The following is a 114,081-nucleotide window of genomic DNA, read 5'->3' as shown; positions in this document are numbered from 1 at the left end:
ACGGCCCGGATCTGCCGGTCGGTCAGGGACGTCACACCCCTGCCGAGCAACCATCGGCGCAGCACTCGCCGGCGAACGGCGGGATCGAGCGGGTCGAGCGCCGCGACCGCGAGGTCCGGTGAATCGGTGTCCACGACCGATTCGGCCATCGCGTCGAGCACCCGGCCGTCCTCGCGCAACTGCTCGGCCGTCCGCGCGAGCGCCGCGGCGACACCACCGCCGAGCACGTCCTCGAGCAAGGGCAGCACCTCGTGACGCAACCGCACCCGAGTGAAATCGGTGTCGGTGTTGTGCGGATCCTCGAACGGCTCGACCCCCAGCTCGACGCAGGCAGCTCGGGTCACGCTGCGTCGAACCCCGAGCAGCGGCCGACCCCAGGGCGCATCGAATGCCGCCATGCCCGCGATCGACCGCGGTCCCGATCCGCGCCCCAACCCGAGCAGCACCGTCTCGGCCTGGTCGTCGAGGGTGTGCGCCACCAGCACCGACGCGTCGCCGCGGGCCCGGTTCAACGCGTCGTACCTGGCTCTTCGGGCGGCCGCTTCCATCCCTCCCGAACCGGTCACCTGCACCGTCAGAACACGTGCGTCATCGACGCCGAACTCGAGGGCACGCGCCGCCGCGATCGAGGCCACCTCGGCAGAGCCGGCCTGCAGACCGTGATCGACGATCAACGCCCGCACGTTCGGAGCCTCGGCCACGGTCGCTGCGGTCAGGGCCAACGAATCCGCTCCACCGGACAATGCGACGACCACCGGCCCGGGATGCACCGACAACCAACCCCGAACCGCGTGCCTGATCTCCAGCAGAGCAGGCCCTTCAGGCATTCGTGGTCGTTCCGCAGGCTCCACTCCCTCAGGCAGGAGCACTAGCCCAGAACTCGGGCGATCCAGGCGTCGGGGTCCTCGATCTCCGACAGCAACGGCAGAGTGTCGGGCCCGGTCCACACGGTGTTGAAGCGTTCCATCCCCACCGTGGCGACGACGTGATCGACGAATGCCTTTCCGCGCACGTACTGCGCCATCTTCGCGTCCATGCCGAGCAGTGCCCGGACGACGCGTTGAAGTGGATTCACCTTGCGTTGCCTGCGCTGATCGAACGCACCGCGAATCTGCGTCACGGTCGGCACGACGGCCGGTCCGACGGCGTCCATCACGTGGTCGGCGTGGCCCTCGAGCAGTGTACCGAGCACCAGGAGTCGGTCGATGGCGTCCCGCTGAGGCTGCGGCTGGGTGGCGCGCAGCAGTCCGACGATGCCTGCGTCCTCGGACTTGGACGACCCGCTCGGATTCTTTCGGGCCTTCAGCGCGCCGGTGAGCCGGTTGGCGACATCGGAGAGCGGCTCGTCGGTGCCGTCGGAGAGGACCCCCACGTTCTCGCGCATGTAGCCGCCGAGCCACGGAGCGGAGGAGAACTGCACTCGATGGGTCACCTCGTGCAGGCACACCCACAGGCGGAAGTCGCTGGGCGACACACGAAGTGCACGCTCGACGGCAATCACGTTGGGCGCGACGAGGAGCAGGGTTCCGTTCTCGCCCGTGAACGGGTCGTACTGTCCGAGAATGGCGCTGGACAGGAAGGCCAGCATCGCTCCGGCCTGCAGTCCGGCCGGCTTCCCGCCGAGCAGCCCGGACGGCGGCGTACCGTCGTCGTCTCCGGTCAGGTGCTTCATCGACGCCGCGGCCGCAGCGATCCAGCCGGCACGGTCGACCACCTGGGCGTCGGGCACGGGGAGTCCGTCGGCCAGGCCGGTGGTCTCGCGCACCGGCCCCTCGGCCCGAATGGATGCGGCCGCAAGCTCTTCCACGGCTGCAGCGGCGGTGTAGCGCGAGGTGGCCGGACCCGGGCGGGCCAGCTTGGCTCCGGCCCTGGCTGCCACGGACCAGTCGACGGCACCGGCGAAACCGGAGGTGGCTTCGCTGTCGTCGGTCTTCGCTGCTGCGTCCGTGTTCACTGGCAACCACACAATCTCAGGGTCGATGCGACGGCATCGAGGGCGGGGCGACTGACGTCGGGTGGCCGGTCGTTGGACATCAGAGCGAAGGTCAGGATCCGGCCGTCGACGTCGACGACATATCCCGCCAAAGCGCTTGCAGCAGAAAGGGTCCCGGTCTTGGCGCGAACCCAGCCCGCTCCGGTCCGATTCCCCGAGGCGTACCGATCCGTCAGGGTTCCGGTGGCACCGGCGACGGGAAGGTAGTCGAGCATCGGACGCAGCGCCGGCTGCTCGGTTCCGGCGGCCGAGGTCAACACCTGATCGAGCAGCCTGGCCGGAATCTTGCCGTCGACCGACAGCCCGCTGGCGTCCTCGAGCAGGAGTCCGGCCATGTCGAAGCCTGCGGAATAGAGGGTCTGCCCGATCGCTGCCACTGCACCGGAAAAGCTTGCGGCCGTGTTCATCTCCAGCGAGAGTTCGCGTCCGACGGCCTCGGCGAGGACGTTGTCGGACCGATAGATCATCTGCTGCAAGCGGTTTCGCAGCGGAGCGGATTCGACGGATGCAATCTGATCGGCCCCGTCGGCCGCCTTGCCGGTGGTCACCACGGCCGGGTCGACGCCCAGCCCCGCGGCCAGCGCGCGGCCCGCGTCCAGTGCCGGGGTGGTGCTGCGCGGCGATTCGTCGACGAGTGGGTCCGATCTTCCGCCGTCGAGCATGATCGGTTCGATCGGCGTGATCGAACCAGCTGCGATGTCGGCGGGAAACCAGCCCTGCGCCATCGTGTCACCGGAATAGATCGAGGTGTCGACGGCGATGCTGCGCACCACCGTTCCGCTGCGCCGAATCTGCTCGACCAGGTCGTCGATGCGCGCCGCGCCGGGATAGAACCCGCCGGTTCCGACCGGCAGCGCGGTGAGTGTCGGGTCGCCGCCCGCGATCAGCACGATGTTGCCCTCGCCGCTTCCCTGGACCACTCGGGTGGTGACGCGGTGATCCGCCGGGAGCGCGAGCATCGCAGCCGCCGCGGTGAGCACCTTCGTGGTCGAGGCAGGCGTCATCGGAGTGTCGGGGTTCTGGGACCAGAGCACCTGGCCGGTCTGCGCGTCGGCGACGGTTCCGGTGAACGTGCCGAGGGCGGGATCGTCGACCACCTGGGCGAGTGCAGCTGCCAGACCTGCCGCGTTCGGCATCGGTGCCGATTCCGGGAACGGGGTGATCGCCGGGTCGGGCAGCACCGTGTCGGGTGGCGGCTCGATCGCGGTCTCGGCACCGTCGGACACCGACGGCAGCACCAGCGCTGCGGTCGTCACGGCGAGGATCACCACGAACACGGCACACAGCGTCAGGATCATGCGCTTCTTCCTGCGCCGTCGACCCGCTGTGGGGCCGAGAAACCGCCGTGTCAGCCCCGCCACTGTTCCTCCGTATCTGCCGTGGTCGTACCCACGATCGTTCAGTCAACAGTATCCTCGGGTCCGGTAGCCTTGCGCCGCCACCATCGACACATTCGCAACGACTCGGGCCGTTTCGGCTCGACGAAGACAGTGAGGACTGCACGTGCCGTTCGACGTCACCATCGAGATCCCCAAGGGGCAGCGCAACAAGTACGAGGTAGACCACGTCACCGGACGTGTTCGCCTCGACCGCTACCTCTACACCGCGATGGCGTATCCAGCCGATTACGGCTTCATCGAGAACACGCTCGGCGAGGACGGCGATCCCCTCGACGCACTGGTGCTGCTGCCGGAGTCGGTCTTCCCCGGTGTCATCGTCGAGGCCCGCCCCGTGGCGATGTTCAAGATGGTCGACGAGGCAGGCGGCGACGACAAGGTTCTGTGCGTCCCGGCAGGCGACACCCGTTGGGATCACATCCAGGATCTGAGCGACGTCTCGACGTTCGAGCTCGACGCGATCAAGCATTTCTTCGTCCATTACAAGGATCTCGAACCCAACAAGCACGTCACCGGGGCAGACTGGGTTGGCCGCGCCGAGGCCGAGGCCGAAATCGCTGCGTCGTTCAAGCGCTTGACGGACAATCCGGGTCACTGATCGTTTCGGCACCACACCTCGTCTCGGCCGTGCGCCGACGAAACATAGTTTGGGGAGACGTATGACCGACAGCACTTCCAACGGTGATCGGCGCAATCTCGATTCGCGACCGATCTCGGATCCGACGCAGTTTCCCGATCTGCCGGTGACGGTCGTCCTCGACCGGATCCCGGTGCCGATCCTCGCGGTCGATCCCACCGGTGCCATCGTGTTCGCGAACGAGGCCTTCGACGATCTGTTCGGTCTCGACCGCAGCGAGCGGGAGGACTTCCACCTGCACGACATCTTCCCCGACCGGGCACCGGAGGGCGTCAACGTCGCGGACATGTTCCTCACGACGGTGGCCACCCGCGCGGATTCTCTGTGGCGGATGACCGACAAGACCGGCGATATCGTGCAGGTGCGCGCCAGCAAGTCGATCCTGCGCCGCACCGAGGACACCATCGTGCTCGTCGCGTTGGAGGACTTCACCGATCAGCTGTGGAACGACCCCAAGAGCGCTTTGCGCTGACGCACGGCACACGTTCTTCCCCGAACGTCGAACGGTGTACGCCTGCGAATCATTCGCCGGCGTACACCGTTGCTCTGTTTCCGCCCGCGTGCTTGGACTCGTACATGGCCGTGTCGGCGTCGAGCAGCACGTTGTGGACCAGGTCGGCACCGTCACCGGACTCGGCGGCGGCGAACCATCGGCCGCCGTCCAGCAGGGCCACACCGACACTGACCGTCACCGGTACGTCGTCGGCTGGGTCGTGAATGGACTCGAGAATCTCGTGGGCGATCCTGTGCGCGGCGGCATCGTCGACCGGTAGCGCGATCGTGAACTCCTCACCGCCGGTGCGTGCCACACACGGACGTCCGCCCGTGACCGCGTTGAGCCTGCGGGCCGTACGGCGCAGAACCCGATCACCCGCTGCATGGCCGTAGGTGTCGTTGACTCGTTTGAACTGATCGAGATCGACCACCATGAGCGCGACCGAGCGTTCCTCGTCCAGCGAGTTCATCATGCGTTGCAGCCGCAATTCCAGGCCGCGTCTGTTGAGCAGTCCGGTCAGCGAGTCCGTGTTGGCGAGATCGAGCTGACGCTGGATCACTGCCCGGAACGCGAGCACCGAGTTGACCACCAACAGCGTGGCAAGAGTTCTGGCGACGGTCGAAGCCAGGTCGTGTGTGTCCTCGGCGAATGCCAGTGCTGCCAGCGCCACGACCACTGCGTTGACGAACAGCATGTGGAATTCGAGTACTCGGCGCCGGGAGAAGTAGACGATGTAGATGCCGATCACCGCGAACAGTGCCGCCACATTCAGTGCGAGGTCTCGGCCTGCGAAGGTGAGCAGCATCGCCGCGACGCCCACGTCGGCGTACACCACGAACCATCCGGGCATGTGCGACACGTCCGCCGAGCGAAGAAACCACCACGCCCCCACCGGAACGGTCGAGATCAGCACCAGTGTGCAGGCGATTTTGGCCGCATTGCCTTCGGGTCCGTCGGCGGAGAACATCGCAATGACCCCGATCAGACCGAACGACGGAACCAGGGCGGCGATTCCCAGGGCGACGAATCGTTCGAGCCGCACCGAGCCTGGTCGAGGCCCGTTCACCCGTCTGTGCGGCGGTCGATCGCGATCGAATGGCACCGCGTTCCCCTCCGTCCGTTCTGACTGTTCGGGCGAGCATGCGGACCTGTGCGGCGGCCGGTCGACGAGCGTGTCAGGTAGCGCGATCGTTCATTTGCGCATCAGACGTTACCGGCGCGCCGCTCGGGCAGGTCCGGCCTGATCGTTTCGTAATCGGTCAAGAAGCGATCGAGCAACGCGACCAGCGATTCTCTGTCCTCCCGTGTCCACCCCTCGATGACTCGTCCGAGATTGTCGGTTCGTCGATGCTGGATCGCCGCCGCCGCTTCCCGACCCGACTCCGTCACCGCGAGCACGAATGCTCGACCGTCACGTTCGTCGGGCAGCCGCTCGACGTGCCCCCGTTCGACCAGCTGAGCCACCTGCCTGCTCACCGTCGACGGATCGGAATTCACCATCGCGGCGAGTTCACTGGACCGCATCGGTCCGTCGCGCAGGAGCCTGAACAAGCATACGTACGCAGCGCCGTCCACACCTCCCGAGGACGAGATCGCAGCGATGTTGCGCTCACGCAGGCGTTGCAGCCGAACCAGCTGTGTGCCCAGTTCCTCGGCGAACTCGACCACGTCAGTTACCGGTGAACTGCGCCGGTCGCTTCTCGAACACCGAGGTGATCGCCTCGGTGAGGTCGTGCGAGGCGAGGAAGGCGGCGTTCCAGGCCGCGACGTAGCGAAGCGAATCGTCGACGCTCGAGGAGCGAGAATGATCCAGCACCGTCTTGATGCCCTGCACCACCAGAGGCGGGTTGGCAGCGATGGCGGCGGCGCATTCGCGAGCGGCGGCGAGGGCGGCGTCGTGGTCCTCGAACACGTCGTTGACCAGACCGATCTTCTCGGCGCGCGCGGCGTCGATGTCCTTGCCGGTCAATGCGAGCTCACGCAGGTGGCCGTCACCGATGATCGCGGGGAGACGGGCCAGAGAACCCATGTCGGCGACGATCGCGACCCGCACCTCGCGCACGCTGAACTTCGCATCGGCGCTGGCGTATCGCACGTCGGCGGCGGTGATGAGGTCGACGCCACCGCCGATGCACCAGCCTTGGATCGCAGCGACGACGGGCTTGCGGCAGTCCGCGACGGCGTTGATCGCTTTTTGCATCGTCTTGATGGTGTCGTGGAAGGACGTCCGAGGACCGGCAAGCGCCTGGTCTGCCATGAGAGGACCGAACGTTCCGGCCATCGCGGCCAGATCCAGTCCGTAGGTGAAGTTCTTGCCGGAGCCGGCGAGCACCACTGCCCGAACCTCGGGATCGGCGTCGAGCTGCGCGAACAGCTCGGTGCTCTCGCTCCAGAAGTCGGGGCCCATTGCGTTGCCCTTGCCTGGCCCGAGAAGTGTCACTTGCGCGATGTGGTCCGCGATCTCCACGGAGAAGGCTTTCCAGGTTCGTTCCGTCATGCCTGCGAGCCTAGCGGCAGCGTCGCACATTCCCGCACCGCATGTTACGGCGCGTAACGTCTGCGCTAAGTCCCTGCTCAGCTCTGGTACATACGCCTGATCGAGCCCATCATCGACTCATGCTGATGCATCAGGGACTCGGCCTGGAGACATTCAACGATCTGCCGCGCCGCAAGGCGGTGCATGCGCTGTACGCGTGCTGTTGCTCGGTGGCGTGGGCGTCCAGGGTGGCGGACGGCCGCAGGTATGGCTCTCGAGCAGACCTGTTCACGGCGGGCGACGCCGAACTCACCGAACTCTCGGACGGCGATGTGGATTCGCTCGCCGCGACACTGCCGGAGCCGAGCAAGGTGTGCGCGGCCATGGATTCCGACACTCGCGGGGCATTGGGAACTGCCGCCAGGGCGTACGACGATCGGTTCGGCTACCCGTACGTGTCGAGTCGGTTGTTCGAGCCCGAGGGCTTCGAGCCGCGCGACATCCTGGTGGATCTGGGCCATCGTCTCGACAACGACGACCAGACCGAGCGCAAGATCATGCGCGACGAGATGTCGAAGATCAACCACATCCGACTGGATCGGATGCTGGGGCCAGAGGGCGGCTGGCCGCAGTACTGACCGTCGGCAACCGAACCGGGGTCAGCCGAACAGACCGACGACGCGACCGATCAGGCCACCCGCGATCAGGATCGCCAGCAACACCACCACGCAGATGATGACGATCGGCATCACGCGGCTGCGCTGCGGCGGTTCGTGGTTGGGGCCGCCGATTCCCGTTTCGGCGGGCGGGGTGTCTCCAGGCGTGACGCTGCCTCCCGCTTCGAGTCCTGCGGTGACGTCGGGATCCGGATTCTGAGCATTCATCTGCCCCGGTTACCCGGTGCGGTGTCCCTCAATCGAGATGTGCCCTAGCTATCGCTCCCGCGAACAATTCCGACACCGCGTCGGCGATGACTCCCTCGTCGATTTCCTCCGGATCCACCGAATGTTCGACGGCCAATCCGGAGATCAATGCCGCCAGTGACGTCGCGAGGCGTCGGGCATCGAAGTTCTCGCCGACGCCCCAGTCGTCTGCTCGCTCGGCGATGAGGCGTTCGAGCTCGAGCCGCAATGCTCGACGGTCGGTGCGGTAGCGCTCGGCGACGGCCGGGTCGCGTCCGGCGAGGATGCCGAACTCGACGGTCAACAGCGGCCAGCGGGGTTCGGCGACCACCCAGGACGCGATCTCTCCGCCACCGGCTCCGGCGGCCGCGCCGGGGTCCAGATCGGAAATATGGGCCAGCACGCGGGCGGCGAGGTCGAGGGAGCGCCGGGCGAGCAGTTCGGCGAAGAGCGCTTGCTTGGACTCGAAGTTGGAGTAGACGGCTCCCTTGGTGAAGCCGGCCCGGTCTGCGATGTCGGTGAGTTTGGCTGCGGCATAGCCACGTTCGGTGAATTCGTCGGCTGCCGCGGCGAGCAGCCGGTCCCGTACGTCGGTGCGTTGGGGTCGTCGCCGGTCCTGTGTCGACCCCCACTTTTCTTGCTCGTCGGCATTCACGATACCTAGAGTATTGAATACCTCGGGTATCGACAAGATTCAGGAGTCACCCATGCGCAAGATGTCACTGCTCGCCGCCGCGGTGCTGGTCCTTCAGCTCGGCTTCATCCTCAGCTACGTCTCGGCGTTCCATCAGCCGACTCCGCACGCGATCCCCATCGCGGTGGTCACCGAGGCCGGCCTCCCCGAAGGACTGGACCGACAGACCGCCGACCGCCTCGACGCCATCGACGGCACTCCGCTCGACGCCCGCACTGCGGCCGACACCGCCGAGGTCCGTTCGCTGCTCCGCGATCGAGACATTCTCGGGGCCTACGTCGTCGGCGCCGACGGAACGGACACCCTCATCACCGCGAGCGCGGCGGGCAGTTCCGTGGCCACCGCCCTGGAATCGATCTTCACCGAGGTCGACGCCGCGCAGGGTCGCCAGTTCGTGGTCCGAGACGAGATTCCGGTCGGCGTGCACGACAACCGAGGGCTGTCCGGCTTCTACCTCTCGGTCGGCTGGGTCGTCGGCGGATACCTGCTGGCCGCCGCCTTCGGATTGCTCATCGGCGCACCGACCTCGCGCCGCGAAACCGGCGTCCACGTCGGCATTCTCGCGGTGTACTCGGCCGCATCGGGTGCGCTCGGAGGCTTCCTCACCACTCATGTCCTGGAAACCTTTGCCGGCCACTGGTTTCCGCTCACCATGCTCGGTACCGCGGTGGTCTTCGCCACCGGATTGTTCACCATGGGCCTGCGCGCACTGATCGGCGTCGCCGCGGTTCCCGCCGCGATCGTCCTCTTCGTGATCCTCGGAAACCCGAGCGCAGGAGGCGCTTTCGGGGCCGATGTCCTACCGTCGCTCTACGCGTCGATCGGTCGATGGATCACCCCGGGCATCGGCACCGAGGGCGTGCGCAGCATCGTGTACTTCTCGGGCACCGGGCTGGGGCAGCCTGCACTGGGCCTGACGCTCTACGTCGCGATCGGCGCGCTGCTGATGGTTGCGGCGTCCCTGCGGCGTCGGTCTGCACACAACCCGGTGAGCTCACGCGAGACCAGTAAAGTGTGATCCCATGACCTCCACCTTCCCGTTGCCACTGCCCGATCTCGCCGTCCGCACACTCGGAGGCGCAGTCGTGTGGGCGAACGACGAGACGTTCGCGGAGAAGGAGAATCTCGTCAGGCCGGGCAAAGCCGACTATTCGACGGCGACGTTCGGACACAAGGGTCAGATCTACGACGGGTGGGAGACGCGACGCCGACGCGAGGCCGGCTACGACGAGGCGATCGTGCGTCTCGGAGCGCCCGGGGTCGTCTCGGCGGTCGTCGTCGACACCGCGTGGTTCACCGGAAACTATCCGCCGGAGATCTCGATCGAGGCCGCCGAGGTCGACGGATTTCCGTCACCGGAGGAGCTGCACGCCCAGACCGAATGGACCACCATCGTCGCGCGCAGCCCGGTCAACGGCGACAGCGAGAACAGGTTCGCCGTTGCCTCCGATGCGCGGTGGACGCACGTGAAACTGTCGATCTATCCCGACGGCGGAGTGGCGCGGTTGCGGGTGCTGGGCCGCGGCAAGCCCGACCCCAAGTTCCTCGCTGCCGGGCCGGTCGACCTGGCTGCCCTCGAGAACGGCGCGTACGTCTCGGCGTGCTCCAACATGTTCTACAGCTCACCCAACAACCTGCTCTTCCCCGGTCCCCCGCGGTCGATGGGTGAGGGCTGGGAGACCTCGCGTCGACGCAACGACGCGAACGACTGGGTTCAGGTGCAGCTCGCCGGTACCGGGCACATCTCTCTCGCCGAACTCGACACCACCTGCTTTCTCGGAAACGCGCCGGGTGCGGCATCGCTGCGGGGCCGCCTCGGCGACGGCGAATGGATCGAACTGTTGCCGCGCACGACGCTGCAGCCGGACACCCGGCATCGTTTCGTGCTCGACCACGACACTCCGGTCTCGGAGGTTCGGATGGACATCTTCCCCGACGGCGGCATGGCGCGATTGAGACTGTTCGGTGATCTCGACACATCTGCGTAAAGAAGGCTGGGGCAATAGGGTTGGTTCATGTCCCGGCTACTTCATCCGAATGCAGCCCATGTGGCCGACACTCTGATTTCACGTGGTCATCACGGGGTGGTGGTGAACAGTCCTGAGGGCACCCACACGGCCGCCGATGCTGCTGCGGCACTGGGCGTCGAGGTGGGCGCGATCGTGAAGTCGATGGTGTTTCTGCTGGGCGACGAGCCGGTGCTGCTACTGGTCTCCGGTGCCCACAACGTTCATCTCGAGCACACCGGTGAGCGTCTCGGCGGCACGTTGACGCGCGCACCTCTCGACACGGCCAAGCATGCCACCGGGCAGCCGATCGGGGGGATCGCCCCGGTCGGCCACCCCACCAACCTGGACACGTTCGTCGACCAGGATCTGGCCGGGTACGCCGAGGTGTGGGCGGCCGCCGGTCACACCAACACGATCTTCCGGTCCACGTTCACCGAGTTGGTGCGCATCACGGCAGGTCTGGCGATCGACGTCACCTGACCGTCTGATCAGGATGCGAGCGTCGGGGCGATCGGTGCGCCGAGGACCGCGTCGACGACGTCGATGTCGAGTCGGGTGCCGCGGGATTCGAGCAGTGGCAGTACCGCGTTGTTGATCAGAACCGACTGCCGAGCCGCATCGCCGAGCACTGTCAACGTCACACCGTCGGCCACATCGGCCGCGGTGACGTCGGAGATCAGACTGGCCAATCCCGCCGGTGTTCCGACGTAACGGATCGACGACGGGCTGGTCGGTGCATCCAGTGCGGCGAATTCCCGACGGGCCGTCCGGGCATCGACCGCGATGTGGATCTCGAGGTCGAGAAACACTGCCGTGCTGTCGGCGGATTCACCGCGGTCGACTGCCTCGGCCCGTACCCGGGCCCGGTGTTGCTGGGATTCCCGCAGGTCCGAGGCCTGGATTCGGACTACGTCCGTCTCGGGAGCGGCGGTCAGTTCGGTCCAACCTGCAGTGAACTCGACGGCGACGCGGGTGAAGTTGTGCGACATGAGTGGTGGTCCTGATTCTTCAGTCGGTGGTATTCGGTCGGAGCGGAGCCGAACTCGAACACGAACCGGACGCAGTGCGGCACAGATCCACGTATCTGTTGCACCAGTGGCGGTTGCCCGTCCACACGACACTCACGGTCATGACGCCATGCTAACTGTCTGCAGGGGTGCACGGGGATCCAACCCCGGCGGCTCCGTCGGCCAGCTCGGGGAAGGGTCGCGGGTCGGGTACGGGGTTCCACCAGCCGGCGTCCTCCGAGTAGTGCCAGTTCGGTCCCGACTCGACCAGGGCGGCGAGTGCGTCGACGAGTCGGTCCACATCGGCGGACGAGCTGCCGAGTCCGATGCTGGCTCGAACCGCTCCGGCCGCGTGCCCCAGCCTGCTCAGCAGTGGGTGCGCGCAGAACTTTCCGTCGCGCACACCGATGCCGTGTTCGGCGGAGAGGTATGCAGCGACCTCACCGGGGTCGCGTCCGGCGACGGTGAAGGTGACGATGCCGACACTGTCGGGTGCATCGGCCCACACCTCGAGTTGCTCGACACCGTCCAGTGCGGCCAGCCCGTCGCGCAAGCGGGACGACAGATCCCGCTCGTGCGCCTGCAACTCGGCATCGTCGAATCCGGCAATGGTCTCGCAGGCCGCAGCCAAGGCGGCAACGCCGAGCACGTTGGGTGTGCCCGCCTCGTGCCGCTGCGGTGCCGGAGCCCACTCGGTGTGGTCGAGGCCCACGCTGCGTACCGCGCCACCGCCGGCCAGGTGTGGCTCACCGAGGTCCAACCAATCACGTGCGCCCACAAGCACTCCCGCGCCGAACGGGGCGTAGAGCTTGTGTCCCGAGAACGCGAGGTAGTCCACGCCGAGTGCGGCGATGTCGACCCGACGATGCGGAACCAGCTGAGCACCGTCCACCGCAATGCGCGCGCCGTGCCGGTGCGCCAGTGCCGCGAGTTCCGCGATCGGCAGAACTTCACCGGTGACGTTCGATGCGCCCGTGATCGCCAGCAGCGCAGCGGGTTTCGCGGCGAGTTCGGCGTCGAGACGCTCGATGGTCTCGGCCAGGGTCGACGCAGCAACCACCACTCTTCGGTCACGCCACGGAAGCAGGTTCGCGTGGTGCTCGATATCGAGTACCACGGTGTCGCCCGGCACGCATGCGGCCAGCAGGTTCAGCGAGTCGGTGGTGTTCCGCGTGAACACCACCACCGAATCCTTGTGCGCACCAACAAAATCGGCGACGGTCACCCGAGCCTTCTCGTATGCAGCCGTGGAGACCCGTGAGGCGTAGCCGGCACCGCGATGGACACTCGAGTAGAACGGCAGCAGTTCCGCGATCCGATCGGTCACCGCCGCCAGAGCCGGTGCGCTGGCCGCGTAATCGAAATTGGCGTAGGTGCAGGTGCCGCCCTGCACCAGGGGTACCTGCAGATCCGTGCCCGAAACAGGGGCAAAAGGAGCACAGGGGCGGGAGAGTACAGATGTCATGACAGATCAAGCCCTCACGTTCGAGGGACCCGCAACCGAAGGAGTTCGTGAACGAGTCCGCGCTTGCCGCGCCGGTTTTCCGGCGTCAGCCTGGTCGTCACCCGGAGCACCCCACCGCGGAGGAGGGTTGCCGACCAGCGAGCCGGGGCTTGATGCTGGTACTCGTGACCGTGGGGAAGACACTCGCAAACTCGCTGCGGTTTTGTCAAGCCGGAACTCGCCCGTGGGCAGCAGTAGGATTCCCGCGGTGGGAAGGCGCGCTCGTTCACCTGCTGGCAAACAGAACGTGAGATAACCAACGGCGCTGCTGCTCGCCAGCACCACAGAGTCATGTCGAGAAGAAACGAGAAGGGCGCCCGGTTGTCTGTGCATCAAGAGAACGATCTGCCGGGTTCGAGCGCGGATGTCGCGCCTGCACCGGCGGAGTTTCTTCGCTCGTCTCTCGCCCCTCCCGCCCGGACGCTCATCGACGTTCTCCGTGACACCGCCGATCGTTTTCCCGACGCCCCGGCCATCGACGACGGTGCCGTGTCGGTCAGCTATTCGGAGTTGTTGGACGATATCGCCGAGGGCGCGAAGTGGCTCGCCGATGCCGGCGTCAGGCGCGGCGATCGCGTCGGCATCCGCATGCCGTCGGGTTCCTTCTCCCTCTATGTCGCGATCTTGTCGATCCTTGCGGTCGGTGCCGCGTACGTGCCGGTGGATGCGGACGATCCCGAGGAGCGCGCCGAGTTGGTCTTCGGCGAAGCACAGGTGACGGCCATCGTCACTGCGGGCGGCATCGCCGCAGGTACTGCCCCCAAACAGGACGTTCCTCAGCACGACCTCCCCGAACGCAACGCCGGACTGCCCACCCCGGAGGACGACGCGTGGGTCATCTTCACCTCGGGTTCGACCGGCACTCCCAAGGGCGTTGCGGTCAGTCATCGCAATGCGGCGGCGTTCGTCGACGCCGAGGCCCGCATGTTTCTGCAGAAGGACCCGCTCGGTCCGGGCGATCGAGTGCTGGCCGGACTGTCGGTGGCGTTCGACGCGTCGTGCGAGGAGATGTGGCTCGCGTGGCGGCACGGTGCGTGTCTGGTTCCCGCGCCCAGGTCGTTGGTTCGGTCCGGTTTCGATCTGGGTCCGTGGCTCGTCTCCCGCGACATCAGTGTCGTCTCGACGGTGCCGACGCTGGCGTCGCTGTGGCCCGCGGTGGCGCTGGAAGCGGTGCGGCTGCTCATCTTCGGTGGCGAGGCCTGCCCGCCGGAGCTGGCCGAGCGGCTCGCCGTCGAAGGCCGTGAGGTCTGGAACACGTACGGCCCCACCGAGGCGACGGTCGTCGCGTGCGCGGCGATCATGGACGGGAAGGGGCCCGTCCGCATCGGATTGCCCCTCGACGGGTGGGACCTGGCTGTGGTCGACGGCTCCGGCACCCCGGTGCAGGTCGGAGAAATCGGTGAGTTGGTCATCGGCGGTGTCGGACTCGCTCGGTATCTCGACCCGGCCAAGGACGCCGAGAAGTACGCCCCCATGCCGTCCCTCGGGTGGGACCGGGCGTATCGCAGCGGCGATCTGGTCAAGCTCGAGCTCGAAGGTCTGCTGTTCCAGGGGCGCGCCGACGATCAGGTCAAGCTCGGCGGTCGACGCATCGAGCTCGGCGAGATAGACAATGCGCTGCAAGCACTTCCGGGCGTCGGCGGTGCGGCGGCCGCCATCCGCAAGACGGCCGCCGGCAACTCGGTGCTCGTCGGATACCTCGCCAGCACCAACCCCGATTTCGACCTCGAAGCCGCTCGCGAATTGCTGGCCGAGCAGTTGCCCGCAGCGCTGGTCCCCCGGCTCGCGCTGGTGGACGAGATGCCCACGCGCACCTCGGGAAAGGTCGACCGCAATGCCCTGCCGTGGCCCCTGCCCGGCATGGCGGGGGCCTCCTCGCTCGGCGGGACGGCGGGGTGGGTGGCGGAGCTGTGGACCAACATCCTCGGCGCCCAGGTTTCCGACGAGAACGCCGATTTCTTCGCCAACGGCGGCGGTTCGCTCTCGGCCGCTCAGTTGGTGACTGCGTTGCGCGAGCGGTTCCCCGAGATCACCGTCGCGCAGCTCTACGACCATCCGCGGCTGGGTTCGCTGGCGCAGTATCTCGACGATCTGAAGCCTGTCGTCGAGGCCGTTCCTCGTGAGGTCGCCCCGACGTCACGCACCGCGCAATGGGCGCAGATCGCGGCAACGGTTCCGTTGACCACCCTCACCGGGTTGCAGTGGGTCACCTGGCTCGGGCTGCTGTTCAACGTCATGTCCTGGTTCGGCGACGTGCCCTGGGCTCCGACGCTGTCGTGGTGGTGGGTGCTCGTGGCATTCGTCCTGTTCATCACTCCGGTCGGCCGCATGGCGATCTCGGTGATCGGATCTCGCATCCTGTTGGCCGGGCTGAAACCCGGCGCGTATCGACGCGGCGGGAGCATGCACATAAGGCTGTGGGCGGCAACGCGATTGACCGATGCCAGCGGTGCGTCGAACCTCTCGGGCGCACCGTGGATGGTCTACTACGCACGCGCTCTGGGTGCCAAGATCGGCAAGGGCGTCGACCTGCACACGATGCCGCCGGTCACCGGCATGCTCGAGCTCGGCGACGGTTGTTCCATCGAGCCCGAGGTGGATCTGTCCGGGCATTGGATCGACGGAGATCTCGTCTACATCGGCGGCGTCGAGATCGGTGCCGGCGCCACCGTCGGTGCCCGCTCGACACTCTTGCCCGGCACCAAGGTCGGCAAGAACGCGGTCGTCACCGCGGGCTCCGCCGTCGTCGGACGGGTCAAGGCCGGGCAGATGTGGTCCGGTTCGCCGGCTCAGAAGGTAGGCAAGGCCGATCATCCGTGGCCCGCGGAAACGCCGCCACGCGCGACGAAGTGGGTGTTCGCGTACGGCGTCGCGTCGCTGTTCCTGTCCGGCATGGCACTGTTCTCGATCGGCGTCAGCCTGGTGCTGATGGGCTGGTGGATTCACACCGCGGACTCCGTGCTCGACGCCTTCGAGCGTGGTCTGGTGATGTTGCCCGTCGCGACGTTGGTGTCGTTGGCGGTGTTCGCGGTGATCACCGTCGTCGCGGTGCGGTTGCTCAGCATCGGACTCGTCGGCGGCTACCACCCGGTGCGCAGCCGCATCGGCTGGCAGGTGTGGGCCACCGAACGTCTGATGGACTCCGCGCGCACCTTCCTGTTTCCGCTCTACGCATCTCTGCTGACGCCGCATTGGCTCCGGCTCCTCGGCGCGAAGATCGGCAAGGACGTCGAGGCGTCGACGGTGCTGATGATCCCCAAGTTCACCACCGTCGCCGACGGCGCGTTCCTCGCCGACGACACCATGGTCGCCAGCTACGAACTCGGCGGCGGCTGGATGCATCTGGGCGACGCCAAGGTGGGCAAGCGGGCGTTCCTCGGCAACTCCGGCATGACCGGGCCGGGACGAACCGTGCCGAAGAACGGCTTGGTCGCTGTTCTGTCCGCGACGCCGGACAAGGCGAAGTCCGGCTCGTCGTGGCTCGGTAGTCCGCCGGTGCGGCTGCGCCGGGCCGCCGGTAGTGCGGACTCGTCGCGCACGTTCGATCCGCCGCGGAAGCTGAAGGTCGCCCGGGCGTTCGTCGAGACCTGTCGACTGCTCCCCGTCGTCGTGACCTTCGGCATCGGGCTCGGAGTGCTGTTCTCGCTCACCGCGCTCGCCGACGCCGTCGGGTACTGGTTGGCGGCACTGCTCAGTGGCGTCGTCCTGCTCGTGGCCGGTTTCGTGGCCGCGGCGGTGTCAGCGTTGGCGAAGTGGTTGTGGGTGGGCCGGATCGGCAAGACCGATCATCCGCTGTGGAGTTCGTTCGTGTGGCGCAACGAGGTGGCAGACACGTTCGTCGAGACCGTTGCCGCACCGTGGTTCGCGCGCGCCGCGGAGGGCACCGCGGTGCTGAACATGTGGTTGCGGTGGCTCGGTGCGGACATCGGCCGTGGCGTCTGGTGTGAGACGTACTGGCTTCCCGAGGCCGATCTGGTGACGTTGGCCGACGGTGCGACGGTCAACCGAGGGTGCGTTGTGCAGACGCACCTGTTCCATGATCGGATCATGTCCATGGACACGGTCGATCTCGGCAGAGGCGCAACACTGGGACCACACTGTGTCGCGCTGCCTGCATCGGGTATAGGTGATGGTGCGACGGTGGGGCCTGCCTCCCTGGTGATGCGCGGCGATACGGTTCCCGCGCATACTCGTTGGCAGGGCAATCCGATCGCGCCGTGGGCCAAGGGTGATCCCTTCCCGCGTATTCGCGACGACCGAAACGAGGGGTGATCTACCGTGCCGGACAGGCTCGTGGCACCGGTGTTCGACGTCGACTCCAGTGACAATCCGATCGATACGTATCTCCCGCAGAACGGTAACCGCGGCTATCGCGTCTCGCGCTACGAACTCGACCTCGAGTACAAGGTCGAGAGCAACCGGCTGGTGGGTAAGGCGAAGATCACCGCGGTCACGACCGCAACGGTGTCGAAGTTCGCGCTCGATCTCGGTCCGGCGATGAACGTGTCGAAGGTGTCGGTCAACGGCTCACGCTCGGTGAAGTTCAGCCACCAGCGCGGCAAGCTGAAGATCACCCCGGCCAAGCCCATCGCGTCGGGCGCGGCACTGGTGGTGACGGTCGCGTACGGCGGAACTCCCAAGCCCATCAACGGTTTGTGGGGTGAGGTCGGCTGGGAGGAGCTCACCGAAGGCTCGCTCGTCGCCAGCCAACCCAACGGCGCTGCGTCGTGGTTCCCGTGCGACGACCATCCGGTGTCCAAGGCCAGCTACGGCATCACCATCACCACCGACTCGCCGTACTACGCGGTGGCCAACGGAACGTTGGTGCGCAAGCAGACTCGCGCCAGCCGCACCACGTGGGTGTACGAGCAGCCCGAGCCGATGGCCAGCTACCTCGCGACCATCCAGATCGGTCCGTACGAACATCGCATCGTCAGCCCGGGGCCGGTGCCGATGAAGGCCATCACTCCGCCGCGCCTGCGAGCGCAGTTCGATCACGACTTCGGTCGACAGCCGCAGATGATGGACACATTCGTACGGCTCTACGGCCCTTACCCTTTCGCGTCGTACACCGTGGTGGTGACCGACGACGATCTGGAGATTCCGATCGAGGCACAGGGGCTGTCGATCTTCGGTGCCAATCACTGTTCCGGTTCCCGGTACTACGAGCGTCTGGTGGCGCACGAGTTGGCGCACCAGTGGTTCGGCAATTCCCTGACCCTCGGCAAGTGGGCCGACATCTGGCTGCACGAGGGATTCGCCTGCTATTCCGAATGGATCTGGGCCGAGAACTCCGGCGGCGCAACGGCTCACGACAAGGCCAAGCGCGCGCACACCATTCAGCGCGGACTGGCCATGGACATGCAGCTCACCGATCCCGGGCCTGCACGCATCTTCGACGACCGCGTCTACAAACGCGGTGCACTGGCGCTGCACGCACTACGACGCACCATCGGCGACGAGCGCTTCTTCGGCCTGATCCAGGAATGGACCTCCAAATACCGCTACTCGACGGTGGCGACCGCGGACTTCACCGACCTCGCCTCCCGCTTCGGGTGCCCCCGAACTCTGTGGGACGCATGGTTGATCGACAAGCAGTTGCCGTCGTTGCCGTAGTCCTCCGTCGCGAATCGGCTCCCCAGTTTCGGATACCAGCCTGCAATCGGAGGCCTGAATCCAAGTCTGGGGAGCCGATTTGTCGGTCAAACCCGCCGGCGGCGCTTCTGCGCGTAGCCGATGGTCAAGAAGCCCGCCGACATCAACGCGAAAAGATTGATCGGCGACGCGATCGCACGGCCGACACTCGCATCGAGTGCCACGACCTGAAACAGCACCCAGAACACGATGACGCCCAGCACGGCGAAAATCGGCCAGGGTCCGGAGTAGTTGTATTTCACGCTCGCTCCTTCAGCAGAAGGTTGCTCCACCGGTGAGGCCACCGCCCACGGCTCCGCCGATTGCGCCCACCAGACCACCGCCGACCGTCCCTACGATCGGAAGTGTCACCGTACCGACAGCCGCACCGGCGAGTCCGGCTGCCGTACCTCCGGACACCGCGCCTCCACCGATTCCGGCGATGCAGTTGCCTATACCCAAGGTTGTGAATTCACCCGGACTGGGCACAGATACTGCGTGCACACGCAGCGACGAACCTGATACCGCGTACTGAACCCCGACGCGGTTACCGTCGGCAGAGGTGGCCGAAGTCGGCAGAGCTTCCGTCGCTCCGGTTTCAATGCTGGTTGCGGTCGCGGTTCCATCGTTCGCTACTTCGACGTCATAGCCGACCAGCGCCACAGTGAAGTCGCTGTCGCTCGTCTTGGCAACACCGAGCGCCGGCGAATCGACTGTCTGCGCATGTGCCGGAATGTCCGTCGCTACAAAGGAAAACAACCCAGCCACGGCCACCAAGGCTCCGGTAGCAATGCGCGATGCGATGCGCTTGTCCATTGATCCTCCTCGATTCACCCTCCGACTATTACTTAGCCAAGGTATCAAAAATGGCCGATTCATCAATAGGCTCGCGGGCTCGAACCTGACTGTTCACCTCAGGGCTACCGAAACGACAACAAGTACGTAGGCAGCCGACTACGCCTGCTCAGCGATACCCGAGCGACACCGTCAACCCAGCAATTGCGTAGCCGTACAGCGCCGTCGTTGCCAGTGCTTGGCGCCAGAACCCTGTCGGGAACGACGCTGCCCAGCGTCCCTTGCCGTCCAGTTGTAGATCGCAGGGGAAGTCGCTGATGGCCATGGCGGACGACGGCCGCTTCGAGTGCGCGAGCACCACCCCGGTGGTGAACGGCAGTCCCCGAACGAACAGGTGACCGCGCGCGTCCCCGGCCCGGTACCGCACCGCAGATTCGGTGACAATCCCTGTGTACCAACGCCGTTGGACGGTCCATCCGGTAGCGTGCGCGAGGCGAAGGTTGCGGTCACCGCGCAGTGCGGTGTCCACGGTCTCGACGTCGGCAATCACTCCCCAGCGCAGCATCGACATCCACCGCACGATCGTCCCGACGCGGAATGTCGATGCACCCAGCAGCACGATCGCGAACACATAGGGCACCAGAGCGGGATATCTAGACCAGCATGCGGCCGGCACGATCACGGCGATCAGAAACCAGTACGCCTCACGTCGGTTCCATACGGTCGCACCCGCGAGCGCCACCGTCGGAGGTACCCGATGCGGCGGGACCGTGCGCGAGGACTGCAGCATGATGCCGCTGATCCTAGAGCCGAACCCATCCCCCTCGCATGCCCAGTGCGGTTCCCTCTCGCAAAGCGCTCTGTCCATTCAGAGAATGGCACGATGCCTGCAGACCATCCACTGATGGCGAAACGGTGGTGGGGACTTGTCATTGCAGCCACGATCACCGTAGCTCTTGTGTCGCTCGCGTCGAATATCACGAGCGAAAGCCAGTTGTCTGCTCAGGCAAACACAGTGCTGGCCGTGCGCTCGACCCTCAGCAAACTGGCGAATTCGGGTGCCGTGTGGGCCGGCCTGCCTATCCTGTCCGGCTGGCTGGTCCGCCGTCCGCTGCACGCATTCGCGGCAGGGATCGTCGCGAGTCTGCTGGCGTTGGTGGTGCACTACGGTGTCGGGCAGCTGTTCGGGATGTTCGACGAGACCGTGTGGGCGGCGAACCGAATGTGGTTCGCTCTCGCCCTTGTCATGGGCGGCCCGTTGGGTCTCGTCGGGGTCGCAGCGCGAGGCAGCGGCGCATCAGGTTTGATCGCACGTCTGGTCGTCCCCGCCGGGGCGATGATCGAGCCGTTCTTTCGGGGCATGTTCAGCGTGCCGACGATACTGCCGTGGCCCGAACGCGTCGCCAGTGTCGCCGCAGGCGTAGTCCTCGTCGCAGCGGGAATCGTGGGTACCGCAGTGTTGATCCGCCAGCGGCGCAAGCAGTTCCGAGCGCAGAACAGATCCAACCTCCGTCCTACGGCAAGTGAGCAGACGTCTTCGATCGCACCACCAGTCCGCAGATTCCGGCCATCACTGCGCCGAATCCGAAGATGATGGGGTACGTGACCACGCCGGGCCAGGTCTCGGTGAGCGCCGACAGGACGGCAGGCACCGCGAAGCCGAGGTACGTCAGCGAGTAGAACACCGCGGTGAGGCCGGCAAGATCATCAGGGCCCGCAATGCGTTGCACCTCTTGCAAACCCGACACCAGTGCCATGCCGTACCCACATCCGAGTACGGCTGCCGCGATCAGCGCCGCAGCAATCGTCAGCACCGACGCCGCCCAGGCAGCAACAGCCATACCGACCACCAACAGAGACAGCGCCACCAGAGCGCCTCGCGCATTGGCGGGTGTGTCGATCCGTCGCCCGACGGCTTGGATCGCGAATCCAGAGCCGAGAGCGATCACCGCCATCGCAGCAGAGAGGGCCACGGGGTAGCCGCCACCGGGCTCGTCGGCCAATGCGTCGGCCATCAGCGACGGCAACACCGCATAGGCGACGCTCGCGGCACCGAAGACCCACGGGGCCAACGGCAGCACGACGAAGAGGAACCGTCGATGCGATGCGGACGGAATCCTCAGGTCGTCGAGCAGCTTCTTGTTCTTGGATGCGACTGTGGCCGTGCGTGTTTCGGGCACGGAGAGCATGCCGACGCCGGCGGCGATGCAGATGAGCACGTGCACGCTGTAGGCGAGGTGCGTCGGCCACGGTGCCCACTGCGCAAGCACGCCGGCAACTCCGGCACCGAGGGCGAAGCCCGCCGTCAGCGACATCGCGGCACGACGCGCTCCGGCACCGGGTTTGGCAGTGGCATCACGGCTGGAGAGTTCCTTGACCCAGCTACCGCCCACGGCCATACCGATTCCGAGCGCGATGCCGCTGAGCACACGGCCACCGAAGAGCATGTAGGCGTTGTCGGGTCCGAGTGCAATCAGAATGGACCCGGCTGCAGCAATTGCGGGGGCGGGCAACATGATCGGGCGTCGGCCGAGTCGATCCGAGAGCGGCCCACAGATCAGCATCGCCGGAACGATACCCAGGACATAGGCGAACAGGAACGTATCGACCACCACGGCCGAGAAGCCGTGATCGAGCCGGTACATCACCAACAACGGCGTGAACTCGTTGCCGCCCCAGGCGACGGCGAACATGCCCGACGCCACCAGCAGCCAGCGTCGTGCAGTCAGCTCGATGTCGCGATCGTTCGTGAGCGTTTCACTCATCGTGCTCCCCCTCTGTCCGGTCGTAGGCCGTGCACCCCGAGCATGTGTTGTTCGACGGTCCGCTCGAATCCGTCTGCGTCGCCGGCCTCGATCAGGTCGGTGAGTCGGCGATGGTCGTCGACGATGCGGGAGATCTGGCCCGGATCACGCGTCAACGAGGCTGCGGTCATCCGGCGCTGACGCTCGCGAAGTCCGTCGTAGAACGCGTCGAGCAAGGGGTTGCCGCCTGCTCGAACGACGATGCGGTGAAAGTCGGCGTCGGCGGCGCTGAACTGCGCGGCGGTGCCGTCGACCGCCAGCTTCTCCTGCAACTGCAGGTTCTCGCGCAGGGCGTTCACCACAGATCCCCGGGCAGTGACGTCGCCGACGAATGCGCGAACACTTCCTGCCTCGACGAGGCGACGCGCATCGACGACACTCTCCGCCTCACCTACCGCGATCGGCACCACCAGTGCGCCGCGCTTGGGATAGAGCCGCATCCACCCCTCTACCTGCAGACGCAGAAAAGCCTCGCGTACGGGTGTGCGACTGATCTCGAGCCGGGTCGCGATCTCACCCTCGCTGACGAGCTCACCGCCGGGAAGTTCTCCCGAGACGATGAGCTCTTTGACAGTCGCATACGCCGTATCGGCGGCTGATCTCGTCTCGGACACAACATAGATACTAGATGCACCTCAACTGTGCACCAAGAGTGGACCCTAGAAAGGTCCACTCAACGTGACATTGACCGTCGAAAAGGCCACTAAACGTCACATTGACTCCCCAGGGGCGGGACGGTCAGGGCACCCAGTGCCTCGCAGCGATGTCGTCGATCACCGGATCCCCGTCCTGCGCCGAGTCGAGTGCCTCGAGGTCGTCGCGCAGTGCGTTCAGACGCGGGTCGTCACCCTCGGCTTGTTCGGCGGCCGTTCCACCGTCGTCGGCGAGTTGCGCGAGGAGTTTCGCGCGGACGCGATCTTTCAGTGTGTCGCTCATTCGTCGTCACCCTTCTTGAAGACGCGGCGGGCCGTGGGGATGAGCGCGATCAGTACGCCCAGCAGCACGATGATCGAGAAGATTTCCAGCAGCATGTCCAACTCCTAGGGGTGTCAGGTCGGGGCGATCGCGGTGCCCCACGGGGTGTTGCGCACCACGGTGAACACGGTGAGAAGAGCGATCAGAAGGATCACCGTCGGACGGTTGATTCGTGGGAGCACGAGCGGGCGGGCGGTCCAGCGAGCCCGGAGCCACAGTGCCCACACAGCCACAGCGCCGACGGCAAGGACGACCGCAACCACATTGCTCGACGCGGCCGCCGCGAGGTCTCCGCGAGTGAGGTCGCCGAGAGCCCGGGTCGTGCCGCATCCGGGGCACCACAGTCCGGTCAGCGCGTGGAACGGGCAGGGCAGGTAGGTCGAGGTTCGAGGGTCACGAACGTGCAGCAGCACTGCCCCACCCACAGCCGCAGCGGCCACACCGAGGGGTGCGGCGATGTTGCGCGATCGGGTGGGTGCCGTCATGCCCCTGAGCCTAGGAGTTTCAGGGCTCGACGACGATAGATGCCGTCATGTCCGGATGCGGGGTGCAGTGGTAGGTGAAGGTGCCCGCGGTGTCGAAGGTGTGCGTGAACTGACCGGTCTCCATCAATTGACTCCGGAACGAGTTGTCGTCGGCGACGACGTTGTGGGCCATGCCGCGGTCGGCGAACACCCAGGTGACGGTGTCTCCCACGGAGATCGTCAGCGACTTCGGCGAGTACATCCGATCGGCGACGGTGACCTGGTTCTCGGCGACGGGTTCGGTGGGCGCGGCCGGGGTGGTGGCGGTGGAGCAGGCAGTCAACGTGATCATCAGTGCCGCGAGGAGTCCGAATGCCTTCATGACTCCGACGGTACCGAAGGTGTTCGTTCCCTCCGGCCGAGGATGTACTGGGCCGTCAGTGCGATCGATCGCTCCGAATCCTGGGTCAACTGCTCCAACGCGTGCACTGCTGCCGGACCAGGGATGCTCGCCAACGCCTGCGTCACTCTCTGTCGCACCACGGAGTCGTCGATGCCATCCATCAATGCCGCCACGATCGAGTCGGCGGATCCCAGCGCGCCAAGGGCATCGGCGGCATCCACATCGTTCGTTCCCTCGTGCACCATGTCGATCAGCGTCGGGATGGCGTCGGCGATGCCCCGAGCCGCCAGTTCCAATGCAGCGACTCGCCTGACCTGCGCATCGTCGTGGACGAGCACCTCGCGCAACACCTCGGTGGCATCGGGGTGAGAGATCTCGACGACGGTGTCCACGGCGCGGCGTCGAACTTCGGGGTCCGGTGAGTTCAGCCCTTCCCGCAGCGGCCCGATCGCGTCACCACCCGAGTGCGCGAGAGCCCACCGCAGCGCACCGGCCACATTCGGTGCCGGCTCACGCAGCACCGCCTCGGCCAGAGCGTCCGCCGGAATGGGTCGATCGCCGGCGGACGCCAGTGCCGCCGTCTGCCTCTTCCCAGCACTGACCGACCCGAGGTCATTCAGCATCGCCACGGTGCCGAGTACGTCCTCCCAGTCCTGCGGCCGCGGGTCGCCGATTCGCCGCAACCGCGTGAGCAACTCGGTATCCCGAGCGATGCGTTCCTCGGCCTGGGCAGCGAGCTCGTCGACGAGTCCCGAGGCCGCGAAACTGGGCTCGTCGAGCGCGCGACCGACGTCGTTCAGAGACAAGCCGAGCGAACGCAGAGACTCGACGTGGAAGAGGCGTCGCACATCCTCCGGCGAGTACTCGCGGTAGCCGGTGCCGCTGCGAGACGTCGGCTGCACCAGACCGAGCCGGTCGTAGTGCCGGAGCATGCGGGCACTGACACCCGACCGCCGCGCCACCTCACCGATCAGCATCGCTCCATCTCACCCCGCCGAGTCGACTACGCCAAGGGCATCGACACGTTTGGCCTCGAAGACTGCGAACCCGGCATCCGGGTCCAGCAGCAGCGCCTCGGTCGCTCGCGCGTGAGCGCGAACGGCAACATCCTTGCTCGACGCGGCCTCCCGCAGCATCGGTTCGATCACCGATCCGAGCGCAACGAGCGCACGGCTGAGGCTTCGCTGAACGTCGTGCCCACCTCGGCCGAGTCGAGTGGCCAGCATCGTTGCCAATGCTGGTTCACTTCCCGGCGGCACCAGGACCACCGCCGCCCGCCATGCACTGCGGGCCACTTCGTCGTTCGGATCAGTAAGCACGGAAGAGGTGATCGCCGGCCACCCCGACGGGTCCTGGATCTTGGACAACGTGTGTAACGCCTGGCTGCGAGCCTGTGCCCCGCCGGATCGCACCTGATCGATCAGACGCGGAACCGTCAGTGACGCGGGCAGTCGGATCAACGCCCACGTCAACATCTCCCGCACCTGAAAATCCGGTTCGACGGAGCACCGCTGCAACAGGGCGTCGAGATGCCGTGGGTCCGGCGAAGTCCCGATGTCGAGCGCGGCCCGAAGCCGGACCGACGGATTGCTGTGCTGAAGTGCCCCACCTACGAGATTCATCGAGTTCATGACGGTCAGCCAAGACCTTGTCACGGTGCGAAGGTCAAGCCCGAGTCAACACATCGGCCAGTGTTCGGTTCATCGTGTTCAGTGCCCGCACCGCACCCCGCAGCGGACCGGGCGCGTTGGTGGAGGTGAGTAGCACATCCAATACCGTTGTCTCGGTGATCTTCTCGGGCGGGTCGACGTGCTCCCCGGCGACAACTGCCTCCACCTGGCGCACGGTGTCGCGCACCAGAGCCGCAGCCTCGCGCAGCGCCTGTGCAGTCTCGTCCGACGGAGCCGTCTGCGTATCGGCGCGGGAGGCGAGCACTCCGGCACGGGCCAGTGCGTGCGCCGATCGACTGCTGACGGCCAGCACCCGCAACAGTCGCTTGGCACCACGTCTGCTGCGGGTGGTCGGCCCGAGCACGAGTGGCTTTCCGGATGTCAGAACATCTTTCAGCGCATTGTCGAGCGTCCGCGTCGACGCCACCAGGTCGGTTGCGCCGCCCGGTGAGAGAACCGACTCGACGCTCGATTCGATCAACGCGTCCAACTGCTCGAGGTACGAGTCGACGTTGCCCACCAGTGTCTTTCGGGTGCTCGTCGAGAAGATGAAGTAGGCCGACGCCATTCCGACGGCACCACCGACGGCGGTCTCGATGATCCGAAGCTCGAGCACCTCGATGCTGAACGTGCCCAGCAGCCCGTACAGCATTGCGAGCAGGATGGTCACGAAGAACGACAGCAGCGCATAGGCGACCGTCACCAGGTAGAACGCGAAGAACACGCAGACGACGATCAACACCAGTTGCACGGGCTGGTTGCTGCCCACCAGTGCGGCGATCACCACCCCGGCGAGCACACCCGCGATCGTTCCGAGAACGCGTTGACCTGCCCGCGTAAGGATTTCACCCCGCGTCGACGCCCCCGTGAACACCAGGAAGGCCGTCAGCACCGCCCAGTACCAGCGGTCGGGAGAGACGAGTTCACCCAGCACCGTCGCCGCACTGGTGGCGACGGCCACCTGGATCGCAGCCTTGGTGCTGGGGTTCAGTCCGCTGGGCGCGTCCTTCGGGGCAGGTTCGGTGACGACTCGAGGACCCGCATCGACGGCAACCGCATTGGTGGTGATGTGATGAATCGCGATGTGCGCCTGCACGGCTCGCTGCGCAGAAACCGTCGCGATGCCGGCGGGGGTGGACGGGTCGGCTCGCTCGGCTGCTGCCGCCGCCAATCGGCGAGCCGCCCGCAGCTGTTCCGAGGACGGTGTGTTCTGCAGACAGGACCCGAGCGCGGTGGTCGCCTGTCCCAGGGACGTCGGCCACGGCTTGGCGGGATCGAGAGCCCACAGTGAGCTGACGAGTTGCTCGGTCGCGATCTGGGCGTCGAACACTCGCAGTGACAGATCGGCACTGGTGACGCTGAGCAGCTGCCCGGCATCGTGTCGGTCCAGCCAGTCGTCGATCATCAACGCGGTGTTGCCGAGCCGATCGAGCCTGCGGCGCACCAGGTTCAGGTCGCGGCTCTCCCCTGCCGACGCAGCCTCGAGCACCGAGGCCGATACCGCCCGCATCGCGAACAGCAGTCGGCGCACCTCCACGACCGGCCGGTCCGGGAAGACGACGGCTCGCACGAACAGGGCGATCACCAAGCCGCCGAGGATGGCTGCGATCAACATCGGTAGCTGCCCCGGGGTCGCTCGCAGGAACAGCGCGAAGAAGTACGAAATGAACGACACCATCCCCAGCGCCGTACCGCGAGGGCCGAACCGGCGCACCCACACCGCCGCGAACAGCACCACGATGAATCCGACGTCGGCCACCTTGCCGAGCTCGGAGAGCAACGCCGCCAACGCCACCGCCGCCGATGCGGGCAGCGCCATCAGCGCGGTGGTGATCAGCCGACTGCGCTGGTCCTTGTCCTTCACTGCTGCCGACGCCTGCATCGCCACGACGGTTCCGAGCATCGCCACCGTCACGGGTTGACCGATGGCGCGCGTGGTGAGCACCAGCGTCACCATCGCCAACAGCACCGTCAGCGTCGTCGCCGACGCGCTGCGCAGCCGTACCTGCCCCGGATCCGAGGCGTCGAGGATTCGGGCGAGGCGCTTCATTCCCCGATTCTGCGCTATGGCTCAGCCCCGTGCCGCCCGGATCGCAGGGGCCGACGAATGCGGTAGCAACCGACTCATGTCCGACGGTGTGATCACCTCGACGGTCGCCGATTCGTCCAACCGATACGGCTGGGTGGAGATGATGCCTGCGAGGTGCTTGCGCAGCCGCGACATCTCGGCCCGCACGGTGATCGCGCGGCCGTCGTCGCCGAAGAGATCGGTCGCCATCTGCGCGGCGGTCCGTCCTTGGCGGTGGGTGGCGAGCAGGTACAGGATCTCGGCGTGCCGGGGCGTCGGCTCGTGTGTCCACTCCCCCACCTCGCTGCGCACTTCGATGCGAGGCTTCTGCGAATTGCGCAGGTCGATGCGAATTCTCGTCGTGTTGCCCGAGTCCGCGACCGACGAGTCCGCTGGGCCTGCGGGTCGGACGAGCCAGCCACCGGGGAGGGGTTCGAAGTCGCACACACCGAGGGTCGGCAGCCAGAAGCGTCCCGTCGCGAGATCCTCGGGAAGCAGGATGCGATTGCGCAGCGCCACCGATTCGACGGCCGCGACCCACCCGTTCGCGTCGACGGCCAGGGCCGGGGACTGCAGGCGCGCGAGCATCGGTGCGGCCACCGAGCGCAGTCGATCGAGTGTGCTCCGATGAATCTCGCGCAGTTGCGATTCGGCCAACCGTGCGACGGCGTCGACCAGTGCGATGGTGGTGGGATGCACCGTCTTTGCCGGTCCGCTGACGTCGATGGCTCCCAGTACCTGGCCGGTCCGAGGATCCCGAATCGGCGCACCGGCACACGTCCACGAATGATGGCTGCGCACATAGTGTTCGGCGGAGAAGATCTGTACCGCGCGGCGGGAGACCAGAGCCGTTCCGATGGCATTGGTGCCCACCGAATCCTCGGCCCAGTTGGCACCCTCGACGAATCCGAGGTCGTCGGCGCGGTCCAGTACCGCCGTCGATCCGCTGCGCCACAGCACTCGGCCGTGTCGATCGGCGACGACGAGGATGTTGTCGCCGTCCTGTACCACCGATTCCAATCCGCGGGCCAGATCGTCGAGGATGTCGAACAATCCCGACTCCCGACGGCTCAGTTCGAGATCGGAGACATCCATCTGCGTCTCGGCAGGGTTGCCCAGTTCCGGGTCGATGCCGAGGGTCTGCAGCCGGCGCCACGAGTCCCCGATGACCTCTCGGGGGCGCGCGGGCGACTTGCCGCCGGTCATGGTCGCGTCGTACACGGCAGTGAGAATCTGCGCGTAGCGGCGCGGGTCTTCGCCGGCCGCCAGCGCAGGTTCAGGACCTGTCGACTGCGTCATCACAGTCAATTGTGCTCCAGCTCACAGATCGACATCAACGGGGGTTACCGATAGACCAGACCACCGTCGATCAACGGTGCCTGGCCCGTCATGTAGTCCGAGTCGGGTCCGGCGAGATACGAGACGAAGGCCGCAACGTCCTCCGGAGTCTGCGCGCGACCGAGGGCGATGCCGCCGACGAACTTGTCGTACGTCTCGCCTTCCGCCGCGCCCGTCAGTTCGGCGAAGCGCTTGTCGATGGTCACCCACATGTCGGTGCCGACGACGCCGGGGCAGTACGCGTTGACGGTAATGCCCTCGGCCGCGTACTCCTTGGCCGCGGCCTGAGTCAGGGCACGAACGGCGAATTTCGTTGCGCTGTAGACCCCGAGCATCGCGAACCCGTCGTGACCGGCGATCGACGACGCGTTGATGATCTTGCCCTTCTGGCCGAGAGCCTTGAATTTCGCTGCGGCAGCTTGGATTCCCCACAGCACGCCGTCGACGTTGACGGCCCAGATCTTCGCGACGTCCTCGGGTCGGACGTCGTCGAGCGGTGCCACCTGGGCGATGCCGGCATTGTTGACGATGACACCGAAGCCGCCCAGCGCCTCGTGGGTGTGTTCGACGGCCGCGAAGACCTGGTCACGATCGCTGACGTCGGCCACGAATGTCGTTGCCTTCGAGCCCGTTCGACGCACTTCGTCGGCCACGCCGGCAATCTTGCCCTCGTTCAGGTCCGCCAGGGCGATGTCGTGACCGTCGTTCGCCAACCGCAACGCAATGGCCCGGCCGATGCCCTGGCCGGCACCGGTCACCAACACCGCGCTCATGATGCCGCTCCGGTGGATGGGTCTACCAGGACCTTCATCTTGGTGCCTGCGTGCAGCGCTTCGAAACCGTCGTCGATGACGCCGTCGAGCGTGATCTTGTCGACCCAGCCCGTCGTGTCGTAGTGGCCCTGGCTCATCAGATCGATGACGGCCTCGTAGTCGGCGGAGGTGTAGCAGAGCGAGCCCTGGATGCGGGATTCGTTCATCACCAACTTCTGCAGCGGTGTGGTCAGCGGCTTCTCGTAGATCGCGACGCTGACGAGTGGCTTACGCGCACCCATGCAGCCGAGCGCGGACTCGACGGCAGGTTGCACGCCGGCCGCGTCGTAGATGGCGTCGGCACCCTTGCCGTCGGTGAGGTCGGCGATGTACGCGGGGATGTCGAGGGCCGTCGGATCGAGAGTCTTCGCGCCGAGCGCTTCGATCGATGCTCGACGGGTCGGCGACGGTTCGACGACATAGACGTTGTCGAGTCCCTTGCCCCGCAGCGCGAACCACAGGCCGATGCCGATGGGCCCGGCTCCGAACACCATCGCGGTGTCCTCGGGCTTCGGATCTCCCAGTGTCGCAGCGTGATAGGCGACCGACATCGGTTCGACGAGGGCTCCGAGTTCGAGCGAGACGTTGTCGGGCAAGGCGTGAATCATGTCGGTGGGTACAACGGTGTATTCAGCCATTCCGCCGTCGGACATCAGGCCGTGGAAACCGATCTGCGCGCAGATGTTGTAGTTGCCCGCCCGACACGGCCCGCAGTGCCCGCAGCGGTAGAGCGGCTCGATGGCGACGCGGTCGCCCACCGCGATACCGGTGACACCCTTGCCGAGTTCGGTGACCGTGCCCGAGAACTCGTGGCCGAGCACCAGTGGCATCTCCTGACCGGTGAGCGGATGCGGAGAGGTGGGGATGAAGATGGGGCCTGCGTAGTACTCGTGCAGGTCGGTTCCGCAGATTCCGTTGAACCCGACCTTGACCTTGACCTGCCCTTCACCGGGGCTGGGCTCGGGAACGTCGGTGATCTCCACCTTGTTGGGTCCGTAGTACACAGCTGCGCGCATCGATTTTCACTCCTGACTGGATTGGATATGCACACAGGTCTATGTGACCCGGAGCACAACCGCCAGGGTTGCAGTGAGTTGCAGTGCGCCCGCCGCGTTGCAACCTCCCGCAACCCTGACGGTCCGGTGTGATTCAGCTCATAGTGACGGCGTCCACTGTCGCTCACACCGAAACGAGCAGTCCATGACCGCAACCGCAGACCGCCCACTGAGCAAGCCGAAAATCGCTCGGTCACAGGGCAACTGGATCTTGTTCGGCGTCGCCAACCTCGCCGTCGTGGCGGCCGTGTCGCTTGCGACGTGGTATCTGCTGGCCGACCCGACCACCAGTCCGTGGAACTTCTATCCCCTCCCCTTCAACGCCGCGCTGTTCTGGGCAATTCTGTTCATCGTGTTCATCGGATTCGATTGCGAATTCGCCGGATTCGACTCACTGAAGCAACCGATGCGCGGGCTCACCATCCTGGCCTCGACGGCAGTGTTCGCCGTGGCCGTCACCTGGATCCTCGGCAGCGGCCTCGGGGCGTTGTATCCCGATTTCGCCGGCTCGAGGGAGGGCGGACTCGGCTATTTCGCCGGCGCGCTGTTCGTGCTGTTCGGTTTCGGAACCTGGGTGATGGTGGTCCTGAACTGGCAGCACTGGCCGTGGACCGTACTGCGCATGAAGCAACCGCTGATCGGGCTGTGCGAGATCGCCTTCGTCGCCGTGCCGACTCTGGCGCTGTATGTCGTGTTCGGGCTGCCCTCGGTCTCGCTCTCGGCCACCGATCCGCTGATGTCCGTCGACACCGCGCTCGGCTGGTTCTACTCCATCGTCGTCTCGGTGATCCTCACCGGCCAGACCCTCGACAACTGGCCCTGGAAACTGGCCGGCGGCGGAGGCCGGACCGCGCTGGCGGCGACGGTCGGCAATGCCGCACTCGGTACGGCGATCTACTTCCTCATGGTCCCACTGGCGAAACTCCTGGTCGGCTCCGACGCCACCGCCGAGCTGGGCACCGTGATCAACCAGTTCCCCGCACAGATCGGAGTCTGCTGGGCCTTCTGGATGATTTTCTGGGCCAACGGCTTCGGTAATCGCTTCCCTGCGGCGGGGCGCGCGGTGCTGACCTTCGCCTTGGCCATCGGCACGTTCCTGGCCTACTACTACGTCGCCGCGGAGCACATCCTGCACGAGCCCACCGTCGCCGCCGGGATCTCCGGGAACGCACTGGGATTCATCGACTGGCTGGTGCTGTGGACGTTGATCTACGTCGTCGGATTCCAGTCGTTGGGGTTGAAGAAGCTCTCGCCGGCCTGAGACGAACAGGCGAGACACGACCGGCGATCGACGTCGGTCGTGTTTATGCTCCGAGAACAACAGATGAGCCGATCTCTGGCCTCGCGAGCTCTATCGACACCCACCTTCCGTCACTAGTGTCGTGGATCACAGCACTAGCGAGGGGATCCACACATGACGGTCATCGGGTACTTCCCGTGGCGTTCTTCGGCCGAAAGAGCAGATCGACCGTGCGTTCGCGACGACCACTCCGAATTGACATACGCCCAATTCGCTGGGCGCGTAGATGTTTTCGCGTCACAGTTGACTGCACACGGGGTCCGCACGGGCGACGTGATTGCCGTGATACTTCCCAACCGAGTCGAACTGATCATTGCAATCATGGCCGCGTGGCGTATCGGTGCGGTCGCAACTCCGGTGAACCCGACCTTGACGCCGTCCGAGGCCCATCATCAGATCACGGACTCGCGTGCGGTCATCGCGATCACCGACAGCGGCCGTCCGCGCGTCGACGGCATCGTCTGCCTCACCGTCGACGACATCTCGGGCGACGAACTCGGCTCCACCACAACATCGTTCGATGATCTCGGCTCGGTCGAACCCGAGTCCGACGACCTTGCGCTGCTGATCTACACCTCCGGATCCACGGGGCGTCCGAAAGGCGTCGAGCTGACCCACGCCAACCTGCAGTACATGGCGTCGGCGATGGCAACACATCTCGATCTGACCGCCGACGATCACTGCCTGCTCGTTCTGCCACTCTTCCACGTCAATGCCATCTGCGTCAGCGTTCTCGCTCCATTGATCGCCGGAGGCCAGGTCAGCATCACCGGACGGTTCAGTCCAACAAGGTTCTTCGAGGACGTGAAAGAGCTTCGCCCGACCTATTTCTCGGCCGTCCCCACGATCTACGCGTTGCTGGCCGCGCAGCCACCGGACCTCGAGTCGGACTTCTCGTCCGTCCGATTCGGCGTGTGCGGGGCCGCACCGATCTCCAAGGAACTTCTCGACCGCGCCGAGTCGAGATTCGGTTTCGCCCTCGTCGAGGGATACGGCCTCACCGAGGGGACCTGCGCATCGGCGTGCAATCCTCCCACCGGAGTCCGCAAGTTGGGAACCGTCGGTCCGGCACTGCCGGGCCAGAGCATCGCCATCGTCGACGAGGACGGCCACCACCTGCCCGTCGGAACCGTCGGTGAGGTGCTGATCTCGGGCCCGAATGTCATGCGCGGCTACTTCGGTCGCCCGGAGGAGACCGAACGGACCGTCGTCGACGGATGGCTGCACACCGGCGACGTCGGGCATCTCGACGTCGATGGCTACCTCACCCTCGTCGATCGCATCAAGGACATGATCATTCGCGGTGGGGAGAACATCTATCCGAAGGAGATCGAGAATGCCCTCGCCACCCATTCCGATGTGCTCGAAGTTGCCGTCGTGGGCGCACCGGACGAGGTGTACGGCGAAGTCCCCGTCGCGTACGTGGTGACCTACCCGGCCGCAACCGTCGGATCCGCCGAACTTCTGGACCACATCCGTGATCTCGTCGCGAAAGTCAAACTGCCCGTTGCGATTCACCTCGTCGACGCGCTCCCGAAGAACCCCGTCGGCAAGATCGACAAGCCCCGTCTGCGCACCGAACTCCGCTCCACCGCTGCACCCGTCGGCTGACTTTTCCAGCTCCGAACATCTCACTCACCAGGGCTGATCCCGGTGAGGCGATCACCCGTACCCACACCACCCACACAGGAGTAACGACATGGGATTCAAAGAAGGAAACTTCCCGCCGGTCGACCCGGCCACCTTCCTCGATCTACCGTTCCGCGACCGACTGCGGGCGATGTCGACCCACTGGGCCGACCACGGCTTCGGAACCCCGAAGATGGTGCACACCATCTACATTCTCAAACTCGCGGTCCTCTACCTCGCCATCGGCGTGTCGATAGCCACGTTGACCTCCGGGCACAATCCTCTCGACTTCTCGGCGTGGTGGAACGAACCGATCGTGTACCAGAAGATCCTGCTGTGGACGCTGCTCCTCGAAACACTCGGCCTGGGCGGATCGTGGGGCCCGCTCGCCGGTCACTTCAAGCCGATGATGGGCGGCGCGCTCTTCTGGTTGCGCCCCAACACGATTCGTCTGCCACCGTGGCCGGGAAAGGTGCCCTTCACCTCCGGTGACAGCCGCACGGTCTTCGATGTCATCGTCTACGCCGCGATCGTGGTCAACATCGTTGCGGCACTGATCCTTCCCGGCGTGCACAGCAGCTCGATCGACGCTGCGATCGCGGACAACAACGGCCTGGTGCGGCCCGCACTGATGATCATCCTCGCGGCCCTTCTCGTCGTGATCGGGTTGCGAGACAAGGTCATCTTCATCGCCGCCCGCGGTGAGCAGTATTTCCCAGCCGTGCTGTTCTTCGGGCTACTGCCGTTCGTCGACATGATCATCGCCCTCAAACTGCTGATGGTCTCGGTGTGGGTCGGTGCCGGAATCTCCAAGCTCGGCCACCATTTCTCGATGGTCATCCCGCCGATGCTCTCGAACACCCCGTGGATCACCTCGACCCGTCTCAAGCGCGCGCATTACCGCAACTTCCCGGACGACCTTCGCCCGTCCACGATGGCCGGCGGCATCGGTCACGTCCTCGGAACGTTGGTCGAGGTCGCGACGCCGCTGGTCCTGCTCTTCACCACCGATGCCGTCGTCGCTCTCGCTGCCGCCGCATTGATGGTCGCATTCCACCTGTTCATCACCTCGACGTTCCCGCTCGCCGTCCCGCTGGAATGGAATCTGTTCTTCGCGTTCGCGGCGGTGTTCCTCTTCCTCGGATTCCCGAACGCCGACGGTTTCGCCGTATGGGACTTCTCCTCTCCGGTGCTGCTGGCCGTCATCGTCGTTGCGCTCGTGTTCTTCCCGATCGTCGGCAACCTCCGACCCGACCTGGTCTCGTTCCTGCCGTCGATGCGTCAGTACGCCGGCAACTGGGCGTCGGCGACGTGGGCGTTCGCTCCCGGTTGCGAGGACAAGATCGACGAGTTCATCAAGCGGCCGAGCCAGAACACTCGCACTCAACTGCTGGCGACCTATCCGGCCGATGTCGCCGACGTGGTGATGCACCAGCTGCTCGGCTGGCGTTCGATGCACAGCCAGGGTCGCGCACTGTTCTCTCTGATGATGAATCACCTCGGCGAGGACATCGACACCTACACGTTGCGTGACGCCGAGTTCTCGTGCAATTCGATCGTGGCGTTCAACTTCGGTGACGGCCATCTGCACGACGCCAAGCTGATCGCGGCGATTCAACGCCGATGCAATTTCGCGCCGGGAGAATTTCTCGTGGTCTGGATCGAGTCGCAGCCCATTCACAAGAGCTACCAGCAATATCAGGTCATCGATGCGGCACTGGGAGTCATCGAACGCGGTACGTACAAGGTCTCCGATGCCATCGAGCAGCAGCCGTGGTTGCCGAACGGCCCGATTCCGGTGACTGTGACGTGGACACTGGACATCGACGCGAACCGCGCCGCCACCGATCCCGGCACCGTGAAGGAACCGAAGATGCGCGAGAACACCGCACGCCCCGCAGGCGACTCCGTCGTCGCGCCCGCTCCGCAACGCGGCGAGCAGGTATGACCACAGCCGTGGTCGTCGGCAGCGGGCCGAACGGGCTCGCTGCCGCGGTACGCCTCGCTCGTGCCGGGGTCGATGTTCATGTTCTCGAGGCCGCGGACACCATCGGCGGGGGAACGCGCAGCGCGGAGATGACAGTGCCGGGTGTGACCCACGATCTGTGTTCGGCGTTCCATCCGATGGGTGCGGGTTCGCCGTATCTGCGCACGCTCGACCTCGAGCGCTACGGCCTGCGGTGGCAACTGGCGGACATCGACTGCGCGCACCCGCTCGACAACGGTGATGCAGGATCGATCCACCGGTCGATAGAGGCAACGGCCGACGGTCTTGGTGTCGACGGGGTGCGCTGGAACCGGATGTTCGGTGACCTGGCCCGCAATTTCGATGTCCTCGCTGCCGACTTGATGCGCCCGATTGCGAACGTGCCGCGGCACCCGCTGGCCCTTGCGGCCTTCGGTCCACGCGCACTGCTACCGGCCACCGTGTCGGCGAAGTGGTGGCGAACGGACAAGGCGAGAGCGATGTTCGGCGGGCTGGCGGCTCACGCCTACTACCGATTGGACCGACCGGCGACGTCGGCCGTCGGGTTGATGCTCGCTGCCTCGGGTCATCGCTACGGCTGGCCGGTGGCCGAGGGCGGTTCCGGGGCGATAACGCAGGCGTTGGCATCGATGCTGGCCGATCACGGCGGCAAGATCGACACCGGCGTTCGAGTACGTACGGCCTCGGACATTCCCCGATCCGACGTGGTCCTGCTCGATACGTCACCGCGCGGCGCTCTCGACATCTACGGCGATGCGGTGCCCTCTCGTATCGCGCGCTCCTACCGCAAGTTTCGTCGTGCTCCGGCCGCATTCAAGATCGATTTCGCGATCGACGGACACGTACCGTGGACGAACGCCGCGTGCGGGCGCGCCGGCACCGTTCATCTGGGAGGTTCCTTCGAGCAGATCGCGGCGAGCGAGAAGGCGATCAATCTGGGCGTCATGCCGGATCGGCCGTTCGTGTTGGTGGGCCAGCAGTACGTGGCCGACCCGACGCGATCTGCCGGGTCGATCAATCCGCTGTACGCGTACGCCCACGTGCCCAACGGATTCACCGGCAACGCGACCGAGGCGATCATCGCCCAGATCGAACGATTCGCACCTGGATTCCGAGATATCGTCGTCGCCACCGTCGTCACCTCCCCCGCCGAACTGGAGGCCTCGAATCCGAACTACCTCGGCGGCGACATCATCGGGGGCGCGAACACCGAACTTCAGGTGGTACTTCGACCTCGAATTGCGTTGGATCCGTACAGTATCGGAGTTCCCGGGGTGTATCTGTGTTCCGCGTCGACTCCCCCGGGTGCCGGCGCACACGGAATGTGTGGATACAACGCAGCGGAGTCCGCGTTGCGACACCTACGGCGGCAGAAGAAGGACGTGGGGTGACGAACCTCGAACCCGAGGACCGTCGGGCGGTTGCCCGCAGCCGGCTTGCTCATGTGCCTGCGACGGCCCACGAGGACGTTCTCGCCGCCGTCGCACAGGTCGCGCGGTCGCTGTCGGCGCGAGAACTCGACATGGTCCGGGCGATGACCTCGCTCATGGCGCACGATATCGATCATCTGGACGACGACCCCGTCCTCGTGCAGCTTCTCGAGGCCTCTGTCCACGGCAACATCTCGACGATCGTTCATGTACTGGCCAACGACATTCCGGTCGACCGCCTGCAGCCGACCACCGCAGCCGTCGAGTACGCACTGCGCCTTGCTCAACGCGATGTTCCGTCGAATTCACTGGTGCGGGCCTATCACCTGGGCCAGAACGAAATGATGAGTATCTGCTTCGAGGAAGTGAAGAAGAACTCGAACGATTCGGAGCTCGATTTTGCTGTCCTGAAACATATTTCGGACGTCGTCTACAACTACATCGACTGGATAACGCTGTTCGTCTTCGACGCATACGAGACCGAACGCATTCGGTGGATCGGTGCCAAGGGAACCGTTCATTCGTCGACCATTCACACACTGCTGGCCGACCGGAGCGGAACCACAACGACGTTCGAGGCCCACACCGGTTACCTGCTGAACCAGAATCATCTCGGTGTCGTCGTGTGGAGCGATGGATCGGACTCGACGACGACCCTCGGATCGATCGACGTCATTTCCCGCCGCGCCGCCGCGGCGATGCGCTCCGCAGGTCCGCCGATCGTCACCGCGATCGATCGCCGAACCGCGTGGGCCTGGATCCCCCTGGGTACCCGCACGCCGACGGTCGATACGGCCGAACTTGCTGCGGCCCTTCGCCTCGACCACTCCACCCGCATGGCCGTCGGGCTACCGGGCAAGGGCGTCGACGGGTTCCGCCGGACCCACGAGCAGGCACGCGCCGCGTACTCCATCGCGTCGATACCCGGAACACCGGTGCGTGAGGTTCTCGGCTACGGCGACAAGAATGTGGCCATCGTGTCGCTGCTCGCCCAGGATCTCGATTCGGCCCGGTACTGGGTCTGGGAGACGCTGGGCACGCTCGCGGACGACACGCCCAACGCGGCCGTGCTGAGAAACACCCTGCACGCATATTTCGCGCACGACGAGAGTCATCTGCACGCGGCCCAGGAACTCAATGTCCACCGCAACACGGTGAAGTATCGGGTGACCAAAGCGCTCGAACTACACACGACCAGCGGGGACAAGCTCGATCTCGCGCTGGCACTGCAGGTGTGTCAGTTTCTGGGAGCCCTGGTTCTCAGGCCCACCCATACGTAGACACGGGCTTCTTCTCGACACGGTCGATACCTCGGCGCGCTGCAACCCACTGCAACTCTCGACTTCGCCACGGGGCGGGAGTGTGCTGGGTCACACAACGAGCACACTTTCGCCACGAGGAGTTTTCATGACGCAGACCATCGAACCGGTCGACATCACCCGCACGCACACCCCGCAGGAACGGGTCGACGCCTGGCTGTCGAAGTTCGAGGAGGCACTGGTCGCCCGCGATGTTCCTCGTGTTGCCGGCATGTTCGCCGTCAGCAGCTTCTGGCGTGACCTCGTCACCTTCACCTGGAATCTCAAGACGGTGGAGGGCCGGGACGGCGTTTCCGACATGCTCTCCGAGCGGCTCGACGACACCGATCCGACGGGCTTCCACACCACCGAGACTCCCGATGAAGCAGACGGCGTCGTCTCCGCGTGGATCGAGTTCGAGACCGCAACCAGCCGCGGCAAAGGCCACCTGCGCCTGACCGTCGACGCCGATACCGGTGACGACGTCGCCTGGACTCTGCTGACCACGATGCAGGAACTCAAGGGTCACGAGGAGCGTCAGGGCAAGTCGCGCATCAAGGGCGCGGTGCACGGCTCGAATGCCGATACCCAGAACTGGGCGGAGAAGAAGGAGATCGAGGAGAACGAGCTCGGCTACAGCGTGCAGCCGTACGCCCTCGTCGTCGGTGGCGGCCAGGGCGGCATCGCTCTCGGTGCGCGGTTCCGACAGCTCGGCGTGCCTGCGATCGTCGTCGACCGTGCAGAGCGCCCCGGCGACCAGTGGCGCGGGCGCTACAAGTCGCTGTGCCTGCACGATCCGGTCTGGTACGACCATCTCCCGTACCTACCGTTCCCGCCGAACTGGCCGGTGTTCGCGCCGAAGGACAAGATCGGTGACTGGCTCGAGATGTACACCAAGGTCATGGAAGTGCCGTACTGGAGCAAGACCACCGCGAAGTCCGCCACCTACGACGAGGTGGCGAAGGAATGGACGGTCGTCGTCGATCGTGACGGCGAAGAAGTGATCCTGCGGCCCAAGCAGCTGGTGATGGCCACCGGAATGTCCGGTAAGAAGAACGTGCCGAATTTCCCCGGCATGGACGAGTTCGAGGGCGAGCAGCACCATTCCAGCGAACACCCCGGTCCCGACGCGTATGTCGGCAAGCGCGTCGTGGTGGTGGGTTCCAACAACTCCGCGCACGACATCTGCAAGGCGCTGTACGAGACGGGCGTCGATGTGACGATGCTGCAGCGCTCGTCGACGCACATCGTCAAGTCCGATTCGCTGTGCGAGATCGCTCTGGGTGATCTGTACTCCGAGCGGGCTGTCGAATCCGGAATGACCACGGGCAAAGCCGATCTCACGTTCGCATCGTTGCCCTACCGGATCATGCACGAGTTCCAGATTCCGGTGTACCAGCAGATCGCGGAGCAGGACAAGGACTTCTACGATCGGCTGGAGAAGGCCGGCTTCCAACTCGACTTCGGTGACGACGGTTCGGGACTGTTCATGAAGTACCTGCGTCGCGGCTCTGGCTACTACATCGACGTCGGCGCGTCCGAGCTGGTGGCGGACGGCAAGATCAAACTCGTTGCGGGGCAGGTGGATCGGATCAGCAAGACCGGCGTCGTACTCGACGACGGTACCGCGCTACCGGCCGATCTGATCGTCTACGCCACCGGCTACGGGTCGATGAACGGCTGGGTCGCCGACCTGATCGATCAGGAGACCGCGGACAAGGTCGGCAAGTGCTGGGGCCTCGGCTCGAACACCACCAAGGATCCCGGTCCATGGGAGGGCGAGCAGCGCAACATGTGGAAGCCGACGCAGCAGGAGAATTTCTGGTTCCACGGCGGCAATCTGCATCAGTCACGGCACTATTCGCTCTACCTGGCCCTGCAGATCAAGGCTCGCTACGAGGGCATCGACACCCCGGTCTACGGGCTGCAGGAAGTGCATCACCTGAGCTGACCCATGTGCGCGGAAACTCGTAACCTGTTACGAGTTTCCGCGCGCACGTGCGGCGCAGCCGCTCAGGTGCTCAGGTGCTCAGGTGCTCAGGTGCTCAGGTGCTCAGCGCACCCCGTCCCACACCGCGCGTGTTGCCGACCTGGGATCGAGGGCGACGCCGGGCTCGTTGCCGAACATCATCACCGCGCGGTCGGTGCCGTACCGGTCCCAGCCGGGAGAGCCGTTGCGCACGAAGTCGACCCAGGCACGGTGCATCTGATCGGCAACCTGCTGCGGCGGGTTCGGGCCGGTGATGCGGGCGGTCTCGGGCTTGTGCAGCATGTCGAACACGAACGGGATCTCCAGCGCATGGCACGCTCCGAGAGCTCCGTCGAACAGCGATGAACGCCAGGTGAATTCGTAGACGAAGGCGTCGCCGGAGCGAGCCTCGACCAGACGCGTGGCCGGAATACGGAAGAACCAGTCGGTCATGACGGCGATCATCAGCTCGCCCGCCGAGGCGTCGGGCAGCTGTTCGCGGTACCGGTCCAGCGCCGAGGGGTCGGCCCGGTACCCGGCGAGTACCATCTTCACGTAGTCCTCGGTGAGGTGCGGAACCAGGCCGGCCGGCACGATGAAGAACGCGTGTTCTTCGCTGGTGGTTCCGATCAACACGTCCACCTGTGCGCTCGCACCATCGCTGATCCTCGAAAAAGGCAGTGCAGGAACCACATCGCCGTCGATGTACGGCTCGAAGGCCATCACGTTCAGGGCCAGCTCACCCCACGCTCCGGTCGGGGCCTCGGCGGTGATCCGATCGGACAATTCGCGTTGGGCGTCCACCAACGCATCCACCGGTACCGAACCGAGGCCGCCGATCGAGGCCTCGACTCCGAGCCCGGAGGCCAACGCCGCGGAGACCTTCGCCGCGGTCTCGGCGGTGATGACGTGGTGACCGGCTCCGCTCTGCAGAATTGCCCGCTGGAAGAGCCCCTCGGCACGGGGCATCGACATCAGGGTGCCGACACTCATCGCGCCGGCCGACTCCCCTGCAATGGTCACCCGCGCGGGGTCGCCGCCGTAGGAAGCGATGTGGTCACGTACCCATTCGAGGGCCGCGACCTGGTCCAGCATCCCGCGATTGGCCGGGGCACCGTCGATCGACGCGAAACCGTCGACTCCGAGTCGGTAGTTGATCACCACGGCCACGACACCGTCGCGCGCGAATGCGGAACCGTCGTACGTGGGAATGGCGTTGCTGCCGTTGACGAATGCTCCGCCGTGAATCCAAACGAACACCGGTGCCGATCCGCCGACGTCGGGGGTGAAGACGTTGACGTTCAGGCAGTCGTCACCGGGTACCACCGGTTCGCTGAGTATCTCACTCGTCGGTGGCCGGTATCCCACCTTGGGGACGGTGGCCCCGAAGTCGAGGGCGTCGCGCACTCCGTCCCACGTGGGCGGCGGCGACGGAGCCTGGAAGCGGCGGGGTCCGAACGGGGCCTCGGCGTACGGAACTCCGAGGAACGAGGTGATGCCTGCGCCGGTCCGACCGCGAACCTGGCCCTGAGGTGTATCGACGGTGATCATGTCCATACCTCCTTATTACCCTGTTCGGATCGGACCGACTCGGGCAGGCGGTCAGACCAGACGTGCTTCCGGCGAGCCCGTCTTGCTCGCGTCCCGCTCGACGGAATCACCGAGGGCGTCGTCGATCTTCGCGAGCACGTCGGCGTCGAGGGTCACCTCGGAGGCCTTGATGTTCTCGGCGATCTGCTCGGGGCGCGAGGCTCCGACCAGCGCTGCCGCGATGTTGTCGTTGGCCAGTACCCACGCAACGGCCAACTGCGCCATGGTGATTCCCAGATCGTCCGCGATGGGCTTCAACTGCTGCACCCGGGTGAGCGTCTGGTCGTCGAGGTACCGCGCGATCATCTTGTCGCCGCCCTTGTCGTCCTTGGCGCGAGAGCCGTCGGGCAGGGGTTGACCGGGGAGATACTTTCCGGTGAGCACACCCTGGGCGATGGGCGACCAGACGATCTGCGAGATGCCCAGTTCCTTCGAAGTCGGGATCACCTGATCCTCGATGACGCGCCACAGCGCCGAGTACTGCGGCTGATTCGAGATGATCGAGAAGCCGTTCTGACGGGCGAGTTCCTGCCCGGCGCGCAGTTGATCGGCGGTCCACTCGGAGACGCCGATGTAGAGCGCCTTGCCCTGGCGGACGACGTCACCGAACGCGGCGATGGTCTCCTCCAGCGGAGTCTCGACGTCGTAGCGATGCGCCTGGTAGAGGTCCACGTAGTCGGTGCCGAGTCGACGCAGCGACGCGTCGATGCCTTCGAGGATGTGCTTGCGCGAGAGTCCGGTGTCGTTGGGGCCCTTGGGCCCGACGGGGAAGTAGACCTTGGTGAAGATCTCCAGCGATTCTCGACGCTCCCCTTTCAACGCGTCCCCGAGCACCGTCTCGGCGGCTCCGTTGGCGTAGACGTCGGCGGTGTCGAAGGTGGTGATGCCGGCATCGAGGGCCGCGCGTACGCACTGGGTGGCGATGTCGTTCTCCACCTGCGATCCGTGCGTCAACCAGTTGCCGTAGGTGATCTCCGAAATCTTCAGTCCGCTGTTTCCGAGGTATCTGTAAGCCATGAAGAAAACGGTACTCCGATGACTTTGCCCTCCGCTGGTGGTCTACTCGGGTATGACACTTCGGGTACACAATCTGTCGGTCTCGCTCGACGGCTTCGCCGCCGGTCCTGATCAGAGCCAGGACAACCCCATGGGCGTCGACGGCATGGCGCTGCACCAGTGGGTGTTCGCCGACCGCTCCGATACAGAAGACCCTGACACCGATCAGCGAATGCTCGATCTCGGTACCGAGAACATCGGCGCAACCATCATGGGCCGCAACATGTTCGGACCGGTTCGCGGCGAGTGGCCGGACTACAGCTGGCACGGTTGGTGGGGTGAGGAGCCGCCGTACCACCATCCGGTGTTCGTACTGACCCATCACCCACGGCCGCCACTGGAGATGGTCGGCACCACGTTCCACTTCACCGACGATCCCATCGAAACGGTGCTCGATCGTGCCCACGAGGCGGCGTCGGGCAAGGACGTGCGCCTCGGCGGCGGGGCATCGACGGTGCGGCAGTACTTGAAGGCAGGGCTCGTCGATCACCTACATCTTGCGGTCTCGCCGGTGATTCTCGGAGCTGGGGAACCGATCTACGACGGCTGGGACCCCACGACGATGGAGCGGACCGAGGTAGCGGGATCGGACCAGGTCCTCCACGTCGTCTACCGCCGAGCCCGGTAGCGGTTCAGAGCCCACATCCCGACGCCTGCGAGCACGACCGTTGCCGATGCACCACCCGTGGAGAGCCACTTTTCGGGCCAGGACGTGTCCGTCAGTGCGGAGGTCAACGGCGTGTACGCCGTCCATCCGTACGTGACGACCATCGGCACCGTGATCGCCACCGGTATGGCAAGGCCGAGGGTCGACGGCGTCGGGGCGGCAGGCGTGCACGCGACATACAGGTAGGCCGCGGCGGCCGGAAAGACGATCAGGCTCGCGACGTAGTGCACGTTGTCCAGCGGCGGGCTATCGAACAGTGCCGTCATGCAGACCACTGCCAGAACTGCGACGCCGATCAGCGGACGCCCCCAACGCAATCCGAGCGCGGTACCGGCTGCCACCGAGACTGCCATGACGGCTACGAGTCCGAGTGTCCACACTCGGTCCGAGACACTGATACCCACACCCGAGGTCGTGGTCGAGGTGAGCAACACGGCCGTTCCGGCGAGGACCATGACGCCGCTACGCCCCGGTAGCAGAGCAGCGGCTGCGAACAACACGAGTACGACAAAAAGGCCGTAGTACCAGCGGCCGCCGAACCCGTACTCGCTCTGGAACATGCTGAACACGAACGCCACATTCAGCAGCAGCCCACCGATCGTCACCAGCAGTATCGCCGCGACTGTGCGGATATCGCGCTCGGTCGCCGGGCTTTCGCCCTGGTTTTCGTTGCGCGCTGCCCACGCCACTGCCACCACCACGAGCACGCACAGCACCGGAACGACCACCGGTGTGCCCATATCGGATTCGGTGAGGTAGTCGGCGTAGCGCCGGGGAACAGCGGGGTAGTGCAATGCCTCGACCGCGCCGGCGGACAGCAGGCCGAGAAGGAAAGACCCGATCAGTAGCGCCCGATGAACTCGTCTCCGATTCGCCTGTACTGCACTGCATCCCAACAGGACTCCGCCTGCCACCACCTCGGCGGAGTCGGACGAGAACAGCAGTACCGAGCCCCCGATGACAACAGCAGCGGCGATGGACAGTCCGGCCAGCACGCTGCGCCGACGAACGACCATCGCCGTACCCGACGCAAGAATCAGCGCGACCGCAACTCCCACGCCGCCACTGGAGAACAGCAGCCCGCCGAACCTGGTGTCGCCGAAGATGTCGATGCCGCCGGACTGCATCGACAATCCGGCCAGCAATCCGGTCAGAAGTACCCCGAGCGCAACCATGCCCGAATTATGCACTGCCCCCGCGATAGTCCCGTGATGCCGCGAGGATCTTCTCCAGGGTTGCCGCGAACGCCTGCAGTTCGCTCTCTCCCACAGCGGATCCCACTACATCGGACCACGCATGTTGTGCATCCCGCAGCTCGGCAACGGTGTCGCGCCCCTTGGGGGTCGGCTCCAGCAACTTTGCCCGCTTGTGGTTCGGGTTGTCGACGTACACGGCCCACCCTTTGTCCACCAACAGATTTGCCGTCCGCTGCACACTCTGGCGTGCCAACCCCAGCCCGACGCGTCGCGCGATGTCGGCAACCGAGAGCGGCTCGTCCAGGGTGGCTCCCAGGACCTGCCACCACGCCGGAGTCAGACCCGTCGGCTCGGTGATGTCGTGTGCGGCGGCGAGAAATTCACCGTTGAGCTCGAAGACGGGCAACACCAAGGCTGTGAGCGCATCACCCTCCGGAGTGCGCTGGCTCATGCGCCCGCCAGCTGGTCGTAGTACTTGCGTTCCCCCGTCGTGTACAGGCCGTACCAGGCATCGACCACGGGTTGGGGAAACACGTTCAACCGCTCGAACACGAGCTTCGCGAACTCCAACGGGCTCACGCCGCCTGCGGTGATCACGGTGCCGTCGGACACTGCCTTCTCGTCGCGGTAGTGCTCCGCTCCACGATATTCGGTTGCCTGCGTGAGGAACTCGGTGGCATTCGAGGTATGCGCCCGGTCGTCGAGCAGTCCGGCCCGGGCCACACCCAATGTTGCCCCGCAGATCGCCGCGACCGGAGTGCCCGCCGCAACGAGTTCGACGGCGAGCCTCAGCACCGCATCGTGACCTGAGTCCCAGCTGGGCGCGCCGGGCAGAATCAACGCATCGAGAGTGGGAAGCCCGGCGAGCGCGACGTCGGGAGTGATGCGCAATCCGCCCATCGTCGTGACGGCCTCCCCCGTCTCCGATGCGATGATCAGCCGGTTGGCGTCCTGGTCCTGCTCGCGGGCCATGGCCAGACCTGCGGTGAGGTATCCGTATTCCCAGTCGGCCATGGTGTCGGTGGCGTACAGAGCGATCGTTGTCATGTCGAGCCTCCAGAATTTGACAGTGTGCTGTCATTTTGCACTCATGACAGTGCACTGTCAATGCATCACTGCCCGATCGGGCAGGTTCTGTCGAAACGCGCGTCGAACCGGGCAGTCGGCGCTACCGTCACAGCACGACCAAGCGCCGGCCAACGGAGGTACGCGCGATGCTCAGCGGTGCAGACAAGCTCCGAGATTCCATCGCCAAGTCCTGGCAACGGTCGGCGCAGAGCGGTCTCGCACCGGCGGACACCCTGGAGCAGGCGAGTCTTCGTGACGTCGATCGTCGCAGCCGCCTCCTCGCCGCGGCAAACCCCATCCTCGATCGGATGGAGAGTGTGCTCGACGGCTCCGGGTACTGCGTTCTGCTCGCGGATCGCGATGCCCGGCTGGTCGATCTCCGTTTCGGAACCCATTCGCTACGAGATGCCGTGTCCTCGGTCGGCGCGGTCGTCGGCCGGTCGTTCACCGAACAGGCTTCGGGCACCAATTCGATCTCGACGACCTTCGAGATGCGCGCACCCTGTGCCGTGCGTGCCGAGGAGCACTACATCGAGTCGATGAAGACCTTCAGTTGCTACGGCCACCCCCTGATCCACCCCGTCACACGCCGCATCGAGGGCGTCCTCGACATCACCTTCCTGGCCTCCGGTGACAACCCGCTACTCGAACCGATGCTCGTCCATGCCGCACAGGACATTCAGGGCAGGCTCCTCGAAGAGACCCGCTCCGGTGAACATCGACTGTTCCAGGCATTTCAGTACGCGTCCTCGCAGCGTCGCGGTGCGCCGGTCATTGCGATCGCCGACGAGATTCTGCTCGAAAACACCAGCGCTGCAGCAATGATCGATTCAGTCGATCATTCCGCACTGCGCGCGCTCACCGACGATTCGATCCGGCGCAGTGGCGTCGTACACGATGTGATCCTCAATTCCGGACTGCACGCAACCGTGCGCTGGGAGCGTCCGGTATCGGCCGCTGGAATCGTCATCGAGATCGATCCTCACGACACCGTGCGCACCCCTGTTCCCGCTCCGAGAATCCGAAAGCCGTTGTGTGTCATCGGCGAACCCGGAACCGGAAAATCGACCACCCTCGCCCGACTGACAGCAACGACGTCACCGCACTGGTTCGACGCCGCAGATCTGGTGACGACGCCACCGGCCGTATGGTTGACAGCCGTCGAGCATCAGGTCGAGGCTGCACACGATGTGGTGATCAAGAACGTGCACTTTCTCCCGGGTCCGGTGGCGAGCCGGCTGCATTCGACTCTGTCGTCCGCCCGCGGGTGGTACGCGTTGTCGAGCTCGGCCACCGACTCGGCCGAACTCGAACACCGCCAACTCCTGTCACTGTGCGCCGACACCATCGAGCTGGCCCCCTTGCGTTCTCGCCGACACGAAATCCCGGACCTGGTCCGCGCCATCATGGCCGAGCTCGAATCCCGCGCGCACTTCACGCCCGCAGCGTTGTCGGCGCTGATCGACTACGACTGGCCGGGCAACATCGGCGAACTCCGAGCCGAGGTCACCGAGGCCGCATCGCGTAGATCCGTCGGCGACATCACCGAACGGGAACTGGTCAGACCGCGCAAGAACGCGTCGACGACTCGGATGAGCACGCTCGACACCGCGATGCGCGACGCCATCGTGCACGAGTTGGCGCGGCAGGGCGGCAACAAACGCACGACGGCGGAGAGCCTGGGAATCAGTCGGACCACCCTGTACAAGCGGATGCGCGAGTTCGGCATCCTCGGCTGAGGTTGTCCACTTTCTGAACACTCGACATCCGTGATCGGGGTCACACTCGTATGCATGGATGCACACACGACAACACGAGAGCAGCTCGACGCACCGTCGCTCTTCATCGGCGGCGAGTGGGTGGAACCCAGCTCGTCCGCCCGCATCGAAGTCCGTTCGGCAAGTAGCGAAGAACGCATCGGATCGGTACCCGAGGCACAGGAAGCCGACGTCGATGCGGCGGTGGCTGCTGCCCGCCGCGCATTCGAGGACCCCAGCGGTTGGAGTCGGTGGGAGCCTTCGAAGCGCGCCGACGCGATCGATCGACTCGCCGACGAGTACGAGAAGCGAGGCGACCAGCTCGCCCGACTCGTGGCGGCGCAGAACGGCATGCCGATCTCCATTGCGGAGCAACTCGAAGGCGGCTTCCCGGTCGCCGTGATGCGGTACTTCTCGGGTCTCGCGCGAACCGCTCAGTTCGAGGAATCTCACCCCCACCTGATGGGCGGGACGACAACGGTTCGACGCGAGCCGATCGGCGTCGTCGGTGCCATCGCACCGTGGAATTTCCCGCAGACTCTGGCCGCGTTCAAGTACGCACCGGCCCTCGCAGCCGGCTGCACCGTCGTGCTCAAGCCGTCTCCCGAGACGGTGCTCGACTCGGTTGTGTTGGCGGAGGCCATCATTGCCGCTGGGTTGCCGCCCGGCGTCATCAACATCGTTCCCGGTGGCCGTGAGATCGGTGCCCATCTGGTCTCGCATCGAGGCATCGACAAGGTTGCGTTCACCGGCTCCACCGCAGCCGGGCGGTCCATCGCCGAAACATGTGGCCGCCTGTTGCGCCCGGTGACCCTCGAACTGGGCGGAAAGTCGGCGTCGATCATCCTCGACGACGCGAATCTCGATCTCGCCGAGATCGGCGAGAACCTCTTCGGTGCAACGTTTCTCAACAACGGTCAGACGTGCTTCCTCGGCACCCGAGTCCTCGCGCCGCGCTCCCGCTACGACGAGGTGGTCGGCATGATGGAAGCGTTCGCGAACTCATTGGCCGTCGGCGACGCGCTCGACCCGGCCACCCAGATCGGGCCGATGGCCAGCGAGCGGCAGCGCGATCGCGTCGAGGGCTACATCGCGAAAGGAAGCGGCGACGGCGCTCGGCTCGTCACCGGCGGCGGTAGGCCCGCAGACCTCGATCGCGGCTGGTTCGTTCAACCGACGATCTTCGCCGACGTCGACAACAACCACACCATCGCGCAGGAAGAGATCTTCGGGCCCGTCCTGTCGATCATCCCGTACGGCGACGAAGCCGAGGCGATCAGCATTGCCAACGACTCGGATTTCGGGCTCGGTGGATCCGTCTGGACCGCCGACGACGAGCGAGGTTTCGACGTGGCCAAGCGAATTCACACCGGAACCATCGGCATCAACCACTACATGGTGGATCCCTCGTCCCCGTTCGGCGGGGTCAAGGACAGCGGAATCGGGCGCGAGCTCGGGCCCGACGCCATCGGAAATTTCCAACACGTCAAATCCATCTACCGCTGAATCGAACTCAGGAGAATCTCTGTGAAGACCAAAGCAGCAGTACTGTTCGAGCCGCACAAGCCGTTCGAGATCATCGAACTCGAGATGGACGGCCCCGGCCCCGGTGAAGTCCTGATCAAGTATGTCGCAGCAGGACTGTGTCATTCGGATCTACATCTGCTCGACGGCGACCTGCCACCACGCTTCCCCATCGTCGGCGGCCACGAGGGTTCCGGCATCATCGAGGAAGTCGGTCCCGGCGTCACCAAGGTCAAGCCAGGCGATCATGTCGTCTGTTCCTTCATCCCGAACTGCGGCACCTGCCGCTACTGTTCCACCGGGCGACAGAACCTGTGCGACATGGGCGCAACGATCCTCGAGGGCTGCATGCCCGACGGCACGTTCCGTCGCCGTGACAGCAAGGGCACCGAATTCGGAGCGATGTGCATGCTCGGTACCTTCTCCGAGCGCGCCACCATCTCCCAGCACTCCGTCGTCAAGATCGACGACTGGTTGCCCTTGGAGACAGCAGTTCTCGTGGGTTGCGGCGTTCCGTCCGGCTGGGGCACCGCCGTGTACGCGGGCGGTGTACGCGCAGGCGACTCGGTGATCATCTACGGCATCGGCGGCCTCGGGATCAATGCCGTTCAGGGAGCTGTACATTCGGGCGCGAAGCATGTGCTCGTCGTGGATCCGCTCGAGTTCAAGCGCAACCAGGCACTGAAGTTCGGTGCGACTCACGCGTTCGCGGATGCCGCGTCGGCCCAGGAGAAGTTGACCGAACTCACGTGGGGCCAGGGGGCAGACCAGGCTCTGATTCTGGTCGGAACCGTCGACGAGGAGGTCGTGCAGGCCGCGACCGCGGCAATCGGTAAGGGCGGCACCGTCGTCATCACCGGCCTCGCCGATCCCGAGAAGCTGACGGTGCACGTGTCCGGCACGGATCTGACGTTGAATCAGAAGACGATCAAGGGCACGCTCTTCGGGTCCGCGAACCCGCAGTACGACATCGTGCGCTTGCTACGCCTGTACGACGCCGGGCAACTCAAGCTCGACGAGTTGATCACCTCGACCTACTCCCTCGAACAGGTCAACGAGGGCTACCAGGACCTGCGTGACGGCAAGAACATGCGCGGGGTGATTCATTTCTGAAACACGCTGCGACAGTGGTGCGGTCGAGTGCGCTGGATGGCACTCGACCGCATCGTTGCGCGCATCCGAATGCACGAGCGATGGTGGTCATCTCCAGTCGACCGGCAACACTCGCGTTGCCCGAGCGCGCGGATCCACCTCGTCCAGATAGATCCGGCACGCCGCGTGATAGCGCTGGTCGAAGGCCCGACCTGCCGCCTCCGGGCCACCGAGCGCCTCCGCATCCCTGGCGATGCCGCGGGCCCGTGCGACGTCCATGGGGGTATCGACGAAGACCGTGTAGTCCCAGTAGTCGGGCAGCGGCGGCCGATGCAAGAACGTTCCGTCCACCACGACGATCGCGTCGGCCGGCACCGGTTCGAGCGGATCATCCACCGGCTCGTCCGTCGCCAGATCGATGACCCGACGCCGAATGGCACCGCTTCCGTTCGGCCCCGACGGGATCAGCACGTGTGAGACAAACGCGTCGAAATCGTACGCGTCCCGGTAATAGCCGAGAGCCGACGCCCGTCCCTGTCGATACCGGTGGGCACGCCGATGATGGAAGCCGTCCATGGTCACATGCACGGACGGACGCCCCTGCGCTGCAACGGCATCCACCAGCCATTGTGCGCAGGTGGTTTTCCCCGATGCCGTCACACCGTCGATCGCCACCCGCAGCGGGTGCCCCGGAGCCCGGGAGAGCACGTCCCGCACCATGTCGTCACCGTCGCTCATGGGTCGAGGGTAGGCGATCAGCTTGATCAACCAAATGGTTGACTACGCCGGGCGAGCGGCTTACTCTCGGCATCTACGCACAGCGAGGAACCCCATGGACGATCGAACAGAGCAGCTCAACAGGACGTTCGCGGCCCTGGCCGATCCCACTCGACGTGACATCGTCGCCCGGCTCGCCGGCGGTGACGCGAACGTCAGCGAACTGGCCGAGCCGTACGAGATGAGCCTGCAAGCTGTCTCCAAACACGTGAAGGTGCTCGAGGAAGCCGGATTGGTCACGCGCAGCAAGGATGCCCAACGTCGTCCGGTGCATCTCGACGCCGAAGTGTTCGGCCTGATGACGAAATGGATCGAGCGTTATCGCCAGGAAGCAGAACAACGTTATCGACGCCTCGACGCCCTGCTGGACACCATCGCAGACGACAAGACCACCGAGACGAAAGAAGTGTCATGACTGCACACGAAACCGAGATCGTCGCGGACGAGAAAGTCCCCACGATCGAGATCATCCGAGAGTTCGATGCGACGCCGGAGCAGGTCTTTCGCGCTCACATCGACCCCGAGCTGTATCGCCGATGGGTGGGGCCGCGATCGTTGACGACCCGAATACTGAAGTGGGAGGGGCATACCGGAGGAGCCTGGGCTTTCGCCAACGACCGGGACGGTGAGGAGATCGCCGCGTTCTTCGGCAGCTTCCACGAGGTGCGTGCGAACGAGCGAATCGTGTGGACCCTCACCTGGGAGGGTGCACCCGACTCGGTCGCGCTCGAAACGCTCACCTTCGAGAGCCGAGGCGATGGCGGTACACGGCTGAGGGTTCTGAGCGTGATGTCGGACTTCGCGAGTCGCGACGGCATGCTGTCGAGCGGCATGGACGTCGGCGTGAAGGAGGGCTACGACAAGCTCGACGAACTCCTCCAGCAGCACACCGGGCCGGCCCAGCAGCACGCACAGGACGCGGCAAGGTTCAGTGCGCTCGTTCTGTCCGCGTCACCGGAGGACTGGGCCGGGCCGAGCGCGGTATCGGGTTGGGCTGCACGCGATGTCGTGCAGCATTTGATCGAGTGGTCTCGCGGCTTCCTCGCTGGGGGCGCAGGAATCGCGCTACCCGCGCTCGACGTCGAAGCCGACCCGGCCGCAGCCTGGACGCAGCACGTCGCCGACATCCAAGCGATTCTCGACGACCCCGCCGACCGGATCCTGAGCAACCCGCACACCGGAGACATGCCGGTGGACGAGGCGATCGACATGTTCTACACCGCCGACGTCTGGATGCACTCCTGGGACCTGGCGAAAGCCCTCGGCCGAGAGCCTGATCTGGGCCAGGAACGCTGCGCCGCAGCGCTCGAGGCCATGCGACCGATGGAGCAGGTGCTACGGGACAGCGGGCAGTACGGCCCCGCTGTCCCCGTTGCCGACGACGCGTCCCCGCAGGACCAGCTGATGGCCTTCATCGGCCGCGACCCGGCCTGGCAGCCGGGTCGATAACCTCCGTTCAGAGGTACTTCTTCAGCTCCATTTTCGCGATCGACATCTTGTGCACCTCGTCGGGACCGTCTGCGAGCCGCAGCGTGCGTATGTGTGCGTACATCATCGCCAGTGGGAAGTCGTTGGACACTCCGCCTCCGCCGTGGACCTGGATGGCCCGGTCGATGATCTTCAGAGCCATCTCGGGTGCCGCAACCTTGATCGCTGCGATCTCCGTGCGCGCTTCCTTGTTCCCGACGGTGTCCATCAGGTACGCGGCTTTGAACGTGAGCAACCTGGTCTTCTCGATCTCGATGCGCGCCTCGGCGATCCAGTCCTGAATGTTCGAGCGCATCGCCACCGGCTTGCCGAACGTCACGCGCGATACCGCACGGCGACATAGCAATTCGAGCGCACGTTCTGCCACGCCGATGGTGCGCATCGCGTGGTGGATACGGCCGGGACCCAAGCGAGCCTGGCTGATGGCAAAGCCCTCCCCCGGCCCCTTCAACACGTCCTTCGCCGGTACCCGCACATCCTCGAAGAGCACCTCGGCGTGACCTTCGCGGTCGATGTAGCCGAACACCGGCAGGTTGCGCAGAACGGTGACACCGGGTGCGTCGATGGGCACAACCAGCATCGACTGCTGACGGTGCGTGGCCGCCTCTGGATCGGTCTTGCCCATCACGATGAGCACCTTGCAGTTCTTGTGCATCGCATTGGACGTCCACCACTTGCGCCCGTTGAGGATGAAGTCGTCACCGTCGCGGTCCATCTTCATCGCGATGTTGGTGGCGTCCGAGCTGGCCACGTCGGGTTCGGTCATCGCAAAGGCAGAGCGAATGGTGCCGTCCAGCAACGGCTTCAGGTACTTCTCTTTGTGCTCGTCGGTACCGAAGAGCGTGAACACCTCCATGTTGCCGGTGTCCGGTGCGTTGCAGTTGCATGCCTCGGGGGCGAGCAGGCTTCGTCCCATGATCTCGGCCAGCGGTGCGTATTCGAGGTTGGTCAGACCGGGGCCCCACTCGGGATGCGGGTGGAACAGATTCCACAGTCCACGCGAGCGCGCTTCCTTCTTCAAGTCCTCGATAATCGGCGGCTGGAAGTGCGGGTCACCCGACTCGAGCATCTGCTGCTCGTACACTGCCTCGGCCGGGTAGATGTGAGAGTCCATGAACTCCAACAGATCCGACTCGTATTTCTTCGCACGGTCGGAGGTCTCGAAAAATGCCACGGTGGGCCCCTATCGGTTGTTGTCGAGCAAGCTGTCCTGGTAGCGACGCATGCCGCGCAACCACCGGTCGTAATCGGCACCCTTGTTGCGGTACATGTCCAGTACGTTCTCGTGCGGCAGGATGAGGAACTGCTCGCGGTCCATCGCGTCGAGCACCACATCGGCGACATCGAGCGGTTCGAGCACGGCACCGGCACTGAGAACCGCGGCAGTTGCCGCCGCTCCCAACGCATCTCCGGATTCGCGTCCCTCGTAGAGCAGTTTGGTGTTGACACCCATCGGGCACAGGCAGCTGACGCGAATTCCGCGGTTGCCGTAGGTGACGTTCATCCACTCGGCGAAACCGACCGCCGCGTGCTTGGTCGTCGCATATGTCGCCGAGCCGATTTGGGTGAGCAGGCCGGCCGCCGAGGCGGTGCTGACGAAGTATCCCTCGCCGCGCTCGAGCCAACCCGGCACCAACAGCTGCGCGGCCCGAATGTGCGCGCGTACGTTGACGTCGAACGACAGGTCCCAGTCCTGCTCGGCGGCGTCGAGCCCGGGTGCGCCGCTGATGCCAGCGTTGGCGAAGTAGAGATCGACGGGGCCGAACGATTCCTCGGCCACCGCGATCAGCCGTTGGATGTCCTCGGTGTTCGACGCGTCCGCCGCAGCGGCGACGGCCGTTCCCGGCCGATCGCGTTCTATGGCGTCGGCCACGGATCGGGCCGTGGTTTCGTCGAGATCGGAGACGACGACGCGTGCGCCGTGCTCGGAGAGTCGAGCGGCGATGGCTCCGCCGATTCCGCCACCACCTCCGGTGACGATGGCAACTCTGCCTTCAACCTTCATGCCCCAGGTATAGTTGAAGTCGGATTCAAGTTCAACCCTGGTTGCATGAACATGCTGGTCAGAGGCGCACTCTAAGCCCGGGGACGCGTCGGATCGGTGATCCATCCCGACCACGAGCCCGGATACAACGCAGCATCGATGCCCGCCAATTCGAGCGCGAGAATCTGATGTGCCGCGGTCACCCCGGAACCGCAGTAGACGGCGACTTTCTTTCCCTCGGGCACAAGTCCACCGAATGTGCCATTGAGTACCCCGGGGTCCAGAAACTTGCCGTCCGCATCGACGTTCTCGGTCGTCGGCCGATTGACCGCGCCGGGGATGTGACCGGCCACGGGATCCACCGGTTCCACTTCCCCGCGGAACCGCTCGGGTGCCCGGGCGTCGAGCAGTACGTGGTCCCGGGCGAAGTCGAGTACGTCGTCGACGTCGAGAACGGACGCAAGGGACGGCCTCGCAGTGAACGATCCGGCCGCCACGATCGACGGTTCGGTACCGATCGGGAATCCAGCCGCGACCCACTGGGCGAGACCGCCGTCGAGGACTCGCACGTCGGCATGGCCGTAGTGGCGCAACAACCACCAGCCGCGCGCGGCCGCGGTCGCCGGTCCTCCGTCGTAGACCACGACCGAGGAGTCGTCACTCACCCCGGCGCCGCGCATCGCTGCGACGAACGTCTCGGTGTCGGGCAACGGGTGGCGGCCGCCTGGACCCGGGACCCCGGCAAGCTCCGCGTCGAGGTCCACGAACTGCGCGTTCGGGATGTGGCCGGCCTCGTAACCGGCTCTGTCGCTTCCGGTCTGCAGCACGAATCGAATATCGAGGACGACCGGAGCCCGCCCCATCTCGAAGAGGTCGTGCAGTTCGGCGGCAGAAATCAGCGGCGAGGGGCTCATAAGGCTCCGACGCTAACAGCCCTGCGCCGGGAATAGCTCGGGTTGCATGCCGGTTGTGCGCAGGCGTGACCGAAACTGCATCCACAACACAGCATCTGTCCACCGCCGGGCTCTTCGAGCCGTTCGAGGTCAAGTCGCTGAAGCTGCGCAATCGCTTCGCCATGGCCCCGATGACGCGCGCCTTTTCTCCCGACGGCATCCCCGGCCCGGATGTCGCCGAGTACTACCGCAAGCGCGCGGCCGGCGGCACCGGCCTCATCATCACCGAGGGCACCTACATTCCAGACCCCGCAGCCGGCCCGCACACCCGCGTCCCGCGGATCTACGGTGACGCCAGCCTCGAGGGCTGGAAGGGTGTCGTCGACGCCGTCCACGCCGAGGGCAGCGCGATCATCCCGCAGCTGTGGCACCTCGGTGTCGAGCGCGGCACCGAGCCTCGCCTCTTCCCGGACGTCACCACCGTGAGCCCGTCGGGCATTGCACTCGACGGTTCTTCGGTGGGTCGGGCATTCACCGACGCCGACCTCGACGAACTCACCTCGCAGTGGGTGCAGGCCGCGGTCAACGCGAAGAACACCGGCTTCGACGGCCTCGAACTGCACGGCGCGCACGGGTATCTGCTCGACGAATTCCTGTGGGCCACAACCAATGTGCGCGACGACGAGTTCGGTGGTTCTCTCGAAGCTCGGACTCGCTTCCCCGCGCAGGTCGTTGCGGCGATCCGCGCCGCGGTGGGTGAGGACTTCGCCATCGTGTACCGCTTCTCGCAGTGGAAGAGCAATCACTTCGACGCCCGGATCGCCCAGAATCCGGAGGAACTCGGACGTGTCCTGACTCCTCTCGTCGACGCCGGAGTGGACATTCTGCACGCCTCGACCCGCCGCCACTGGGATCCGGCGTTCCCTGAGCTGGACGGCAACGACGGAAAGCTGGGCTTGGCCGGGTGGACCCGCAAGCTCACCGGCGTGCCGACGATCACTGTCGGATCGGTTGGCCTCGACTCGGTGTTCACCTCGGCATGGTCGGAGGACGCCGCATCCGGTGTCACCGGACTCGATGCACTGGTCGGCCAGTTCGAGGACAACGAGTTCGATGTGGTGGCCGTCGGACGTGCACTGCTGTCCGACCCCGATTGGGTGAACAAGGTCGGAGACGGACGCGTCGATGAGCGCATCGAATTCACCCGCGACCACATTCAGCACCTGATCTGACGGAGCGGGCACTGAGATCCACGGCAGCATCGCCTAGAACGGCGGTGCTGCCGTGTCGTTTGTCTCGGGCTGTCGGTTGTCGGGTGGGTTGGGGTAGGCGATGTGGCCGGATCGTGTCGGTCGGGTGGGGATGTGTGGTGTGAGGTCGTTGCCGAGGATGGGTACGGCTGTGCCGTTGGTGGTCAGGGTGATTCGGGTGGTCTTGGATGTCGATGTCCAGAGGATGGCTCCGCCGGGGAGCATGGTGGCGGTCCAGTAGCCGGCGGTTTTGACACTGTGGTGGTAGTCGCAGAGGCATTGGAGGTTGTTGACGGTGGTCCATCCTCCGCCGAGGGGGTTGGTGTGGTCGAAGGCGGTGATGTGGTCGAGTTGGCAGCGTGCGGCGGGTCGGTGGCAGCCGGGAAAGCGGCAGTGTTTGTCGCGTAGTCGAACGGCTGCGGTGGTGAGCGTGTCGGGTCGGTAGATCAGTGCTCGGTCGGTGAGCGGGTCGCGGGGTACGGATGTGCCGAGGGTGGGGTCGGCGGCGATCGCGGCTTCGAGTGCTGCGGCGAGGGATGCGTTGCCGAGGTAGATGCCTGAGGGCGTGCGGTGTGCTGGAGTGTGGCCTGCAATGGGGATCGTTCGGTTTTTTCGCCGAATCGCGGAGGGCAGATCGAGGGCAGTGACGTCGAAGGCAGAGCTGTGCCGTGTGCCCCTCCCGACGGGTGTGTGGGTGCAGAACAGGGCTGCGGCGGAGGTCAGCGATTGGGTCCGCCGTGGTCTGTCTTCGCCTCCGCCGAGGTCGGGTGGAGCTGGATCTGCCGCTGAATGGGCAGAGGTGTCCCCTGTCTGGCTCTCCGTCGGAGCCGGAGCCGGAGCCGGTGACGTCGTTGTCCCCGGCAGCGGCGCAGGTGCTTGTGCTGGATCGGGTGTTCGAAGTGATTCGCCGGTCGGGTCGGGTGTCGAACTCGATGTGTCGAACGGACCCCGGTCCGATGCTGCATGCGATGGTGCTGCATCGGAGCCACGGCCGGGATCTTTTTCCTTGCCGGACGCAGAGTCCGCTGCTGTCGCCGGTACTGGCGCAGTGGCCGTTGCCGTCGCGCTGGTCGGCGAGGGCGCGGGGTCGGCTGATGCTGCCGTGGATGATTCGGCGTCGGCGTCGGCGTCGGCGTCGGTGTCGGTGTCAGTGGATGTTCCAGTGATCGTGCATGATTCGGATTCAGTCGCCCGTTCCGAGTCGCTACCGGTGCAGCTGCGAGTCTCGGCAGCGTCTGTTGCCGAAGCAGCGTTCGTGTCCGTGTCGTTCACCGGATCCGACGCTGAGTCCGACTCCTGCTGCTGGTCTGTCGGTGTTCGTTCCCAGTCCCCGGTCTCCGGGTTCTGGTGTGCGAGGCCGAGGGATTCGGCGAGGGTGACGGCTTCGGTGAGCAGGATCTGCCAGTGGCTGTTGCGTGCCAGCTCCTGCGCGAGGTCGGGGTCGATGGAACCGTGTCCGGCGAGGTAGGCGGGGTTGGCGAGCAGTCCGATGAGGGTGGCGATGTCGACGGTGATCATCGTCAACGGCACCCGCCGATCCGGCAACACGGTGTCGTTCTTCGGGCAGTCGGGGCGGTGGCACAGGCATGCCAGTCGGGGTTCGCCGTGCATGCGGGCCATGAACGCATCACAGAGGCGTTCTTTCTTCCCGCGCGGATCCTTCGGGCAGAGGGTGTCGGCCATTTCTTCGAGGAGTTGCCATGCGGCGGCGGCTTCGGGTGCGGTCAACTCGGCTCGGATGCGGGCGAGTTCGCCGGCGGGACTGTAGGTGACGGTGCGGAACTTCTTCGCGAACTCCCGCAGTGCTGCTGCTTCCTCGGGTGCGAAGCGCAGCAGGATGTCCCAGATCGCCTGCTCGAGCGGGCCCGGGGACGACCTCCGCGCCGCCTCGACCACCTCTTTCTCGACCGACGTGACGATGGCGTCGGAGAGGTTGTCGAGGATCCGGCATGCGGTCCGCACGCGAGGGAGGTCGATCTCCCCTGTCTCGAACGCTGCTCGTAGCAGTGGGAGTCGGGTGTACAGGGCTACGCCGACGGATACATACGATTCGGCGACGGTCGCCGAGCAGCCCAACGCGACAGCCATTTCGGTGCGTCCGTATCGGCTGTAGTGCTTGTGTTCGGTGTCGCGGGTGATCCAGTCGCAGTGCACGCGATAGCAGGCGGCGATCTTGCGGGCCGCGTGCCGATTCTCCTCACGCGCGGCAGCGGTCAACGCCTCCAGTGACACAGTCGGTATTGCACCCATTTTTCACCCCCCGGTGAGCCGAAACAAGAACGTGCGTTCGAACTGAAAGAAGACTAACCCGGGCCACCGACAAGAACGCTGGAGCCGGAATTGGGGCGGCTGACCTGCCGCTTTCCGCCGAATCGTTCTACACTCCACTCCATGAGCGAGCCCGATTCGACGTCGTCAGAACTGGTGGAGTTGCGCGAGCGTGCGGCCCGCGGTGATCAGGATGCCATCGACGAGTTGGTCGAACTCGCGGGCTCTCGAAACGACCTCGACGAACTCCGCTCCCTCGCCGAGGCAGGCAGCAGCGATGCCGTCGACATCCTCGTCGAGCTCGCCGGTGAACGTGGCGACCGCGCCGAGCTGCAGAGATTGGCCGCCGCAGGCAGCCAAGACGCCGCGGACATTCTGGAGGAACTCGACGGCTAAGCGGGCCGCTCCCCCAGTTGCACGGTGAGTCGGTGTGCCGCGTCGAGCAGCAGCTTGCCCAACTCCCGGCGCCGATCATCACGGAATCGTGTCTCGACACCCGTCAGGCTCAATGCCCATGCCGGACCTCCGGCACGGTCGAACACGGCAGCGCCGAGGCCCCAGCTGCCTTCCACCAGCAACGCCGGGTTGACGGCGAATCCGGTGGTGCGGGTGTGTGCGATGCGACGTCGAATCTCGCTGTCGGAGTGGCCTTCTCCCCACTCGGGCACCAGGTCCACTCCACCGAGGTACTCGTCGACTTCCCGGTCGGGAAGGTGCGCAAGAATGGCCAGGCCTGCGGACGCCACCCCGAGCGGCAGCCGAATGCCCTCGTACAACACGTGTGAGCGCAGGGGAAAGCTCCCTTCCACCCGAAGCAGGCACACGGTCTCCGCCCCACGCCGCGCCGACAGAAACGCACTCTCTCCGCTCTCGGTGGCCAACGCCTGCACTATCTTTCGAGCCTGGTCGGTGATGTCGTACCGCAATGCCGCCATCGATCCGAGCAGGTAGATCTCCGGGCCCAGTGACCAGTGGCCGGTGGCGGCGTCGCGGTCGACGAATCCTTGGTCGGCCAGAGACGCCAGTAGGCGATGTGCGGTCGGCCGCGCGATTCCGGTCGCCCGAGCGAGCGCGGTGGTCGAGGCGCCCGACGGCTCCTCGGTTCCCGCTGCGCGCAGCAACGAGCAGATCTTGCCGATCACACTTGCGTTGGCATCCGGTGACGTCACCCGGCCATCGTACGTCCACTCAGCGGACGCCATATCTCCATCCGTTCACCGAACGAGCAAAATCCATCATTCACTTCATCCAGATACACAGCTCAGGTTCACTGAGTGCAACGTTTGCTCAACGAACACATCAGGAGCTGCAAGTGACTGGAAAGACCTATGCGTCCGCCGCCGAGGCGGTCGCGGACATCGGCCGAGGAGCGACCCTCGCGGTCGGTGGCTTCGGATTGTGCGGCATCCCCGACGCCCTCATCGAAGCCATCGCGAACACCGATGCCGACGAGCTCGAAGTGTTCTCCAACAACTGTGGCGTCGACGGCTACGGACTCGGAATCCTGTTGGCCGCCGGACGCATCCGCCGCGTCACCGCCTCGTACGTCGGCGAGAACAAGGAATTCGCCCGGCAGTATCTCGCCGGCGAACTCGAAGTCGAACTCACCCCCCAAGGCACACTCGCCGAACGACTCCGCGCCGGCGGCAACGGCGTCCCCGCATTCTTCACCCCCGCCGGGGTCGGCAGCCCCATCGCCGACGGCGGAATGCCGTGGCGCTACGACGCCGACGGCTCCGTGTCCATCGCATCGCCGCCCAAGGAGACGCGAGTGTTCGGAGACAAGCGGTACGTCCTCGAAGAGTCGATCAATGCCGACTTCGCGCTGGTGCACGCCGAAACAGGTGACACAGCAGGCAATCTCGTGTTCGACAAGACCGCGATGAACTTCAACCCCCTCGCCGCGATGGCAGGCAAGATCACCATCGCGCAGGTCGAGAACCTCGTGGAGCCGGGCGAGATCGACCCGGCCCACGTACATCTTCCCGGCGTGTTCGTCCAACGCGTCGTGCACACCGGGCCACAGGACAGGCGCATCGAAAAGCGCACCGTCAGTTCAGGAGTTCGAGCATGAGCACAGGATGGACGCGCGATCAGATGGCCGAACGCGCCGCAGCAGAGATGGTCGACGGGGAGTACGTCAATCTCGGCATCGGACTGCCGACCTTGATCCCGGGATATCTGACCGACGACGTCAAGGTCACGCTGCACTCGGAGAACGGCATCCTCGGCACCGGACCGTACCCCACGGAGGACAAGGTCGACGCCAACCTCATCAACGCGGGCAAGGAGACGGTCACCGTCAATCCCGGTGCAGCGTACTTCGATTCGTCGTTGAGCTTCGGGATGATTCGAGGCGGCCACATCGACACCGCGGTGCTCGGCGGCATGCAGGTCTCCAGAACCGGTGACCTCGCAAACTGGATGGTGCCCGGCAAGATGGTCAAGGGCATGGGCGGCGCGATGGACCTCGTGCACGGTGCCCGGCGCGTCATCGTCGTCATGGAACACACCGACCGCGACGGGAACCCGAAGATCCTCGACGCCTGCACCTTGCCGTTGACCGGCCAAGGCGTCGTGAATCGCATCATCACGAACCTCGCCGTCATCGACGTCGTCGGCGACGGGACCCTCGCACTCGCCGAGCTCGCACCCGGTGTCACCTCCGAAGAGGTCGTCGCCGCAACGGGATCCGCGCTCACGATCCCGTGACACCGAGCCCGTGAGACAGAACCCGTGAAACAACTGTGGGCTCGAACGTGCGAAACGTTCGAGCCCACAGTTCGACGTACTAGTCCGGAATCATGTCGAAGGTGTCCGGGTTCGGGCCGTTGCGGCCCTGCTCGCCCTTGTCCAGGGCGGTGATGGCGTCGACATCGGCAGAGCTGAGCTCGAAGTCGAAGATCTCGAAGTTGGCCTTCACCCGCTCCGGCGTGACCGACTTCGGGAAGATGATGTTGCCGCGCTGAATGTGCCAGCGGAGCACAACCTGCGCGACAGATTTGCCTGTCGCGTCGGCGATTCGCTGCAGTTCGGGGTCGTCGAGAACGTTGCCCTGCGCGATCGGCGACCACGCCTCGGTGGGAATCGCGTGCTCACGGCCGTACGCCCACACGTCGCTGTTCACGAAGTACGGGTGCACCTCGATCTGGTTCACGGCTGGCACCGTTTCGGTCTCTTCTGCCAGCCGGTCGAGGTGGGCCGGCTGGAAGTTGGAGACACCGATGTTGCGGGCGCGACCGTCGGCTGCGAACTCCTCCAACGTTTTCCACGTGGAGACGAAGTCGCCGTCGTAGCGGGTCGGGAGCGGCCAATGGATGAGAAAGAGGTCCACGTAGTCGGTTCCGAGATCGCTGAGCGTCGCGTCGAACGCCTTCCGCGCATCGTCGGGCTTGTGGAAACCGTTGTTGAGCTTGCTGGTGACGAAGACCGATTCACGGTCGATGCCGGAGTTGCGGATACCTTCGCCGACCTGCTTCTCGTTTCCGTACATCTCGGCAGTGTCGATGTGGCGGTAGCCGATTTCGAGGGCCGTTTCGACGGCCTGGGCCGTCTTCTCGGGGTCGATCTGGAACACGCCGAAGCCGAGCTGCGGGATCTGCTTGCCGTTTCTGAGCGTGACGTTGGGTACCTGAGTCATATCGCTCGGGTGCCCGCCCTCCCGCCGCTTCAAACCGGATGAAATGATGCCAACGTGATAGTGCAGCGCATCCGGCGCGTCGTCGATGGGGTTGCCGAGAATCTCGGCCGGTCCACCGCAGCTCTGACAGCCCCGACTCGGCACTTCGACCCGGCGCACCCGTGGTTCCTCACTGCGGTCGAGCGCGGCAACGACGACACCCGAATCGCAGCCTGGACCGAGGGCAACCGCGTCGAGAATCTGGTGCACGGCAAGACGTACTTCGCGGCGCTGGCGCAGGCACTCGAGCGGACCGAACGCGACGATCTGGTGCTCTTCACCGACTGGCGCGGCGACCCGGAACAGCTGCTCACCGACGACGGCGTGACCGTCGAGGATGCGCTCACGGCCGTCGCCCACCGCGGTGGCCTCGTGAAGGGCATGGTGTGGCGCTCGCACATGGAGACACTCGGCTTCACCGGTCCGAAGAATCGCAAGCTCGCTCTGCGGCTCGAGGAGGCCGGCGGCGAAGTCATTCTCGATCAGCGCGTACTGACCCTCGGAAGCCACCACCAGAAGTTCGTCGTCATCCGCTATCGACGGCCCGAGGTGGCCGACGTCGCGTTCGTCGGTGGCATCGATCTGGCCCGTGCCCGACGCGACGACGCCGATCATTTCGGCGATCCGGTCTCGCGTCCCTTCCCTCCCGAGTACGGCGAGATCCCGGCCTGGCACGACGTGCAGGTCCAGCTCGAGGGCCCCGCAGTGCGGGACGTCGAGGATGTCTTTCGCGAGCGCTGGGAGGATCCCGCAGCCCTGTCCCGCCTCCCCTGGCACGCCGTACCCGACATGCTGCGCGGTGTGACTCGCGAACCGTCGGAGCTACCGACTGCGGCTGCGCCTCCGGATCCGCGGGGTACGTGCTCGGTTCAGCTGCTGCGCACCTACCCGCGTCGGCGTCCCGCCTACCCGTTCGCCACCAAGGGCGAGCGCAGCGCGGCACGTGCGTACGCCAAGGCTCTGCACCGAGCAACCGAGTTGATCTACATCGAGGATCAGTACCTGTGGTCGGTCGACGTCGCGCGGGTGTTCGCTGCGGCGCTGCGTCGCAAGCCGAACCTGCGGTTGGTGGTGGTGGTTCCCAAGCACCTCGACGACGACAGCAATCTCACCATTCCGTCTGCGCTGCTGGGACACTCGGCCGCACTGGGCGTCATCCGCGCTGCCGGCGGTGATCGAGTACTGGTTCTGGATATCGAAAACGACCGCGGCATACCGGTGTACGTGCACTCGAAGGTGTGCGTCATCGACGACATCTGGGCAGCGGTGGGTTCGGACAACTTCAATCGCCGCTCCTGGACCCATGATTCGGAGTTGACGGCCGCCATCATCGACGAAGAACGGGACACTCGCGAACCTCTGGACCCGGCAGGCCTGGGCGACGGTGCTCGAATTCACGCCCGCAACCTACGTCTGGAACTGATTCGCGAGCACCTCGGCCGCGCCGACGGTGACGACGCCGATCTGGTGGATCCCCAAGGATTCTTCGATGTGGTCTCGGCCAGTGCGACCGCGCTCGACAACTGGCACCGCAACCCGTCCTCGGGCCCGCGCCCTGCCGGCAGGCTCCGCCGACACGAGATCTCCGTGCCACCCGTGTGGCAGCAACGACTCGCTGCCTTCGCGTACCGCCTGTTCGTCGATCCCGACGGCCGCCCGATCGGAATGCGCCTGCGTCGTCGTTTCTGACGTGCTCGTCGTTTCGGACCTGACATTTCGGGCATGCACAGTCGGTGCCCTCCTCCTCTCGCGACCTCAGTGCTCTCGTCTTCGCCCCCTCCCCGCTGTTGACGGTGACCCTCGACAAAGCTCCCAACGGCAACACCGAACTGCACGTGCACGCCGGCGGCCAGGGCCACTGGATCGCTCGGATGGCCACGGTGCTCGGCCTCGACGTCACGCTGACGGGAGTGTTCGGCGGCGAGATCGGGGGCATTCTGCGCGACATCGTCGAGCGGGAGGGCATCTCCGTCGTCTCCGTCGACATCGGCCAGGAGAGCGGCTCGTACGTTCACGATCGCCGCAGCGGTGAGCGGGAAATTCTGGCCACGGTCGACCCACCACCGCTGGCCAGGCACGCCCTGGACGACCTGTTCAGCGCGGCCCTCGCCGCCGGTGCCCGCAGCGACGTCTCCATCCTCGGCGGACCGCACGAAGACGACATCGTTCCGCCCGAGGTGTACGAGAGGCTGTGCGCGGACCTGACCGCCCTGGGCAAGACGGTGGTGGCCGACCTGTCCGGACCGACCATGATCGCTGCGCTCGCCGGCGGCTTGACGGTGCTCAAGGTCAGCCACGAGGACCTCATCGCCGACGGCCGGGCCGAGTCCGAGGACCCGGCGCACCTCATCGACTCGATGCGGCAGATGCACGACGACGGCGCGGAGATCGTCGTGATCTCGCGGGCAGGAGATCCGGCCCTGGCGCTGGTGGACGGCGACGTGCTCGAAATAGTCACGCCGGGACTGCGCATGGTCGATCACCACGGAGCAGGCGATTCGATGAGTGCAGGCATCGCCGCAGGGCTGGCTCAGGGGCTGTCGGTCCCGGAGGCGTTGCGACTCGGCGGCGGAGCGGGCACGGCCAACGTCACGCGGCGCGGCCTGGGTAGCGGGCGACGCGACCTGGTTCTCGGCCTCACCGAGTCGGTGGAGGTTCGTCCGTACAAGAAGGCAGGCAAGAAATGAGAGCCCTGATCACCAACGACGACGGCGTGCACAGCGACGGCATCGCCCTGCTCGCGCGGGTGGCCGCGGAGGCCGGTCTCGACGTCGTCGTGGCCGCGCCGCACGAGGAGCGCAGCGGGGCCAGCGCGTCGTTGACCGGCATGGGCGTCGACGATCATCTCGGTATCGAATCCGTCGCCATCGCCGGCCTTCCCGACGTACCGGCCTACGCGGTGCAGGCGTCACCCGCTCTCATCGCGTTCGTGGCCACCCGCGGGGCGTTCGGCGACCCCCCGGATCTGGTGCTCTCCGGTATCAATCACGGACCGAACACCGGTGCCGCCGTGCTGCATTCGGGCACCGTCGGTGCCGCATTGACGGCGCTGACGCATCGGGTTCCGGCGATGGCACTGTCGTCGATCGCCACGGAGCCTGCCCATTGGGCGACGGCCGAGCACGTGGCCCGGATCGCGGTGACATGGATGATGTCCCACGGCCCGTCCGACGCGGTCGTCAACGTCAACATTCCGGACGTTCCACTCGCGGAGTTGGCGGGGATAGTGCCGGCATCGCTGGCCCGCTACGGTGCGGTGCAGGCCGAAATAGGTGATCGCGGAGAGGATTTCGTCACCGTTCGCTTCGACGAGATCCGAGCCGAGGACGACGATTCCGACGCGTCGCTGTTGGCCCGCAGCTGGGCGACGTTGACGGCGATCCGCCCGCCGAGCGAGGTGGAAGGAATCGACCTGTCGGCGATGCGCGGCTGACCTGTGTCGTCCGAGCTCACCGAGATGTGTCGGTGGTGTCGTGCACACTGGGAACTACCACCGGACATGCCACGGACCTAGGGGGTCACCGCGTATGACGTTTCATTCTGTAGTTCCACCGTTTCTGCTCGAGCGGTTGCAGGGTGCGGGTGCTCGCGCCACGCTGCTCGCCGATCGTGAGATGCGTGCCGGACGCGAGGTGGTGCAGGCGCGTACCGCCATCGCTCCGCGGACCGGCGGCACGCTCGAGCGCACGATTTCCGATGCCGAGTCCACTCGCGATCTCCCCGGCCGACAGGTGCGCGCCGAGGGCGAGGAAGCAACAGGAGACGCTGCGACCGACGAGGCGTACGACGGCCTCGGTGCCACGTACGCATTCTTCGACGAGGTCTACGGGTACTCGAGTCTCGACGGTAGCGGGCTGCCCCTCGACGCGACGGTGCACTACGGCCAGGACTACGACAACGCGTTCTGGGACGGCTCTCGCATGGTGTTCGGCGACGGTGACGGCGAGGTGTTCGCTCGGTTCACCGTCTCGCTCGGCGTCATCGCCCACGAACTCGCGCACGGGTTCACGCAGTACACCACCCCGCTCGAGTACAAGGACCAGGCCGGCGCGCTGAACGAGTCCATCTCCGACGTGTTCGGCGCACTCGTCGAGCAGTACACCGCGAAGCAGAACGCCGAGGATGCGTCGTGGCTGATCGGTGAGGGTCTGTTCCTGCCCGCCGTTCAAGGAAAGGCGCTGCGCTCGCTGCTCGAGCCCGGCACCGCGTACGACGACGATGTCTTGGGCAAGGATCCGCAGCCGGCGAGTATGGACGATTTTGTCGTCACCACCGAGGACGACGGCGGCGTGCACATCAATTCCGGTATCCCGAACCGCGCCTTCGCCGTTGCCGCCACCACGCTCGGTGGTCCGGCCTGGGACCGCGTCGGTCAGGTCTGGTTCGACACGATGACGGTCGGCGGACTGTCACCGACGGTCGATTTCGCAGGCTTCTCCGCCGCCACGATCGCGGCGGCGAACGAGCGATTCGGAGCCGGTTCCGACGTTGCGAGGGCCGTGGCCACGGGTTGGTCTACCGTGGGGGTGAAGACAACAGGGCTCGAGTCCCTACCGAAGCCGAACGACGATCGGGTGTGATCGAGGGCAGATGAGCCTGCGCATCGAGGTACTGCGAACCGGCGGTGTCGCCGGGATGTCCAAGCGCGGCGTCGTCGAGACCGACGAGCCGGAATGGCAGTCGTTGGTCGAGGCCGCGCAGCCGTACATCGCCGATCAGCAGTCCACCGATCCGGCCGAGTCCAACGCCCGTGACACCTTCGTGTGGAGTGTGTCGGTGGGTGAGCACTCGTGCCGAGTGGGCGACTCGAGCCTGACCGGACCTCTACGCGACCTCGCGGAGCGCACACTCCGCGAGGGTCGCGTCAAGTAGCCAGGGCCTCAGGCCTTCCACTCCGCACTGCGTTCTTCGGTCGCCTGACCCAGCGCCTCGACGAGGGCGTCGACTCCGAAGTCCTTGCCGTACGAGGGCGTTCCCGGCTGCTGACGCCACGACTGGGCGAGGGTTCCGCCGTCGACGGGGTCGAATCCGAGCTCGTCGATCACCGAGAACACGATCTTCTTGGAATCGTCGTCGTCCCCGGCGACCGGCAGTGCGATTCGACCGCTGGTCCCGGCCGGCACGCCCTTCTCGAGCAGGTGCTTGTACCAAATTCCGTTGAACGCCTTGATCACCGGCTCTCCGAGTTGCTGCGACACCCACACACTTTCGGGCGTCCCACCCTCGATGTCCTCGATCGACCCGTCGCGCTGCTGCGGGTAGTAGTTGTTGGTCTCGATGATCGGGGCTCCCGGTTTGCGGGCGCTGACAATTCCCGAGGCCAGGTCGGGAACGTTCTTCTGCGGAATGCTCAGAAGCACCAGGTCGGCGTCCTGCGCGGCGTCGGCGGCCCACACCGCCGTCGCCCCGGTTTCCTCGGCCAGATCCGCCAAGGTCTCCGGGTCGCGCGAATTCGAGAATCGAACCTCGTGACCGAGTGCTGCCCACCGACGAACGAGGGTGCCGCCGATGAATCCGCTACCGATGATTCCAATTTTCATATCGAGAACCAACGCACCCGAACCGAAACAATTCCCGTCAGGATCCGACGGATACCTTCGACCGAGGACGGCCGAACTTCATGGCCTTGTCCACGACCTTGCCGTACCGCAGAACCGGCAAGTCGCGGAAGTAGTTCATGCGCAGCTTCCATGGGGTCTCGCTCCCCTGCCTCGGGAAGTTGTCGACGGCTCGAAGCACGTAACCAGCTGCGAAGTCCAGGAACGGTTCTTCGTCGACGGACGGATCGCGCTCGAGTTCGACCGTGCTGTACCCCTTCTCGTCCATGTGCGCGAGCAGACGCATCACGTAGTTCGAGACCATGTCGGCCTTGAGTGTCCACGACGCATTGGTGTAGCCGACGACGAAGGCGAAGTTGGGGATCCCGGTGAGCATCATGCCCTTGTATGCCATGGTGCTGGGCAGGTCGACGTCGTTGCCGTCGATGCGGAACTGTGCACCGCCGAGCGCGGAGAGGTTGAGTCCCGTTGCGGTGACCACGATATCGGCGTCGAGGTGCTGGCCGGACTTCAGCTGCAGGCCGGTTTCGGTGAAGCATTCGATGTGATCGGTGACGATCGAGACCTCGTCCTTGCGGATCGAACGGAACAGATCGTTGTCGGGCACCAGGCACAGACGCTGATCCCACGGGTTGTAGGACGGGGTGAAGTGGGTGTCGAGGTCGTATCCCTTCGGCAGCCACCCCTCCTGCATCGTGCGGATCCGCTTCTTCATGAACTCCGGGTACCTCTGGCTCAGGGTGTAGATGAGCATCGCCATGGACACGTTCTTGAGCCGAGTCACGCTGTACGCCAACTTCTTCGGCAGTCGCTTGCGCAGGGTCTGCGCAATCGGGTCCTGCGACGGAAGCGAGAGGATGTAGCTGGGTGAGCGCTGCAGCAGCGTGACGTGCTCGGCGTCGCGAGCCAGGTTGGGGGCCAACGTGATCGCTGTTGCGCCGCTGCCGATCACGACGATCTTCTTGCCGGAGTAATCCAGATCCTCGGGCCAGTGCTGTGGATGAATCACCTGGCCGCCGAAGTTCTCCTGACCGGCGAACTCGGGGGTGAACCCCTTGTCGTAGTTGTAGTAACCGCTGCAGGAGAACACGAACGACGCGGTGATCGTGACCGTCTCGTCTGTATCGCTACGGTGCGCCGTCACCGTCCAGAACTGCTGCTCGCTCGACCATTCGAGGGCAATCACCTTGTGATGGAACCGAATGTGCTTGTCGACGCCCGCTTCTCTCGCGGTCTCGACGATGTAGTTGCGGATGTCGGTGCCGTCGGCGATGGATTTCTCACCCATCCACGGCTTGAAGCTGTATCCGAGGGTGTACATGTCGGAGTCGGAGCGAATCCCGGGATAGCGGAACAGATCCCACGTTCCACCGATCGCGCCGCGGCTCTCGAGAATGGCGTAGGTCTTGCCGGGCAGATCGTGCCCGAGGTGGCGCGCGGCCCCGATCCCGGACAGGCCGGCACCGATGATGAGGACGTCGACCTCGGGAGAGGGCAATACGGCAGTCATGTCAAGGATTCCTTCGATGTCCGATGTCAGCTGGTCTTGTTGCGAGCGCTCTCGGACCTGCCGAGGCGGGCTACTTCTTCGTCCATCTTCGGCAGGATCGTCGGCACGTGCTCGAGCATGCTGCGATCACCGACCCGCGAGGTGATGACGGCTTTGAACCACGACGCCGCGCCCACCCACCGCGGCACGTAGACGCGCCGCTTGCGTTTCGCCAGGCCGTCGACGAATGCGTCGACGCACTGATCGACGGTCATCGTCTTGCCCAGCGGGCCGGGGAGCACCGCGAGCAGATCCTGGAAGGCGGTGAGATCGGATTTGGCGTCCTGCACCATCGGTGTGTCGATCCACGCCATGTGTGCGGAGCCGACGTCGACACCTCGGTAGTTGACCTCGAGCCGGAGCGCATTCGCAAAGTGTTCTGCTGCAGCCTTACTGGCGTTGTACGCAGCCAGGCCGGGGCAGGGGGTGAACGCGGCGAGCGAGGAGACGACGAGGACGTAGCCGTTGCGTTCGACGAGCGACGGCAGAGCGGCGCGGACGGTGTTGAACACGCCCATCACGTTGATGTCCATGACGCGTTGGAACGTGGCGGGATCGACTTGCATGATCGATCCGTAGCTGGCGATTCCGGCATTGGCGAGCACCAGATCGATGCCGCCGTACGCCTCGATTCCGCCGTCGACGGCGCGCTGCATGTCGTCGAGGTTCCGAACGTCTGCCACGAACGCCTCGGCCTTCAGCTGCGTCGCCAGCTCTCGCAGCGGGGCCTCGTCGACGTCGACGAGTACCAACCGGGCACCGCGTCCGGCCAGCGCCCGCGCCGTTGCGGCACCGATTCCCCGTGCTGCTCCGGTGATCAGAACGACCTTGTTGCGTAGCGTCGACGCCGCCATGTGCTCCCCCTCCATCGGAATGCCTGTCTGCGAACACTTTGCATCTGATACCGAGCGGTGTCAAGATTTGTGTGTGTCCACGCATCACAGTGAAGTCGGCCGCACCTACCGAGGTGCCGATCCGCAGCAGCGGCAGCAGGAGCGTCGAATTCGCCTGCTCGACGCGGCCGTCGAGGTCTTCGGCACCACCGGCTACCGGACGGCAACCGTGGAGAAGGTGTGCAGCGAGGCAGGCCTGACCAAGCGCTACTTCTACGAGTCCTTCACCAACAGCGAGGACCTGCTGATGGCGACCTACGCCCGCGCAACCGACGCCATGCGCGAGAGCATTCTCGCCGGAGCTGCCGCAGAAACGAACTCCAGCGAGCAGGTGCTCCGGGGAGCCCTCACCGGCTTCTTCACGTTCGTCGCCGAACAGCCCAAGTCGGCACGCATCGCCTTCGTCGAGATCCTCGGCGTATCCCCTACCGTCGACGCGCTGTACCGCAAGACCACCACCTCGTTCTCCGCGACGGTGCTCCAGGTGGCCGAGGGGGTCGGTTCCAGCCGCGGACTCGCCGGGCCCAACCGTCGAACATTGGCCATGGGCCTGGTGGGCGCGGTCCTCACCATCGCCCAGCAGTGGCTGCTCTCGCCCGAACGCGAACCGCTGGACTCGGTGATCGCCAGCGCCCACACCATCCTGGCCGCGGTGGTGTTCGGACGCGTCGACGGCTGAGCGTCAGCTCAAGGCCTACTCTGCAGCGGCTCCACCGGCTCGTCCGCAGTGGCACGCTCTCCAGATTTGACGACGACGACGCCGAGCAGAACCAGTGCGCCACCGGCCAATTGGATCGGTGCCGGTGCCTGCCCGAGCAGCAGCCACGCGAACACCAGTGCGGCAACGACTTCCATCAATCCCATGAACGACGCCAACCGCGACCCGAGGCGTCGGCCTGCCGCGATCCCGAGGACATAGGCCAGCGCGGCGGTCACGACGCCGAGGCCGATGATCGGAACCCACCACGGCACTACGGCATCGACGAAGGTGACGTCGGTGAGCGGGGCAGCGAACGGGACGATGCCGATCAGTCCGGCGACCAGCAGGATGAGCCCACCCGTGAGCAGTCCTGCCCCGGCGAGCACGATCGGCGGGAGTCCGTTGCTCTCGTCCGCGGACAGCACCCAGTAGACGGCCGCACCGACCATCGAGCCCAGCGCCCACAGCACGCCGACGGTGTCCACGTCGGCACCGGAGATCAGGTCGAGCACGAGCACAAGACCCATTGCGGCGAGCAGCGCGCCCACCACGGTCAGGCGGCCCGGACGTTGCTGGTGCCGGAACCACATCCAGCCGATGACGGCCACGGGCGAGGTGAACTCGATCAGCAGCGCCACGCCCACCTCCATCCGGCCGACGGCGTTGAAGAAGGCGAGCTGGCACCCTGCCACCGCGAAGGCTCCGTACGCGAGGAGCAGCTTCCAGTTCTTGGCCAGCAGGCTCCACCGCCCGCGCAACGCAAGGATGGACGGAATCAGCAGGACGGCTGCGGCAAGCAGAATGCGCGCGGTCACCGCGGCCCCGGCGGTCCAGCCTGCGTCGAGCAATCCCGTGGCGAGCGAGCCGGAAAGCCCGAAGGACGCCGCCGAGAGCAGCGCGAAACCGAGCCCCGAGAGTCGACGCGACCGTGCCGCAGCGTTGTGTTCGACCGCACGATTCACCTGCGCGTCATGAGTGTAAGCCGTCATGACATGTGACAGTAGGCAGTGACTTGGTAAGGTGTCAACATGCTTTTTGCTCATGACGCGGAACTGTCGTTGTTGTCCGCCGTGGCATTGGTCAATTCCGCCGAGGACCCGGACACGTTGACCACGCGCGAGCAGTTGGCCGAGTTCATCTCCGAGCAGGGCTATTCCGGCCGCTTCGACGGCGACGAGGAGGAGCTCGAGGCGGTGAGAGCCCTGCGGCCGACCTTGCGATCACTGCTCACCAGCAGCCGAGACGACGCGGTGGTCGAGGTCAACCGATTGCTGGCCGAGTCCTCCGCCCTGCCGCGACTGGTGCGCCACGGAGACCTCGACTGGCACGTTCACGCGGTCGCCGACGACAGTCCGCTCGCAACCCGCATCGTCGTCGAAACCGCGATGGCCATGATCGACGTCATCCGCGCGGACGAGCTCTCGCGCTTCGACGTCTGCGCCGATCCGGACTGCAACGGGCTGGTCCTCGACCTCTCGCGCAACCGGTCCCGCCGATTCTGCAGCACCACCTGCGGCAACCGAGCAGCCGTCGCCGCGTACCGGGCCCGCAAGGCTCAGTAGCACCACGGGGGCTTAATCGATCGGCTTTCGGGTATCCGCCGTCCGAGCTGATCGAAAGGAATTGCCCCTATGGTCGAGAAAAGGCCTACCAAGACAAGCTGGGCCAGAGCAGTCGAGAACATGCTGGCCGTCATCCTGATCTTCGCCGGGATCGCCGCTGCGGGCGGTCTGATCGCCGCATTGGCGGGCGGTTTCGAGGGATGGGCGATCATCGCCGGAATTGCCGTGATCGTGTTGTTCGCAGGCGGATTCTTTGCCATCCGCGACGGTGCCCGACGACGCGCCCTCGAATCGAACACCGTCGTCTACGCCCCGGACAACACCGACGAATTGTTCGACGTGGACCCGAGTACCGGAGAGCGAACCCCGCACCGCGACTAGCGCGATCGTGCGGGTTCGCCCGGCCAGGTCGGTCAGAACGGATACTTATGGATGTCCGACTGCATCGTGACCCACTGCAGGTCGCAGAAGGTGTCGAGGTTGACGGTGGTGCCGAAGTGCCCGCCCGATCCCGAGGCCTTGACTCCACCGAACGGGGCCACGGCCTCGTCGTCGATCGTCTGATCGTTGATGTGCACTGCGCCGGAACGGATTCGGTCCGACAACTCGTACGCCGCGAACGGATTGGCGGTGACGATCGCAACGGACAGACCGTATTCCGAGGAATTGATGATGTCGATGGCCTCGTCCACGGTGCGGTACGTCGTGATCGGCGCGACCGGACCGAAGATCTCCTCGGTGAACCCGGGTGAGTCCTTCGGCACGTTGGCGAGCACGGTCGGCCGGTAGTGGAGACCGTCGAACGTTCCGCCCGCGGCCAGTTCGGCACCGGCCGTCACCGTGGCCTGCACGATGCTGTCGACTCGCTTCAACTGGTTCTCGTCGATGATGGGCCCCAACGCATTCGACGGGTCGGTCGGATCGCCGACGGTGATGCGTTCGGCGATCTTCGCGAGCTCCGCTGTGTACTGCTCGGCGAGATGCTCGGGAACGAGGTGCCGACCCGACGCCATGCAGATCTGTCCCTGGTGCAGGAACGATCCCCACGCGCCCGCCGATGCAGCGGCCTCGATGTCTGCATCGGGCAGCACGAGGAACGCGTTGTTTCCGCCGAGTTCGAGGTGGACCTTCTTGAGCAGCGGCGCAGCGGCTTCCGCGATTCTGCGGCCGGCGGCCGTGGATCCGGTGAAGGAGATGCACGGAACGTCGGGGTGCGAGACGAGAGCGGCTCCCACATCGGCACCCGAAGGCAGTACATGCAACAGACCGTCCGGCAGTCCCGCTTCGGCGAAGATCTCGGCGAGGATCAGCCCACCCGAAATCGGTGTTCGCGGATCGGGTTTGAGAACGACGGCATTGCCGACGGCCAGAGCAGGCGCGACCGACCGCATCGACAGTACCGCTGGGAAGTTGAACGGGCTGATCACGCCGATGACGCCCATCGGAACGTAACGCCCCATCGAGAAGCGGGACTTCGCGCTCCGCAGTACCTGCCCGTAGGGCTGCGACGCCAGAGCGGCCGCCTCGGTCAGTTCGGCAAGAACCAAGCCGACCTCGGCCCCCGCCTTGCCGTGACCGGACCCCGATTCGGGAACCAGCCACCGCGTCAGACGCTCGGGGTTCTCCGCCAGGAGCGCCGCAGCCTTCGTCATGACCGACGCCCGCTCGGGGTAGGGCCTGGCGGCCCATTCTTTCTGCGCACGTCCGGCTTTCGCGACAGCACGATCGAGGTCGGCGACGTCGGCAGCACCGACGGTGGCCACAACCGACCCGTCGGACGGCGCGGTCACGTCGAGGGTTCCACCACCGCCGTCCACCCATCCGCCGTCGAATATCTTCGCCGTCCACGCCAGTGTGTTCGCCATGTCAGTCCTGCTCTTTCTTTCTCGATGTTCTTTCTTCGTTACCGCTGGGCTGCGATCGCTGCGTCGAGCACCTCGGCCTCGGCCCAGGATCCGTGGAACGCGAACGGAACTCGGACGGGAAGCTTGACGCGCGCGAGAGGTTCGCGGGTGAACGCATCGGCCTCGTGCACCAGCAGCTCGGACAGTCCGGTCGCCGGATTCCACCACAGGGTCAGCAGATATCCGTCGTTCTCGGCGCTCGCTCCTCGACGCTGGACGAAGACCGGTTCGCTGGGGCTGGTCAACCCGTCGGGCCCTTCGAGCACGATCGTCTGACCGGTGGAGAAGTCATGGCGCGCAAGCCCATCCGTCAGGGTCAACGGCGACAGATCACGGGTGGTGGCGAAGTAGCCGAAGCGATTCTCCTTGCCCAGCCACGCGTCGTTGATCTTCGGGAATTCACCCGCCACTCCGCTGTGCATGTGCTGGGTGGTCGTCCTGGTCGCGGTATCGAGCACGAACCGCCAGGCCATCGCAGGTGGAAACCAGGAGTGCGAGTCGATCGGCTCGTCCGAGTCGTCGACCGGATTGCCCAGACGCGCGATGACGTGCAGATCCACCACGATTCCTGTGGCAGTTTCGTGCGCGTTGAAGAAGTGCGTCGGGGCCAGCATCAGGCCGGTGTCGTACCAGGTCACCTCATGGGTGCGACGGTCGAGAACGGCGAACCTGCTGCCGTTCGGTGTAGCCGATTCGTCCCAGAGCACACCCGGCCGCCCCGCCATGATGCGGTCGAGGCGGAACTGGTTGGGCGAGATGAGGAAGATCGCGAGGTGTTCGCTCACGATGTAATCGTGCACCATTGCCGGACAACCCATGTCGAAAGTGACGGTATCGACGACGGTGCCGCTGGTATCGGCCTCGTACCAGGTCAGATTCGGCCCGATGGCAGAGTAGAAGAGCATGTTGCCCGTCGACGGTTCGATCTTGTAGTGCGCCGTGCACAGGATGTCGAGTGCGCCACCGAAGTCGTACGTGCCCTGCGTGTCGAGAGTTTCGGGGTGCATCGAATGCGGAAGTCCGCCTTCGTAGTACACCAGCAGATGGTCGGCGAACAGGCCGACGTTGGTGTTGGCGACACTCTTGGACGGCGGCGCGCCCACGGGCAGATCCCGCCTGGCCTTGCCCGAGCCGTTGACGAAACCGCTGTACAGCGCTTCCCCGGCCTCGACCTCGACCTTCATCGTGTCGGTGTGCACCCACTTCATCCGGAACGACGCCTTACCGTCGCGGATGTAGGTGCCCGCGACTCCGCCGTCGCCCTCCCACCAGTGGTAACGGTCGGTGTCGAGTGGCTCGAAGCGGGGATTGTCGGCAATTCGGAACAGCGCGCCGGCGAGGTCGTCGGGGAGTTTCCCGATCACCTCGAGGTCGAATGCCTCGGTCTCCTCGTGCCACGGCGCGAACGGCCCGTTCAGGAATTTGTTGGACGTGTTCCAGTCGACGTCCGCGTTGTGCCGCGGAGTCGCAGGCGCGGTGCGTCGGACCAGTGTCGTCGGGAGCGGGGTCGGTACTTCACGCATAGCTGATGCCTTTCGTCTCGATGTAGGACAGTTCGGAAGGGCTCGGGGAAGATCCGGTCCACGACGCCACTGCTGTTCCGACTGCGGCTCGAACGTCGTCACCATCGTGCGGATGCCACGCGGCCGCGACGAAGCGGTCGGGCCGGATGAGCACGAATCTTCCAGTATACGTGCGCATCTCGTCGTCCAACCGGCCGTCGACGTCGAGCAGAACGTTGATGCCGTCGATTCTCGGTACCGTGCCATCGGTGGGCACGACGGCCTCGACCGCATGCAGGCCGCGCGCGACTGCGCGCGCGTGCGCCCAATTCACCGTGTCGTGCACGTCGACTCCCACCAGCGCCCAACCGGTTCCGAGGATCTCGTCGAGCGGGCGGATGGTGCGGGTCGCCGAGTCGAAGGCCCGGGGCTGCCCGATCACGCTCCCGGTGTCGTCGCCGGGGAGTACGAGCCCGTCGGAGAATCGGTAGGGCGGGCGGTAGGCCATGGTCTCGAACCAGCGTCGCCCGTTCACGGTGGCCAATGCGGCTCGGACCAACTCGTCGCGCCTGGCCGCGATTCGAGGATTGGTCGTCATCACCACGCGGCCCAACCGCTCGGATGCGCGTACCACCGCAGCGGCGTGGGGGCCACGCTCGGATTGGTATGTGGCCAGCACACTTTCGTGCAGGCAACCCTCGAGCACGCCGGCCAACTTCCACGCCAGGTTCGCGGCGTCGCGAATGCCGGAGTTAAGACCTTGACCGGCGAACGGCGGCATCATGTGTGCGGCGTCGCCGAGCAGGAAGCAGCGCCCGAGCTGCCATCGATCGGCCACGAGGCCGTGGAAGCGATAGTTGACGGCTCGTTCGACCTGGGCTGGTGTGATCGGCCGGTAGCGCGAGACGAGCTTGTCGATGAGCTCGAACGGTGGCGCGTCGGTGGCCGTGCCCTCGCCCTCGAACAGGCGGAATTCGTATCGACAGCGACCACCGAGACCGGGCACCACCACGTGCGGCCTGCTCGGATCGGCGTGGTGCATACCGTAGCGCTCGGTGTGCGGGTCGCCGAGCGTGTCGACCACCAACCACAGTTCCGGGTGGCTGCGCCCGATCATGCCGATTCCGAGCAGGTTTCGGACGGTCGATCGTCCGCCGTCGCTACCGAGGAGATAACGAGCCCGCACCGTGCGTCCACCCGCTTCGATGGCCACGGCGTCCGCGTCCTGCACGATCGACGTGACCTCGGTGTCGAACCGTACGGTGACATTGCGCGCCGTATGCAGCGCCCCGGCCAGTACACGCTCGAGATCCGGTTGCGCGAACGGGTTCTTGAAGGGGTAGCCCAGTCGGTAGGCACTCTCCGCGCCGCCGTGGAACAGCGGTTCGTCGTCGAGGCCGTAATAGCGGGTTCCGGTGCCGGGCACGACGATCGGCAGGATCTTGTCGATGACGCCTGCCTGCTGGTAGGTGCGCAGTGCCTCGTCGTCGATGCTGATCGCTTTGGGTTCGTCGCTCGTCGTCGAGCGCCGCTCGAGAACGACGACGCGAAGCCCTCGTGCAGCGAGCAGCAGGCCCGCGGTCATCCCGACCGGACCGGCACCGCAGATCGCTACGTCGTAGAGGGTGTCGAATCTCTTGTCCACACCACCAAGGTAGCGCGCATCACGTTAAATAGGAATGCTGTCCCATAAAATAGGACACTCTACGAGCTGACGACGGCCAATCGTGCGGACAGAGCATCGGCCGCCGCCCGCACCGCGGTGACGAGCACGTCGGTCCGATCCTCCGGAACGCGACGCCTGATCGCCACGATGCTCAATGCGGCTGCCACCGAACCGGACTCGTCGAAGATCGGTGCGGCGATTCCCATCGCATCCGGATCCACCTCGGCGACGGTCAGGCCGTAGCCGGTGGTCCGGATCCGCTCGAGACGATCGACGAGGCGATCGACGTCGGTCAACGTTCGATCGGTGAAGCGTTGCAGCTCGTGCCGACCCAGGATCGAGCGGATCTCTTTCTCCGGCAGCCAGGCCAGGAGCGTCAATGCCGATGCGCCGGCGTTGATGGGCAACCGACTCCCCCGCTCGTAGCTCAGGCGTACCAGTTGCTTGGCACCCTCGCACCGCTCGATGCACACAGCCGTGTCGTCGACGAGCCTGGTGAGCAACACGGTTTCACCCACCTCGTCGGCCAGTTCACGCATCACCGGTTGGGCGATGGTGGTCAATCCGTAACCGCGCCGGGCCAATCGAGCAAGTTCGAGCACCGCGACACCCAACCGAAAGCCGCCGTTGGGAGCTTCCTCGAGAAACGATGCGCCGACCAACGTCTGCAGATATCGGTACGCCGTGGAGCGGGCGCTACCGAGGGCCTCGGCGACGTCGTTCGCGCTGATCTGCAGGCGATCCTCGGTGAACATTCCCAGGATGATCAACGCGCGGTCGGCCGTGCTGTTTCGTTCTCTGTATCCACTCGTCTCCGATGCCATGTTTCCATCCTAGTTCTGATTGTCAGGACTGCAGTGTCATAAAACGAATCTCTACCCTTGACAGCTGTGATCCAGGCCATGAAGACTGTCCTGTATTAGACAACAGCAGTCCTACTTTACAGGACACGGCCTCCGGACGAGGAACTCATGAAACCCACCCAACCCAAGCTGGATCGCGGCACGCTCATCGCCTGCTGCCTCGCGATCGGCGTCGCTCAGATGGGCGTCTCGCTCGCAGCGCCCATTCTCGGTGTGATCCAACGCGACCTCGGAGCGAGCGCTGCGGCGCTGGCCTGGATCCCGGCCGCGTTCATCCTTCCCACCGCCATACTCGAGCTCAACTACGGCGTACTGGGCGACATGTTCGGCCGCAAGAGGCTGCTCGTCTGGGGTGGCGTGCTCGTCTTCGTCGGAGACGTCGTCGCCGGAACGTCGGGAACTCTGACGCAACTGATCGCCGGGCAGGCCATCGCCGGACTCGGTGCTGCCGCAATCTTTCCCACGTCACTGGCGATGCTGGTCTCGGCAACCCCCGAACGTCAGGAGCGAGCCCGCGCCCTGTCTCTCTGGGCCGTCAGCCTGGCGTTCGGTGCGATGATCGCCCCGCTGATCAGCGGCTTCGCGGCCGAACACTTCAGCTGGGGCTGGTCGTTCGCCATTCCCGCCGTGCTGGGTCTCGTCACCGCCGCGGTCAGCGCCGCGGTGATCGTCGACTCGCGTCATCCCGCCGGGCGCGGACTCGATTGGCCCGGCCAGATCACCATCGCCGTCGCTTTGCTCGCGCTGCTGTACGCGGTGATCCAGGGCTCCGTGGACGGCTACTCGAGCCCCGTCATCGTGGGCACTTTCGTTCTCGCAGTGGCGGCATTCGTCGCGTTCGTCATCAGCGAGCAGCGAGCCCGCACCCCGATGTTGAACCTTGCGCTGTTCCGGACGCCTGCCTTTGCCGCGGCCGCCCTGATCGGATTGCTCGCGATGTTCGGCTTCATCGGAACCGCCTACGCGCTCAGTGTGAAACTCGAAGCGATCCTGCACGTCAGCCCGCTGCAGGCCGCTCTGCCGTTCGCCCTCATCCAAGCCGTACCGCTGCTCCTCACTCCGTTGCTTCCGCGCCTGTTGATGCGCGTCGCGGCGCGAACGCTGCTGGTCACCGGGCTGGCGGCACTGGCCATCGGTCAGATATGGATGGCTCAGCTACCCGGTGACTCCACCTCGCTGCTCGCGATGACCGGCCCGATCCTGCTGCTCGGCACCGGCTTCATCACCATGTTCACCGCACTGACGGCCGTCGCCGTCGGAGCCGTCGCCATCGACTACGCCGGAATGGCAAGCGCAGTAACCAGTCTCGTCCGCGAGACCGGCCAGAGCCTCGGCCCCGCGATCGTCAGCGCCGTGGCCTTCGGAGTTGCCGGAGCCACCCTCACCTCCAGCCTGTCCGACGGTTCCCTCCCTCCCGAGGCGGTGGGCGTGGCCTCCGGCGTCGCCGAGCAGGGCGGGCCGTTGGCGGTGGCCAACGCCGATCTCGGCCCGATCTCGGATCTGGTTGCACCGCTTGCCCGGACGGCTCTCGAAACCGGCCTGGACATCGGCATCTACGTCTGTGCCGGAGCCACCGTCCTGGCTGCGCTCATCGCCCTCGTCATCCCCGGCGGAGCCCCGAAGGGCCTCGATGCGGCCCCAATCGACGCAGCAGCATCACCTGCTGCCGGACGACTGCTGCCGGCGGGTGAGTGAGATGTCCACGCCCACTCTGAATCACGTCTTCACCCTCGACGTCGAGCTGGCTCCTCCGGTGGTCATCGGCTCCACCCCGCACGGAATGCGTCGGGTCATCCCGATCACCGGCGGCCGATTCCACGGACCGGCCGGATCCGGAACGATCCTGCCCGGCGGTGCGGACTGGAACCTGGTGCGCACCGACGGCGTCACCCATCTGTGGGCCCGCTACACGATCGTCACCGACGACAACGTGCCCATCATGGTCACCAACGAGGGCTGGGGCACCCAGGACGACGCCACCATGGAGCGCATCTTCGCCGGCGGCGGTGCCGACGTCGACCGCTGGTACTGCTCCACCAACCCTCGATTCGAAGTGGCCGACCCAGAGTGGAACTGGTTGAACCACAGCGTGTTCCTCGGCCGACTCTTGCCACCGAACCGCGGCGACCAGGTTCGGATCACCGTCTACACCGACGCCCCCGTCCCCACCCCATCGACGCCCCGAAAGGCGGATCACTGACATGACCACTCCCACCCGAAACAGACTGCAGGAAGGTGGTGCCGTGGGCACGCTGCGGCAGACCGCTGTCTCGCACATCGGTTTCACCGTTCCCGACGTCGCCGCCACCGCCGACTTCTACGGCCGCACCGTCGGTCTGACGGTGCAGGAAGAACTCGCGGGCGGAGGCCTGCGCCTCGGCTGGGGCCTCGGACACCATGTCCTCGACCTGACCGAGGGGCCGAAAGGACTGTCTCACTATGGCTTCGAGGTCCGCGACGTCGACGGCCTCGACGGTATCGCCAAGAGACTCGCCGACGCAGGCCACCACGTCGCCGAGCTGGATCCCGCCGTGCTCGACCATGCCGTCGGAGTACCGTCGGGCATCTCGGTGGCCGATCCCGACGGCACCACCGTGCATTTCCACGGTGCGGTCCATCGGCAGGGCGAGAACGCCGCCGATCCGGGACGACGCCCGATCAAGTTCCAGCACACCACTCTCGGCACCGACAACGTGGCGCAGATGGTCTCGTTCTTCGTCGACACCGTCGGGTTCCGCATCTCCGATCAGCTCGAGGACGGCAAGTTCGCGTGGCTACGCAGCGACCGCGATCACCACACCCTGGCCGTCGTCGAGAACGGCAACCCCGGCGATCTCGACCACTACTCCTACGACCTCGCCGAGTGGGAGGACTTCAAGTCCTGGTGCGATCGCCTCACCGAGATCGGCGTCGACGTCGTCTGGGGCCCGGGACGTCACGGCCCCGGCAACAACCTGTTCGTCTTCTTCGACGATCCCGCCGGCAACCACATCGAGCTCTCGGCCGAGATGGAGAAGTTCCACGACGACCGAGCCACGTACGTGACGCGGCAGTGGCGTCCGGTACCCGCGTCGGTGAATCTGTGGGGCGGACAACTGGCCAGCTGGCGCAAGACGAGTGAGAGCGAGATCTGACCGATGGCCTACATCAGCTACGAACACAACGGAATTCGGGGAGTCGGGGAGGTCGACGGCGATGCGCTGATTCCGCTGCAGGGCATCGCTGCGATCGGGCGTTCCAGTTCGCTCGAGGCACTCGCCGGCGCGGATCGACTGACCGAGGAGCGCCTGCCGATCGCCGACGTGCGCGTCCTGCCCGCAGTCACCGACCCGGCCCGAGTGATCTGTGTCGGTCTGAACTACCGCGACCACATCGCCGAAACCGGACGCGAGTTCCCTACGTACCCGGTGATGTTCCCCAAGTATGCCTCCAGCCTCATCGGCGCCTACGACGACATCGCCGTCCCGCCGGAGAGCTCCGAGGTGGACTACGAGGGCGAGATGGCGGTGATCATCGGACGCACCGGCCGACGCATCACCGAGGAGAACGCGTTCGATCACGTTCTGGGTTACACCGTCGCCAACGACATCACGATGCGCGACTTCCAGTACAAGACGCACCAGTGGATGCAGGGAAAGGCATGGGACGCAAGCACTCCCCTCGGCCCCCGCATCGTCTGCCCCGGCGAGGTGGACCTCGCGAGCTGCGGCATCCGCACCGTCGTCAACGGCGAGAAGGTACAGGAATCGGATCTGTCCCAATTGCTGTTCACGGTGCCGAATCTGATCGCGACCATCTCCACGTTCACCACCCTCGAGCCGGGTGACGTCATCCTCACCGGCACCCCCGGTGGCGTCGGATATCGCCGTAAGCCGCAACTGCTGTTGAAGCCGGGGGATCAGTTGTCCGTCGAAATAGACTCGATCGGCATCGTCGAGAACCTACTGGTGGCGGAGAAGATCTAGAACTTCCCACGGCCGAATCGGACCGACGGCAGGGAACCGGTCAGCGCGAGTCGTCCCGCAGTGCCGCCACCATGCTCGAGCTCGGCGCATATCGGCTGATCCACGTTGCCTGGACTGCGTGGTAGAGATCAGGCTTGCCACTCCACACCGTCGCGGCCGGACGATTGCTGCTGTCGAGTTCGTGATGCCAGGACCCGTCCACGCGGTCGACGAAGTACTCGGCAGCGACATCCCACCAGGTTCGGTAGTCCTGCTCGTAGCGGTCTTCTCGGGTGTGGCGGGCCAGGGTAGCGGCCGCGCCGATCGCCTCGCACAGCACCCAGTGCAGGCGCTCGGTCACCACGGGGTGGCCGGACCAGTCGGTGGTGTACACGAACCCCGGTGTCGGCCCGGGCTGCCAACCATCCTGAGCCGCGCGGTGATACAGAGACTTCGCCGACTCGACGTAGTCGTGACCCTGCGCGCTGGCGGCAGCCATGCTGGCCTGCACCAGAAGTCGTGCCCACTCGAATCCGTGGCCGACCGTCGCCCCGTAAGGCTTGAACTGGTTGGCGGTGTCGTCCGAATTGAACTCGAGCTGCGGGATCCACTGGGCGGTGAAGTGTTCCGGGATTCGGTGGTCGTTCTCCTGCGCCCAGCCGATCACGTTGTCGCAGATGCGGACTGCACGTTCACGCCAGATAGTGGGCGCACCCGCATCGACGGCAGCCAACAGCGCTTCGACCATGTGCATGTTGGCGTTGATGCCGCGGTAGTCGTCGAGTACGGACCAGTCCGCAGTCCAGGTGTCCGCACACATTCCGTACTGCTCGTCCCAGAATCGTGCAGCCACGATGTCGAGGGCTTCGTCGAGAAGACCCCGACCGTCGGGGTGCCCCGCGGCGGCGGCAGCCGAGGCGGCCAACACCACGAACGCATGCGTGTACGCGTTCTTTACAGCATCGGGCGAGGTCGCGTCGGAGCTGGACTCGAACCAACCGCCGTTCTCGCTGTCTCGCAACGACGTCAGAAGTCCGTCGAACACCCGATCGGCCTGCCGACGAGACCCCGGACGACCCAGCAACGACGCGAGAAAGTGCACATGCGCCATTCGAGCGGTGATGTACGTATGCGCCGGGTGATCGAGGTCCGGGTTGCCACGATCGTCCAGCCACACCGCGCCACCTGCGGGGTGGTCGAGTGAGGTTCCGAAGTCGAGAAGGCGAGACGATTCGGTGTCGAGCCACAACTGATGAGAGGGAAGGGTCCACCAACTGCGACGATGTCCGGAGCTCATGTGTTCATTGTGCGCTGTGCTCGACGCACTGGGTCGGAGTCAGCGAGAGACGCTGTAGCGCAGGTAGACCCAACCCGCGGCCTGGAACACACGTTGTTCCTCGAGCACCAGGGCGAGACGGTGTCCAACGGGGAAGTAAGGCTTTCCGCCACCCAGAATCGTCGGGACGAGGATGACCTCGTACTGATCGATCTCGTCGACGAGCGACTCGGCCAGGGCAGCCCCTCCGACGGCCAACGTGCCCTCGGTTTCTCGCTTGAGACGCTGCACCTCCGCGACGGCATCGACACTGCGCACCAACCGGCAGCCGTCGGCCACCGAGTCGAGAGTGTCGGAGAAGACGATCCGCGGAGTGTCCACGTACAGCCGAGCGAACTCCGCCTCGACGTCGTCACCGTCGGCGCGCGCCGGGTCTGTCCAGTAGTCCTCCATCGCGTCGTAGAGTCGACGCCCGAACAGGAAAGCGGCGGTCGCCTCAGTCTGACGGTTGGAGAAGCTGTGCGTCTCGTCGTCCGGCATGGAGAAGTCGAGACTGCCGGTGGGATCTTCGATGAATCCGTCGAGAGAAACGTGCATGTTGTAGGTCAGAATGGCCATGTCACTCCTGGGGTCGGGTGGATTCGACAGTATGGACTTCGACGCCCTCCGGATTTCACCGGTGGGCGAGTCAGTCCAGGATCGCAGTTGCCTCCACCTCGACGAGGACGTCGGGCTCGAAGAGGTAGTCGACGCCGATCAGCGATGCGGGTGGCATCGGAGTCGGCAGTCCGATCTCCTCGGCGACGCGAGTGACGCCGTCCATGAACTCGCCGATCCGCTCCGGGGCCCACTGCGTGACGTAGAACGTCAGGCGCAGTACGTCGTCGAATGTCGCTCCGGCACCGGTCAATCCGATCGCTGTATTGCGCAGTGCCTGCGCGACCTGCCCGGCGAGGTCGTTTTCGGCGACCGTCGACCCATCCTCGTTCCGCGCGATCTGACCGCTGACGTGGATATGCCGGGATCCCTGCCCCACCGCTACGTGGTGATACGGGGTGGGTTGCATCATGCCGGACGGAGTGAATCGAGTGACGCTCATGGAGTTCCTTTCGTCGTGACCGAAGCCAGGTATAGGATTGATACCTGGTACACAAAGGACACTTCAAGGGAACCTGGTTTCATGACCGATACCGCCGACGGCAACGCAGAGCTGACCATCAGTGCCCCTCACCGCGAACTGTTGGATCAGGTGCTGGACAAATGGTCGCTTCAGGTGCTCAACGAATTGTGCGAGCGCCCCTGCCGATTCAACGATCTCCGCCGTGCAATTCCGACAGTGACGCAGAAGTCCCTCACCGCAACTCTCAGGAAGCTCGAACGCAACGGCATCATCGAACGCATCGTTCTGAGCACTCGCCCGGTGGCGGTGGAATATCGAATCACACCGCTGGGCAAGACCCTTCGGGATCCCGTCGACGTACTTCTTGCGTGGGCAACTCGGCACATGGACGAAATCGACACCGCCCGAAATCGATTCGACGCTCTCTGATCCACTCACCGCAGCAGTGTGCTGCCCGAATGTCCTGAGATCTCGGAGAAGAGGTACACCCATGACGAGCCATTCACAGCATTCCACCGCACGCGCTGACGCCGTGCTGTCCGGCCTGGCGACGGTGATGCAACCGAAGAGTGCAATCACCGTCGGGTCTGCACGTACGGCGATCGCGTTGGCGTCCGCTCTCGAACGGTCCACAACCGCAGCGGTGCCCCGACTCCGGACCTTCGCCACCGATCCGAGCGACTCCAGCGTCGACGACTTCGTTCAGGAACATCGGCCGAAATTCGACTTCGTCGAGTCGGTCACCGACTCCCTGTTCGACTTGTCCCCTCGGAATCTACGAGACATCGGCCCGTTCGACCTCGCCTGGATCGACGGTGAATCCCTCGTGGAGGACGCGCGGTTCCTCCGTACTCTGTGGCCACACGTTGCGGTGGGTGGAGTCCTCGCCGTCCAGAACTCATACCTTCCAGCCGGGGACAACCCACTGTGGAACGCGATCGTGCGCTTCGGCGCCGACGACGTCGAGACCCTGACGCTTCCAGGAATCGGCCTCATGAGGAAGCGGTCGGAGCCCCCTCGCGAGGTCGATTTCACCGACGAGATGATGTCCGCCACCGGGGTTCCGGTACGGTTCGAGTCCATCGGCGTGCACGACGATGCGCCCCTGCTGGACCACGCGACCGGTGTGCTTCATGTCCTGGCAGACCCCGATCTTCGGGCGGTCCTCTTCGCGATCGGCAGTGGAGTCTCGACAGTGGCCGAGCTGCAGTCCCACACGTCACTGGCCGACCGTGCACTACACAAGGCAGTCGCGCGCCTGTTCGCCCTGTCGGTGGTGACCCGGGTGGACGATCGCCTCGTCGTGGACGAGAACACGTTCGAGAGTTTTCGCGATCTCCCGCGAACAACGCCCCCGCCGACGCGGATGGCCCGATACAGCCGTGATCGTGCCAAGTTTCTGAATGCGATTGCACAGCAACTGAGTTCGACGACATGGGCGTCGGAGCACCAGGTCAACGAATTGTGCAGGTTCTTCGACGACGACTACGCGACACTACGACGCGAGCTCGTCGACACCGGATTTCTCGAACGAGACGGCGCGGGCTCGATGTACCGGGCCAGAAGTGCGACGTAGAACGACCTCCAGCCCGCGGCGGGGTCGGGCTTCGTCAGGTCCAGTACAGAAGCTGCGCGTCGGGAAGGACGGATTCGAGTTCTTCCACGAACCACGTCCGCATGTCCGACATGGTGTCCTTCGGGTAGACGTACTTCACGCCACCGAACTTGTTCCTCTTTGCCGTGCGGGCACTTTCGTCCATCTCGAGCTTCGTCCCCGGGTACCAGCTCAACAGCACGTCCTTGCTCGACGGCGTGAACCGATGAGTGATGATCTCGGCGGTCAGGTCCAGATCGGGAACGCCGCGCAGCGCATCGGCGACGGTCGAGAGAAGCCGACCGTACTGCTCGCGCCACCCCGGAATGGGCATGATCGGCGCGATGGTCAATCCCACTCTATATCCGGCCAGCGCAAGCTGCCGTAGCGCCTCGATTCGAGCAGGCATCCGCGCAGTTCCCCCTTCGAAACGATGCGCGATGTCATCGGCATTGACCGACAAACGAACTCGGGTGCGTCGCCGATGATCCAACGTCACCAACTCGGTGACGTCGTCGAACTTGGTCGTGAAGCGTAACGACACGCCATCGCCGTACTCGCCCGCACCGACTCTGCGCACGGCCTCGGCGAGGGATCCGGTCACATGTTCGATACCCAATGGATCTGTGTAGCAGGACAACTCGAAGGTCGTCCCTTCGTGGCCTCGCTCCTCGGTGCCGGAGGTGATGGTGCCGCTGCCGGCATGCGTACCGATTCCGGCCAAAACGTCGTCGAGATTGGCGAACACCCGGGTGATCGGCGGCCCGGACAACGATCCCGCCAGATAGCAGTACTGACAGTGCGCCGGGCAGCCCTTCGCCAGGTCGATGCGCCAGTCGGCGCTCGGCGGAATCGGTTGCGGTCCCAGCACACTCGGCGGCGCAACCACCACGGCCATCGTCGTCTTGGCACGGGCGTAGGTCTCTCGCTCGGTCTCCCCGCGCAGGCCCGTCAGACGGTCGCCCGGCAGCACGTCGATCTCGGTCACGCCGGCCTCCTCACACCGGCGAACGATCTCCGCGGTGTGCGGCAGCTCCGACGCAGACCGCGTGATCAGGACGCGCGACGGCGTCCACAGCCGAGTAGGGGCAGAGAAAGCGTTGTCCATTACCGGAGTCCAACGCCCGTCCGTCGTGGATCCTTCCCGGCCGGTGCTACGAGACCCAGGTGTTCGACGGAATCTCAGCGGGTCTACCCAACAGATATCCCTGCCCTTGAACGGAACTCGGCAAGGCGTCGAGCTGGGCGAGGGTCTCGATCCCTTCGACCACGCACCCCAGATTCAGATCTCGGGCGAGATTGATGATCGCCCGAACGATGCTGCTGCTCGTCTCATCGCTGGTCATCGTGGCGGTGAACGATCGATCGATCTTCACCGCGCTCACCGGCAGCGTGGCCAGGTATCGCAAGCTTGCGAATCCGGTGCCGAAGTCGTCGATGGCGATGCCGACACCCAGCTCACGCAGTTCACCGAGCTGACGCAGCATCGAGGACCCCGACTCGAGCAGCACCGACTCGGTGAGCTCGAGAACGAGGTCCTCCGGAGCCATTCCGTGCCGCCCCAGAGCCGCGCCCACCACCGCGGCCATATCCATGTGTTGAGCCTGTCGGGCACTGAGGTTGACGGCCATCGTGACCGGGATGCCGACCCCCGAACCGCGCGGGTGCGCCGCACGCCACCGCACCAGAGTGCCCAGCGCGTCGTCCAGCACCCGCTCCCCGAGCTCGGAGATGAGGCCGGTGTCCTCCGCCACGGGAATGAATCGGTCCGGTGTGATCCCTGCGCCGTCGTCGTCACGTAGGCGCGCGAGTGCCTCGAAGCTCGTGAGCGCTCTGCTGCCGAGGTCGTAGACCGGCTGATAGGCAACGGTCAGCGTCGCGGCGCCCCGGTGTTCGGGATCGAGGGCACCCCGCAGGGTCTGCTCGATGTAGGCACGCTCGAGGGCGTTCGCGCGCAGCGCGTCGTCGAACAGTTCGATCCGGTCCTTACCGAGCTGCTTGGCTCGGTACATGGCGGAGTCCGCGTCCCGCAGCACTTCCTGCGCGCTGGCGCCCTTGCGAACCAGCACCATGCCCACGCTGGCCGACACCACGTACTGGCTGCCCTGGTACACGATCGGAGCTGCGAGAACCGCCCGGATGCGCTCGGCGACGCGCTCCGCCAAGCCTGCACCCGCAAGCTTGCCGGAACCACGTTCGGCGGGCAGCGCGTCGACGACGAGAACGAACTCGTCGCCGCCGACTCGGGCGATCGAGTCGTTGGCACGCAGCACCGACCGCAGACGTCGAGCAACCTCGACGAGAACCGCATCGCCTGCAGCATGACCGCCGGTGTCGTTGACGCGTTTGAATCCGTCCAGATCGCAGAACAACACGGCTGCAGCAGCGCCGGTGCTCTCACCGCGCTCGATCGCCGAGCCGATCCGGTCCAGCAGCAGCATCCGGTTGGGCAGCCCGGTCAACGGATCCTGCAGAGCTGCCCGCTCGAGTGCCAGCTCTGCCTCGACGACGTCGGTCACCTCCCGCACCACCGAGAGCACCTCGGCAACCTCCCCCGACGGTCCCCGACGAAACGGGGTGGTGCGTCGCGACAGCCACCGCAGTGAACCGTCGGCTGCTCGCGCCCGGTAGCGGATCGTGACGCTCTCCCCCTCGGGCAGCGACGCCGCTTGCCGGTCCGCGGCTCGGACGACGCCGATGTCCTCTGCCACCGCACCGTCCAGACGATCCTCGGGGGCCTCGAGGTCGTCGAGGTCGTCGAGGTCGTCGGAGCGACCGAGCCGGAGGTTGGGTGATGGTCCGTCGGGTGGCCCCTCTTCGGGCGGCCCGTCCAACAGCGACCGTAGGCTTCGAGAAGCCCACGTCACCTGTCCGGTGCCCACATCGGTGACGGTGGTGATGTCCGGCGACGCGGTCAACACCGCGTCGCGGAACGCGCGCGCCTGCTCGAGCTCGGTCCGCGCCTCACGCTCGGCCGTGACGTCCTCGGACAGGACCATGGCTCCGACGATCGTGCCCGAACTGTCACGCAGTGGTCTGGCCTTGACCTGGAAGATCGCTCCCGTTCGGGAGCTGACGGTGTCGAACGACGTCTCGTCCCCCGCCACCGCAGCTCGGTAATGCGGCTCGAGCTGTGCGTAGACCTCCGGTGTCACAGTGTCTCGCAACAGCTGACCCTCCATCCGTCGCGGGTCGTATCCCTCCGCCACCAATTCGGCACCCTCGACGAGCACAAATCGCAGATCGCAGTCGACGACGAGCACGGTGGTGTGCGGTAGGTTCGCCGCCAATTGCCGGTACCGGGCCTCGCTGGCATCGTCGAACATCGAGGGTGAGCCGAGCAACGCTCCGTAGAAGCGGCGCATCCCCAGATAGATCACACCGGCGAGCGCCGTCGACGCCGTCACCACCACGTCGGCGGTGCCGCCCATCGACTCCCGCATCGCGTCGACCGTTCCCGCGCCGGAGTCGAGATGCGATGCGTGGCCCCCGACCGCCGCGGCCAGGTGCACCGCATGAAGCAGGTGGTGCGCAGAGCAGGTCAGAAAGATCGCCGCCGTTGCCACCGCCAAGCGGTTGTTCCGCAGCTGCCCGGTCCGCATCAGTCCCCGGACGATGAACAGCACGATCCCCAGATACGCCGCAGCGGTGATCCCGTTGAGGATCACCACCCACACCCAGCCGCTCACAGCGGGGCCTCACCGGATCGACACCGACAACACGCGCTGCGGTTCCACTCGACACACGAGACGGGCATGACGCGACCCCCCAGGGTTGTAGCCCAGTGCGTCGCACGATCGACCGGGATCGCAGTGAATACTCGCCCCATCGAAAACCCGAGTCGACCAGCGTGTCCGCGCACTGATGATCCGCGAAGGCTATCCCAATCCGATTCCTTCCGTGGCCATTGGCGCAGTGGGACAACAGGGTGTCGCCCCGGTGATCTCACCGTCCCACGCGGCCTGCTGCCCGGCGTCGGGCCAGTCGGCGCTCGGCGGAATCGGTTGAGGTTTCAGCACGCTCGGCGGCGCAACCACCACGGCCATCGTCGTCTTGGCGCGGGCCTAGGTCTCACCCGAGTTCTGGATCCTTCCCGTTGTTTACGGGCCGACCCGGGATCGACAGCGACGGCTCGTTCGAGAAAGAAGCACGAGCAAGAAATCACCGAGCCGATCAACGAAAGCAGGCCCCGTCGACGCGTCGACGGGGCCTGCTCGGTACGGGGGTCGCTCAGGAAGCGGAACCGGACGAAAGAAGCTGCAGGATCGGGATGTCGGAGATCGTGCTGCCAGTGCTGCTGCCGGTCGAGAGCAGGCTGGAAATGAAGGAAGAGATGTCCATGAAATTTCTCCGTACGCCGAGGGGGATACCACGACGCGGGGATTGAGCCCCGCGACCGAGAGTATGTATATCGGATTCAAACGACCCATGTGAAGGTTTTTGTCGAACCGAACCTTTCGTGACCCCGCTGCGAGCATCTGCCGAGGGTCGACGCGCCACAATTCGGGCAATCGACCGACTCGGTGCGCGGCGCGTCGGGTAAGAAGCTCTCATGCCTTTCGCCGACGAACTCATCGGCCCGGATGCAGCCCGCACACTGATGCGGACCATCCGGACCGCAGCACCGAGCGCAGATCTGTCCGTACTCGAAGGGTCGATCGATCGGTTGGGTCCGCTCGCGCTTCGAGCCCGCGCCGATCTGTTGCGCGATGCCCTTCTCATTGGATTGCCCGGCGACTACCCGGAGTTCGCTCGCACCATCCGCCGGGCTGCCGAGGACCCGGACTTCCAAGGATGGTCGATCTGGCCGGTCACGAGTGCCGTGGCCATGAAGGCCGTGGACGAGCAGACATCCGCCGCGTTCGACGACGGGATGTCGCTTCTGGCCGAACTCACCGGTCGACTCAGCTCGGAGTTCGCCATCCGCACGTTCCTGCGAGCCGATGCGGATCGGGCTCTCGCGACAGCGCTCGAATGGACGCAGTCATCGGACGCGCACGTGCGTCGTCTGGCATCGGAAGGCACCCGCCCGTACCTTCCGTGGTCGGTCCGAGTCCCCGACATTCTCGCGCGCCCGGGCGTCACGGTGCCGATCCTGGACGAGCTCTACCGGGACGACAGTGATTACGTTCGGCGTTCGGTGGCCAACCACCTGAACGACTTCAGCCGAGACGTACCGAATTTGGTCGTTCGATCCGCGGCGCGGTGGCTCGACGACCCGGATGCGAACACCGACCAGCTTGTGCGACATGCGCTTCGGACCGTGATCAAGAACGGACACATCGACGCACTCGCGTTGCTCGGGTTCGCTCCGGCCGACCTGGAAGTGGACGGCCCCACCCTCGACGTCCCGGAGCTGCGGATCGGCGACAGCGTCCACTTCGAGGCCTCGATCCGCAACGTCGGCACCGAACCGGCCAAGGTCGCGATCGACTACATCGTCCACCACACCAAGGCGAATGGCCGGATGACAGGGAAGACGTTCAAGCTGACGACAAGAACGATCGCTCCCGGTGAGAGCATCGACGTCGCGCGGCAGCATTCCTTTCGGACGTTGACCACACGCAAGTACTACCCGGGCCCACACTCGATCGAGCTCCAGATCAACGGTGCGAGTTACGGTTCGGCGGAGTTCGTGCTCGTCGGCTAGCCGCGGCTTTGTACTGCCCGAATGCGGCACAACGGGCACATCCGTACGGTCGAAGAGGTGCGCGAGAAGTGGCGGTGGCTGGCAGTGGTGCTCGGCATCGCCGTGCTCGTCGCCACCCCCTCGGTGATCGCACGCCTGCCCGTCGGCGCGTCGGACATCGGCGCGGCCGAGCTGCTGGCACAGGTCCAGTCCTCCACCGCGACGCCGTACTCGGGCTACGCCCAGGCGGTCGGCGGTGTGACTCTGCCGGTGACCGACGGGCTCGGCGGCCTTCCGGATCTGTTGGGCGACACCACGACCCTGCGCGCCTGGTATCGCGGCCCGGACAGCTGGCGCGTCGACACCGTGCGCCTCGCCGGTGAGCGTGGTCTCTACCGGAGCCCGGCTCGGCTGTGGAGTTGGGACTACGAACAGAACACGGCCGTCGTGACACCGGTCCCCGAGCCGAGCCTGCGCCTTCCTCGCCAAGCCGACCTGTTGCCCCCGGAGCTCGGGCAGCGGTTGCTCAGCGAAGCGAGCGCCGGTGAGGTCACCCGGCTTCCGGCTCGCAGGATCGCCGGCCGGGACGCCCCCGGCCTGCGGCTGATTCCCAGCGAGCCGCAGAGCACCGTCACCGAGGTCGACGTGTGGGTGGACCCCGACAGCGGGTTGCCGCTGCAGGTCGACGTGCTGGGCGACGGGGCCACTCGCCCTATCGTCAGCACCGGATTCCTCGACTTCTCCTCCGCGACTCCCGACGCCGACACCGTCCGTTTCGTCCCACCGCCGGGAACCGATGTGCAGCAGCAGGACGGGCTCGACATCGCCTCGTTCGCCGACGGGATCGACTCCGCCCGGCTTCCGTCGACTCTGTCCGGACTTGACCTGAGAGACCGCGGCGGTCAGGGTGCGGTGGGAATCTACGGCCGCGGAGTGACGGAGTTGATCGCCGCTCCCCTGCCACGCCGCGCCGCGCGCGGGCTCGTCGACCAGCTGCGGGCAGCCCCGGGCGCAGTCCTCACCGGCGGCAGCGTCGCGCTGTCGATCGGGCCGCTCAACGTCCTGATCACCGAGCCCACCGCCGATCGGCGTCGCTACCTGCTCTCCGGCACCGTCACCGCAGAGACCCTGGCCACCGCAGCCCTGCAGCTCGAAGGAGCAGCCACATGATCCGCACGACCGGCCTGACCAAGAGCTACGGATCGGTGCGGGCAGTCGACGGCGTCGACCTCGACGTGCGCGCCGGCGACATCTACGGCTTCGTCGGTGCCAACGGCTCCGGCAAGACGACGACCGTGCGCATGCTGCTCGGGCTGGTCCTGGCCACCTCCGGGCAGATGCAGGTGCTCGACGAGGAGATGCCGCGGCGACGCAGGAGCGTGCTGCCGCGGGTGGGAGCGTTGATCGAGAACCCCGCCGCCTACCCCAATCTCTCCGGACGCCGGAACCTCACGCTGCTCGACGCGGCCGGGCCGGGTGGTTCCCGGCGTACCAGGACCGCCCGCGTCGGCGAGGCCCTCGAGCAGGTGGGCCTCGCCGGGGTGGGACGCAGACCGGTCAAGCAGTACTCGCTCGGCATGCGGCAGCGACTCGGCTTGGCCGCCGCGCTCATGCGCACGCCCGAGCTGCTGATCCTCGACGAGCCGACCAACGGTCTCGACCCACAGGGAATCCTGGAGATTCGAGAGTTGCTCCTGGGCCTGCATGCAAAGGGCACCACGGTGTTCCTCTCCAGCCACCTGCTGGCCGAGGTGGAGCAGCTGTGCGACCGAGTGGGAGTGCTGGATCGGGGTCGCCTCGTTCTGCAGGATCAGCTCTCGGCGTTCCAGCAGCCCACCGGCCGAGTGCTCGTGACCACCCCCGACCCGGCCGAGGCCGTCACCGTACTCTCCGGAGTCCGGAACGCCACCGTGCTCCACCGTGAAGGGCAGCACCTCGTGATCGAACACCCCGACTCGGCCCTGCTCAATCGACTGCTCGTGGAAGGAGGGGTACGGGTGAGCGAGCTGACGACGCAACAGATGAGTCTGGAGCAGTCCGTGCTGGCCGTCACCGGTGCCAGTGCCGACCGCGTTCCGGCGCGCTCCATGACGGCCGGGGTGACCGCATGATCGGCGTCGAGCTGCGCGCGATGCTGAGCCGTCCCCGCACGTGGGTCGTCATTCTCCTGCTCAATCTGCTGCCGACCATCGTCGCGGGACTGCTGGCCCTGACCGATGTCGGTCCGCGGCCCGGCGAAGGCCCCGCCTTCCTGTCCGCGGTGATCACCAACGGTCAGCTCTTTCCGCTCGCCGCTCTCGCCATCGTGCTTCCGCTGTTCCTGCCCGTCGCGGTATCGGTCATCGCAGGCGATTCCGTCGCCGGGGAGGCCCAGGCCGGCACCCTGCGCTACCTGTTGGCCCGCCCGGTGGGACGGACGAAGCTGCTGGTGGCGAAGCTGATCTCGGTGGCTGCCTTCGTGCTGCTGGCCGTGGTCATCGTGGCCGCCGTTGCGTACTTCGTCGGGACGACGCTGTTCGACACCACGTCGTTGGCCGGCGTCTCCAGTGTGTCCGGCACGGTGCTGACCGATCAACAGGTCGCCGCGCGCACCGTCATCGCCGTGCTCTACGTGACGCTGTCGATGCTCGGAGTCGCTGCCATGGGGTTGTTTCTGTCGACCCTGACCGACTCACCGCTCGCCGCGACGCTGGGCGCATTGGCGTTCCTCATCGCCAGCTCGCTGCTGCTGACGCTGGACGCCGCCGACGCCATCGCGCCGTACCTGCCGACACGGTACTGGTTGGCTTTCGTCGACCTCTTCCGCGACCCGGTACCGACGCGGGACCTGGTCCGCGGTGTCGGGTTGCAAGGCGTCTACGTCGTCGTGCTTTTGGGTGCCGCGTGGGCGAACTTCACGACGAAGGACATCACGAGCTGAGACGGCTGCAATCAGCTGCGCCGAGCTGGGTGGTGGAGTTGCCGTCCAACTGGGCGGAGACCATCGCGGCGACAAGCGGGTCACGGGGCAGATTTCCGTGGTCGACGGTGGAGTCCGCACACACGCTCTGGACGGGGATGTCTATCGCCCCGTCGAGTTGGGCCGAGTTCGGCGGGGTCACCACCTGATCCAGTTCGGTCCAGATCGACACCCACTGCGGACCCTCCGGCGTCTCGTCACCGGAGTTCAGGGCGGTGAGCACGGAGCTGTCCGGGGCCAGCTGTTGGCAGGCGGCCGCGCACTGGTCGGGCACGAACTGGGCTGCCAGAGCAGCCACCTGGGTGCCGTGGTGTGGCGAGCCGAGGGTCACGATGCGTCGAGCCTGCTCTGCGCCGCCCAGATCGTTGGCCCAGATCCGGGCCACCACTCCGCCGGCGGAATACCCGACGACGTCGACCGAGGTCGCTCCCGTCCGAGTCAGAGCCGCGTCGACGGCGTCGTGCAGGGTCTGCGCCTGCACGGTCAGATCGCCGACGCCGCCGTCGGGCAGAGCCACGACCGTCGCGTCGCGGCCGTCATCCCGTAGTTCGGACGCGAGCACCTCCAGCGCGTCCGTGGAACCGCCGAACCCGGGGACCAGCAACACCGGGCCGGGCACGGACTGGTCGACGCTCGCAACGGGGTCGCTCGTGGGGCGGGATGCGACGAAGGCCGCCACGGCCGCGACGACCCCGACCAGAACGAGAGCAAGGACGAAAAACGCGAGACGACGACGAGCGGGGGCGAGGGAGGCGAACACTCCATCCAGTGTGCCCGTCGCGTCGGCCGAATCGACGGGCTACTGGATCCGGGTACGAAAAAGCCCCTCACGGATTGCTATCGGTGAGGGGCTTCTAAGTCTGAGCCGCCTAAGAGAATCGAACTCTTGACCTTTTCATTACTTGTCCGATGGATCGGCCGAAATCGTGTCACTCTTCCCGGCCCTCACAGAGCTGCCGGCGGCCGCATGAGCGCCGTCAGAAGGGTCGCGGACCTCGATGCCGAAGGCCGCACAGCGATCCTCTTGCGGCTCGCTGTCGAGCACCCCACACTGGTCGACGACGCACTCGCTCGGCGTGCCAACTACACGTCCTGTAATTCCCGGCGAGAACAGTCGCGCGGAACAGTTGACACGGGTGGTCAAGGCACAATGCGCGAACGATCCGGCGACGATGTCGAGTCAGTCCGGTCTCAGTTTGTGAACGACCAGCAGGTCCATTTCTCGGCGCTGATACCTGTCGTCTCATGAACAACAACGATCTGGTCGCGTCGTGGGGTACGTGGCAATACGCACAGTCCTTGTCCAAGCGCACAGTCTCCGAGCGCGCCGATACCGTCCGACGGATGGGCCGATGGCTCGACGCGGACCCAGCGTTCGTCCAAACCGATGACGTGGTTACTTGGCTCGCCGAGGCCGGACCGGAGTGGAAAGCGTCGACGCGGCACACGTTCCATTCGCATCTCGTCGCGTGGTTCCTGTGGCTGCAGAAGATGGGCTACCGCACCGACAATCCGATGACGATCGTCGGGAAGCCGCGACGGCCGCGCGCGGATCCGCACCCGGTGCCGGATGAGCACATGCCTCGACTGTTGTCGCAGCGGATGCACAAGCGGACGAAGGCCATGATCATGCTGATCGCGTTGGCGGGGTTCCGTGTTCACGAAGTGGCGAAGGCCCGCGGCGAGCATTTCGATCTCGTTGGTCGCACCGTCACCGTCGTCGGCAAGGGCGGTGTTCGGGCGGTCCTGCCGCTGCATCCGTTGCTCGTCGAGATCGCGTGGACTATGCCGCGAACCGGGTATTGGTTCCCGTCGAACTCTCGGCGCTCCGGGTGCGTCCTCCCCCGTTCGGTGGGGACGATTGTCAAGCAGGTGATGATCCGGGCCGGTGTCCCGGGGTCGGCGCATTCGATTCGGCACTGGTACGGGACGACGCTCGTCGACTCGGATGTGGATCTGCGGACGACGCAGGAGCTGCTCCGCCACGCATCGTTGGCGACGACGCAGATCTACACGAAGATCGCCGACCACCGGAAGGCGTCGGGCATCGACACCTTGGATCCGTGGCGGTCCGAGAATGCCCCGGTGCTTCTGCAGCACAAACGAACTGGCACTACGGCTCGTTATCTCGACGACGCCGCCTGACAAACTTTTTTGAGGAGAAGACGATGAGCCGTACCCAATTCCCAGTTCTCGCCGCCCGAGTCGGCACTGTCGCTATCGCGGCGGGCGCGTTCTGGTTGTCGTTCACTGCGTTGCAGGATCTCGCGGTCAGGTCGGGTGTCCCGGCTTCGCAGGCGTGGGTGTGGCCGCTGATCGTCGACGGTCTGGTGTTGGTGGCGACGGTGGCGGTCGTCGCGCTGGATGAGCACCGCTGGTATGCGTGGTCGCTGCTCGGCGCTGGTGCGGCGTTGTCGCTGGCGGGGAACGGGTTGCACGCGACGTATGCCGGTGAGTTGCCGGTCGCGGTGCGGATTCTCGTTGCCGCGGTGCCGCCGCTGTGCTTGCTGGCGGTGACGCATCTGACGGTGTTGCTGTCGAAGACTCCGCCGTCGTCGGTGCGGGTTATGGATGTGATCGAGCAGCCTGCGGGGGTGCCGCAGTTGGTGACGGTGGCACGCCGTGATGATGTGGAGGTGCCCGATCTGGGGGCGTCGTTTCGTGCGGCGAGGGCCGGTTCGGCGTGACCTGAGACCGTGCAGTCTGGTAGACAGCACGGATGAAACGGACATTCTTCGTCGTCGCTGGCTGCGCGGCACTGTTGGTCGGGTGCTCTTCCGAACCCGAGGCCCCTGACACCGTCCCGTCGACTGTGGCGGACGCTGTCACGACGTCGCCGAGCGCGGTGGGGACCGGCGAGCTGCAGGCCATAGACGTCGAGGTGTATGGCGATCGGATCAAACGGGCCGCCGCGCCGTGCATCGAATCGACGGCGGCTGCATTCTCGTCGGAGTGCCTGTTCGCGGTCACTGACACCGTCCTCGTGTTGAACGAGATGGAGGAGAACGTGTCGGCGAGCAACCCGATGACCCTCGCGGCGATCGACGACACGAGGACGGTGTTCAAGGATTGGGTGCTCGGTGGGTGCACGACGTCGGCGGCGAACAGTCAGGAGCGGCGCGAGTGCATCTTGAAGGCTCCGACCGCGGCTGATGCCGAAGATCCGGTGTGGGCGTGGCACGACGAGAACACGTACTGACTTCGAACGCACGAAACGCGCCCCACCTCGGCGATGAGGTGGGGCGCGTTTCTATTCGTCGTTGAGTTCACCCGGGCGGGCGGGTAGGTCGAGGTTGTTGTCGACGATGCGGCCTCGGAGGCGCGCTACGTAGGTGCGGAATCCGAGGACGAGGCGGTCGAGTTTGGTGATCCGCTCGTTTCGGTCGTCGACTTCCGCCTCGAGGGTTCGGACGCGGTCTCGGAGTCGGTCGATTTCGGCGTCGTGTTCGGCGCGCATTTCGGCGCGGTCGGTTTTGCGGGCTTCCTTCTCGGCTGCGTAGTCGGCGCGGGCTTCGTCTCGTTCTTTGATGGCTTGGCCGAGTGCGTCGAGTTTCGAGCGGGACAGGGCGGTGATGATCGTGGCGACGCCGGCGACGATCGCGGAGATGAGAGCGCCTGCGACCCCCATGTTCTCGGGGGTGAAGACGGTCTCGGCGGCGATGGTCACCGATGACGCCACGAGGTTGGTCACCTGTAGCCCCTCTCTGCGCAGCCGATGGCGAGCGCGGCGTTCAGTAGCGCGACGAATATTGCGATGTCGGCTGCGAGGACGGGTGTGGGTGGTTCGGAGTACCAGGCTCCGAACCAGATTGCGCAGCCGTAGAAGAACCACACGAATACGGATAGTCCGTGGGCGATGACGAATCCGTGGCCGCGGATTGCGCAGGTGACGAGCCATGCTCCGGAGAGCGCGAAGAGGAGGACCCAGACGGGGCCGGCCTGCTCGATGTACATGACGAGGTTGATTTGGTCAGGGGGGAGGGGGCGGCGGACCAGGTTGGATGGCCCGAGGTAGAGGCCGCCGACGCTGATTTGCATTGCGCCGGCGGCCCCTGCCGCTAGTCGGGTTCCGAGCATCAGTTTCCGGCGGAGTGCCGGCCGTCGTTGAACGTGACTGGTCCGCCTGCTTCGCCGAGGGTGTCAGCGGAGTATTCGGTGTCGGAGACTGTCTCGGGTTCGAGGTCGATCACCGAAGGTGTGACGGGGGCCGTCGACGGGAGTCCCTTGCTGGCACCGAGATTGACGGTCGCGAGCGATGTCAGGATCGAGAATAGAACGGCGGTGCCAGCGATGGTGACCGCGTCTCGCCAGTTGACGTCGGCGAATCCGCCGGTCGCGGGGATGGCTGCGACGAGGCTGCCGGCGAAGGTGCGGGCCGCGCGGTCGCCGAGGTCGATCAGGAAGTTCCCGGACGTCAGTGCGGTCGAGCCGACGAACGCCAGGAGCACGGTGACGACGGTCGCGAGGCCTGCCGAGCTGAGTGCGACGGGCCACGACACGGATACGAGGGTCGCGCCGGCACCGAGGAACAGGAGCACGTTCTGCAGGAACGTTTTCGATGCACGGTCGGCGAGGTCGATCCAGAATGCCCGAGTGTCGACGGACAGATAGGCCGTCTCGACGGTCGCGGTGACGTGAACGGTGTTGCTTTCGGAAGGGGCCATGATCAGTTCTCTCTGTTTGGTTTTCGAGCGGGATGGTTCAGGTCAGGACGAGGTTTCGGCCTTGGTCTGCTGGATGGTGTCGCCGGATGCGAACCGCGCCTGCAGCGATTCGACGAGCTTGCGAGTGGCAACTGCCTCGGCGTGGGTTTCGAGGGCCCAGAACACGAGGGAGCCTTCGCGGTCGTCGCCGGGCACGTGGGACTTGTAGCCGTCCCACTTCGTTTCGTTCCAGACGTCGGCGAGCATCGCCCGGGCCCAGGCTTCGTTGCCGTCCTTCACTTCGGCGTGCTCGCGGTCGCGGACCTGGCGGACCTTGTGCGGTGCGCCCCACTGCAGGGCGGCGTGCTGTTCGGGTGTCATGGGTGCGGGTCCTCCTGGATTGGGTGCGGGTGGTGTGACTGTGCCGAGGCGCATGATCAGCGCCCACGTTTTCGGGCCGACTGTGCCGTCCGGTGTGAGCGTGGGGTCGGTGCGCTGCAGGGCCGCGATCGCATCGCGGGCGTCACGCCACTTCCCGGTCTGCGGGATGCCGAGCTTGGCCTGCATCCGCTTGATCCCGGCGACGTGATGCGCGGGCGTCCCGGGTGCTTCTCCGGAAACGGACTCGTCGGGTCCGTCGAACGGGCCGAAGAACCAGCCCGCGGGCAGTGGGAAGTCGTCGGGGTTGCCCGCACCGGCGACGGCCGGCAGATACCAAAAGTCGTGGAACAGTGGGTCGTTCCACGCGCGGGCAGACGCGGCTACGACGTGCCCGGATCGGTTGCGGTACATACCGCGTGACTCGAAGTTCAGTCCGTCGAAGGTGCCGGCAACGTGCGAGTTGTAGCCACCTCCGCCGTGCATGAACCCGAGCTTCACGAGGGCGTCGGCGGGGACGTCGGATGCTTTCGCGACGTGGATGAGTCCGAGCTGCGCGGCGTCACCGGTGGCGGTCGCACCGTAGCGGCCGGGGCGGTTGCAGTTCTCCGTCGACCCGTAGCGGCGGTTCGCCTGCATCCCTTGGACGTGGGCTGCGACGGCGAACGCGAACCAGGAGCAGTCACCGCCGGGGTTTCCGCTCCCGCCGTAGGCGTAGGGAAGCCAGTCCTTCGACCAGATGTATGCGCGGGTCGCGTCGACCTGCGTTCTGGATATTGTTCGCATCAGTCCTCCTGTGCGGGTTTGGTTTTGCGTCGGTTGAGGAAACGGCCGGTGATTGCAGCGGCGCGGATGACGGTGGAGCGCGGGTCTGGGATGAGCGCGAACGTGAGGTTCAGCAGGGTCACTGCGCCGTCGAGGCCGTGTTCGCGGATGTAGTTTTCGGCGAGGTCGGTCCGAATGAGGTACATCGGCCAGGTCGTCCACGATCGGTACTCGGCGAGCTGGTCGACCGTGGGGTTCTCGACGATCTCGGTTGTCTTGTCCTCGTGGACGAGCCAGACTGACCCGGCGGGCGCGTTGGCGGCGAGGAGCTCGATGAGTTGCTCGCGGGTCACCCTCACGGCTCCACCTCGTAGCCAAGCTCGGCGAGTGCCCCCTCGTGCGTCATCTCGGCCTTGTAGCGCCGCTGCGGTGACAACCCGCCGCCCGGGTGAGCGATGGCCCCGCCGTTACGCCACGCTGCGTACACATGAGTCTCGGCGCCGAATTGCGCTGTTGCGGGCCACACTTCGACCGCAACGTAGTGATGTCCGTCGAACGCAGGATCGAGTAAATACAAGCGTGCGTCGCCGTTCCAATTGACGAGATCTGGATTCATGTCGGGTTTGACACGGACAGCTTTCATGCGACTGCGCCTCCTGGGGTGTAAATGATGATCAGCCGACCGTTGGCACCTGGGCCGCCAGGTCCGACTCCGGCAGGGTTGAGGTTCGTTTTCGACCCGCCACCGCCACCGCCACCACCTGGCGCACCGCCTGCACCGCCGTCGCCGGGGTCCCCGAAGGCACCACCGAACGAGCCACCGCCGCCACCGCCGCCGCCACCGCACGGCACATCAGATTCGATGGGCACCGACTGTCCCGGTTGGCCGTTGCCACCAGCGCCAGCAGTGGTGCCCGCACCACCATTGCCACCGTCAGCCAACGCCGACGCGCCGCCCTTGAATCCGTTGCTCTGACTGAGTCCGCCGTCGCCGCCGCTGCCCGGAGCAGACGTCGACGCAACCGCGCCCTCCTTCGTGAGGATCGATCCCGGCGCTCCGGACAGACCGACCAGGTACGTGCCGAACGACGTCGTTCCGCCCGCCTGCAGGTTCGTTACACCGCCCGCACCGACCGCGCCGTTGACGGTGGCCGGTAGGTCTGCGCACCTGAACTCTTTCAGCTGGTATCCGCCATGTACACCGCCGATCGCAGTGTTCGATTGACGCGAATCCTGGCCACACTGACCACCATTGAAGACCGCGACCTTCACTGTTCCGCTGCCCGGGTTTTCCCACACGAAATTGCTCGAGTACACGGTCCGCGTACCACCGCCTTCGAGTGCAGTGACGCGAACCTCGAGACCCTCGATCGAACCGGCCTGCTCGGCTACCTGCTGGCTCGCGTTGTCGGCCTTGTTTCGAATTCCGAGGAGCCCACCGATGAGGTCGGCAACGCCGCCGATGATTCCGAATGCACCCTGCACGAGCATCGCGACAAGTCCACCGATGCCGTTGCCGAATCCGCCGAACAGGTTGTTCGTCATGTTGTTTCGGCCGTCGCCGTATGCGGCGTCTACGCCGGCCCGGCCGGCTGCGCGGATCTTCGCTTCCGACTCCGATTGGACGTTCGCGACACCCGTCCCGCCGGCAGTACCGGCGTACGCGGTGTCCGGTGTCGGGCGTTCCGGAGCGATACCCATCAGTCGACCTCGACCGACGACACCGCCGCCTGATCAGTCGCATACCCGTCCAACGCGGTCGGTGCCTCCGGTGGCCGGATGACACCGCGTTCCTGCAGCTTCTCGGCGAGCTTGATGAGCTGCGCCGCCGACGCTTGATCGAGGTCTGAATCTTCGAGGATCGGCTCCTCCGCCGCGACAGCAGCTTCGACCACCGCGACGGGTTCCTCGTGATCGATGTCGACCCACTCGATCATCCCGACACCCATCCAATGCACACCCTCCGCCTCCGGAGCACCGACGATGATCGCCTTCTTCGTCTGCAACTCCGGGTGATGACGGAACCCGCCGTACTCGATGAGGTTCTTCGACATCTTCCGCAGCGACACTTCGGGGACGATCATCGGCACACCCGACCCGTCCTCCAACCCGAGGAGCGCCCACAGCGCGGCCTCCTCCGGATCGTCCGGATCACAGAATGCTTGCAGCGGAATCGCCATGGTTACACCACTCCTAGTTTGTGGCCTGCAGCGGCCAACGATCGAATGAGACGGATGTTGCGTTCGCCCGGGGCTTCGTTCGCCCTCGGGTCGCCGACGATCGCCGACCAGCCCGCACTATCGCGGTCGTAGTCGTAGTCGATCTGTGATGCTTGCTCGACGAATACCGTTCCCTTGCGGGGGAAGTCGCGGAGCGTGAGCCCGATCCTCGTGCCGAGGAACCAGTGCCCCTGACCGCGATCGCCGATGTAGTACGGCCGGCCGTCGCCGAGCTTCGCGTGATGCGTCGTCCGAGGCCGGGTCTTGTGGAACGTGTCCCGGATCGTCATCGCCGACGAAAGGGTGTACGCCCGTTTCGAATCCGACGCGATCGCTTCCTGATAATGCGACCACCCATACCGCAACGATCGGACCGGGCTCTTGATGGACCACCAAGCTCCGAGCGTGTCGAGATACAGCGGTTTCAGAAATGCATTCGCGATGACCCCGGCCGTCGGGAGCGCGATGAACTGCCCGAGGTAGTTGCCGCCCAGCACAATCGCCGCTTCCAAGCCCTCGTTGATTCCCGGGGCCGAGTGGCCTCCGGTGACGACTTGTATGACGGTGCCGGGGGTGAACGACCATTCCGACGCATCGATCCCCGAGATCTTCCCGTCGCGGTACACGATGTACGGCTGACGAGGGAACGTGCCGAGCCACTTCCCGACGATGTTCTGGTACGGATCGATCGCACCCGTTGCGTTCGTCACGATCTCGTCGACGAGGTTGTCCGCGATCTGCACGATCGTCCGCTTCAACCCATCCCAGATCGTGCCGCCCGTCGACGTCTCCGACCAGTACCCGGACACATCGACGATGTCGAACACGATCGTCCCGTTCCGCAGGTTCGCGCCAGGCCACGGAGCGGGATCGCCCGTCAACCAACGCCGCGTCGTCAACATCAACTGCGCATCAGCGAGGGACGGCTCCGCCATATCGAACCAGTACTCGAACCTGCTGGACAGCACCGTCCACGGTGAAGTATCCGAACCGAACGCGTGCGGAACGACGACCATGTTCCAGTTCGACATGTTGAACAACTGACCCCACTGCGACGGGTCCAGCGGATCATCCGGGAGAGCCCACCAGTTGCCCTCCATCCTCATAATGTTCAGGAACAGAGCAAGTTTCAGCATGTACCGCGACGGGCCCGCGACAGCGAAAGCCCTCTTCTGCACGATCGCCGGCAGGAAAGGTGAGTTCCAGACCAACAAATTCTTGGTCTCTTCCACGTCGTCGAGGAACGACAACTCGACGTACCGCTTACCGTCCTCGCCCTTCACGATCTTCGTCGACGCATCGCCGGCGCAACGGCCACCCCAGCGGGCACCGTCCTTGTCGAACGTGATGTGAATGTTCTGCTTCGTCCGCCCGTACGGATCGACAGCCCAGTTCGTCAACCAATGACCCACCGGGAGAAGCTGCCTCGCGGTGCCGGTGTTGTTCATCCGCCACCGGAAATGCCCCTCAGCTTCCGTCGTGATCCGGCCGCGATACACCATGTCGCCGTCCCACAATCGGACGAGACCACGCTTCCGGCGGCGACGTTGAGTGCGTTCCTTCTCCCGCTCCGACTCCTCCCAGATCCGATCCATACGCGCCAACAGCGCCGGATCCTGGAGAAGCGGATTCGTGGGATCTGCTGCTACGACAGACATTGCGTCACACTCCAATCAGGGAAGTCCAGTTGCGGGTCTGCCGCACCATGACCGTCATGCCCGGTGCCGTGCAGGTGATCGGAATGTCGATCGGGTCGGTACCCGGCGGCACCTCGAACTCGAATTCGACACCGGCACTGCGGCCCACGAACATCGGGTTGATGTTCGACCGCCACGTCTCGTTGTCCGGGTACGTGTCGATCGTCAGTTCCTCACCGACAGCGAGAGACGGAATCCAGATCGCACGGGCCCGGTACTCGTAGTCGTCCTCTTCCGGGTCGGTCTCCCATGAGAAATCGGGGATCTGCGCGCGGGCGATGACCGACCCGCCGGAAGGGTTGTCGATGATCCACTTGTGGTGCATCGGCCAGTCCGTCGGATTGGACGTGACCACCGTCCCCCGGTACACCGTGTTGAACGACTGGTTCGGGGAGCCCTGCAGCACAAGTGGACTCGACAATGTCACGCGGGAATCGTTGTTCGCCTGGAACACATCGACGACGTCATCCTCGATCCAGAACGGCCACGTCGGACGGAACTGCATCACCACGAACCCGTACGAGTTGAACGCCGGATCGTTCTTCGGCGTGAACTTGAGGTTCTCGATCAGCTGCACTTTCAGCTTCCGGACCCCGCCGTCCTGCGTGGTGCCCTCGATCGTCGTCTGCTTCGCAGTCGACCACGCCCGCTTCCACTTCGAGAACGTCTGCTGCCACGTCTGACCGGGCACCGGGACGAGGTGAATCGTCCAGACGCCCGTCATCATGTCGACCTTCTCGCCGGTGAACGTCGCCGACTGCTGATACGCGCCCTGCGTCCACAACGTCGTCACCGGTGTCTCCCAGAACCCCTCCGGGCTCTCGCCGAGACCGGCCCCTTGCAGGCCGGCCCCGGCACCCGAGATGATCCACTCCGAGCCGTCGACACCGACGATCTTGAGTTGAATCAACTCGTCCTGCACGAACGGGCTCGTCATGGCATCGTCCCGTAATGCGTTGCAGCGTCGACCATTTCTGCCACCTTCCATTTCTTGATCGCGTCATCCGCATCAGTGACGCCGTACAGGTGGAACACCGACCCGGGACGCCCGTTCGACGACGGAGACGACGGCCCCAACGCGAGATTCGCGCCGGCATTCATCGCCTGCAGAATCGACGGGTTGTCGCCCGCCGTCGCCGCCCGGTTGTTGACGACGAACTCCTCGTCCGTCAACCACGCCGGGATCTTGTCGACCCCGGACTGTCCACGAACCTCACCGCCGTTATAGAAACCGCGGATCGGGTTGTAACGCAGCCCCGCAACGAGATTCGCCAACGGGTTCTGCGGATCATTCGGCAGGCTCGGGTCACGATGCTTCGCGAACTCCTCACGCGTGAGCGCCAGCAGATTCGCGGGATCGCCGCCCGACTGCGCCGCGATCCGATCGAGAGTCGCGGCAGTCGACGACAACGAGTTGCCGGTCTCCTGCAGCCCCTTCTCGACGATCGGAGCCCACTGTTCCGGGCCCCTCGACGGGTCGTACAGCACCGGTGAATCCGCCAGGATGTCCTTCTGTGACGCCCCCGCACTGCCAGGGTCGAACACAGTCGACGACGGAGCACCGACCGTCGCCCCGGCCGCCGGATCGGACTTGAGAGCATCGGCGAGCATCGCTGCTGCCTTCACCGCGCCCGGGAGCTCGTTCGGGAGCCCGAACACCTCGAGCGCATCCTCGACCTGACCCATCACGAAGTCGCGGGCGAAGTTCCCCGCGAGCTCCGACCACGACGACGGCAGATCCGACTCCCCCGCCGGCTTGGTACCGGCCAGGTTCAACGCCTGCTGCGCCTTGAACAGATCCGCATCCGCCTTCCGGCGCTGCGCCTCCGTCGCGTCCGGGTCGTCGTAGACCTCGTTGCGGCTGGTGTTCGCCGACTCCAACGCAACCTGCGCATCGATCCGCTCCGACTCCGCATCGGTGAACGCACGGCCCAAGGCCGGCGCTTGCGGTGCCGGCCCTTCCTCGACGTACGCCGCGGCCTCGTCCTTCTTCGCTTGCAGATCTGTGACCTTCTGCTGCGCCTGCTGGACTTTGATGTTCGCGGCCGTGACATCCGCCGACGTCGCCTTACCCTCGGCGAGCTTCGCCTCGACCTCGTTGCGCGCTTCCTCCGCCAACGTGATCGCGTTCGCAGCGGCGTCGAGATCGAGCTGCTGCTTCGCCGTCCACTCCGGGGCCTTCGACCTCGAGCTGCGGGACCCGCGCGAGACGGACATGCCGCCGTCGCCCTGCTCGATCGGCAAGTAGGCGTGATCGGTGAACTGAGACGCATTTGCACCGACAGAACCGCCGACCATGCCGCCGCCGTAGCCGCCGCCCATCTCGACGTTCGTGCCATCAGGCAACGTCCCCGCAGTGTGACCACCACCGGGGCCGCCGTTCATCCACCCGAACCGCAGATCACCAGGACCACCCTGACCGGACTGGAATCCCATCGCGGACAGTGCCGAGCCCATCGAGGCGGTAGCGAACCGCGCCGCGAACGGAGCGAGACCGACAGCGAACCTGGCGATCGCCGACATAGCCGCCGAGCAATCACCCCAGTTGATGCCACCGAAGACGTACTTGTCGCCGGTGAGCGGCTTGCCTTGCGACCCGTTCACGAAATCGAGCAGGTCCCGCGACGTCACCGAACCGACACGGCCACCGGTCTCGTATCCCGGCAACTTCGGGAACGTTCCCGCGTTGATCGCCGCGATCTCGCGGTCGTACTTCTCCGACGACCGCTCGTTGACGACCCACTCGCCACGGTTGACCCTGGCGACGGCCTGCCCGTTGTCGGCGATACCGACGAACCCATCGACCCGCTCGGTGCCCGGTCCCGTTGTCGGGAGACGGCCACCTCCAGCGAACGGCGGCAATGCAGCCACCGGGCCCTGGATGTTGCCGCCTTCGCCGCGGAAACCCTCGACGCGACTGCGGTACTCGCGAATGTCGAACTCGATCTTCGCGAACCGATCGGCCGCCGCCCTGTCGATCGCGTCGTTGATGACCTTCGCGTCAGCGAGGGCCTTCTCGACCGCCAGCTTCACCTCCGGCTCGGCCGTCGTCAGGTCGAGCTTGGAGATCTCCTCCATCGTGACGTCGCGGCCGGTCAGGAACTTCGACAGCACGAGGTTGACTTCCGGAGACATCGTCTCGAAGTCGAGCTCGGCGATCGAAGCCCGAACCTCACCGTCGGCGAGATAGAACCGGGTCGTGTCGGCATCGAACTGTGCCGTCGCGCCCGTAGCGCCGAGCTCGGCGAGAGCGTTCTTCACTGCCTGATTCGCGAGATCGAAACCGTCTGTCTTGGCTGTGATCTCGATCAGGCCGATCGTTTCGTCGAGGACCTTGACCTGATGGCCGGCGTCCTCCAACGCCTTCCGCGCCGCCTCGTCCTCGACGATCATGTTGATCACCCGAGGCGCACCGTCGGGCAGCTCGTCGAGACGCAGCTTCAGCTCGGTCAGCGCGCGGGCCGCCTCGGTACCGCCGTCGACGACCAGCGCGGTGTCGACGACGTCCGGGACGAGACCGAACTGCCGAGCCAGCTCGGCGACCTTCTCGATCGGAAGGTCGTACATGTCCGCAAGGGACTGCAGACCGCCCTCGATCTTCCCGTACGCCTCCTGCCCGGTCACACCCGAGACAGCCAAATTCTTGAACTCTGTCGAGAGCTCGATCAGGCTTTCCCGCAACGCTTTCGCGTTCGACTGCTCCGGGTTCAGGTTGCCGTCGAGACCGATCAGCGCGTCACCGAGACCACCGATCGGGTCGGCACCCTGCGCGGCCGCCTCGGCGAGCTCCCGGACCGTCTCCGCCGTATCGAACAACGCGGACTGCGTATCCGTCTCGAGGATGCCCAGACCCTTGAGGACCGTCTCGAGTCCCTGCAGCTTCTTACTCGAATCACCGGCCGCCGTCTCGATCTCACGGAGGCCCTCCGAGATCGTCATGCCCGCAGGCCCGATCTGCTCGAGCGCTTCCTTGAGACGCATGTACTCGTCGCGTTGCTGCCGCAGCCAATCGTTCGCAGCGACACCCTCGGCGGTCCCATCGAACAGAGCCCGCGACAGTTTCGCGTACTCCTCCGCCGAGCCACTCACAGCGGCCGCGACGTCCTCGTTCGAGATCTTCTGCCGATCGAGAACCCCGACGACACCGGCGGAGGCGTCTGCGAGCTCGTCCTGCGCCAGCGCCGCGTCGAGCGTCTCGCCGCGCGTGATCCCCAGCTTGACGCCGAGCGCGTCGAGGACAGCCACGTTCTGCTGCATCAGGCTCGTACCGGTACCGGCGAGCTGCTGCTGCTCCCCACGCAACGCACGAACATTCGAGGTCAGCGTCGACGTGATATCGGCCTGATCGCCACCGGCCATCGCCGTCAGGAGTTCACCCTGCGCCGTCGCCGCGGCCGTGGTGGACTCCGCCAGGATGCGTTGCTGCGTCGTAGCTTTCGCGACACCCGACTGGTAGTTGAGGACACCGATCGTCGCGGCGAGGAGCGCGACACCCCACGGACCGCCGAGGACACCGGCCGCCGAGGAAACACCGGCACGCAGAGCACCGACCGCCGGCGTCACACCGGTCCGCAGGGCCGCCCCGAATCCACGGGCCGTCGACGACGCCCCGATGAACTGGTTCTGCATCGTGCGGATCGTCGACGAGTTGTTGCCGAGGGCACGCATAGCGCCACCGACGACACCGATCTGCGGAGCCAGTCGACGGAAGTCGCCCGTCATCGCCGACAGTGACGCCCGGTAACCGGCCGTCGCACGATCAGCAGAACGCACCTGCCCCTGGATGCCACCGACACCGGCAGAGACACGACCCATGATCGCCGGGATGGTCTTGAACAACAGGAACGCCGCAGCCAGTCCGACGACGAGGCCCTGATTCGATTCGAGCACTCCCGCAGTCGCATTCAGCGCCGGAACCAGTGTCACATCGAGGATTCGCGCCGATGCCTCGAGCGTCGACAGGAAGATGTCCCACGTCGAGATACCGAGAGCAGCGGACGCTTCCGCAAGTGACGTCACGATCGACCCGACAGCAGGTGCGACCTCGCGGCCCGTCGCCACCAGTTCGTCGAACACGCCTCCGAGGCGACCGACCGACGTCACCGCGATATCGGACTCACGGAATTTGCCGAAGGCATCGACTGCGGACTCACCGAAACCGGTGACCGCCGGGATGTATTTGTTGATCAGGTCCTGCTCGAACCCGGCCATGATCGGTTTCGCTCGAGCCTCGAGGCCGTCGATACCGTCGGTGACGGCACCGAACCCCTTCGCCGCCTGGCGGAAGAACGGTCCCGCGAGGGTGGCACCGAATCGGCCCGTCGCGGCACCCATGTTGTCGAGCGAGCCGCGGACGGTGTTACCCGCTTTCAGTGCGGCACCACTGAGACCTGTCTCCATGGCGTTCTGGAAGGTCGCAAAATTGATCGCGCCATCCGACGCCAGCTTGAGGGTTTCCTCGGCCGTGGTGCCGAGCTCCTGGCCGAGTAGCTGCACAATCGGGATGCCCTGATCGGCGAGCTGTCCGATGACGTCGCCCTGAATCTTGTTGGCGGCCGCGACCTTCCCGAAAATTGCGCCCATATCCGTCAGGCCGACACCCGCGATGGTCGCCGCGTCACCGGTCAGTTTCAGTGTGCGCGTGAGATCTTCACCGGGCTTGATCCCGGCAGCGACCGCAGACGCCGCGACCGTCGCAGCGTCACCGAGCCCGAACGCGGTGCCCTTCACCGACGCCAGCGCCGACTCCATCACCTTCGACACCGTGGTCGTCGAGTTCCCGAGACCGGACAGCTTCGCCTGCGCCTGCTCGATCGAGTTCAGCCGACCGAGACCCTTGGTGATCGACGCCGCGAGGAACCCCGATGCAGCGGCACCGGCCGAGGCGACACCAATTTTCAGTGTCTTCCCGAGACCGGCCGCGAGCTTGGTGCCCATCCCCTGGCCGGCGCGATCGGCCCCTGCCTGAGCGCCGTTGAGAGAGTTCTGGATCTGCCGTTGCATCCCGTTCGTCGACGCGACAATCGAGAGGTAGCCAACGCCGAGTTCGGTCACGAATCCTCCTGCTGTAGATACACGAAAACCCAACGAGGACCGGCACATTGGCTCGGTCCTCGTTGGGTTTCGGGTGTGGGGTAGTTACTCGTTCGCAGCACGACGGCGCGCGAGCTCGTCGCGGATCGCCTTCGCTTTGGGATTCGGTGGTTTCTTCGTCTTCGGTTTCACCGACACCGGCGCTTCGCCGCGTTGCCGGCGCGCGAGCTCGGCACGCACATCGACGACGGTGCCCTTGACGACCGGCGCCGATTTCGCGGCCTCCCGCTTCGCCAGCGAGACCCGCGCGAGCTCGACAGTCGACTTCGGAAGGTTGTCCTGATCAGCCCCGGCGAGACGCCAGTTGATGACCGCGAGAGAATCCTCGATCGACGCGAGCCTGCGGATCTCCGGATCGGCGAACACACCCATCGGGTCGACGAGCCGCCGGAATGCGGACACCCCCGGCAGGTGGTCGAGCCACGCCTCGAGGTCGTGCCAGCCGAGGGTGTCACCGAGCTCGTCGAGTGACCTGCCGACATTCAGCAGATCGGAGCGGATAGCCCCCTCTACTCCGTCGCGTCGGAGGAGTCGGAGGAGGCCGAAGATTTTTCCGGGGCAGCCGGGGCAGACTCGGAGTTCCAGTACTCCCAGATGTCCTGCTTCTCCTGGTACGACAGCTCCGAGACCGCGGCCGCGGCCTTCGGGTCGAGGTGCCCGATCATCTGCTCCATCACGTCGAGCGGCGATGGGTAGCGGCCGAGGGGATCAGAGTCCGGGACGACGTTGCCCTTCTCCCGCTGCTCGGCGCGGTAGGCGGTGACCTCGGTGAACCGTTGTGTGGTCCACGCGTCGACCTTCGAGGTGATCGGGTAGGAGATGTATCCGAGCTTCGGCAACGTGAACTCGACGTCCTTTTTGTTGCCGGCCTGCGGGATGGTGATTTCGACGGGGTCCGCCTGGAATGAGCGTGTTACTACGAGTCCCATTGCACCGGGGCCTTTCGTGTTGGAGGTGTGGAGCGAGCACCGGACCGTGAGGTCCCACCCGGCGAGGGTGGCCCGGTGCAGTGGGGGTGAACGAAAACCCCGCCGGGTGGGAACATGGGAAAGCCCCGGGGCCCTTGCGGGCACTCCGGGGCTTTCAGTGGGTGGGGCGATCAGAACGAGGGGACGAGCATCTTCCCCGCGACGACGTACGACGAGTGCATGTTGCTCGGCAAACCGCGGCGACTGTAATGCCGGTACGTCGTCGACGAATCCTTGTGGCCCATCGACTTCGCGACGATCTCGAGCGGAACGTTCGCATTGAGTGACGCTTCGCAGAATGTGTGCCGCAGGGTGTGCGGCGAGATCGAGCGATTGATCCCGGCCTTTTTCGCGAGTCGCTTCACCACCCGGGCCGCGGACGAACGCGTCATCCGTGACCCGTCGCGGCGGCGGAGCAGCGGCCCCGTCGTGCGGCCGTCGATGGCCCGGTCGACGGCCTGGATGACCATCGGGGGCTGTGGAACTGTCGTCACCTGCCCGCCTTTCTGCGTGAACAGGAACACGCGGTGCGCCTGTTCGACGACTGTCGAGGTCTCTACATCGAGGGAGCAGGCAGCCGAGACGCGTAGTCCGCAGATCCCCATGACGAGGGTCAGCGCGTAGTCGGTCGGTGTGGACGCGGCGGCGACGTCGACGAGCCGGTCGAATTCGCGGGCGGTCAGCGACTTGGCCCGCGTGTTGTCGATCTGGATCCTCGGGAGCTTGACGAGTCGGCACGGGTTCTTCCGCACCAGATCGTCGTCGAGGGCGAGCTCGTAGAACTGGCGAAGCGTTGCCATGCGGTGGTGGATCGTCGAGATCGCGTTGCCGCGTTCCTCGGCGAGGTACCGCACGAAGATCTCGAGGTGCGTCCGGTGTGCTGCGAATACGTCGAGTCCGTGTCCGTCGCACCAACCGAAGAACACTTTGAGGTCGTCTCGGTAGGTTGCTCGGGTGTTCTCGGAGTCCCACCGGCGGATGAACGAGTCCGCGTAGAACTCGCGGTCGATCCCGTCGAGGGTGGTGGCGTTGATGGTGGGCAGGGTAGCGTTCAGCACTGGTCATCTCCCAGGTCACATCTGGTGGGTGGCTTGGCCCCGCCCGGTGTTAGCGCACCGGCGGGGCCGTTCTTCGTTTCAGACCGTATCGAACGAATCGGACATTTGGCGACACGGTGACCGATTTGTTACACGTGGAGCGCGTAACAATTGCCGTGATGTCCGTGTGTGCCATCACCCCAGCATACGGACAACTCAGTCGCCCTCGTTGGTGAAGTGTTGGCGCTCGCATTCGGGATCGGTGCAGTCGTGGCGGAAGTCCTGCCGGTGGTTGAACGAGACGTCCTCGCCAGCGTCGTAGCAGCTAAACCGGTGACCGGGATAGTCCGTGCAGTGTGCAGCGTACGGTCCGGGATCTCCGCACTCGCCTTTCCGAATCTTGCTCAGGTTCATCTCACCGGTCCATTCTTGGTGTTATGGGCGGTAGCGGGGCCTCGGCAAACGGCCCACGCGACCGGATTACCACACAGAAACATGACATTCGGTAGTCAACTGTCACGCAAACC

Annotated in this window: 110 protein-coding genes and 1 riboswitch (1 of these 111 only partly in view); of the genes, 46 read left to right on the top strand and 64 right to left on the bottom strand. The window is 65.5% G+C overall.

Annotated features, from left to right (window positions below):
• The 3 genes in view from tilS to dacB are tightly spaced (at most 41 nt apart) and all read right to left on the bottom strand, a layout consistent with a single transcriptional unit that may run on beyond the window.
• Positions 1–827, bottom strand: the 5' portion of a protein-coding gene (gene tilS / locus CH302_RS24245) for a tRNA lysidine(34) synthetase TilS (protein WP_037195011.1). Its footprint begins 124 nt before the window's first position; only the first 827 of its 951 coding nucleotides appear in the window; its start codon is at positions 825–827; its stop codon lies off the left edge, out of view.
• Between the two features lie 41 nt (positions 828–868).
• Positions 869–1,966 carry a zinc-dependent metalloprotease gene (locus CH302_RS24240; RefSeq protein ID WP_037195010.1) on the bottom strand — a complete coding sequence of 366 codons (1,098 nt, stop codon included), beginning with the start codon at positions 1,964–1,966 and terminating at the stop codon, positions 869–871.
• Positions 1,951–3,291, bottom strand: a complete 1,341-nt coding sequence (gene dacB, locus CH302_RS24235; RefSeq protein WP_094650096.1) for a D-alanyl-D-alanine carboxypeptidase/D-alanyl-D-alanine endopeptidase — start codon at positions 3,289–3,291, stop codon at positions 1,951–1,953. The genes CH302_RS24240 and dacB overlap by 16 nt, the downstream gene beginning before the upstream one ends.
• Positions 3,292–3,496: 205 nt before the next feature.
• Between dacB and CH302_RS24230 the strand changes: the two genes are divergently transcribed.
• On the top strand, positions 3,497–3,988 hold the full coding sequence (locus CH302_RS24230) for an inorganic diphosphatase (protein ID WP_037195007.1): 492 nt from the start codon (positions 3,497–3,499) through the stop codon (positions 3,986–3,988).
• A gap of 61 nt (positions 3,989–4,049) precedes the next feature.
• Positions 4,050–4,499 carry a PAS domain-containing protein gene (locus CH302_RS24225; protein WP_037195005.1) on the top strand — a complete coding sequence of 150 codons (450 nt, stop codon included), beginning with the start codon at positions 4,050–4,052 and terminating at the stop codon, positions 4,497–4,499.
• Between the two features lie 49 nt (positions 4,500–4,548).
• Here CH302_RS24225 and CH302_RS24220 read toward each other — a convergent pair whose 3' ends face one another.
• From CH302_RS24220 to CH302_RS24210, 3 genes are all read right to left on the bottom strand, one after another.
• The gene (locus CH302_RS24220; protein ID WP_230596469.1) at positions 4,549–5,565 is read right to left on the bottom strand and encodes a GGDEF domain-containing protein; all 1,017 of its coding nucleotides are present in this window, start codon (positions 5,563–5,565) and stop codon (positions 4,549–4,551) included.
• A gap of 161 nt (positions 5,566–5,726) precedes the next feature.
• Positions 5,727–6,191, bottom strand: coding sequence for a MarR family winged helix-turn-helix transcriptional regulator (locus tag CH302_RS24215; protein WP_037195003.1), 465 nt, complete (start codon positions 6,189–6,191; stop codon positions 5,727–5,729).
• Between the two features lies 1 nt (position 6,192).
• Positions 6,193–7,020, bottom strand: a complete 828-nt coding sequence (locus CH302_RS24210) for a crotonase/enoyl-CoA hydratase family protein (RefSeq protein WP_037195001.1) — start codon at positions 7,018–7,020, stop codon at positions 6,193–6,195.
• Between the two features lie 119 nt (positions 7,021–7,139).
• Here CH302_RS24210 and CH302_RS24205 point away from each other — a divergent pair, with 119 nt between their 5' ends.
• Positions 7,140–7,637, top strand: coding sequence for a 2-oxo-4-hydroxy-4-carboxy-5-ureidoimidazoline decarboxylase (locus tag CH302_RS24205; RefSeq protein WP_037194999.1), 498 nt, complete (start codon positions 7,140–7,142; stop codon positions 7,635–7,637).
• 21 nt (positions 7,638–7,658) lie between these two features.
• On the opposite strand, the gene CH302_RS24200 is transcribed toward CH302_RS24205, so the two are convergent.
• A complete protein-coding gene (locus CH302_RS24200) occupies positions 7,659–7,883 on the bottom strand; it encodes a DUF6480 family protein (protein WP_037194997.1) in 225 nt (74 codons plus the stop codon).
• Between the two features lie 28 nt (positions 7,884–7,911).
• The gene (locus CH302_RS24195; protein WP_230596467.1) at positions 7,912–8,556 is read right to left on the bottom strand and encodes a TetR/AcrR family transcriptional regulator; all 645 of its coding nucleotides are present in this window, start codon (positions 8,554–8,556) and stop codon (positions 7,912–7,914) included.
• A 52-nt stretch (positions 8,557–8,608) separates the two neighbouring features.
• Here CH302_RS24195 and CH302_RS24190 point away from each other — a divergent pair, with 52 nt between their 5' ends.
• The 3 genes from CH302_RS24190 to CH302_RS24180 are packed head-to-tail and all read left to right on the top strand — an operon-like array spanning position 8,609 to position 11,084.
• Positions 8,609–9,613: a membrane protein gene (locus CH302_RS24190; protein WP_037194996.1), complete on the top strand. Its 1,005-nt coding sequence runs from the start codon at positions 8,609–8,611 to the stop codon at positions 9,611–9,613.
• A gap of 4 nt (positions 9,614–9,617) precedes the next feature.
• Positions 9,618–10,583 carry an allantoicase gene (gene alc, locus CH302_RS24185; RefSeq protein ID WP_037194995.1) on the top strand — a complete coding sequence of 322 codons (966 nt, stop codon included), beginning with the start codon at positions 9,618–9,620 and terminating at the stop codon, positions 10,581–10,583.
• 27 nt (positions 10,584–10,610) lie between these two features.
• Complete coding sequence (locus CH302_RS24180; protein ID WP_037194994.1) at positions 10,611–11,084, top strand: YbaK/EbsC family protein; 474 nt, start codon at positions 10,611–10,613, stop codon at positions 11,082–11,084.
• Between the two features lie 8 nt (positions 11,085–11,092).
• On the opposite strand, the gene CH302_RS24175 is transcribed toward CH302_RS24180, so the two are convergent.
• Positions 11,093–11,593 carry a hypothetical protein gene (locus tag CH302_RS24175; RefSeq protein WP_037194993.1) on the bottom strand — a complete coding sequence of 167 codons (501 nt, stop codon included), beginning with the start codon at positions 11,591–11,593 and terminating at the stop codon, positions 11,093–11,095.
• 151 nt (positions 11,594–11,744) lie between these two features.
• Positions 11,745–13,076, bottom strand: a complete 1,332-nt coding sequence (locus CH302_RS24170) for an aminotransferase class V-fold PLP-dependent enzyme (RefSeq protein WP_037194991.1) — start codon at positions 13,074–13,076, stop codon at positions 11,745–11,747.
• A gap of 54 nt (positions 13,077–13,130) precedes the next feature.
• Positions 13,131–13,246, bottom strand: a riboswitch (SAM riboswitch).
• Between the two features lie 160 nt (positions 13,247–13,406).
• Between CH302_RS24170 and CH302_RS24165 the strand changes: the two genes are divergently transcribed.
• The gene (locus CH302_RS24165) at positions 13,407–17,387 is read left to right on the top strand and encodes a Pls/PosA family non-ribosomal peptide synthetase (protein ID WP_230596465.1); all 3,981 of its coding nucleotides are present in this window, start codon (positions 13,407–13,409) and stop codon (positions 17,385–17,387) included.
• A gap of 6 nt (positions 17,388–17,393) precedes the next feature.
• Entirely contained in the window at positions 17,394–18,731 is a 1,338-nt protein-coding gene (locus CH302_RS24160; RefSeq protein ID WP_052048039.1) for a M1 family metallopeptidase, read from the top strand.
• 86 nt (positions 18,732–18,817) lie between these two features.
• Here the strand turns inward: CH302_RS24160 and CH302_RS24155 are convergent, their stop codons facing one another.
• The 3 genes from CH302_RS24155 to CH302_RS24145 all read right to left on the bottom strand — a co-directional run bounded on the left by CH302_RS24155 (position 18,818) and on the right by CH302_RS24145 (position 20,334).
• Positions 18,818–19,012, bottom strand: coding sequence for a hypothetical protein (locus tag CH302_RS24155; RefSeq protein WP_037194989.1), 195 nt, complete (start codon positions 19,010–19,012; stop codon positions 18,818–18,820).
• 10 nt (positions 19,013–19,022) lie between these two features.
• Positions 19,023–19,565: a hypothetical protein gene (locus CH302_RS24150; protein WP_037194988.1), complete on the bottom strand. Its 543-nt coding sequence runs from the start codon at positions 19,563–19,565 to the stop codon at positions 19,023–19,025.
• Between the two features lie 148 nt (positions 19,566–19,713).
• A complete protein-coding gene (locus CH302_RS24145) occupies positions 19,714–20,334 on the bottom strand; it encodes a hypothetical protein (RefSeq protein ID WP_052048038.1) in 621 nt (206 codons plus the stop codon).
• A 93-nt stretch (positions 20,335–20,427) separates the two neighbouring features.
• Here CH302_RS24145 and CH302_RS24140 point away from each other — a divergent pair, with 93 nt between their 5' ends.
• Positions 20,428–21,138, top strand: a complete 711-nt coding sequence (locus CH302_RS24140) for a DUF6518 family protein (RefSeq protein WP_176460768.1) — start codon at positions 20,428–20,430, stop codon at positions 21,136–21,138.
• On the opposite strand, the gene CH302_RS24135 is transcribed toward CH302_RS24140, so the two are convergent.
• The 11 genes from CH302_RS24135 to CH302_RS24085 all read right to left on the bottom strand — a co-directional run bounded on the left by CH302_RS24135 (position 21,059) and on the right by CH302_RS24085 (position 31,094).
• A complete protein-coding gene (locus tag CH302_RS24135) occupies positions 21,059–22,309 on the bottom strand; it encodes an MFS transporter (RefSeq protein ID WP_052048037.1) in 1,251 nt (416 codons plus the stop codon). The two genes, CH302_RS24140 and CH302_RS24135, sit on opposite strands and share 80 nt — an antisense overlap.
• Positions 22,306–22,962 carry a GntR family transcriptional regulator gene (locus tag CH302_RS24130; protein WP_037194985.1) on the bottom strand — a complete coding sequence of 219 codons (657 nt, stop codon included), beginning with the start codon at positions 22,960–22,962 and terminating at the stop codon, positions 22,306–22,308. The genes CH302_RS24135 and CH302_RS24130 overlap by 4 nt, the downstream gene beginning before the upstream one ends.
• 124 nt (positions 22,963–23,086) lie before the next feature.
• The gene (locus CH302_RS24125; RefSeq protein WP_037194983.1) at positions 23,087–23,284 is read right to left on the bottom strand and encodes a hypothetical protein; all 198 of its coding nucleotides are present in this window, start codon (positions 23,282–23,284) and stop codon (positions 23,087–23,089) included.
• A gap of 113 nt (positions 23,285–23,397) precedes the next feature.
• Positions 23,398–23,808, bottom strand: coding sequence for a DUF2752 domain-containing protein (locus tag CH302_RS24120; RefSeq protein ID WP_037194981.1), 411 nt, complete (start codon positions 23,806–23,808; stop codon positions 23,398–23,400).
• Between the two features lie 19 nt (positions 23,809–23,827).
• A complete protein-coding gene (locus CH302_RS24115; protein WP_037194973.1) occupies positions 23,828–24,169 on the bottom strand; it encodes a cupredoxin domain-containing protein in 342 nt (113 codons plus the stop codon).
• Positions 24,166–25,167, bottom strand: coding sequence for a HEAT repeat domain-containing protein (locus tag CH302_RS24110; RefSeq protein WP_037194972.1), 1,002 nt, complete (start codon positions 25,165–25,167; stop codon positions 24,166–24,168). Before CH302_RS24110 ends, CH302_RS24115 begins: the two co-directional genes overlap by 4 nt.
• A 9-nt stretch (positions 25,168–25,176) precedes the next feature.
• The gene (locus tag CH302_RS24105) at positions 25,177–25,821 is read right to left on the bottom strand and encodes a HEAT repeat domain-containing protein (RefSeq protein ID WP_037194971.1); all 645 of its coding nucleotides are present in this window, start codon (positions 25,819–25,821) and stop codon (positions 25,177–25,179) included.
• Positions 25,822–25,855: 34 nt separating this feature from the next.
• Positions 25,856–27,910 carry an FUSC family protein gene (locus CH302_RS24100; RefSeq protein WP_037194970.1) on the bottom strand — a complete coding sequence of 685 codons (2,055 nt, stop codon included), beginning with the start codon at positions 27,908–27,910 and terminating at the stop codon, positions 25,856–25,858.
• A gap of 21 nt (positions 27,911–27,931) precedes the next feature.
• Positions 27,932–29,227, bottom strand: coding sequence for a GAF domain-containing protein (locus tag CH302_RS24095; protein WP_037194969.1), 1,296 nt, complete (start codon positions 29,225–29,227; stop codon positions 27,932–27,934).
• 44 nt (positions 29,228–29,271) lie between these two features.
• The gene (locus CH302_RS24090; RefSeq protein WP_037194968.1) at positions 29,272–30,039 is read right to left on the bottom strand and encodes an acetoin reductase; all 768 of its coding nucleotides are present in this window, start codon (positions 30,037–30,039) and stop codon (positions 29,272–29,274) included.
• Complete coding sequence (locus CH302_RS24085; RefSeq protein ID WP_037194966.1) at positions 30,036–31,094, bottom strand: 2,3-butanediol dehydrogenase; 1,059 nt, start codon at positions 31,092–31,094, stop codon at positions 30,036–30,038. The genes CH302_RS24090 and CH302_RS24085 overlap by 4 nt, the downstream gene beginning before the upstream one ends.
• Before the next feature lie 184 nt (positions 31,095–31,278).
• Between CH302_RS24085 and CH302_RS24080 the strand changes: the two genes are divergently transcribed.
• The 6 genes from CH302_RS24080 (at position 31,279) to CH302_RS24055 (ending at position 40,728) form a co-directional block, all read left to right on the top strand.
• Complete coding sequence (locus CH302_RS24080) at positions 31,279–32,394, top strand: hypothetical protein (protein WP_037194964.1); 1,116 nt, start codon at positions 31,279–31,281, stop codon at positions 32,392–32,394.
• 153 nt (positions 32,395–32,547) lie between these two features.
• Positions 32,548–34,044 (top strand): class I adenylate-forming enzyme family protein, encoded by a 1,497-nt coding sequence (locus tag CH302_RS24075; protein WP_037194962.1) that lies wholly within the window; start codon positions 32,548–32,550, stop codon positions 34,042–34,044.
• An 88-nt stretch (positions 34,045–34,132) separates the two neighbouring features.
• Complete coding sequence (locus tag CH302_RS24070) at positions 34,133–36,010, top strand: DUF3556 domain-containing protein (RefSeq protein WP_037194961.1); 1,878 nt, start codon at positions 34,133–34,135, stop codon at positions 36,008–36,010.
• A complete protein-coding gene (locus CH302_RS24065) occupies positions 36,007–37,440 on the top strand; it encodes a phytoene desaturase family protein (protein ID WP_037194960.1) in 1,434 nt (477 codons plus the stop codon). The genes CH302_RS24070 and CH302_RS24065 overlap by 4 nt, the downstream gene beginning before the upstream one ends.
• A complete protein-coding gene (locus tag CH302_RS24060; RefSeq protein WP_037194959.1) occupies positions 37,437–38,759 on the top strand; it encodes a PucR family transcriptional regulator in 1,323 nt (440 codons plus the stop codon). Before CH302_RS24065 ends, CH302_RS24060 begins: the two co-directional genes overlap by 4 nt.
• Positions 38,760–38,886: 127 nt before the next feature.
• Positions 38,887–40,728: a flavin-containing monooxygenase gene (locus CH302_RS24055; protein ID WP_037194958.1), complete on the top strand. Its 1,842-nt coding sequence runs from the start codon at positions 38,887–38,889 to the stop codon at positions 40,726–40,728.
• 102 nt (positions 40,729–40,830) lie between these two features.
• Here the strand turns inward: CH302_RS24055 and CH302_RS24050 are convergent, their stop codons facing one another.
• Together CH302_RS24050 and CH302_RS24045 are read right to left on the bottom strand one after the other, a co-directional pair.
• On the bottom strand, positions 40,831–42,303 hold the full coding sequence (locus CH302_RS24050; protein ID WP_037194956.1) for a carboxylesterase/lipase family protein: 1,473 nt from the start codon (positions 42,301–42,303) through the stop codon (positions 40,831–40,833).
• 45 nt (positions 42,304–42,348) lie between these two features.
• Positions 42,349–43,353, bottom strand: a complete 1,005-nt coding sequence (locus tag CH302_RS24045; RefSeq protein ID WP_037194955.1) for an aldo/keto reductase family protein — start codon at positions 43,351–43,353, stop codon at positions 42,349–42,351.
• Positions 43,354–43,405: 52 nt separating this feature from the next.
• On the opposite strand from CH302_RS24045, the gene CH302_RS24040 reads away from it, so the two are divergent.
• Positions 43,406–44,020 (top strand): dihydrofolate reductase family protein, encoded by a 615-nt coding sequence (locus CH302_RS24040; RefSeq protein ID WP_037195543.1) that lies wholly within the window; start codon positions 43,406–43,408, stop codon positions 44,018–44,020.
• On the opposite strand, the gene CH302_RS24035 is transcribed toward CH302_RS24040, so the two are convergent.
• From CH302_RS24035 to CH302_RS24025, 3 genes are read right to left on the bottom strand one after another with little or no spacing between them, the layout of a single operon-like run.
• Positions 44,002–45,234 carry a hypothetical protein gene (locus CH302_RS24035; RefSeq protein WP_037194953.1) on the bottom strand — a complete coding sequence of 411 codons (1,233 nt, stop codon included), beginning with the start codon at positions 45,232–45,234 and terminating at the stop codon, positions 44,002–44,004. The genes CH302_RS24040 and CH302_RS24035 overlap by 19 nt on opposite strands.
• 7 nt (positions 45,235–45,241) lie before the next feature.
• Entirely contained in the window at positions 45,242–45,706 is a 465-nt protein-coding gene (locus tag CH302_RS24030; protein ID WP_037194951.1) for a MarR family winged helix-turn-helix transcriptional regulator, read from the bottom strand.
• On the bottom strand, positions 45,703–46,302 hold the full coding sequence (locus CH302_RS24025; protein WP_037194948.1) for a DJ-1/PfpI family protein: 600 nt from the start codon (positions 46,300–46,302) through the stop codon (positions 45,703–45,705). Before CH302_RS24025 ends, CH302_RS24030 begins: the two co-directional genes overlap by 4 nt.
• A gap of 167 nt (positions 46,303–46,469) precedes the next feature.
• Here CH302_RS24025 and CH302_RS24020 point away from each other — a divergent pair, with 167 nt between their 5' ends.
• The 3 genes from CH302_RS24020 to CH302_RS24010 are packed head-to-tail and all read left to right on the top strand — an operon-like array spanning position 46,470 to position 50,717.
• The gene (locus CH302_RS24020; protein ID WP_037194947.1) at positions 46,470–48,062 is read left to right on the top strand and encodes a sigma-54-dependent Fis family transcriptional regulator; all 1,593 of its coding nucleotides are present in this window, start codon (positions 46,470–46,472) and stop codon (positions 48,060–48,062) included.
• A gap of 54 nt (positions 48,063–48,116) precedes the next feature.
• Complete coding sequence (locus CH302_RS24015; RefSeq protein WP_037194946.1) at positions 48,117–49,586, top strand: aldehyde dehydrogenase; 1,470 nt, start codon at positions 48,117–48,119, stop codon at positions 49,584–49,586.
• A 21-nt stretch (positions 49,587–49,607) separates the two neighbouring features.
• A complete protein-coding gene (locus CH302_RS24010) occupies positions 49,608–50,717 on the top strand; it encodes an NDMA-dependent alcohol dehydrogenase (RefSeq protein WP_037194945.1) in 1,110 nt (369 codons plus the stop codon).
• A gap of 87 nt (positions 50,718–50,804) precedes the next feature.
• Here the strand turns inward: CH302_RS24010 and CH302_RS24005 are convergent, their stop codons facing one another.
• Positions 50,805–51,434, bottom strand: a complete 630-nt coding sequence (locus CH302_RS24005) for a hypothetical protein (RefSeq protein ID WP_052048036.1) — start codon at positions 51,432–51,434, stop codon at positions 50,805–50,807.
• A 94-nt stretch (positions 51,435–51,528) separates the two neighbouring features.
• Here CH302_RS24005 and CH302_RS24000 point away from each other — a divergent pair, with 94 nt between their 5' ends.
• A complete protein-coding gene (locus CH302_RS24000) occupies positions 51,529–51,888 on the top strand; it encodes an ArsR/SmtB family transcription factor (protein WP_037194944.1) in 360 nt (119 codons plus the stop codon).
• A complete protein-coding gene (locus CH302_RS30920) occupies positions 51,885–52,922 on the top strand; it encodes an SRPBCC domain-containing protein (RefSeq protein WP_037194942.1) in 1,038 nt (345 codons plus the stop codon). Before CH302_RS24000 ends, CH302_RS30920 begins: the two co-directional genes overlap by 4 nt.
• 7 nt (positions 52,923–52,929) lie before the next feature.
• On the opposite strand, the gene CH302_RS23990 is transcribed toward CH302_RS30920, so the two are convergent.
• The 3 genes from CH302_RS23990 to CH302_RS23980 all read right to left on the bottom strand — a co-directional run bounded on the left by CH302_RS23990 (position 52,930) and on the right by CH302_RS23980 (position 55,859).
• Entirely contained in the window at positions 52,930–54,075 is a 1,146-nt protein-coding gene (locus CH302_RS23990; RefSeq protein ID WP_371828273.1) for an acyl-CoA dehydrogenase family protein, read from the bottom strand.
• Positions 54,076–54,144: 69 nt separating this feature from the next.
• A complete protein-coding gene (locus tag CH302_RS23985) occupies positions 54,145–54,966 on the bottom strand; it encodes an SDR family oxidoreductase (protein ID WP_037194941.1) in 822 nt (273 codons plus the stop codon).
• 71 nt (positions 54,967–55,037) lie between these two features.
• Positions 55,038–55,859, bottom strand: a complete 822-nt coding sequence (locus CH302_RS23980) for a sulfurtransferase (RefSeq protein WP_037194940.1) — start codon at positions 55,857–55,859, stop codon at positions 55,038–55,040.
• 65 nt (positions 55,860–55,924) lie between these two features.
• Between CH302_RS23980 and CH302_RS23975 the strand changes: the two genes are divergently transcribed.
• Positions 55,925–57,070, top strand: coding sequence for an NADH:flavin oxidoreductase (locus tag CH302_RS23975; RefSeq protein WP_037194938.1), 1,146 nt, complete (start codon positions 55,925–55,927; stop codon positions 57,068–57,070).
• Positions 57,071–57,103: 33 nt separating this feature from the next.
• Here the strand turns inward: CH302_RS23975 and CH302_RS23970 are convergent, their stop codons facing one another.
• A complete protein-coding gene (locus CH302_RS23970; RefSeq protein ID WP_094650094.1) occupies positions 57,104–59,338 on the bottom strand; it encodes an HNH endonuclease signature motif containing protein in 2,235 nt (744 codons plus the stop codon).
• 141 nt (positions 59,339–59,479) lie between these two features.
• Here CH302_RS23970 and CH302_RS23965 point away from each other — a divergent pair, with 141 nt between their 5' ends.
• Positions 59,480–59,752, top strand: a complete 273-nt coding sequence (locus tag CH302_RS23965) for a hypothetical protein (protein ID WP_037188045.1) — start codon at positions 59,480–59,482, stop codon at positions 59,750–59,752.
• Here the strand turns inward: CH302_RS23965 and CH302_RS23960 are convergent.
• Complete coding sequence (locus tag CH302_RS23960; RefSeq protein ID WP_052047355.1) at positions 59,749–60,558, bottom strand: IclR family transcriptional regulator; 810 nt, start codon at positions 60,556–60,558, stop codon at positions 59,749–59,751. The genes CH302_RS23965 and CH302_RS23960 overlap by 4 nt on opposite strands.
• A 110-nt stretch (positions 60,559–60,668) precedes the next feature.
• Here CH302_RS23960 and CH302_RS23955 point away from each other — a divergent pair, with 110 nt between their 5' ends.
• On the top strand, positions 60,669–61,430 hold the full coding sequence (locus CH302_RS23955; RefSeq protein WP_037188043.1) for a CoA transferase subunit A: 762 nt from the start codon (positions 60,669–60,671) through the stop codon (positions 61,428–61,430).
• Positions 61,427–62,068, top strand: a complete 642-nt coding sequence (locus tag CH302_RS23950) for a 3-oxoacid CoA-transferase subunit B (protein ID WP_037188040.1) — start codon at positions 61,427–61,429, stop codon at positions 62,066–62,068. The genes CH302_RS23955 and CH302_RS23950 overlap by 4 nt, the downstream gene beginning before the upstream one ends.
• 79 nt (positions 62,069–62,147) lie before the next feature.
• Here CH302_RS23950 and CH302_RS23945 read toward each other — a convergent pair whose 3' ends face one another.
• Positions 62,148–62,996: an aldo/keto reductase gene (locus CH302_RS23945; RefSeq protein WP_037188037.1), complete on the bottom strand. Its 849-nt coding sequence runs from the start codon at positions 62,994–62,996 to the stop codon at positions 62,148–62,150.
• 54 nt (positions 62,997–63,050) lie between these two features.
• Between CH302_RS23945 and CH302_RS23940 the strand changes: the two genes are divergently transcribed.
• The 5 genes from CH302_RS23940 (at position 63,051) to CH302_RS23920 (ending at position 67,907) form a co-directional block, all read left to right on the top strand.
• Positions 63,051–64,724, top strand: coding sequence for a phospholipase D family protein (locus tag CH302_RS23940; RefSeq protein WP_037188035.1), 1,674 nt, complete (start codon positions 63,051–63,053; stop codon positions 64,722–64,724).
• Positions 64,725–64,768: 44 nt separating this feature from the next.
• The gene (locus CH302_RS23935; RefSeq protein ID WP_037188034.1) at positions 64,769–65,722 is read left to right on the top strand and encodes a 1-phosphofructokinase family hexose kinase; all 954 of its coding nucleotides are present in this window, start codon (positions 64,769–64,771) and stop codon (positions 65,720–65,722) included.
• On the top strand, positions 65,719–66,468 hold the full coding sequence (surE, locus tag CH302_RS23930) for a 5'/3'-nucleotidase SurE (RefSeq protein WP_037188033.1): 750 nt from the start codon (positions 65,719–65,721) through the stop codon (positions 66,466–66,468). Before CH302_RS23935 ends, surE begins: the two co-directional genes overlap by 4 nt.
• 94 nt (positions 66,469–66,562) lie before the next feature.
• Complete coding sequence (locus tag CH302_RS23925; protein ID WP_037188029.1) at positions 66,563–67,615, top strand: M4 family metallopeptidase; 1,053 nt, start codon at positions 66,563–66,565, stop codon at positions 67,613–67,615.
• 10 nt (positions 67,616–67,625) lie between these two features.
• On the top strand, positions 67,626–67,907 hold the full coding sequence (locus tag CH302_RS23920; protein WP_052047354.1) for a protealysin inhibitor emfourin: 282 nt from the start codon (positions 67,626–67,628) through the stop codon (positions 67,905–67,907).
• 8 nt (positions 67,908–67,915) lie between these two features.
• Here the strand turns inward: CH302_RS23920 and CH302_RS23915 are convergent, their stop codons facing one another.
• From CH302_RS23915 to CH302_RS23905, 3 genes are read right to left on the bottom strand one after another with little or no spacing between them, the layout of a single operon-like run.
• Entirely contained in the window at positions 67,916–68,575 is a 660-nt protein-coding gene (locus tag CH302_RS23915; protein ID WP_037188028.1) for an NADPH-dependent F420 reductase, read from the bottom strand.
• Positions 68,576–68,612: 37 nt separating this feature from the next.
• Complete coding sequence (locus tag CH302_RS23910) at positions 68,613–70,103, bottom strand: flavin-containing monooxygenase (RefSeq protein ID WP_037188027.1); 1,491 nt, start codon at positions 70,101–70,103, stop codon at positions 68,613–68,615.
• 26 nt (positions 70,104–70,129) lie between these two features.
• Positions 70,130–70,996: an SDR family oxidoreductase gene (locus CH302_RS23905; protein WP_037188024.1), complete on the bottom strand. Its 867-nt coding sequence runs from the start codon at positions 70,994–70,996 to the stop codon at positions 70,130–70,132.
• A gap of 73 nt (positions 70,997–71,069) precedes the next feature.
• Here CH302_RS23905 and CH302_RS23900 point away from each other — a divergent pair, with 73 nt between their 5' ends.
• Complete coding sequence (locus tag CH302_RS23900; protein ID WP_037188022.1) at positions 71,070–71,714, top strand: TetR/AcrR family transcriptional regulator; 645 nt, start codon at positions 71,070–71,072, stop codon at positions 71,712–71,714.
• Between the two features lie 8 nt (positions 71,715–71,722).
• Here CH302_RS23900 and CH302_RS23895 read toward each other — a convergent pair whose 3' ends face one another.
• Positions 71,723–72,724, bottom strand: a complete 1,002-nt coding sequence (locus tag CH302_RS23895; RefSeq protein ID WP_037188019.1) for an EamA family transporter — start codon at positions 72,722–72,724, stop codon at positions 71,723–71,725.
• Positions 72,725–72,763: 39 nt separating this feature from the next.
• Between CH302_RS23895 and CH302_RS23890 the strand changes: the two genes are divergently transcribed.
• Complete coding sequence (locus tag CH302_RS23890; protein WP_037188016.1) at positions 72,764–73,297, top strand: CGNR zinc finger domain-containing protein; 534 nt, start codon at positions 72,764–72,766, stop codon at positions 73,295–73,297.
• 69 nt (positions 73,298–73,366) lie between these two features.
• Entirely contained in the window at positions 73,367–73,678 is a 312-nt protein-coding gene (locus tag CH302_RS23885; protein WP_052047353.1) for a hypothetical protein, read from the top strand.
• A 32-nt stretch (positions 73,679–73,710) separates the two neighbouring features.
• Here CH302_RS23885 and CH302_RS23880 read toward each other — a convergent pair whose 3' ends face one another.
• The 4 genes from CH302_RS23880 to CH302_RS23865 are packed head-to-tail and all read right to left on the bottom strand — an operon-like array spanning position 73,711 to position 79,193.
• Entirely contained in the window at positions 73,711–75,162 is a 1,452-nt protein-coding gene (locus CH302_RS23880) for an aldehyde dehydrogenase family protein (RefSeq protein WP_037188014.1), read from the bottom strand.
• Positions 75,163–75,200: 38 nt separating this feature from the next.
• Positions 75,201–76,724: a carotenoid oxygenase family protein gene (locus tag CH302_RS23875; RefSeq protein WP_082323488.1), complete on the bottom strand. Its 1,524-nt coding sequence runs from the start codon at positions 76,722–76,724 to the stop codon at positions 75,201–75,203.
• Positions 76,717–78,348: an FAD-dependent monooxygenase gene (locus tag CH302_RS23870; RefSeq protein ID WP_037188012.1), complete on the bottom strand. Its 1,632-nt coding sequence runs from the start codon at positions 78,346–78,348 to the stop codon at positions 76,717–76,719. The genes CH302_RS23875 and CH302_RS23870 overlap by 8 nt, the downstream gene beginning before the upstream one ends.
• Before the next feature lie 59 nt (positions 78,349–78,407).
• On the bottom strand, positions 78,408–79,193 hold the full coding sequence (locus tag CH302_RS23865; protein WP_037188009.1) for an IclR family transcriptional regulator: 786 nt from the start codon (positions 79,191–79,193) through the stop codon (positions 78,408–78,410).
• Between the two features lie 147 nt (positions 79,194–79,340).
• Between CH302_RS23865 and CH302_RS23860 the strand changes: the two genes are divergently transcribed.
• Genes CH302_RS23860 through CH302_RS23845 form a run of 4 tightly spaced genes read left to right on the top strand, consistent with a single transcriptional unit; the run spans position 79,341 to position 83,197 of the window.
• A complete protein-coding gene (locus CH302_RS23860; RefSeq protein WP_094650090.1) occupies positions 79,341–80,927 on the top strand; it encodes an MFS transporter in 1,587 nt (528 codons plus the stop codon).
• 1 nt (position 80,928) lies between these two features.
• The gene (locus CH302_RS23855; protein ID WP_052047352.1) at positions 80,929–81,432 is read left to right on the top strand and encodes a DUF3237 domain-containing protein; all 504 of its coding nucleotides are present in this window, start codon (positions 80,929–80,931) and stop codon (positions 81,430–81,432) included.
• A gap of 1 nt (position 81,433) precedes the next feature.
• The gene (locus CH302_RS23850) at positions 81,434–82,366 is read left to right on the top strand and encodes a VOC family protein (RefSeq protein ID WP_037188006.1); all 933 of its coding nucleotides are present in this window, start codon (positions 81,434–81,436) and stop codon (positions 82,364–82,366) included.
• 3 nt (positions 82,367–82,369) lie between these two features.
• Positions 82,370–83,197: a fumarylacetoacetate hydrolase family protein gene (locus CH302_RS23845; protein WP_037188003.1), complete on the top strand. Its 828-nt coding sequence runs from the start codon at positions 82,370–82,372 to the stop codon at positions 83,195–83,197.
• A gap of 40 nt (positions 83,198–83,237) precedes the next feature.
• On the opposite strand, the gene CH302_RS23840 is transcribed toward CH302_RS23845, so the two are convergent.
• From CH302_RS23840 to CH302_RS23830, 3 genes are all read right to left on the bottom strand, one after another.
• Positions 83,238–84,473, bottom strand: coding sequence for an AGE family epimerase/isomerase (locus tag CH302_RS23840; protein WP_037188001.1), 1,236 nt, complete (start codon positions 84,471–84,473; stop codon positions 83,238–83,240).
• A gap of 39 nt (positions 84,474–84,512) precedes the next feature.
• A complete protein-coding gene (locus tag CH302_RS23835) occupies positions 84,513–85,070 on the bottom strand; it encodes a dihydrofolate reductase family protein (protein ID WP_037187999.1) in 558 nt (185 codons plus the stop codon).
• Between the two features lie 70 nt (positions 85,071–85,140).
• Positions 85,141–85,551 (bottom strand): RidA family protein, encoded by a 411-nt coding sequence (locus tag CH302_RS23830; RefSeq protein WP_037187992.1) that lies wholly within the window; start codon positions 85,549–85,551, stop codon positions 85,141–85,143.
• Positions 85,552–85,632: 81 nt separating this feature from the next.
• On the opposite strand from CH302_RS23830, the gene CH302_RS23825 reads away from it, so the two are divergent.
• Together CH302_RS23825 and CH302_RS23820 are read left to right on the top strand one after the other, a co-directional pair.
• Entirely contained in the window at positions 85,633–86,001 is a 369-nt protein-coding gene (locus tag CH302_RS23825; protein ID WP_037187991.1) for a winged helix-turn-helix transcriptional regulator, read from the top strand.
• 61 nt (positions 86,002–86,062) lie between these two features.
• Positions 86,063–87,148, top strand: a complete 1,086-nt coding sequence (locus tag CH302_RS23820; RefSeq protein WP_037187990.1) for a DUF2087 domain-containing protein — start codon at positions 86,063–86,065, stop codon at positions 87,146–87,148.
• 34 nt (positions 87,149–87,182) lie between these two features.
• On the opposite strand, the gene CH302_RS23815 is transcribed toward CH302_RS23820, so the two are convergent.
• Positions 87,183–88,274: a spore photoproduct lyase family protein gene (locus CH302_RS23815; RefSeq protein ID WP_037187987.1), complete on the bottom strand. Its 1,092-nt coding sequence runs from the start codon at positions 88,272–88,274 to the stop codon at positions 87,183–87,185.
• 46 nt (positions 88,275–88,320) lie between these two features.
• Positions 88,321–90,855 carry a putative bifunctional diguanylate cyclase/phosphodiesterase gene (locus tag CH302_RS23810; RefSeq protein ID WP_037187984.1) on the bottom strand — a complete coding sequence of 845 codons (2,535 nt, stop codon included), beginning with the start codon at positions 90,853–90,855 and terminating at the stop codon, positions 88,321–88,323.
• 863 nt (positions 90,856–91,718) lie between these two features.
• Between CH302_RS23810 and CH302_RS23805 the strand changes: the two genes are divergently transcribed.
• Genes CH302_RS23805 through CH302_RS23790 form a run of 4 tightly spaced genes read left to right on the top strand, consistent with a single transcriptional unit; the run spans position 91,719 to position 95,715 of the window.
• Positions 91,719–92,816 carry a DNA alkylation repair protein gene (locus CH302_RS23805; protein ID WP_037187982.1) on the top strand — a complete coding sequence of 366 codons (1,098 nt, stop codon included), beginning with the start codon at positions 91,719–91,721 and terminating at the stop codon, positions 92,814–92,816.
• A 21-nt stretch (positions 92,817–92,837) separates the two neighbouring features.
• A complete protein-coding gene (locus CH302_RS23800) occupies positions 92,838–93,965 on the top strand; it encodes a LolA family protein (protein WP_052047351.1) in 1,128 nt (375 codons plus the stop codon).
• Entirely contained in the window at positions 93,962–94,906 is a 945-nt protein-coding gene (locus CH302_RS23795) for an ABC transporter ATP-binding protein (protein ID WP_037187980.1), read from the top strand. Before CH302_RS23800 ends, CH302_RS23795 begins: the two co-directional genes overlap by 4 nt.
• Complete coding sequence (locus CH302_RS23790) at positions 94,903–95,715, top strand: ABC transporter permease (protein ID WP_037187978.1); 813 nt, start codon at positions 94,903–94,905, stop codon at positions 95,713–95,715. Before CH302_RS23795 ends, CH302_RS23790 begins: the two co-directional genes overlap by 4 nt.
• Here the strand turns inward: CH302_RS23790 and CH302_RS23785 are convergent.
• Positions 95,705–96,514, bottom strand: a complete 810-nt coding sequence (locus CH302_RS23785) for a lipase family alpha/beta hydrolase (RefSeq protein WP_052047350.1) — start codon at positions 96,512–96,514, stop codon at positions 95,705–95,707. The genes CH302_RS23790 and CH302_RS23785 overlap by 11 nt on opposite strands.
• Positions 96,515–96,999: 485 nt before the next feature.
• Between CH302_RS23785 and CH302_RS23775 the strand changes: the two genes are divergently transcribed.
• The 3 genes from CH302_RS23775 to CH302_RS23765 are packed head-to-tail and all read left to right on the top strand — an operon-like array spanning position 97,000 to position 98,953.
• Positions 97,000–97,899, top strand: coding sequence for a tyrosine-type recombinase/integrase (locus tag CH302_RS23775; protein ID WP_082323485.1), 900 nt, complete (start codon positions 97,000–97,002; stop codon positions 97,897–97,899).
• Between the two features lie 23 nt (positions 97,900–97,922).
• Positions 97,923–98,441: a DUF2637 domain-containing protein gene (locus tag CH302_RS23770; RefSeq protein WP_052047349.1), complete on the top strand. Its 519-nt coding sequence runs from the start codon at positions 97,923–97,925 to the stop codon at positions 98,439–98,441.
• A gap of 32 nt (positions 98,442–98,473) precedes the next feature.
• A complete protein-coding gene (locus tag CH302_RS23765; protein WP_141216722.1) occupies positions 98,474–98,953 on the top strand; it encodes a hypothetical protein in 480 nt (159 codons plus the stop codon).
• Positions 98,954–99,004: 51 nt separating this feature from the next.
• Here CH302_RS23765 and CH302_RS23760 read toward each other — a convergent pair whose 3' ends face one another.
• The 14 genes from CH302_RS23760 to CH302_RS23690 form a co-directional block, all read right to left on the bottom strand.
• Positions 99,005–99,445: a hypothetical protein gene (locus CH302_RS23760; RefSeq protein WP_037187967.1), complete on the bottom strand. Its 441-nt coding sequence runs from the start codon at positions 99,443–99,445 to the stop codon at positions 99,005–99,007.
• The gene (locus CH302_RS23755; RefSeq protein ID WP_230596156.1) at positions 99,442–99,708 is read right to left on the bottom strand and encodes a hypothetical protein; all 267 of its coding nucleotides are present in this window, start codon (positions 99,706–99,708) and stop codon (positions 99,442–99,444) included. The genes CH302_RS23760 and CH302_RS23755 overlap by 4 nt, the downstream gene beginning before the upstream one ends.
• 122 nt (positions 99,709–99,830) lie before the next feature.
• Positions 99,831–100,418 carry a holin gene (locus CH302_RS23750; protein WP_037187965.1) on the bottom strand — a complete coding sequence of 196 codons (588 nt, stop codon included), beginning with the start codon at positions 100,416–100,418 and terminating at the stop codon, positions 99,831–99,833.
• 42 nt (positions 100,419–100,460) lie between these two features.
• Positions 100,461–101,561, bottom strand: a complete 1,101-nt coding sequence (locus CH302_RS23745; protein ID WP_037187964.1) for a hypothetical protein — start codon at positions 101,559–101,561, stop codon at positions 100,461–100,463.
• Positions 101,561–101,899 carry a hypothetical protein gene (locus CH302_RS23740; RefSeq protein WP_141216721.1) on the bottom strand — a complete coding sequence of 113 codons (339 nt, stop codon included), beginning with the start codon at positions 101,897–101,899 and terminating at the stop codon, positions 101,561–101,563. The genes CH302_RS23745 and CH302_RS23740 overlap by 1 nt, the downstream gene beginning before the upstream one ends.
• Positions 101,896–102,183, bottom strand: coding sequence for a hypothetical protein (locus CH302_RS23735; RefSeq protein WP_037187961.1), 288 nt, complete (start codon positions 102,181–102,183; stop codon positions 101,896–101,898). Before CH302_RS23735 ends, CH302_RS23740 begins: the two co-directional genes overlap by 4 nt.
• The gene (locus CH302_RS30280; RefSeq protein WP_052047348.1) at positions 102,180–103,241 is read right to left on the bottom strand and encodes a glycine-rich domain-containing protein; all 1,062 of its coding nucleotides are present in this window, start codon (positions 103,239–103,241) and stop codon (positions 102,180–102,182) included. The genes CH302_RS23735 and CH302_RS30280 overlap by 4 nt, the downstream gene beginning before the upstream one ends.
• Positions 103,241–103,720 (bottom strand): phage gene 29 protein family protein, encoded by a 480-nt coding sequence (locus CH302_RS23720; protein ID WP_052047347.1) that lies wholly within the window; start codon positions 103,718–103,720, stop codon positions 103,241–103,243. The genes CH302_RS30280 and CH302_RS23720 overlap by 1 nt, the downstream gene beginning before the upstream one ends.
• Before the next feature lie 2 nt (positions 103,721–103,722).
• Positions 103,723–105,417 carry a Gp37-like protein gene (locus CH302_RS23715; protein ID WP_037187958.1) on the bottom strand — a complete coding sequence of 565 codons (1,695 nt, stop codon included), beginning with the start codon at positions 105,415–105,417 and terminating at the stop codon, positions 103,723–103,725.
• A gap of 4 nt (positions 105,418–105,421) precedes the next feature.
• Positions 105,422–106,393, bottom strand: coding sequence for a hypothetical protein (locus CH302_RS23710; protein WP_037187956.1), 972 nt, complete (start codon positions 106,391–106,393; stop codon positions 105,422–105,424).
• Complete coding sequence (locus CH302_RS23705; RefSeq protein WP_037187954.1) at positions 106,390–111,510, bottom strand: tape measure protein; 5,121 nt, start codon at positions 111,508–111,510, stop codon at positions 106,390–106,392. The genes CH302_RS23710 and CH302_RS23705 overlap by 4 nt, the downstream gene beginning before the upstream one ends.
• A gap of 84 nt (positions 111,511–111,594) precedes the next feature.
• On the bottom strand, positions 111,595–111,915 hold the full coding sequence (locus tag CH302_RS23700; RefSeq protein ID WP_141216719.1) for a hypothetical protein: 321 nt from the start codon (positions 111,913–111,915) through the stop codon (positions 111,595–111,597).
• 143 nt (positions 111,916–112,058) lie between these two features.
• A complete protein-coding gene (locus CH302_RS23695; RefSeq protein ID WP_037187950.1) occupies positions 112,059–112,478 on the bottom strand; it encodes a hypothetical protein in 420 nt (139 codons plus the stop codon).
• A 170-nt stretch (positions 112,479–112,648) separates the two neighbouring features.
• A complete protein-coding gene (locus CH302_RS23690) occupies positions 112,649–113,575 on the bottom strand; it encodes a tyrosine-type recombinase/integrase (RefSeq protein WP_037187947.1) in 927 nt (308 codons plus the stop codon).
• Positions 113,576–114,081 lie beyond the last annotated feature (506 nt).

It is taken from the genome of Rhodococcus sp. 15-2388-1-1a (assembly GCF_002259145.1).
Lineage (GTDB): Bacteria > Actinomycetota > Actinomycetes > Mycobacteriales > Mycobacteriaceae > Rhodococcoides.
The sequence above is the reverse complement of the archived record's forward strand: the minus strand, read 5'-3'. Positions and strand labels throughout refer to the sequence as shown.

Coding starts and splice junctions, on each gene's coding strand:
- CH302_RS24175 (WP_037194993.1), bottom strand. CDS start 11,593: ATGTCGCACAACTTCACCCGCGTCGCCGTCGAGTTCACTGCAGGTTGG.
- CH302_RS23880 (WP_037188014.1), bottom strand. CDS start 75,162: ATGGCGAACACACTGGCGTGGACGGCGAAGATATTCGACGGCGGATGG.
- CH302_RS24190 (WP_037194996.1), top strand. CDS start 8,609: ATGCGCAAGATGTCACTGCTCGCCGCCGCGGTGCTGGTCCTTCAGCTC.
- CH302_RS23990 (WP_371828273.1), bottom strand. CDS start 54,075: ATGGACTCTCACATCTACCCGGCCGAGGCAGTGTACGAGCAGCAGATG.
- CH302_RS24090 (WP_037194968.1), bottom strand. CDS start 30,039: ATGAGCGCGGTGTTGGTGACCGGTGCCGGCCAGGGCATCGGCCGGGCC.
- CH302_RS24180 (WP_037194994.1), top strand. CDS start 10,611: ATGTCCCGGCTACTTCATCCGAATGCAGCCCATGTGGCCGACACTCTG.
- CH302_RS23755 (WP_230596156.1), bottom strand. CDS start 99,708: ATGTACATCGAGCAGGCCGGCCCCGTCTGGGTCCTCCTCTTCGCGCTC.
- CH302_RS23905 (WP_037188024.1), bottom strand. CDS start 70,996: ATGGCGGCGTCGACGCTACGCAACAAGGTCGTTCTGATCACCGGAGCA.
- CH302_RS23945 (WP_037188037.1), bottom strand. CDS start 62,996: ATGACTCAGGTACCCAACGTCACGCTCAGAAACGGCAAGCAGATCCCG.
- CH302_RS23920 (WP_052047354.1), top strand. CDS start 67,626: ATGAGCCTGCGCATCGAGGTACTGCGAACCGGCGGTGTCGCCGGGATG.
- CH302_RS23885 (WP_052047353.1), top strand. CDS start 73,367: ATGGTCGAGAAAAGGCCTACCAAGACAAGCTGGGCCAGAGCAGTCGAG.
- CH302_RS23915 (WP_037188028.1), bottom strand. CDS start 68,575: ATGAAAATTGGAATCATCGGTAGCGGATTCATCGGCGGCACCCTCGTT.
- CH302_RS23970 (WP_094650094.1), bottom strand. CDS start 59,338: ATGGGTGCAATACCGACTGTGTCACTGGAGGCGTTGACCGCTGCCGCG.
- CH302_RS24105 (WP_037194971.1), bottom strand. CDS start 25,821: ATGAACTCGATGAATCTCGTAGGTGGGGCACTTCAGCACAGCAATCCG.
- CH302_RS24205 (WP_037194999.1), top strand. CDS start 7,140: ATGCTGATGCATCAGGGACTCGGCCTGGAGACATTCAACGATCTGCCG.
- CH302_RS24225 (WP_037195005.1), top strand. CDS start 4,050: ATGACCGACAGCACTTCCAACGGTGATCGGCGCAATCTCGATTCGCGA.
- CH302_RS23835 (WP_037187999.1), bottom strand. CDS start 85,070: ATGGCCATTCTGACCTACAACATGCACGTTTCTCTCGACGGATTCATC.
- CH302_RS24150 (WP_037194988.1), bottom strand. CDS start 19,565: ATGGACAAGCGCATCGCATCGCGCATTGCTACCGGAGCCTTGGTGGCC.
- CH302_RS24070 (WP_037194961.1), top strand. CDS start 34,133: ATGGGATTCAAAGAAGGAAACTTCCCGCCGGTCGACCCGGCCACCTTC.
- CH302_RS24000 (WP_037194944.1), top strand. CDS start 51,529: ATGGACGATCGAACAGAGCAGCTCAACAGGACGTTCGCGGCCCTGGCC.
- CH302_RS24170 (WP_037194991.1), bottom strand. CDS start 13,076: ATGACATCTGTACTCTCCCGCCCCTGTGCTCCTTTTGCCCCTGTTTCG.
- CH302_RS24020 (WP_037194947.1), top strand. CDS start 46,470: ATGCTCAGCGGTGCAGACAAGCTCCGAGATTCCATCGCCAAGTCCTGG.
- CH302_RS24040 (WP_037195543.1), top strand. CDS start 43,406: ATGACACTTCGGGTACACAATCTGTCGGTCTCGCTCGACGGCTTCGCC.
- CH302_RS23830 (WP_037187992.1), bottom strand. CDS start 85,551: ATGAGCGTCACTCGATTCACTCCGTCCGGCATGATGCAACCCACCCCG.
- CH302_RS24100 (WP_037194970.1), bottom strand. CDS start 27,910: ATGAAGCGCCTCGCCCGAATCCTCGACGCCTCGGATCCGGGGCAGGTA.
- CH302_RS23965 (WP_037188045.1), top strand. CDS start 59,480: ATGAGCGAGCCCGATTCGACGTCGTCAGAACTGGTGGAGTTGCGCGAG.
- CH302_RS24030 (WP_037194951.1), bottom strand. CDS start 45,706: ATGAGCCAGCGCACTCCGGAGGGTGATGCGCTCACAGCCTTGGTGTTG.
- CH302_RS23910 (WP_037188027.1), bottom strand. CDS start 70,103: ATGACTGCCGTATTGCCCTCTCCCGAGGTCGACGTCCTCATCATCGGT.
- CH302_RS24110 (WP_037194972.1), bottom strand. CDS start 25,167: ATGCTGATCGGTGAGGTGGCGCGGCGGTCGGGTGTCAGTGCCCGCATG.
- CH302_RS23770 (WP_052047349.1), top strand. CDS start 97,923: ATGAGCCGTACCCAATTCCCAGTTCTCGCCGCCCGAGTCGGCACTGTC.
- CH302_RS24210 (WP_037195001.1), bottom strand. CDS start 7,020: ATGACGGAACGAACCTGGAAAGCCTTCTCCGTGGAGATCGCGGACCAC.
- CH302_RS24120 (WP_037194981.1), bottom strand. CDS start 23,808: ATGACGGCACCCACCCGATCGCGCAACATCGCCGCACCCCTCGGTGTG.
- surE (WP_037188033.1), top strand. CDS start 65,719: ATGAGAGCCCTGATCACCAACGACGACGGCGTGCACAGCGACGGCATC.
- CH302_RS23840 (WP_037188001.1), bottom strand. CDS start 84,473: ATGAGCTCCGGACATCGTCGCAGTTGGTGGACCCTTCCCTCTCATCAG.
- CH302_RS24080 (WP_037194964.1), top strand. CDS start 31,279: ATGACCGCAACCGCAGACCGCCCACTGAGCAAGCCGAAAATCGCTCGG.
- CH302_RS24165 (WP_230596465.1), top strand. CDS start 13,407: ATGTCGAGAAGAAACGAGAAGGGCGCCCGGTTGTCTGTGCATCAAGAG.
- CH302_RS24015 (WP_037194946.1), top strand. CDS start 48,117: ATGGATGCACACACGACAACACGAGAGCAGCTCGACGCACCGTCGCTC.
- CH302_RS23735 (WP_037187961.1), bottom strand. CDS start 102,183: ATGAAAGCTGTCCGTGTCAAACCCGACATGAATCCAGATCTCGTCAAT.
- CH302_RS23845 (WP_037188003.1), top strand. CDS start 82,370: ATGGCCTACATCAGCTACGAACACAACGGAATTCGGGGAGTCGGGGAG.
- CH302_RS24025 (WP_037194948.1), bottom strand. CDS start 46,302: ATGACAACGATCGCTCTGTACGCCACCGACACCATGGCCGACTGGGAA.
- CH302_RS23985 (WP_037194941.1), bottom strand. CDS start 54,966: ATGAAGGTTGAAGGCAGAGTTGCCATCGTCACCGGAGGTGGTGGCGGA.
- CH302_RS23720 (WP_052047347.1), bottom strand. CDS start 103,720: ATGGCGATTCCGCTGCAAGCATTCTGTGATCCGGACGATCCGGAGGAG.
- CH302_RS23710 (WP_037187956.1), bottom strand. CDS start 106,393: ATGACGAGCCCGTTCGTGCAGGACGAGTTGATTCAACTCAAGATCGTC.
- CH302_RS23815 (WP_037187987.1), bottom strand. CDS start 88,274: ATGGACAACGCTTTCTCTGCCCCTACTCGGCTGTGGACGCCGTCGCGC.
- alc (WP_037194995.1), top strand. CDS start 9,618: ATGACCTCCACCTTCCCGTTGCCACTGCCCGATCTCGCCGTCCGCACA.
- CH302_RS23750 (WP_037187965.1), bottom strand. CDS start 100,418: ATGGCCCCTTCCGAAAGCAACACCGTTCACGTCACCGCGACCGTCGAG.
- CH302_RS23960 (WP_052047355.1), bottom strand. CDS start 60,558: ATGGCGTCCGCTGAGTGGACGTACGATGGCCGGGTGACGTCACCGGAT.
- CH302_RS24095 (WP_037194969.1), bottom strand. CDS start 29,227: ATGACGCAGTCGACAGGTCCTGAACCTGCGCTGGCGGCCGGCGAAGAC.
- CH302_RS23805 (WP_037187982.1), top strand. CDS start 91,719: ATGCCTTTCGCCGACGAACTCATCGGCCCGGATGCAGCCCGCACACTG.
- CH302_RS24055 (WP_037194958.1), top strand. CDS start 38,887: ATGACGCAGACCATCGAACCGGTCGACATCACCCGCACGCACACCCCG.
- CH302_RS30280 (WP_052047348.1), bottom strand. CDS start 103,241: ATGGGTATCGCTCCGGAACGCCCGACACCGGACACCGCGTACGCCGGT.
- CH302_RS23715 (WP_037187958.1), bottom strand. CDS start 105,417: ATGTCTGTCGTAGCAGCAGATCCCACGAATCCGCTTCTCCAGGATCCG.
- CH302_RS24115 (WP_037194973.1), bottom strand. CDS start 24,169: ATGAAGGCATTCGGACTCCTCGCGGCACTGATGATCACGTTGACTGCC.
- CH302_RS23695 (WP_037187950.1), bottom strand. CDS start 112,478: ATGGGACTCGTAGTAACACGCTCATTCCAGGCGGACCCCGTCGAAATC.
- CH302_RS23980 (WP_037194940.1), bottom strand. CDS start 55,859: ATGAGCCCCTCGCCGCTGATTTCTGCCGCCGAACTGCACGACCTCTTC.
- CH302_RS24005 (WP_052048036.1), bottom strand. CDS start 51,434: ATGAGCGACGGTGACGACATGGTGCGGGACGTGCTCTCCCGGGCTCCG.
- CH302_RS24035 (WP_037194953.1), bottom strand. CDS start 45,234: ATGGTTGCGCTCGGGGTACTTCTGACCGGATTGCTGGCCGGATTGTCG.
- CH302_RS23790 (WP_037187978.1), top strand. CDS start 94,903: ATGATCGGCGTCGAGCTGCGCGCGATGCTGAGCCGTCCCCGCACGTGG.
- CH302_RS30920 (WP_037194942.1), top strand. CDS start 51,885: ATGACTGCACACGAAACCGAGATCGTCGCGGACGAGAAAGTCCCCACG.
- CH302_RS24085 (WP_037194966.1), bottom strand. CDS start 31,094: ATGCGCGCAGCTGTGTACTACGGACCCAACAAGGTGGAGATCACCGAC.
- CH302_RS23775 (WP_082323485.1), top strand. CDS start 97,000: ATGAACAACAACGATCTGGTCGCGTCGTGGGGTACGTGGCAATACGCA.
- CH302_RS24145 (WP_052048038.1), bottom strand. CDS start 20,334: ATGCTGCAGTCCTCGCGCACGGTCCCGCCGCATCGGGTACCTCCGACG.
- CH302_RS23745 (WP_037187964.1), bottom strand. CDS start 101,561: ATGCGAACAATATCCAGAACGCAGGTCGACGCGACCCGCGCATACATC.
- CH302_RS23825 (WP_037187991.1), top strand. CDS start 85,633: ATGACCGATACCGCCGACGGCAACGCAGAGCTGACCATCAGTGCCCCT.
- CH302_RS24135 (WP_052048037.1), bottom strand. CDS start 22,309: ATGAGTGAAACGCTCACGAACGATCGCGACATCGAGCTGACTGCACGA.
- CH302_RS24075 (WP_037194962.1), top strand. CDS start 32,548: ATGACGGTCATCGGGTACTTCCCGTGGCGTTCTTCGGCCGAAAGAGCA.
- CH302_RS23820 (WP_037187990.1), top strand. CDS start 86,063: ATGACGAGCCATTCACAGCATTCCACCGCACGCGCTGACGCCGTGCTG.
- CH302_RS23925 (WP_037188029.1), top strand. CDS start 66,563: ATGACGTTTCATTCTGTAGTTCCACCGTTTCTGCTCGAGCGGTTGCAG.
- dacB (WP_094650096.1), bottom strand. CDS start 3,291: ATGATCCTGACGCTGTGTGCCGTGTTCGTGGTGATCCTCGCCGTGACG.
- CH302_RS24200 (WP_037194997.1), bottom strand. CDS start 7,883: ATGAATGCTCAGAATCCGGATCCCGACGTCACCGCAGGACTCGAAGCG.
- CH302_RS23895 (WP_037188019.1), bottom strand. CDS start 72,724: ATGACGGCTTACACTCATGACGCGCAGGTGAATCGTGCGGTCGAACAC.
- CH302_RS23855 (WP_052047352.1), top strand. CDS start 80,929: ATGTCCACGCCCACTCTGAATCACGTCTTCACCCTCGACGTCGAGCTG.
- CH302_RS23850 (WP_037188006.1), top strand. CDS start 81,434: ATGACCACTCCCACCCGAAACAGACTGCAGGAAGGTGGTGCCGTGGGC.
- CH302_RS23890 (WP_037188016.1), top strand. CDS start 72,764: ATGCTTTTTGCTCATGACGCGGAACTGTCGTTGTTGTCCGCCGTGGCA.
- CH302_RS24065 (WP_037194960.1), top strand. CDS start 36,007: ATGACCACAGCCGTGGTCGTCGGCAGCGGGCCGAACGGGCTCGCTGCC.
- CH302_RS23765 (WP_141216722.1), top strand. CDS start 98,474: ATGAAACGGACATTCTTCGTCGTCGCTGGCTGCGCGGCACTGTTGGTC.
- CH302_RS23800 (WP_052047351.1), top strand. CDS start 92,838: ATGCGGCACAACGGGCACATCCGTACGGTCGAAGAGGTGCGCGAGAAG.
- CH302_RS23865 (WP_037188009.1), bottom strand. CDS start 79,193: ATGGCATCGGAGACGAGTGGATACAGAGAACGAAACAGCACGGCCGAC.
- CH302_RS23860 (WP_094650090.1), top strand. CDS start 79,341: ATGAAACCCACCCAACCCAAGCTGGATCGCGGCACGCTCATCGCCTGC.
- CH302_RS24125 (WP_037194983.1), bottom strand. CDS start 23,284: ATGAGCGACACACTGAAAGATCGCGTCCGCGCGAAACTCCTCGCGCAA.
- CH302_RS23875 (WP_082323488.1), bottom strand. CDS start 76,724: ATGCGTGAAGTACCGACCCCGCTCCCGACGACACTGGTCCGACGCACC.
- CH302_RS23795 (WP_037187980.1), top strand. CDS start 93,962: ATGATCCGCACGACCGGCCTGACCAAGAGCTACGGATCGGTGCGGGCA.
- CH302_RS23950 (WP_037188040.1), top strand. CDS start 61,427: ATGAGCACAGGATGGACGCGCGATCAGATGGCCGAACGCGCCGCAGCA.
- CH302_RS24045 (WP_037194955.1), bottom strand. CDS start 43,353: ATGGCTTACAGATACCTCGGAAACAGCGGACTGAAGATTTCGGAGATC.
- CH302_RS24140 (WP_176460768.1), top strand. CDS start 20,428: ATGCCTGCAGACCATCCACTGATGGCGAAACGGTGGTGGGGACTTGTC.
- CH302_RS24050 (WP_037194956.1), bottom strand. CDS start 42,303: ATGGACATGATCACCGTCGATACACCTCAGGGCCAGGTTCGCGGTCGG.